The organism is Runella sp. MFBS21 (assembly GCF_029433105.1).
Taxonomy (GTDB): Bacteria; Bacteroidota; Bacteroidia; order Cytophagales; family Spirosomataceae; genus Runella.
In genome coordinates this window covers 146,087-234,597 of record NZ_JARNTW010000011.1, presented here as the reverse complement: position 1 = coordinate 234,597, position 88,511 = coordinate 146,087, and the positions used below count along the sequence as shown (strand labels likewise).

Sequence of the window (88,511 nt, the reverse complement as noted above, 5' to 3'; positions counted from 1 at the left end):
AATGTGTGGCCCAAGGGCATTGATTCAAGTTTATCGTACTCGGAATCTATTAGTTTATGTAACTCTTCTCGTGTCATAATTAAAAGAATGTAAATTACTAACTTAAACGACAATTTGCAATGCACCCATGCAAAAATGCAAAAGTTGTCTATTTTTTTTGCACCGTGTCCATGAATTTCAATTAAAAACTTTGGTTCCCATTTTGCGATTTGAGTCGAATAGTCTGTATTTAAGCTTTTGTTCGGGTCAACCCGGTAGTTACAAGCAATTACAGAAGAGGATTTTATTTGTTCTGCAAGTTGTCGTGCAACAAATCCTGTGTTTTCGTCCCCGCTTGTATGTTCTGGGCAAGGCATATTTTTCACACCACCTAATGTATGATGTGGTGCTCCGATAACGACTTCATCGTTTTCTCTCTGTTCAATTAAAAGAATAGAAGCGTTTTTTTCATGTAAGATTTGTTCAGTCATTTAGTGTTGAATGATTGGTTATAAAATGGCTGGCAACTCTCAAATATGCGAAAGTTTTTTGATTTTATATAGTATTATATATGCCGTTCTTTTATATTGTTCAGAGGACTTCTAATTTTTGATTTATGCCAAATGTCATTCAAAGCCAAGGCTATACTTAATCTCCTTAAAAAAATTATCAAGTGGTTATTTTCTATTACTGTCACTTGTATCTATGTTTTTGAATTTCGCCTTTTACTCTTAAAAGTATGAAATAGCTTAAGGTTTTATCTGAAGATAGCGATATACAGTAGCACGGCTAAGACCTAATAATTTACCAATCTCAGCAACTGTCTTTTCCTGTTTATCATATAATGTCCTGGCGGCTTCAGCTTTTGATAGAGCTTCTTTAGTCAATCCTTTTGGTTTACCCCCCAAACGCCCGCGAGCGCGAGCTGCTGCTAATCCTGACCTCGTTCGTTCACGTATTAAATCTCTTTCAAATTCGGCCAATGAAGCAAAAATATTAAAGACTAACCTACCCTGAGCAGTAGTAGTATCAATAGCATCATTCAAACTGCGGAAACCGACTCCCTTAAGATGAAAATCATTGACTAAGGTAATTAACTCTTTAAGTGAACGTCCTAAACGGTCAAGTTTCCAAACAATAACCGTATCCCCTTCCCTAAGGCTTTCAATAAGTTTAAGCAACTGTGGCCTCTCATGGGCTGAAGATGCCTTTTCCTGGAAAATGCGGTCGCAACCTGTTTTCTTCAGGTCATCCATTTGCATATTCAAATTTTGGTCTTGTGTGGAAACACGGGCATAGCCAATCAGCATAATTTTGTCTCATTAAGTCAGTCAAAGATAATAAATGATACATTGATAAATGAGATAACATTATGAGACAGTTTTTGCAACTAAATCAGGGATTTTTCCAGTATTGGTATTTGTCTCACAAAACGCCGTTTCTGAGACAAAAAATTGGGATAGTAATTGTCAGGTGAAGTTATGATGGATACACTCAATGAATGGAAGTTTTATTCTATCCCTAAAATCAGGCTTCTGTCCCAGAAATTTTGAGAGGTTACTGAGGCAAAATAGCTTTGGAGTACCATCAAAAAGCAGGACGCCGAAAATGCTGATTTAGAGTAGGCAAAATTTACTAAGAACCCTCAAAAATGAAAACTTTAAAAACCCTTGGAATGATTCTGTTCATTGGTCTTACATTAACATCCTATGCCCAAGAGAGAGGACATTCTTTTAGTCCTAATTATAAAGGCTATTATTATTTACGGACAGCTTTCACGGGCGATGCACTATCTCTTGAAAGCAATGGTTCAGCGAGTAATGTTATGAGTGGTGCATCGTTCATGTCTTCGCAAAAAGGGGCAACCGGAACCATGTGGAAATTAGTCCCGGATGCTAAAAACAAAGGGTGGTATCGCTTACAATCGAAAGATCAGGGTGAAGGTAAATGTTTGGAGGCTAACACTAAAGGAGGAGAGAAAGATGGTCGGTCTTTTATGGATAACTTTCAAGATGTAACAGGCCAGCTATGGCGATTGGATTTAGTGAGTGCCACTAACGGTGACCACCTCTATAGATTGCGTACGATGCTGCATGGCAATAACTTTTCTTTAGAAGGAAATAAGCCTGATAATAAATCCGTATATTCTGGCAACGCGTTTATGGATAAAACTCAAAATGTTTCGGGCCAAATGTGGAGATTAGTACCAGTACAATAAAGCCTTAATTATCCCCAAACTGCCTATCGGCTATTATTAAATTGAAAATTTCAACCTTTTATCAACCAATCAAATTTCCGACAAAGTCACACATTTTAGTATGAACAAATCAACCATTATTTCAGGCGTTTTATCAGTACTTGTAGTATGCGGCAGTTTATTATTTACCAGTTGTGAAGGCCCAGAAGGGGCTGTTGGTCCTGCAGGTCCTGCTGGCCCGACTGGTGCTACCGGACCAGCGGGTCCCGCCGGTGCGACTGGGCAAACTGGTAATGCCAACGTGATTCAAATCTCATACGCAGCCAAAACTTGGACGGCTGCAAAAGGCTCAGTTCAACAATTTGTTTTCCCTTCCAATGTCACGACGGCGATAATGAATAGTAGTGCTGTATTGGTCTATATGACCGATGGCACACCAAATAACGCCACCCCTTATGGTTGGTATGCTATCCCTGGTATTGTTCCATCAAATGGCGTTGAACATGAATTCTACACACAAACTACTTTTGCTGGGAACACCGCAGGAATAAATATTTATAGAAAAGTAGCTTCGACAGCCACACTTTCAGCCTCAACTCGTATAGTGATTATCCCCGCCAACGACATCCGCAATGGCCGTAAGGCATCAGTAGATTTTGCTGATTATAATGCTGTGAAGGAGTTTTATGATCTGAAAGATTAGTAAATAGACCTCTGTAAACCACTAAAATGAATACAATTTTGTGTTAAGTTTACAGAAAGATTTATTTATGCAAATAAAATCAACTTCCCGAAAGTTTTAGCCCTTTCGGGAAGTTCTTTAGCCATTATGCCGAGCCAACTCATTAAAATATTACTTTTACTAATCACGGCTCTGGCTACCTCTGGCTTCGCTCAACCGCTTAGTCTGCCTACAAAAGAGGTAGATAGGTTGAAACAAAATTTGACTGAGGTTATTGACGACACCAATCGGGTGATTAGCTTGTGGCAGTTGGCCAGGTATCATACCATGACAGACCCCCGCCAAGCGGTTGTGTATGCCACGGAGTCTATTCGCCTCGCCCGAAAACTTAATTATACTTATGGCGAATTGGTGTCTTTGCAGGCGTTGAGCTTTGTCTCAACCATCACAGGTGACTGGCAAAACGGTATGCAGACCGCCTACGAAGGCTTGCAGGTAAGTCAAGCAAAATACCCCAAGCTGGAAATTGTTTTTTATAATCTGATAGCCCTCGTTTACGAAAAACAACAAGATAGCCAACACCGATTAGAATGGTTATTAAAAGCCAAAAACCACCCCGAAATCGAATCGCTTCCCAATAACGGAAAATGGCTAATTTACCATAATCTTGGTGAGGTTTACGAAAACCTAAATGAATTTGACTCTGCCATGTATTATGGCAAACTAATCGATACGAGTTGTCGAAAATTGAACATCCCTATAGAGGTATCCTATGCCAATGCCGTGATGGGGAGAGTAGAAAAAAAGCGCAAAAATTACCCACAGGCATTGCATTATTTAAGAACTGCGATTAGTTTCTCAAACAAATTTGGCAATCCTTTTTTAGAATCTGAGCAGTCGGTTGATTTAGCGGGGGTTTTTCAGGCAATGAACCAACCTGACTCAGCTATTTTTTATGCAGAAAAAGCCTTAGAAGGTGGCCGACAATTCAAAAACTTAGTGCTAACCATAAGCGCCGCCAAACTTTTAGCTCAAATCTACGAACAAAAAAATCCAGCTAAAGCAATCAATTATCTAAAAATTGTAAATGCTTCTAATGATAGCCTCTATACTACTTCTAGAATTTTTCAAACGCAAAATATTGTAAATACGATCAAACAACGTGAGCGCGATTCAAAAGAAGCTAAAAAAGATTACGATTACTCCATCAGACAGAATACACTCATCGGATCTCTTGTTTTTTTAGGGTTGCTGTCATTGGTCTTGATACGCAATAACCGTCAAAAACAAAGAGGTAATGCTATTTTGAAAGATAAAAACAGAGAAATAAGTCTTCAGAAGGATGAGATTGAAAAAACGATTGAACAAAAACAAATTCTGCTTTCTGAATTACAACATCGAGTAAAAAACAACTTGCAGTACGTTATCAGCATCTTAGAAATTCAGAAGGAGTCTGTTAATTACAGCAACATTGATGACTTGATTAGGAGTAACCAAAATCGAATTCATTCGATTGCTTTACTTCATAAAAAATTGAATGTTTCGGAAAGTGTTAATGATGTTGATTTAAAACGATATGTAACCGATCTTTCTGAACTCGTCAAAGATTCATATGATAATAAATTGAAAAATGTGAGTTTATTTATTACTTGTGAAATCGAAATTTTATCTATCACAAAGGCTTTGCCATTAGGTTTGATCATCGTAGAATTGGTCAGCAATAGCATGAAACACGCCTTTAAAAACCAGAAAACTGGTATTATCAATATTGAAATCACACAAAATAAAAATACAAAGAAAAATTGCATGCAATATATAGATAATGGAAAAGGCTTTGATTTTAAAAATGTAGAAACTAAAGGCCTTGGCGTGGAAATCATGAAAGGATTGATAGACCAACTTAATGGCGAGACTGAAGCATCAATTAAAGAAGGTTTTGAACTGAAAATCTATTTTTAAAATGAATTCAAAAGTAATTTTGGTTGTAGAAGATGATTTTCTCAACAGAAGGTTAACAAAAAAAATTCTACAGGAAAATGGTTATCAGGTTTTAGAAGCAAAAAATGCCGACGCAGCGATGGCGATTCTCCATAAAGAATTGGTTAATCTTGCTATCCTCGACATCAATCTTGGCGATGGAGAAATGGATGGAATTAGCTTAGGGCAACTTATTCAAAATAAACAAAAAGTCCCCTTCATCTATCTTACCGCCTACGAAAACGCCAAAGTGATCAGTGAAGCGATTGCTACTTCACCTTATTCGTACCTGACAAAACCTTTTAAAAACAGTGATTTAGTTGCCTCGGTCGAATTGGCAATTATAAAATCTGCGAATGCAGATAGACCTAAGCCTTCTATTTTGGTAAAAGACGGAGAATACAAGGTCGAGTTGCCGTTGGAAGACATCAATTATATCGAATCGGAAGGTAACTATTTACTGTTTCATACCGATAAAAATATTTACAAATCTCGTTCGACCATTTCTCAGATTCTTGATTTGTTGCCTACTACAAAATTCATTCAAACTCACCGAGCCTTCGTGGTGAATAAGGATAAAATTCAGAAATACAGTTCTAAAAGTGTGATAGTAGGCGATAAAGAAATTCCACTTTCGAAGAAAGATTTATTTGAGTAAGCAACTGTATCTCTCGTTGTTAAGAGGCTGATTTTTAGAAAATATAGAAATCAGGACTTTGATCGACACCTATAAAACACTTTATTACCTGCCTTTATTACATTCTCACAAAGCCCTTGTTTCTACAGACAAAGCTTCTGATTTTATTGGTACAAAGTGTACTGTACCGAACTTGCCATCATTACTTACGATAATTGAATATTATCGTAAGTAATAAATAGTAACCTTAAAAATCACAAAACCTATCATCTTAAAGCAGAAAGGTGTGCCATGCAACCATTACATAAGGGCCGTTTGTAGTAGCAGTAGATATAAAGGTAAAATCACCCACGGGAAACAACGATTGTAGGCTTTACCGTTGACGGTTATCTTCAGGTATCGTCTCCCTTTATCCGTATCAGTAGGAGTAAACCCCCTTGAAACGGTGTGGCTGTTTTCTTTTACAATTTGATTTATGGTAAGCGTTCAGTAGGTGGTATGATGGTAGGTACTGCCAGACATTTTGTATTATTTAGAAGTGGTGGAAAGTACCTGATACGTTTTCGACAAAAAAACTAGAACTTTTCAAGTATATATTCATCTGTTTTAGCAATATTTACCATTATTTTGGCATTTATTCAATAAAATATTTTAATAATTTGTAATTATATTTCAATGAAGCCTCAATTGTTGAAAGTTTCAAAGGACTTAGCTCAGTCGTTTAGTGTTCGTCAGGACGAGGTTCCGTATTTTTATAATCGTTGGCATTATCATCCTGAATCGGAATTGGTCTATATTGTCAATGGCTCAGGTACCCAGTTTGTTGGCAATAGCATACGTCATTTCGAAAGTGGGGATGTTTTGTTAATTGGTTCAAACCTACCTCATTATTGGAGATGTGACGAGGAATATTTTCAGGGAAGCAGTAACCTTTTGGCCAAAGCGGTTGTAGTTCATTTTCAAGACAATTTTTGGGGTGATACGTTTCTTTCTCTGCCCGAAAATCAAGCCATCGCTGAGTTGCTACAGCGTGCCAAACATGGGATTCGTTTCTCAGGAATTCATAAAGAAAAAGTTGCCCAACTATTGCCAACACTTCTCAATCAAGTATCCGTAAATCGGATTATGACATTGTACCAAGCGCTTGATTTACTTTCTCAATGCGACGACCATGAATTACTTTCCAGTATGCATGAGTCAATCCAGTTTGATGAAGAGGATACTGACCGTATCAATCGTATTTATGCGTACTCATTAGCTCATTTTCAACAAAAAATTACGATAGAAAAAATAGCCGAAGTGGCCAATATTAGTCCAAGTTCATTTTGTCGTTATTTTAAAAGCCGCAGCCGAAAAACATACTCTCAATTTTTGCTTGAGCTACGAGTTGGGCAAGCATGTAAATTGTTGAGAGAGCAAAAGCTAAGCATTGCCCAAGTTTGTTTCGAAAGTGGATTTCATACGTTTTCGAACTTCAATAAGTACTTTAAAAGTATAATGGGCAGCAGTCCTCTTCAATACCAAAAAGCCTATTATTGATAAACAGTGCCGCGCTCATGCAACTGAGTAATGAGTTTCGTAATGCCCGAGAGCAGACAAACCTAAGTAAAAACCTATTCATCGCCTATTTTTGGGCACGTAGCCAAAGTCCACCTATGGTAGCTATTTTGAGCTGATTGCTATTAACGGTTTCACCCGTGATGGCATCTGTTATGCGTTTGTACTTCCTATTTTTGAAGTCAAGGGCAACGGTTTTGGCGGTAGTCAACAAAAAATAATGATCTGCTTAATCGCCCAATCCCTAAAATAGTTTTTATTTTTAAAATACCAAAACACTTGAAAAACAGCTCATTCAGGGCAATAAAAAACAAGATAGACGAAGTAATAAACCTAACTTCACCTATCTTGTTTTCTATTCGTTACCCTATGTTGTTCTTTAAAATAAGCCAAGGGCACTTGGGGTTTATTCCCTTCTTTAATACCCTGGATTCTGAGGGACTTTTGCCCCAAAGTTGGCATCTATGAATTTTTGCGGAATAGGGAATAACTCATTTTTGGCCTGAATGGTGCTTGTCGTGGTAGCAAATCCATTGTATTTTTTGGTTCGCTCCACCAGTTTCCCCATGCGGCTGAGAGTCAAGCGGCGGGGTTCTTCTACGATAAGTTCCCGTAAACGCTCATCAAGAATATAATCCAAATCCACTTGGGCTGCCGCTACGGGTTTAGCCTTGGCACGCCCCCTCACCACATTGATATCTTCGGCGGCTTTTTGTTTATCTCCTTTCATCAGATATGCTTCTGCTCTCAAAAGGTAGGTTTCGGCTAGGCGCATCATGGGCCAGTCGTTGAAAGTACGGCCATTGGTTGCCCCCGCCAGCGAAAGTCCTTCTACTTTCCTAAACGCAGGATATATATGATAAAGCGTATCAAGATTTGCGTGAAATTTAACCTCTTTCAGAAAATACTTAGAAGCGGGATTATTGTAGTACCACTTCCGACGGATATTGTATTCGGAATTGCGCATGTCATTGGGGTCATCTTTCCAAATATCGTATAAAATGTGGTTGCTGGGTCGCATCCAGCTTACTCCACGCCCTAAACTATCAGCAATCACCATACCTGAAGCATTGTCAGGGTCTTTGGCATCGAAATACCGTGCACCCCAGCAACGCAACCAATTTCGACCGTTTCCCGACGATGTCACACCGCCGGGGGTTTGAAACTCGTACTGAATGACCCACAAATTTTCTAAATTGCCCCCTGAGCGATTTTGATTCCCATCTTTCCACAAATCGGAATATACATCCCCCGGCAGGTTTTTTTGTGTTCCAAAACGTTGGGTCATCAGTTGATTACGCCCCGAGGAAATAACTGCCGTAGCTGTCTCAATCGCTTTGTCGTAATTTCCCAAACTGATATTTACTTCCGTAAGCAAATGATCAGCCGCACTTTTGACAATTCGACCGGGTTGAGGCTCGGTAAGTGGCAGCCATTGTGAGGCAAACTCCAAATCGGCTTTGGCAAACTCTAAAACCTCTTTGCGCTTATTTCGTTGATAATCCACCTTGGGTTCGGTGGCTAATTTATCTGCAATTACTACATCGCCGTACAAATTTGTGAGCATATTGTGGGCATAAGCTCTGAAAAAACGAGCTTCAGCTATTACCGCATTTTTTTGCTTTTCATCGGCCCAAACCGCCGTAGGCCGCTGAGCATAGTCAATGATTTGATTTGCTCTCGGCAATAAATTCAAATAGCCCCAATCCCAAAAATGATTGACTCCCATAAAGGTCGGGGTGAGCTGGGTCTCGTAGTTTCTGAGATAAGCATCTCTCACACCGATTGAGCCCAAATCCGTTCCGAAATAAACTGACCAATAGGCGTTTTGGTCGTCAACTCCCGCCACTTCACGTACAGCTTGGTGCAAGGCAGTGATGGCGCTTTGGAATCCAGCATTAGATACCAACGTTACATCAGGTGATAGAAATGAGAGTGGTTTTTCATCTAAAACTGACTCATCGCACGCTTGAGAAAATAAAAGAGCTGTCAGTAAAAAAAATCCTTTTATGGATTTATATGTGATTCTTTTCATGTTTTTGTCGTTTGAAATAAGATTAAAAACCTAAGTTTAAACCTACCGAAATAGTGCGAGGAGTTGGGAAAGCCCCACGACTACCTTGGCCACTTTCTGGATCCATTGCTTGCCATTCTGTGAAGGTGTAGAGGTTACGTCCACTTAAATAGGCTTTTACGCTACTCATTTTCAGTCGATTAAGCACCGAACGAGGCAAGTCGTAAGACAAGGAAACTTCCTGAATTCTGACAAAGTCACGGGATTGGTAGTAAGCATGACCAAAAGGATTGGTATAAACCAAAGAAGAACGGGTATTGGATTTATTTTCAGCAGTCCACCAGCCAACGTCTAAAAAATTGGCAGCACGGCCAGGGAAATTGCCGAGTCCACTGCCGCCAGCAGCATTATCCAATGCAAGCAGGTTGTTGGTATTGATCCATCCCTGCAAGGCATTTATTGACATCATCAGATTAAATTGCCCATAACGAATTGCATTTGTTATATTCCATCGATATTTTGGTTCCAGTGTTCCCAATACCTGACGGTCATTGACATCAATTTTACCATCACCGTTGGCGTCTTGCATTCTAAAAAAACCTGCTTTCTGACCAGTGGGAATTTGATCACCGACCTGATAAACACCATCAATTTTGTAATCATAAGCAACGGAAATTGGTTGCCCGATAAACCATTTATTCGCAAGGTCATTGTCTTCAATCCCGTCACCATTAGCGTCACTCTGATAGATGTGTACAATCTTGTTTTTGTTAGTAGAAAAGGCGATGTTACTACTCCATTCTAACTTCCCTTTTTGCACGTTGACCGTGTTTAAGGTCAATTCAAACCCTTTATTGTTGGTTGCACCTACATTGGTCAATATGGAGGAAAATCCCGTGGGGCCGGGTAGCTGACGAGTAAGTAGTAGGTCTTTTGTGTCCATGTTGTAGTATTCCATTGTCCCCCCGATTCTACCCTTTAAAACTTCAAAATCTATGGCAAAGTTGGTGGTTGTGGTCGTTTCCCAGCCCAAGTTTGGATTGGCTAAGTTGGCAGGAAAGAGCCCTATTGACGTAGCTCCTCCGTCTCCATAAACATATTGGACTTGCCCCTGACGAGTTAAGGATTGATAGGCTGAAATGGCCTGATTGCCCACTGAACCGTAAGATAATCTTAGTTTCAACAAATTAACGGCAGGAATTTGCTTCAAAAACGGCTCTTCTGAGGCAATCCACGCCACGGCTGCTGAAGGAAATACACCAAATTTATTGTTAGCTCCAAAAACCGAATTACCATCTCTGCGTGCTGTAAGCGTAAGCAAATACTTATCCATAAAGCGATAATTCAAACGGGCCATCGAAGAAATGGCATCAACTTTGGTGGCAGATGTAGAAGACGTCTGCACTTTGGCAAGCGATAAATTATTCCAATTGTTGGCATCGCTTGTTCCCGAGAAATCACTCCCCGTTCCAATTAGCGATTCAGAATAGGTTTGGTTTCTGCCGTACAACAGGGTAACATCGAAATTATGGTCTTGGCCTATTTGCCTGTTATACGTCAGGATATTTTCCAAAACCCACGCATTGGTTAAATCCGAACGACGGCTTGCACTGCCCAAATCTTTTCGACTGTTTCGGTCATAAATAGGGCTAAAATTATCTAAGTTATACCAACGATAGTTGGGAGAATAATTGATGCGGTAGGATAACCCTTTGACAAACGGGATATCCACGATACTGTAAAAATTGGCAAAAAGGTTGCGCTGAATTTCCCTATTTTTGTTGATAATAGCATTCAAGAGAATACTTCCTACCAAACCGTCTTCATTACCTAATGGTTTGGGGTCAGTCTGTGCTGCATCCGCCCAAATATCGTTGTAGGGGGAGGTCCACATAGCAACACTCATATCTGCCTCATTGCCAGACAAATCACGTTCAGCATATTGTGCATTCACTCCGACTTTGAGCCAATCAGTGATTTGATTGTCTAAGTTGATGCGCACACTGATTCGTTTGGCATTGTCATTATAAATCAAGCCTTTTTCGTTGTTATAATTGCCCGAAATAAAATAATTGGTTCTGCCCGAACGTCCCGATACGCTCAAATCAAAATTTTGAATACCCGCCGTTTGTGATGCTACCTTCCAAGGGTCAACTGTGTTTCCGGCGGCATAGTTTTTGGCTTCAGTGGCAGTCAAATAGCCATCAATCTTGGATGGGTCGGCGGCTAACCCACTTTGGCTGCGCCAATCCAGTGTTTTTTGGATATAACGTTCGGGGGTCAACAATTTGGGGGTATAACTCCAATTAGACACCCCATAATAGGTATTGAAACGAATCGTAGGTTTTTCGGTAGTACCCTTTTTTGAAGAAATCAGAATTACGCCATTGGCCGCTCTGGCTCCATAAATGGCTGTAGCCGAGGCATCTTTCAATACTTCCATTGACTCCACATCGCCGGGATTGATGTCGTTGAGGCTCCCCTCAAAAAAAATGCCGTCCAAAATGATCAATGGATTGTTGCCCGCTGATATAGAGCGTCGTCCTCGAACCAGAATACTTCCACCCTGTCCCGGACGGCCATTATCCAAAAACTGAACGCCCGCTACGCGTCCGCGCAATGCTTGAGCAACGTTGGTATTGGGCAGACCTTCCATTTGTTTCATATCTACTTTCGTAACAGAACCCGTTACATTGCGGCGACTCTGCGTACCGTAGCCCACCACTACTACTTCTTCCAATGCCTTCAGGTCGGGTTTGAGGGTAAGGTCAATGTTTGTCCTATTTCCTATCTCAATTTCCTGTGAAACATAACCCACAAAGGAAAAAACCAAAACAGCGCTACCATTATCCACCGCAAGTCGGTACTTGCCATTTGGGTCGGTGGTTGCACCACGCTGCGTTCCCTTTACCAGAATACTTACCCCTGGCAGCCCTGCCCCGCTTTCATCAGTGACAGTCCCTGTTACGATTTGGTCAGCGGGAGCTTCTCCCGCTTCGACGTTTTTTGTGGTAGGCGGCAGCGGCTCTGCGTCTTCAGTATTGAGCATAATTTGCCCCCCAATGACCCGATACGAAATATTCAAAGGTTTTAGCACCTGAGAAAGTACTTCGGAAAGTTTACGTTCAGTCACAGCCACGCTGATTCGCCGCTTAGCCCGAATGTTATTGGAGCTATACACAAACTTAACATTGGCTTGACCTTCAATTTGAGCCAATACTTTTCTGATTTCTGCATTTTCGACTTTTACCGTGATAGCACGGTCGAGTAAATCTTGCGTAAACGCATCATGGGCGTGTCCAAACGAGATGCCTACGCAAATCAGCAGGGATTGTAATAAGGTAATCCTCATGATTTGTCGGAGAAGAGGATGAATTGGTACTTGTTTTTTCATTACTTTTGGATGTTTTGTTACGTTTTTTGAAAAATTTGACAAAAACCCCTCTCGCTCACCTGTTTAGGTGAAAACTTGCCAAGTTTCAGAAGGGGTAGAACGCTAAGAGTCGAAAGTGGTTGCAACACATTCGGCTCTTTTTTCTTTGGGGAATGTTTAAATCATAGTAATCAATTGAGGGTTAAAGGTTAATTAGATGAACAGCCAGTCCCGCTTACCAAAATCTTGGTACCCCGCACTTCGTAGCTGGCATTGAGCGAAGCACACAACAAATCAAGTTTGGTAAAGAGCGGTTGTTTGGTAATATCGGCGGTGAACAAACAGTTTTTTAAGCGTTCGTTTTCCAAAATGATTTCTATGCCGTAGGCAGCTTCCAATTTGGCAACTACCTCACTGAGAGGCACATCATCAAAAACAAAAGGCACTTCCGTCATAGTCAACTGCTCGGTGGAGTTCACCAAAACGGGTTGCTCTACCAAGCTCGTTACAAAGGCCTGACTCTTCTGCTCATAAGTCACTCGTTGGTTGGGGGTCAGTATTACGCCGCTTTTTACTTTTTCAGTAACGTAGTCATTGCGGGCATCCCGCTGGAATACCGACACTTTTCCCGTAACGACCGACACTTCCACTGCCTGATCATTGTCACTGACATTGACCCAAAAACTCGTCCCCAACACCTTTGTAACGACGTCGCCAGTATAGACCAAAAATGGTTTTTGTGGATTTCGGGCTACTTTAAAAAAGGCTTTACCAGTCAAAAAAACCTCTCGTTTATTTCCTTCAAACTGAGCAGGAAATTCAATACTTCCCTTGGGCGAAAGACTTATTTCACTACCATCTTCCAACTTTATAAGCTGCAAATCAGCGGTATTATTTGTCCGTTTGAGTAAGCCATTCGACCGTTGACTTTCTAGCAAACCCGTTTCCGTCTGAAGTGTATTATTTAGCTGAAATTGATAGGCTCCCCAAACGATAGCCAATAATACAGCCGCCGCCGCCACCCAACGCCAAGGGAAAAGCACTGGTAATTTTCTGACTTTCGTCCCCGAAACGGATGCCTGTTTATGTTGAATTGCCTGCCAAATACGGTTCTCAATTTGTTGACTTTCTTCGTAGGTGTGGTGGGGTTTCTCGCCATCGAGCAGGGTAAACCACTGCTCCACAATACGTTTTTCCTGTTCGCTACACTCTCCCTTTCGGTAGCGGCTCAATAAGGTATGGAAATGTCGCTTACTCATTTTTGTTCAAAGGAGTTTAAATAGAAGACGAGAAAACAATCAATGACCGTAAATCATTTAATAAATTCACGGAAAATTTATACTAAAATAATAGTAAGAAGTCAGAATTGAATAGTGAGCATTTAAGTATTAAACAACTAATAATCAACATAAAAAGTCAACTAAAATGGTATCTCTATTTTAAACTATGGCCTTAAAAATCAAAGAAATTGTTTAAAAAATACTATCACCATTTAAAAGCAAAATCACCGAAAAAAAATCTTTCAGAAGCGTTTTAAGGGTACGGAGGGCTTTGGTAATATGGTATTCGATGGTACGTTCGGAGAGTTGAAGTTTCTCAGAAATTTGGCGAGTCGTTTGACCTTCAAACCTATTGAGCCGAAAGATTTCCTGAGTTTTAGTGGGTAATTGGGATACAGCATCACTGAGTGCTTTTTCCAATTCTTCTAAAAATAAGGGATAATCAGAAGCGACAGTATTTTCGATTGACTCTAATCCATCAAAGACTTTTTGGCGATAGAAGTCAATCACTCGATTGCGAACTGAGGCAAACAAATAGCTTTGAAAATTTGAAATTTGAAGGGTTTCTCGCTTTTCCCACAGTGTTACAAACAATTCCTGCACAATTTCCTCGGACACATTGCTATCGTGGGTTTTGACGTAGGCAAAATCAAACAGGCGTTGCCAATACATACGATAAAGCCATTCAAATACCTCTTGGTCATGGTTGTTTAACCCACGAAGTATCTCGGTATCATTTAGAAATATGGGCTTCAATAGGATATATCAACTGGTTTAGTGACAGAATAATGCACAAATGTCTAATTATTTTATCATTAATATTGATTTATCCATTTTAAAAATAGACAGCCTGCCCAATTATACTATTGAATACAATCACACCACCATGCCTACAACCGCAACAAGCGTTTCCATTACCGACCAAGTATTGTGGGTTTAAAAATTTTTCTAATTTTAATGGCTCAATTCTAAAACTGAAAAAACAATCCCCATTGTATTATGGAGCGGCTTTTGGCAAATAAGCTAGTGTGAGGCATACCTCTTTTTTAACATATTCACCATAAATACATTAATTTCCCACTGATTCGATACGGGCTGCTGCGTGTAAGGCAATACAGGCATGTATGTAGCAGGGCCAAACTCGGTGTTCATCGTCAGTTGTGTTCCGTTTTTTTGATGTATTTCCACGATTTTATCCCACCATTTTAGGTGCGTTTCAAAGGTTTCTTTCCACTCAGGAGCCCGAGGGTCGTTTACCTGTGGCCCTTCGGGGTGCCCGATGCGGGTATGGATATGGTCAGCGTGGTGCAAAGCCAACTCCACCGCTTCAGTTTGGTCGGCCAAGAGCGATTCGTGAACATTACACCAATGTGAAATATCCAGCGTGATGCGTAAGTGGGGAAGGGAAGTAAGGTAATGTTGGGTGATGTGTGCCGCAAAAAGACTTTTACCACGGTGGGTTTCGTGAAGGATTTTCACACCTGTTTCTTTTGAAATACGTTCTGCAATTTCAAACAAATATTTATTTTGCTCAAAACTAAAATAGTCCTTGCCCGTCTGGCAGTTGACCAAAATGGGTTGGGCTTCAATAAGATGACGAAGGTATTTCTCATAGTTTTTGGCATGTTCGCTGAGGTCACGCTCAAAGGATTGGTAATATTGCCCAATAAACTTGAGGTCGAAGTCATTTAATGTATCAAGAATCGCTTGTTTTTCTATTTTTTCAAGGGGCAATGCCATTTCCACCCCATCGTAACCTGCCTCTTTTACGTTTTTACAGAATGTATCAAAAGGTAATGTATTACCCCAAGAAGGAGCAAAGAATTTAATATTCATGCTATTTTTATTGTTGAGTAAAATTCCATTTTAATTGAAAAAATTAGGTAGTTCCTTGACCACCTAATTTTGGTACGTTCTATCTACTTATTTCACCAAAAACTCAGCCTCATCAGTAATACTCACTGCTTTTTCAGCCAATAAATCTCCTGCAAAAGGCTCAATCGGAGTATAACTGCTCACGTGAACATCTTTGTAGGGTTTATTACTTGCCAAATTATAGGCCGTAATGATAGACCAACGAGGTTTATCGGAGAGGTTTGCTGCCGACGCATGAAGGGTATTACAATGGAAAAAGGCTGTATCACCAGAGTTCATTTCCAAGTAATCTAAGGGCATAATTTTCAGGGCTTCATTCACCTTTTCCATGTCCGCACCTACCTGTTCTCCTGAAAAACCATGTTCTACCCGTCCCATTTTGTGTGAGCCCCGAATCATCTGCAAACAACCATTTTCTTTGGTAGCAGGTGTAAGTGCCGTTAAAACACTCAACATCTCGGGAAGTAAAAAACCGTTGTTTTTATACCAATAGCCATAGTCCTGATGCCACTCCCACGCTCCCCCTGTTTTGGGTTCTTTCTGCATCAATTTAGAGTGGTAATGAGCGGCTTTGCCTCCCAGTATCTGCTCTACCCCTTTTATAATTCGTTCTGAACGAGCAAATTTACTATACAGGCTTTCGTCCAACGAATACCACAACGCTAGTTTGGTTTTCAATCCCGAGGCATCGGTGCGATCATAGCTTTTTTTGCTCATCACATCGTCTTTAAGAGCAATTTTGTAAAGTAAAGCTACTTCTTCCTCTGTGAAAAAGTTACGAACTACCACGTAGCCATCACGGTGGTAACTTTCGAGATGTTCTTGGGTAAATTTCATGATTATATCTATTTTTAAGATTTTACAGCATCAATATTAGGGACTATCAAATGAATGATGAGTAGGGCAATCCCATACATGGAAGCAGCCACCACAAAAAGACTTTTATAACTACCCGTAGCTTCGAGCAAATGCCCTGTGGCGGAGGCCATCAACATGCCGCCCACCGCCCCCGACATACCGATAAACCCCACGACAGTTCCAACGTCTTTTTTGGGAAATAAGTCGGTAGCCAAGGTGTACATATTGGCCGACCAACCCGTGTGAGCCGCCATTCCAAGGCCAATCAGTAATACTGCCGGCCATAGTTGAGCCATGCCCGATACCCAATAAATCGGAATAACAAGCAATGCACAAATCAATAAGGTTGATTTGCGAGCGGCATTGAGGCTCCAACCCATTTGCAAAAATTTGGACGAAAGCCAGCCACCACCAATACTTCCTACATCTGCAATCAAATAGGCAACAATGAGGGGTAAACCGATTTTATCCAATTGCAGGCCGTAAGTAGTATTTAAAAATTTGGGCAGCCAATACAGAAAAAACCACCAAATAGGGTCAGTCATAAATTTGCCGATGGCAATTGCCCATACTTTAGGGGTTCGGATTATTTCCCATAATGAGGCGGATTTTTCGTCATCAAAATCTGTATCTGTTTTTATCAGATTTGCTTCCGCAGCATTGACCGACGGGTGGTTTTCGGGTTTGTGAACCATTTTTATCCAAAAAAACAGCCAAATGAACCCCAGCAACCCCGTGAGAATAAAAGCCCACTGCCAACCGAAATTGAGCGCAATGACCGGCACTAACAAAGGCGCAGCGATAGCTCCGATATTAGACCCTGAATTGAAAATACCTGTCGCCAAAGCCCGTTCTTTTCGGGGAAACCACTCGGCAATGGTCTTAATGGCGGCAGGAAAATTGCCTGATTCACCAATCCCCAATGCCAATCTGGCTATCCCGAAACCCACCGCTGTGCGAGCCAAGGCATGACTCATTGCCGCCAACGACCATACAATGATGGAGAGAATGTATCCTCGTTTAGTCCCTAGAAAATCAATCAATTTCCCAGCCAACAACAAACCGACTGCATACGAAAGTTGAAATGCCGTGACAATGTAGCCGTATTCTATTTCAGACCAGCCAATTTCTTTTTGTAATTGCGGGGCTAAAATGGCCAATACCTGACGGTCAATGTAATTGATAGTGGTGGCAAAAAAAAGTAGAGCACATACCCACCATCGCATGAAAGTAGGTTTTTGCGGAGGTAAAAGCTGAGTTTCTAATTTCATTTTTCGTTTTCTAGGCGGTTTTTATACTCTTTCCAAACCGAAATTGTATTTAGAACTAACTGTGGTTTGTCACCTTTTATGTTGTAACACTGTACTCCAATCGGCACACTCATTTTCAGGTCTTTAATGATATATTTCAACAAACCGTAGGTATCAAAACTACCGCTTCCTAAGGGCAAAATATAATCATCCCATATTGTTTTTTGTTGAGTTATCACGTCATTTGCGCCGCAAATAGTGACCATTTTGAGATAAGGTTTGAGTTCTTTCAAGTGGGGCTTGAGTGCCAAGCGTTCTGAATTTGAAGTAGTGGCCAACCAATGACACAAATTAAAAGTCAACCCCACATTTTTTCGATTGATTTGCTTAATCAACGATAGGGCATGATCGGTTCGCTCTACATAAAACCCGTGATGAGGATAGAGAGCCACCTGCAAACCGGAAGCCTTGGCCCAATCTGAGATTTGGGTTAGTAATCTTACTACCAGCGTATCTGCCTCCTGCGATGAAGGCTTGAACGAAGTGTTGGCAATAATAAACGGAGCAATGATGGTCTTACTTCCTTTGAGTTGATGAATGTATTCTTCTAAACGCTTCTCTATATACGGCTCTTTCAATTCGACCCTTACGTAAAAGTAAGAGCCTGTAAATTGATGCTTATCAAGAGCGGCTTTCATACCCTCAAAACTTTGGGTTTGATTGATTTCAATGCCATCAAAACCTGCTTTTTTGATAAATTCTACCTGTTTGTCAAAGGTATTGTAGGTACTGTCACCCCGAATAATGTTGTGCAGGGTAAAAAAATCGTTTTTGATTTTTTGGGCAAATGCCATCACTGCACACCCCATCCAAAAGAGAAATAAAAACTGTATCCTTTGTGCCATTTTGTGTTTTTTGTGCTGGAACGCCAGCGGATAGAGCAGTGTTACATCGCCCATTCTTTCCTTGCCAAGGGAGCCGCCAAAAGTGCATTGGCATAATTATTACCCTCAAACAATTCTTTTTCGGGATTCCATTTCAGCTTCTCCCCCGCTCCTACCTGAGCTGCAATGAGACCAATTTGTGAAATCGAAATGGTACGATGTCCTACCTCAATAGGTTCCAAGGTTTTGCGGTTTGTCTTTACAGCCTCGATAAAATCCGTTTTATCCCACGGCGTTTTTGACAGATCCAACTCACTACCTGTGGGTTTGGAATCCAACACTTTTGGGTTGGAAGCCATAATTTTACCAGGATACCCCTCCACATGAATCCAGCCCTCTGAGCCGATGTATTTGATGGATGGTGTGCTCGTTGGGGTTTGTTGACAGGTCATTTCCACACCGTTGGCGTAGCGGTACTTTATCTGAAAGTTAATCATCGTATTCCAGAGGCTTTTGGGAAATTCGCCTTTCCCTTCTACTTCGACCGGGCCTGAATATTCACTGTTGTTAGCCCACTGCGCAACGTCAAAATAGTGTGCTCCCCAGTTGGCAATCATTCCTTGTGCATACGTATCTACCCGCATCCAATTGGGTCGTTTTAAAATATCGAAAGGGGTATGAACCCGCATATCGGTGTAAGGCACGTAGGGCATCGGGCCCAGCCAAAGATCATAATTAAGTTCTTTCGGAACGGGCATATCTGCCTGTGCCGTAACAGGCGTGGGGTCAGAAGGAAAATGTATTTCTATCTTTTCCAGCTTCCCGATTCGCCCATTTCGTACCAATTCTACGGCCTGATTTTGTGGGCGAATAGAACGGAACTCACTATCGGTACGATTTACAACCGGTACGCCGGCACGGGTATACTTATTGAGGGCTTCTACCAACTCTTTCCCTTGATGCACGCTCATGCTGAGGGGTTTTTCGCAACTAATATGTTTTTTGGCCTTGGCTGCTAAAATGCCCATCGGTACATGCCAGTAGTCAGGTGTAGAAATCATCACGGCATCAATGTCTTTGCGGGCAATAATCTCCCGAAAATCCACGTAGGTAGCACAACCTTTGTATTTACCACTCGCTGTATTTTTGGCATAATGTTCCTCAATGGTTGCTTTGGCTTTGTTGAGACGCCAACTATCCACATCGCAGGCGGCTACGATTTGGGCATCGGCTATATCCAACAGTCCGGGGATTCTGGTACCCAAGCTTTTTTGTTCGGAGCCTTGCAAATTTTGCCCATACCCTTGTCTCCCGGCTCCAATCAAACCCACCGTCACGCGGTTAGAAGGAGCGTTTTTACCAAATACCGTAGCAGGAACAATGGTAGGGAAACCCAAACTTGCTACAGCAAGCGATGATTTCTCGATAAAGTGTCTTCGGTTCATATTGGTCGCTGAGTTTGATTCTGTCCCAACAGATGTCTTTTCTTTTTGCGCTTCGTTGTTCATGCGATTGGGTCTTAAAAATATCTTTCGATTTTAATATGTCAATATTTTGATATTCCTGAATGATACACTATGCCCGTGGTCTTGCAACAAAATGTGTCCCTTTGGAATTGTCGCAAAACCCTGATAATCTTTGAATTTACTATCTATAACGCCCCGTTTGAATACTTCAGAGTTTCGGTCAACATCCAGTACTTTTGTACCGTCAAGCCAATGTTCGATGTGATTCTTTTTCACCACAATTTTGGAAGTATGCCACACCCCTATTTTGGCATTGGGCTTTTTGGCAGCCACAACATCATAAATGGAGGCGGTTTTGAGGTCTTGTGGTAAAGGCTTGCCATTATAAATATAGTCAGCATCATCAATCAATTGGTACTCATAGCCCACCTGTGAGCCTTTTTCAGGCTTGGGCTGCCGCTCTTCAATAAAATACTTTACCCCAGAGTTTCCCCCTTTTCCCAGTTTCCAGTCAAAGACAAGTTCGAAGTCACTATACTTCTCTATAGTCACTATATCCCCTGCATCTCCCGATTCGCCCCCGTTGGTAAGCTCCCCCCTCAGTTCGCCATTAATTACTGTCCAACCCTGTTTTGGAAATTCTGAACTATATGCACCGCGCCAACCATGGGTAGTCTTTCCATCAAATAACAAAATCCATCCCGACTTTTTTTCAGAAGCAGTCAAGGTATTGGGAACTTGGGCATTGACATAAATGCCCCTAAAGACCATAAAAATGGTAAGTAACGTTTGCAGCCTGAACATAAATGGGTTGTTTTATTTTGCAAAATTCTGATAAAAATCTTCATTTTTCTAATGGATATTTTGCAATAAATACAAAAATATTTGCAGTAAGTTTTCAATAATACCAATTAAAGCAAATATAGATATATACTTGCGGCTGATTTTCTTAACTATAACAAATCCATGCGACCTAACCTCCTTACCGTTCCTCAAAATGAAAGTCAGTCGTTCGACTTGCGCCATGAGGTTGTCCCTTATTTTACAAATCCTTGGCATTTTCACCCAGAGCTAGAGCTCAACTACGTAGTACAAAGCTCAGGCACACGCTTTATCGGACAGAGTGTAGAACGCTTCGAAGGGGGTGAAATCATCCTCATTGGCAAAAATTTACCGCATTATTGGAAAAATGATGCTGCATTTTACCAGTCCCAACCTCTCTGTTCGGCAGAGGCTATCGTAGTACGGTTTTCGGAAGATTTTGCAGGCAAAGATTTCTTTCATTTGCCCGAAACAAGGGCTATTCAAGCGCTTTTTGAGCGGGCAATATTTGGTCTAAAATTAGTTGACCCGCTCCTCACCCACATAAAAAAATCCATGGTAGAGTTAGCTCAACAACAAGGTTTTAACCAACTACTGACACTTTTATCAATACTGCAAGAAATTGCTATTTCATCGGCTACAGAGATAATCTCTCCCCACTACGTTCCGAGTCAATTACAAATTAAACACAACGACCGACTCAGTAAAATCTTTGCCTACCTCATTGATCATTTTACGGAACCCATCCAACTACTGGAGGTGGCCTCTGTCGCAAACATGAACGAAGCTGCCCTTTGTCGCTATTTCAAATCACAAACCGGTCAAACTATCACGCAATACATCACAGACTTGCGGATTCGATATGCTTGCGAACTCTTGATAAAGGGGGAGGATTCCATTACCCAAGTTTGTTTTCAGGTAGGTTTTGAAAATGTTTCACACTTCATTCAAACGTTCAAGAAACTACGAAATCAAACCCCGTTCGAATTTAGAAAACGGGGAAAATCGTTTTAAATACTGTTTTATTGGTCATCGAAAACTGATTTCTACGATAAAAACGATTTCCAAAAGGCAGTTATACCAGTTTACTTTTTCGCTAAAGCTAACTATTGAAGGTTTTCAAATCAAAGTATTTTTTACCATCTTGGGCTGTAAGCCGCCATTTGAATTATTTAATCAATATTCTTCATACCATCCAAATCTATCTTGAACAATCTGAGCTTTGTATTGTTGGATATAAGTCATAAAAGCTTTTGCTACCGGAGAAAAACTCTTTCCTCTCACCCAAACTAGCTGCCATTCAGATATTAATGGAAAGTTTTGTATTGGAATAATCTGTAAATCACCATTTTGAAGTTCATTTTTAATTCCAATTAATGGCATTACTGAATAACCCAAGCCTGCTATCACAGCTTGCTTAACGGCTTCATTGGAAGTTAATTCCATCTTTTTTTTGATTTGCAGATGAGACGCTTCAAAAAATTGCTCCATTACATAGCGGGTACCAGAGCCTGCCTCTCTAAATATCAAGGGTATAGTTTCAAAAAAACCAACATCATAGGGGCGCTTGTTAAACTTCTTTTGCCCATTTGCTACCAAATAAAGCTTATTTTTCATCAAGCTAATTCCTTCCGTATGAAGGTTGGCGGGCAATACGGATACCAATGAAAAATCAACTTCATTTTTTTCTAGACTTTCTATGACCCTGCTTTTGTTTGTTACATCCAACAAAAGCTCAATACCTTCGTGCCGGCTCATAAAATTTGTCAAAAAATACGGCATAACGTACTTACCAGTAGAAACGACAGATATTTTTAAACGTCCGCTAAGTTGACCTTTGTATGCCATCGTTTTATAGTTTATGGCATATACTTCATTGAGGATGCGCTCCGCAGCAACCGCAATTTCTTTACCGAAATCTGTTACATATAGTTTTCTGCCTACTACTTCTGTGAGAGGAATATCGAATTGTTCTTGAAAGTTTTTCAACTGAATAGACACCGCTGGTTGGGTTAAAAACAGCTCTTCGGCTGCTTTCGTAATACTCTCTGTTTGAGTTACTTTCAAAAAAACCTGGAGTTGATGCAAGGTGTAATTCATAAAAACTATTAATGATTAACATTGTAAATATAAATAAAAATATATTAAAAATAACGTCGAGTTTTGTGGCGTCAAACATAAAAAAACAAAATATGACACGAATTACGGTAGCAAAGGGCGATGGCATCGGGCCTGAAATAATGGATGCCACACTTAAAATAATTTTAGCTGCTGGCGCCCAAATTGAGATTGAAGAAATTGAGGTAGGAGAAAAGGTGTATTTGGCAGGTAATACCTCCGGGATAGCTGCATCTTCTTGGGATACTATCCGACGCAATAAAGTTTTTTTGAAAGCCCCCATTACTACACCGCAGGGTGGTGGCTACAAAAGTTTGAATGTTACTACTCGTAAATTTTTGGGGCTGTATGCCAACGTACGCCCCTGTGTAAGCCTTCACCCTTTCGTAAAAACCAAACATCCTGTCATGGACATTGTCATTGTTCGTGAAAACGAGGAAGATTTATATGCCGGCATTGAGCACCAACAAACGGATGAGGTCGTTCAATGCCTGAAACTTATCAGCCGACCTGGTTGCGAAAAAATCGTCCGTTATGCTTTTGAATATGCCAAGCAGTATGGTCGAAAAAAAGTAACTTGTTTTACCAAAGACAATATCATGAAACAAACTGATGGGCTTTTCCACCAGGTTTTTGATGAAATCGCCAAAGAATATCCAACTATTGAAAATGAACACTGGATTATTGATATAGGTGCGGCCAAAATGGCCGATACTCCCGAGGCTTTTGATGTAATCGTAATGCCCAATTTGTACGGGGATGTATTGTCAGATGTAGCAGCTCAGATTGCTGGTTCTGTAGGCTTGGCTGGCTCTGCCAATATTGGAGAAGAATGTGCCATGTTTGAAGCAATTCATGGTTCGGCACCGCGCCGCGCAGGGCAAAACTTAGCCAACCCTTCGGGACTTTTGCAAGGGGCAATTATGATGCTTACTCATATTGGTCAGACCGAGATAGCCGAAAAAGTACAGAATGCGTGGCTCAAGACCATGGAAGATGGTATCCATACATATGATATTTTTAAGGAAGGAATAAGCACCCAAAAAGTAGGTACGCAAGAGTTTGCAGAGGCAGTCATTGCCAATTTAGATAAGAAACCTTCCACCTTGAAAGCCGTTTCTTACGACAAAGAGACTGCCCTTAATCTGCCAAAATATACTCGTAAACCTGCCGCAAAGAAAGAATTGGTGGGGGTAGATGTATTTGTTCATTGGCCAGGTGAAGATCCTAATTTTCTAGCCGATAAAGTCCGCAATATAGCCACAAGCGCTGCAAAGCTGACAATGATTACCAATCGAGGTATTAAGGTGTGGCCAGAAGGATTCAAAGAAACATTTTGTACGGATCATTGGCGTTGTAGATTCAAGCCTTCTGAGGGTTCTATCATCACTCCTTTGGATATAGTAGAGCTCCTCAACAATGCCATAGAATTTGACATTGATGTTATCAAAACAGAAAATCTATACGCCTTTAATGGGACAGCTGCTTTCTCGCTTGGACAAGGACAGTAAACAACAATATAAACATGAAAATAGAACTTACAAAAGGTAGATTTTTGCCTAATGAAGCACTTGAATTACTAACTCAACTGGTGCATACAAAAATCCGTTTTTTGGAAATGAAAATCTCCTCAAGTAGTAGCGAGGAGGAGATTAAAATGCGCGAAAATAGGATCAAAGAATTGCAAAGAGGCTTGTACGAAGCAAAGAAACATGCCGAGTCATGTAAGGGATTAGATTTGAATGTTGTAATCGAATACTAATGGGAGAGTGAATGGTGTCAAAACAGTTGTTCTTACTTAAGAGCAACTGTTTTTATATGAGTGCTTACGCTCAATTAATCGTCAATCTCTAGAAGGTATTTCATGCCCGCAGGATTTTGGTCAATGATTTCAAAAATCTGTTGCGCATCGGCTAGAGGAGAGATTTGGGTAATCATTTCGGCTAAAGGAAGTACACCACTTGATGCCAAAGAAATAGCCTCTTCAAAATCCTCAGGCTCGTACACTCGTGCTCCAATCAATTTGATTTCGCGCCAGAAAAATCGAAATAAATCTACCGCTTTGGGTTCGGAATGAATCGCTACCATCACAATCCGCCCACGTACTTTGGGAAGTTGAGTCATGGCAGTTACACCGGCCTGTACACCCGAAACTTCAAAAACTACATCTGCCATCGCCCCGTCGGAAAAACTTTCCACTCCTTTTACTAAATCTTCTTCTATGGGATTGACTGTTTGAAACCCTAGCGATTGGATAAACTCTATACGACTGTGGTTTACCTCCGAAATAAGCACATTAGCCCCTTTCTGACGTGCCACCAAGGCAATCAACAAACCGATAGGCCCTCCGCCAATGATGACTGCATTTTCGCCAGACTTCAATTCGCCAAGACGAACATCATGACAAGCCACCGCCAACGGCTCAATCATCGCTCCCAGAGAAAGGGATAAGTTTTGGGGTAAACGGTGAAGTGTAAACGCAGGTACATTCCAGTACTGCTGCATACCTCCGGGGGAATCAATACCGATGAATTTGAGATGTTGGCCAATGTGTCGATAACCATTGTCGGCGGGCACTTCTTGCCCAGGATTCAAAGGACGAACGGTAACCTTTTCACCTACTTCCCAGTCACTTACATCTTCGGCTATTTCATCAATGATTCCCGATACTTCGTGCCCAATCACCTGAGGTATTTTTACTCTTGCGTCCATTTTGCCATGATAAATATGAACGTCGGTACCACATACTCCCACATAAGCTACTTTTAGACGTACTTCTCCTGCTTGCAGAGGTTGTTTTTCAATGGTTTTGAGCGTAAAGGAGTGGTTTCCTTCATAAAACAATGCTTCCATGATTAATTTGATTTTGGGCGTTCAATTAATTGTAATGTATTTCCTTCGGGATCCAAAAATGTCCGTACTCGCCCCCCTCCCGTAGCAGGAGAAAGCACACTCGTCCATTTGACATTATGCTTGTCTAAATAATTGACTCCCAATTCAATATCGTCTACTTTAAACGCCAGGTGCGACCATCCCAACGTTAGATTGGTACGGTTGGGGCGAGGTTTTCCGTCGTTGGGCAATATTTCGAGTATGGAGCTGTCAGGGGCTTTTAGTAACCAAATAGGACGTGGGTCTTTGAAGAGTACTTCGTAACCCAATACCTCACAGTACCACGTAGAGAGTTGTTCTACATTTTCGGCAGCTAAAGCCGGATGATCAATACCTTTCACTTTAAAATTTTCCATTTTATTTTTGGTTTAGAAAATAGAAATCCGGTTCACCTTTTTTGGGCAAACGAATAGCTTAAAACTTGACTATGAATCAATTATAAGTCTCTCTGCAGAATTTGCAGCAAATTACCTTCTATATCTAAGAGGCTCCGCACTTTACCGCCGCCAATGGCACTGCTTAATTCTCCAGCCCACGTCACTTGAAATTTATTTAAGTGTTCAATCGCTGCTACGATATCTTCTACCCGCAAAGCCACGTGCGACCAGCCAGGCGTCCAAGTCGTTCTTGCAGGCCGTGAAGTATCGTCTTTAGGCATGATTTCGAGCAGTGTCCCATCAGGAGCTTTCAGAATCCAAACGGGTTTTGGATGCAAAAACACCTTTTCATACCCCAATACTTCACAATACCAATCTGCCAATTTCTCAACATTATTGGCCGCTACAGCTGGGTGGTCTATTCCGAGAACTTTCATCGTTTATTGGGTTCTTTTTAACACAAATTTTTCATTCTCATTTACAATATCCCACCTTCGGCCATGCCCCGAAACCATTGAAAACCAATTTTTATCCTTGATGTTCAATGTCCATTTTCGGGTATCGCTTTGAAGTGTGAAACTATTTTCTGTTGCTTGCAAATTCCAGTTTGTCAACAAATCAGGCTCGTCTAAGGCAATCGCATGTACCACCGTTCTTGTCGTCAATTTTTGTCCTTCTGTAAAACGAAATACCAACGCATTCCCTGATTTTCCTTCTCCCAATTGATTGGGTTCGGGATGATAAGCGTCATGTAAAAAACCATACACAGGATACGAAAAAGAGCCACTTCCTCCATGAAAAAGTTTCATGCCCGATTGGTTCTTTCTGACGGTGAGGCAAGCTTTATCTTTTTGCCAAGTGGTATGTCCATCGCGATTATTTACAACCCAATTCCAAATAGTAGTCACGGGGTAATCAGCACTAATTTGGTCAACTATAAACAATACGTGGCTCCCCGCCAAAATCCAAAATCTTGAAAATTCCTGAATGGGTTGCCCATAGGCTTTTCCTACTTCCGCTCCCACGACCGAAACCACCTCATTTTTGTCACAAATCAAGCGTTTATCGCCTCTTTCAATTTTTTCTCCCCCTTTGCCATTTACTATTTTTCGACGAGGAAAAACACTCTTTTGTTCTAACAACGACGCTTTTGCCAAATCTTCTTGTAATCCCAGCGACTCTTTTTCTATCAAAAAAGTACAAGTATTATGTGTTTGTGAGCTACTCTCTAGCCCATGAATGATATTTCGATAGCAGCTATGGCCTGGGTCGGCCAAGAGTCGTTCGTTGTTATGAACCAGAATAAAACTGTTTAAATCGCCATGCAAATGACCCAAGCCATTCAAAGGCTCACTTCCTCCATTGACAGCGAGGATTGTTTTACCATTCCATGCATCTCTCACAAAAGTATTTCCGTTTGAAAATGAAGTGGTTAAAGGTAGAGGGGCCTCTTCTGGAGAAATACTTCTCGCCTCGTAAGTCAATAAAGGAAGCGTCAAAAACCCCCAATCATTACGCATTCCCAATGTCGCCAAATCGTGAGGGCCTTGGTCAGGAACGGCCAAATAGTAAGTCTCAAACAACCATTTTGCCAATCCTTTTTCGGTTTCGTTTTTGCTTCGTGCAGCTATATGTAGCAACACATCGCCAGAAGGACGAAAAATAGCCGCACTGTCGTTGAAATTGGCAGCTCGGGCGCGAGGAATTTCGCCCCATCCTTCCAAAGATTTTGTATAAAACATACTGGTGGCAAACCAGTTGATTGTATTGTGTACGTCAAAAATGGGCTGTTTTAGGTAAGAATATTTCCGTAAAATAGCCTCTTTTGCAAATGTGAGTGCCAGAAGTAAGTAATTTGCATACTGCAATGATTCGCCGTAAGAACCATCTTCTTGCAGGGCATCTTGACACAATTCGAATTCGGGTAGTAGTTCACCAATGATTTGTTCCTCTTCCAAAACAACCGCCGCTACCATCGCCCCACTAAACAAAATACTGCGCCAGTTGGCTAAATGATAATTTTGGGTAAGCCATCTTCGGCAAAGTAGAAGGGCTTTATTTCTTAGTGCTGTACGGATTTCTTGTTGTTGGCTTTCGTCAAAAGCATTTTTCGCTAAATCATAAACTACCGACACACCCCACGACAAATGAGCGGTTTCGAGATGACCCGTAAAGGGGTCAGAATGGTCACGAAATTCGGGACCGACCCATTCATAAAGGTCTTTTCTTATGATATTGAGGGTCTCTTTTTGGAGCCATTGACCCAACTCTTCCGTGGGACGTAAAGCATAGCTCAAGGCGGCATCAGATAGGTATTCGGCTGCCGAATGCCACCAAATGGTAGTGGCATTGGGTCCTAACAAATTCGCCCAAGAGACACGTTCGTATACACGTTTTTGTAAAGCACCAAAAAACAACGAAATAGCGGACTGCTCATTTGTGATTTCACGCAAAATGATTGTTTTTTCGGTATCGTTCAGAAATATAGGCATCTTAAAAATAACCTCCATTTTTGACTACATCAGTAGGTTTCATCCCCGATTCGACCATTTCTCTGATTTCATCTTCTTTAAACATCAATTTTTCGGTGGCCAGCAATACATCATAGGCGATGTGTTGCGGAATAGAAATCACACCATCAATATCCCCAAATACCCAATCGCCGGGTTTGACAATAACCTCTCCCATAAGAATGGGTTTTTGGTAATGGTACATTCTAAAACGCCCCAACATACCTGTGTTTGACTTAAATTGGTGGAAAACAGGAAACCCCTGTTTAAGAATCGCTTGGGTATCTCTGATACCGTTTATCACAGCCCCTCGACAGCCCAGTTTGAGCGCCGCCATCGTCATCACTTCGCCCCATTGTGACGTAACGCTGTCGCCCGTACAATCCCATACGACCACCGCATCTTCGTGGAGCGCTTCGAGCATTTGGGCACGCATTTCAAATTCACCTTCGGTGGTAATATCGGGGCCACCTTTGACCGTAAAGGCCAAACCAGCTAGTTTCATTTCTTCCCGTAAAGGAGCAAAGCACGACGGCAAGCTGGTAGCGTGCATTTGGTAATTGAAACGTAAAATGTCGTTGACAGCTCCCGTATAAAGTCTCAAATAACGCTCGCGCATTTCGGCGACTGAAATCGGAAAAGGAGAGGGAGGACGAATCTCTTCCGCCGTGTGAGTCGTGTCCTGTGAATGATGTCCATTGGTATTCATGATATCAAAAATTTCATATTGTCAAAATTTATTTCCCTGATAAGCACATAATCAGGCTGATTCAACACAAACACAATGACACGCGCCACGTCTTCTACCTTCAAAAACTTCTCGCGTGGTACTTGACGGTCGCCCCAATAATTGCTATCGGTTGGCCCAGGATTAATGTCGGTTACTTTGATACCGAGTTTAAGTGCTTGATCAGCAAGGCCGCTGCTCAGCCCTCTTGCCCCAAATTTGGAAGCACAGTACACGGGAGCGTTGGGATTGGTGCGCTGTCCTGCCATCGAAATGACTGTCAGGATATGACCCGCCTTTTGAGGTTTCATTATTTTTAAAGCTTCTCTGTTACATAGAAAAACACCCTTAACGTTTACCTCAAACATTTGTTCAAACGTATCCAAATCGGTAGAGGAGAGGTCGGTCGTCAAAACACCAACGCCAGCATTATTGAGCAAAACATCCACTCCCCCAAACGCTTCCACACAGGCCGCAAAGCCAGCGACTACGTCGGCTTCATTTCCTACATTGCCTCTGAACGAACGTAAATTGGGGTGGCTTACTTCCTCGGCCAGTTGATGCGTTCGGCTAAAGTCAAAAACCTTTGCTCCCGCTTCCAAAAGCATCAAGGCAGTAGCTTTACCGATACCGCTCGAAGCTCCCGTAATAAAGACGATTTTATTGGCTAAATAACTCATTATGAATGTTGTTTACTTTTTTTGAAATATAAAAATGCAGCCACAACAACGCAAAGTGTACCAGAAAGAAGAGCCAACTGCCCGCTAATCGTAGCGCGGGATGGCATCCCCATGACGATAAACATCAAGCCCGTCAGACCAAACGCAATACCATACATGAGTTTGATTGCATTAGCAAAGGCATCGCTTCCTTTTGACTCTGGATTGGGAACAAAAGGAATGGTTAACTTCTTAAAAAAAGCCGCTACTTTTTGGTTGTAATTTTCATTTTTGGAAGGCACTAAGCCCGAAATAAAGAAAATAAGAATGCAAACGGCGATTTCTATGAGGGTCGCAAATTCCCAACGAATGTCTTTGTTGGCGTTGAGGGCAAAACCCACAAACGTACCCACAAACAAGGTGGCCAACGCTCCCCAAGGCTGTGGTTTGCGGTAAATAATTCCAAATATGACCGGCACAATCATCGGAACCGCAAATATGCCTCCTAGTAATTTGTTGGCTTCAAAAGCGCCCCCAAATCCTCCCACAAACAAGGCTCCAACGGTTACGACGGTTCCAACGCCAAGGGTCATCAACCTACCCACCAAAAGTGCTTCTTTGCCACTTGCATTGGGACGAAAAACACGTTGGTAAATATCGCGAGTAAGCACACTTGCCGTTACATTGTACTCGGCACTCAATACCGACATGGTGGCCGAAAACATCGCCGCCATCATCAATCCCATAATTCCCTCTGGCAGCAGTTTGAGACAAAGACTTACGTAGGCCATTTCGGGATTGTCGAGATCAGGAATAATCACCCGCGCAGCAATGGGCGGGAATAAAAAAATAACAGGAAAAATGAAGAACAACAATGCGGAGAAAAGCCCCAATTTTTGGCCATCTTCCTCACTTTTGGCACTATAAAAACGCTGAATAAAAGTCCAATTTCCGCTGTAACGAATGATAATCAGTACATAATAAGCCACCAAAAACCACGGCATTCCTTTTTCGCCGTTGGTCCAAGTCATGTTTTCAGGGATAACGGCTCTCATATTTTCCAGCCCTCCCGCCGCCTGATACGAGAGTGGCACCAAAATGAGCGTAGCAATGAAAAGTATCACAAATTGCACAACATCGGTGACAATCACGGCCCAAAAACCTCCAATCACTGTATAAAGCGTCACCACAACACCACACCCAATCACCGCAGTTTCGAAAGAAATACCGGACGCAGCAGTCACAAAAAGCCCAATAGCGTAGAGTTTTATCATGTCATCAAGCAATTTGAAAACAACTCCGCTCCACGAAAAAATCTGGCGGATAGAAGCATTGAAACGTGTCTCCAAAAATTCTACCGGACTGATGATTCCTGCTCTTTTCCAGCGTTTTGCAAAAAAAGCTACTGCCACTAGCGACGGAAAAACCGTACTCCAAAGCACCGTGATAGCTACTAATCCATCTTTGTAGGCGATTCCGGCATAGGCTACAAAAATCACCGTACTGAATTTGGTCATGAAGTTGCTGATTCCGCCCGCAATCCAGCTTACGCCATTTCCGCCTTTAAAATAATCATTAATATTTTTAACAAATCGGCCCATAAAAATCCCGATACCTGACATAATAATCATGTATAGGAAAATCGCCAAGTAATCAAGTGTATGCAGTTGTTTCATGATGAAAGGTGGGTTATGGGGCGTCGAGAGCGTAAAAGAATCATGTTTTTATTTTAGAGCAAGAGCACTTTTTTCAGCTACTAAAACAGGATAATCAGGCACAGGTATATTGCTCAACACAAGTCGATTACCTTCTTTTTTGATTTGGGATTTAGGAATATCATACACTTTTCCCGAAATCAAATCTACATACACGGGACTTTTAAAATTTCCGTCTATCGTGACAGTCGTCGATTTAGGATCGTAAGTTTCGGCGGGACGAGCTTCTCCGCTCCAAAGGGTGACTAAACTCCCTTTGTTTTGTCTGTGTTGGTACTGAAATACATATACTGTAGATTGGTTGGTGGCAGGTTTTGCTTTTACCAATTCGATTTGGTCATCAAAAAGAGAGAAAACGTGTTGGGCGGCTTTATAGCTTAGTTTGGGCCGTTCGATGGTTTTATCAGGATTGGTTTTGAGCAAACCTTTTGAGTTGATACCTACCATGTGGTCGCCTGCGGCATAATGAATATCGCTGATTGTAAACAGATTAGTAGCAATTCCTCTCCCATTATCACCGAGCATACGACGCAAATCCCACTTGGCTTGGGTAAGTTCTGACCAATCTTGGTCGGTCATAGCGCCAACGGTCGTGCCTTTTTTCTGAGAAGGAGCCCCATTTTCGCCCTGCATAAAAATCACTTCAGGCTTATAACTCCACACAATGGCGCGCAGCCTTTCGATGTGCGGATACGATACATCGGGATTAGGCGAATAACCATGATACGTCAGAATATCAATCAAATCAAGGGCGTTGTTTTGATAAAGATATTCCATAAAATCACGTACAAAATTGAGATTTGTAACGCTTGCCATTCCCAAAGCAATGAGCTGGGCATCGGGCTGAATACTCTTCACGATTTTGGCCGTACGTACATAAAACTCCCCGATTTGTTTGCCCGTATGATTGCGGTTGATGTCGGGTTCGTTCCAAATTTCCCACTGAGGTACCTGATTTTTGTACCTTGTTACCATAGCTCTTACCCAATTGTCCCAGCCTTGCAACCCTTCGGGAGAAGTCGGAATATGCCCCGCCAATTTGGCTTCGCCTCCCCCTTCATAGATTGGATTTCCGTATGACAATTCTACCCAAGGTGCTACTCCACGCGACGCCGCATCGGGAATAATGGCATCAAGCCACGCAAAATCATAGGTCCCTTTGACTTTTTCACACTTTGACCAACCTCCCTGCAAACGGATACGCTTGGCACCTAAAGGCCCTAAATAGGTTTTGTAAGACTGATAATCAGTGTAGTCACGGTCGAGGGTTTCGCCGCCAATGCTCCATGTACTCTTTTTTATTTCTTTGGCATCGCGGGTTTTGAGTTGGCCTACTTCTTTCCAATCAGGTTGGGATTGGGCCAAAAGGCATTGTTGGGTTAAGCACAGAAACGACAAAAACAAAAGATATTTTTTCATGAGTATTTAGTAAAGATTTTGGTAAGTAGTTGAGTCAATTAAAATTTCATTTTAGGGACTTCCATATTTACATAATCTAGCCAATCTTGTCGGCTTTTAAACTGCGGAGCTTTGCTCCATCCTGCACCTATGTAGTAAGTGATAGCTTCTCCTGATTTGACATTGACCAATGCAAATCGTTCTTTATCAAAAGAAGTAAAGTTTTTGATTTGCTTAGGGTTTACCACGACCGTCGTACCCAATTCGCCATTTTCGGGCAAATAGGATTCCCATACAGTAAGCGTTCCCGTTTTTTTATTTTCAATGATTTCAGGGGTTTTTGCATAAGCGATACCCACCACTACAGGCACTGGTTTTTTGTCGCTGCTTTGAAAAGTACTGACCACTTTAAAAAAGTTATCGCCCATTTTCATGCTGATGACTTTCGTTTCGGAAACTTGACGGCCATCTACCTCCCAAGGTTCAAAATTCAGCTCAAAAGCAATTTCTTCTTCCGTATTTTTCAAAATACGATGTGTGGCATAAGGGGCTGATATGTAAGGCTTACCATTGTGCCAAATGGCCGTCCCGCCATTACCACGACTGTATCCAACATGGAAAAAATCACAGCCCTCACCTCGGTCAATGTGGTAGGGTTTACCCATTTTGTTGAGACTATACCACATGTCAATCACGGGATAAGGCACCGATTTGGTCCAAATATCAATGCCACTGCTCACTCTATCTTTGACGGGCGGGCCATACACTCTGAAACCTACGCGGTCGTTTTCCCAAACGATATTGCCGTTGGCTTCGGGCATGTATCTTACATAAGTTTGGGGTTTACGAGGTTTGCCGAATTCGGTCACATAGCATCCAAAGCATTTTGCAGGGGTCACTTCTTTGATACCCATTTTGAGGGCCTGCGTAAAAGCCAATACTACCGGCCCGAAAGCATGGTGGTCATTGAGAATCCACTCTCTTTTGATATAATCTTTTTTGGTGCCTTTGCCTGGATTTAGACAACCACGACAGGTATTGCTCACCGAGCCGTCGGGTGCGATATAAGAAGTATAACCACTCAGTCCTTTCACAAACTGAGGCAAATAGGTTTTGTCAAGGATGTTTTTTTCAATCGCGATACCAATACCGTACAGAAGCAACCCACTCCCAGAAGTTTCGATATACGACAAAGGTTCGGTCATTTCCTGATTCCATAGTCCTTCTTGATTTTGGTATTTTAAGACCGCTTCAAAGAAATTTTTGGCGACCCGATTTACTTCTTGCTTTTTGGGATGCGTATCGGGCAAGTCTCTCATCAACGAAGCCAGTGCAAACGCGCCCCAGCCATTTCCTCTCGACCAATTGTCTTCTGATAAAATTCCCAAACCCGTAAAACCACGCGCTTGACGAAGCAGCCCGTTGGTATCTCGTAAAATATCAAACAAAAGCAATGTTTCTTTCACCGCAATGTCAACATATTCAGGCTTTTGCATGGCCATACCTGCATACAGCATATAAGGAGTAACGGCAAAGGCGATGTCTATAAAAATCTGGTCGAGGCTGTCTTTGGCCCAATTGGCCGTCACAATGCCCTCTGAAGAACGTTTTTGGAGTTTAAACATTTCATTGGCTCGAAGATCCACTTGTTCTTTAACCGCGTCTGATTTTTTTAAATAATATAAATAAGCTGCTCCGCTGCCACCTGCTTTGTAGCTGATAAAACTGCCACGACCGTCTATTTTGCCCGTTTTGAAGTCGGCAAACAAAGCTAAAGCCTGACGGAGTGTTTGGGGGTCTTTTTGCAGCACCGCCAATTCGCTCATGCCATGCATCAACAAACTACCGGGATAAAGTCCCAAATCCGTGTCTGCTAGTGCTTTTTTGAGTACTAACGTTGCAATCGCTTCGGTACCCTTACTTTGAGTCTGTGCAAAAGCTCGCAACTCGATTTGTAAAAACGCGCTAACCAATAAAAGGATATACTTGTAATTGAATCGTTTCATGGTGTTTATTTTAAAAGTTCAACAACCTCTTGCGTGAGTTTTTCTTTTGCTTTTAGATTCATTTTCTTTTCTCCTCGATACCATGAAGCCCATTTTTCACCCTGCGTTTTCAAAGCTTGTGCTTCTCGAATAGTCTCAAACGGAAGTAATGCCTCTTGCAAAAGTTGTTTGGCTTGGGTTAGTTGGTGATGGTCTAGGGCAAGTTTGGCTTTCATCGTATGTTCAAGCCAAGTAGTCAGTGCCAACATTATTTTTAGATGAGCCAAGAAGTCGGTTTTAAAAAAGGGAGTCTGCTCCACTTTATTGGCCAGTTTTTCGGCGTTGAGTAGGGCATTTTTTTGTAACAGCACTTCTTTAAGCAAATCTTCTCGGCTCAGATTGCCCGAAGACATATCGCCCAACGACTTAGCCCATTTACTTTCTTCAGATTCCTGTTTTCTTTGTTTCAAAAGGGCTTGGTACTTGGTCGAATCTGTCAGTTGTAGTTTTAAATCATTCAGAATTCTGGTAGCCAACAGATTGGTTTGGCCGTCCATCAGAATCGGAGTATTGGATCGTGGATTGAGTCGGAAGCTGTCAAAATAAGCTTGGTAGATTTTTTGGATGGCGTCTATCTGTTTGTTATAGTATTTTCCAAACCATTGATTAGTAAATCCTTGTAAATCAAAATCGTTGAAATTCCAAAGCATTTGGGCAGAAGCATCAATCCCTAAACCAAACTCACGAATATTGGAAACATTTAAAATACAGTATTCGGTATCACCTTTTTCAACTGCCTGCTGCAATACTCGTTCGGTTTGAGCAGGCGACACAATAGGCACCAAATGCGGTCCCGAACTCCACAATTGATGATGATAGTATACCCCATATTTGTGCGTAGGAACTCGCTTGGTTTCGAAAAAATCTTGTTGCCAACGCCAGCCGGGTGAGTTATCGGCAAAAACAACAGTTACGTTTTCCGGAATTTTGAGATGCCCCGCTTGGTTCAAAGTAGAGCCTTCTGCCCATAAGGTAGTGGTAACAAGCGGGTTAGGTCTTTTATCGACTTCTTTAATCAATTGCCGCTGAAAAGCCATCGCATCTGAAATCAGCCTACCGCGCTCGGCGTCGGTTTGGGGGGTATTGGGGTCGGCCATCCACATGGGTCGGTCAGCGATGCCTCTCAAACCTATTTGCCAAATGACATTAGGGATTTTTGCCCATTCTTGGGCGTACAATCGCCACACTTCTTTTACTTTTTCGGGGTTTGAATAGTAAGAAAACAAAGGCTTGCTTCCTTCTTTTTCTTTCCAATAATTAAAGTACGTAAAAGCACTCACTCCCATTGGCTCCACGTGGTGCATCGATACATACAGTCCTCTTTTGGTAGCTTCTTTTACCAAAGCAGCTTCAGCGGGATTACGAATGTCAATAAAGCTTGCCGGAATAATCAAATTGAACCTTTTTCGCAACGCCGTTTCGCAGACTTTCTTCATGATTTCGGGGGAAACTACTTCCTGATAATAAGGATAATCTATGTTTCTTTTTCCGCCTGATTCGTACCATTCTGTAAGCAAATCTTCGTCGTTGATAAACCATCCACGGTATTTGAAAGTAGGTTTTATCGACTGATAGTCAACTTTTTTCCAAGCCAAAGTTGTTTTTTTGACCGGTTCATTGTCATTCCAAAAATACATGGGGTCTACGCCCAAATAGTGTTCGGTAAAATGATAAATGCCAAACACCGTTCCTAAATCACTTTCGCCCGTTATGAGAAGGTTTCCGTTCTGGTTTTTGAGGCGGTAAACTTCACTGTTTTTGGGCGTTGTTTGAATCAAAATAGCATTGCCTTTCTTGGGTTTCTGGCTTGTGATTTCAATGGTTTTACCCGTGATTTTTTGAATATCACTTACCAAATCTTCCACCGCCTTCCGAACTGCTTCCGATTCGGTTTTAGGCAATACAATTACCGCTTGTGTATGTAGACCGACCAACTCAAAACCTTCTTCTTTTTGACTTCGGCAAGGCAAAAAGAAGAGTGCAAATAGTAAAAGAAACAGACCCGATTTCATGAGAGAAAACTTTAAATATGGATTTTTAATACCCTGGATTTTGCTCTAATTTACCGTCTTTGTTAGCTTCAATTTCGGAAAAAGGAATCGGAAATAAAGCATGAAAATCTTGGATATTGCTTTTGTTGAGCGGGTTGTATTTCCGAACCCTCTCCACCAATTTACCCATTCGAGAAAGCGTAACCCGACGATCTTCTTCAAATACCAACTCACGAGCTCTTTCATCCAAAATATAGTCGAGGGTTACTTCGGCGGGTGTGACGGGAGTCGCTTTGGCTCTATTTCTAACTACGTTCAAATCATCGGCTGCTTTTTGGGTATCTCCCTTTAAAAGATAGGCTTCGGCCCGCAAAAAATAAGTCTCAGGCAAGCGAATCATGTACATATCACGGTAGGTTGCGCCCGCCGTGGTTTTGAGCGTAAGTTTGGCGGCATCTTGCATCAGTCCGGCAGGGTGTTGACCGGGAGTAGTCACTTTCGAAGGATAAGGATACCATCGCCAGCCTTGTGCGAGCCAGTTGTTGGCGGGAAAGTCAATCAAGCTTTTCCCAAAGTATTTGGTAGATGCTGGATTAGTGTAAATAAAGTCCCGTACAATATTATAAGAAGAGGTTCGGATATCGGTCGATGTTACTTTTCGGTTGTCTTTTTTAGGATCCAAACCCCAAATTTCGTACGTCCAATAATCGGTAGGTTGAACAAAAGCCACTCCTCTGCCTCCGCTATTGAGGGTCGATGCCGATAGATTATCGAGCAAAGCGGGCCTTCCATCGGGGTCAACAATCGAAAATACCGCTGGTGATACCACACGTTCGAGGTTATTTAAAGCCCCTCCCGTCGAAGCAAGGCCACCTCCTATCACATCCAATTCGTACTGTATTACCCAAATCGACTCTGTATTACCTGCTTTTCGGTTTTGGTTTCCTACTCGAAACAAATCATAGAAAACATCCCCGGACTGGGTTCTTAAGCTTCCAAATCGTTCGGTCATGAGCTTTAAACCCGAATTTTGAATCACTTCGGTAGCCGCTGCGATGGCCTTGTCGTAGTCTTTGAGCGTGATGTAGGTTTCGGCAAGTAAGTGATTGGCCACAGCTTTGTTGAGTTTACCATCTTCGGCGGCAGTGAGAGCGGGTAGATTGGCCGCAGCATCGGTAGCATCTTGAATAATTTGCTTAAAAATCTCCTCTCTAGGCGCTCTGGTAAAATCACTTTTAGGTGATGATGCTTCTTCCGTAATCAAAGGGACAGCCCCATATAGATAAACGAGCTGTTTATAGGCCCAAGCTCGAAACAACTTTGCTTCTGCGGCAACTACCTTTTGACGAGCCTCACTTATACTCGATTGGGGCAATCTCGAAATAATCGTATTGGCATTGGAAATGATTTTATACCAGCTCGTCCAATGGTACCTCGGAATAGTGCCTTGTGGAGTAATCGCCGCGGCATAATTACCGATGCGAGTCGCCGCTTCTAAACGGGCATTGAAAGCAATATCGGTTCCTAATACTTCCGAATAAAAGTCAGCGCCTCCATTGACACTATGAATTGCTCGTACTTTGGCATACAAGTCTGTAAGCGCCGCACTGAAATTAGACTCAGTAATAAATGAGTTTTCGGGACTATAAAAATCCTTGGGGATTTCTTTTAGAAAGGTGTCTTCGTTGCAGCCAAAATTTACTATCATGGCACCAGCCAAAAGACACGTTTTTATGATTTTGGATGTCATGGGATTCATAGGTAAGGATTATTTAAAAAGAAAAATCAAGTCCAATACTGTAAGATTGCATCACCGGGAAAGGCTGCTGAGAAGATACGCCTTGGCCAGTTTCGGGATCCCAACCTTCCCATTTCGTAATTGTGAGCGGATTTTTGGCACTCACAAAAAGCTTTACACTTTGGGCATTTAGTTTTTTTAACCAATTACTCCCTACGGTATATGACAGTGAGACATCCTGTAGTCTGACAAAATTTCGTTGGAAGTAAGCCCTTGCTGCCGTTACGGGAGTACCTACCCACGGATTGGCATATTTGGCGTCAGGATTGCGGGGCGACCAATAATCGGCAAAATTGAACATATTGGAATTGGTCGCATTTCCTTTGGTATTGTTATAACCCGTGAGATGATTAGCGGCCAAATACCCATTTTTTCCACCCTGAATCGAATTGATGAACACTCTGAGCGTAAACTGCTTGTAGGAAAATGTATTTTGGATTCCAAACAAATAAGCAGGTTCGGTTTGTCCCAAAATCGCGCGGTCGTCGGCAGCGGTAATTTTACCGTCATTGTTTTGATCTTTTATTTTATAACTTCCCGCTTCAAATCCAGCTATTTTTTCATCATTTAAGCCATAAACACCCTGTGTTTGGTAATTGTAAATTGTGCCAATGGGCCGCCCAATAAACAGTCCACTCGCCACTAGGTCATCTTCTTTACCGTCGTTGTTAAGGTCCTCCCCCAACAATCTCACAACTTTGTTTTTATTGCGTGTGAAATTGACCGTTACATCCCAAGTTAAGTCTTTGGTTTTCACAGGCACACCATGCAGCATAAACTCAAATCCACTATTATTCAATTCACCAATGTTGGTCAATACACTCGCAAATCCTGAGGTTTGAGGTAGCACTTTTGACCACAATAAATCGTTGGTAGTGGAGTTGTAATATTCGACATTACCGTCAATTCGGCTATTGAAAACCGTAAAATCGGCTCCGATATTAATCCCTCTGGTACGCTCCCACCGCAAATCTTTGTTGGCCAATGTACTCACTGAGCGCCCAATAAAAGTGCCACTACCATCCCCAAAAACGTACTTTGAAGCATCTTCTGCTACTACCCGCGCCAAAGAACTATACCGTGCCACCTTATTACCATTTTCGCCATAACTCCCTCTTATTTTTAGGAAGTCAACAAAAGGCACTTTAAAGAAACTTTCTTCCGAAATCACCCACCCAAAACCCAAAGAAGGAAAAATACCCGTCTTGTTGTTTTCGGCAAATCCACTAAAACCATCGCGGCGTACAGTAGCTTTCAATAAATATTTGCTACCGTAGTTGTAAGCTACGCTTCCCATTTGATAGAGCAAGGCCTCATCCCAAGCTTCCGAATCAATCTTCTGGATTTCGGCCAAAGCCAAGTTGTTATAAGAAAGATTCAAATCCGAAAAGCCCGTACCTGTGGCGCTAGTGCGGTTGTATTTTGCGGTGTTATATCCATAAACCGCCGTGGCGTTGATATTATGTTTGCCAAAAGTCTTGGTATAATTGAAGATATTGTCGAGCGTTTGCTCATATTGAGTTGCATCATTTTTGAAGGCTTCGCCCGTCCGACCAGCATTGTAAGGGTTAGAAGAGTACGTTTTAAAATACTTAAGGTTATGACCAAAGTTGATGCGGTAACTAAAACCTGGCAAGCTAGGAATGCGGAAGATACTGTAAAAATTGCCAACCAAACGATTTTGAACTTCATAATTATCTGATAATGTAGCCAAAAAAGGATTGACATTCACGTCTCCCATTGGATTGATAACATACTCGCCGTTGTCGTTGGTGGGTTTTATTAGTGGGCTTGTCGTGATGATATTGTTCATGCTAGGCGAATCTCCCGAAAAATCAGTAAACGAACCCGAAGTATTGACGCCCAGCGTCAGCCATTTTGTAACCTCTGTATCCAAATTGAGACGTATGGTATAGCGTTTGTAATCATCATTTTTGATGTAACCTTTCTCTCCTGTATATCCCGCCGACAAAAAATAAGTCGTCGTATTAGAACCTCCCGATACACCAATCGAATGATTGTTGAGTAAAGATGGCTGTGTGAGAGCACCAAACCAATCAAAGTTGTTATCAGTGGTAGAGCCGGCCATATTGGGCGGTAAAAAATCAGAATTAGCAAAAGTCCAAGCTGGATTGGGGTCAGTATAACCCGAAGCAGCTGTGTAAGCATTTCGGTATTCAATGTCTCGAGCTTTCTGTAAAAACTCTTCTCTGTTTAGCAACCTTGCTTTTACAGTGGGCGAAGAAACCGCATAACTTCCTGAATATGAAATGGTTGTTTTTTGGGCAGTACGACCCGTTTTGGTGGTCACCAACACCACACCATTTGCTGCTTGGGAGCCATATACGGCTTTACTGCTTGGATCTTTGAGTACATCCACACTTGCCACATCCGCCGGATTAATATCCGAAAGACGACCACTAAAAATGATTCCATCCACAATAATCAAAGGAGCCGTACTACCATTGAGTGTAGAGGTACCCCTAATATTAATCGATGCCTCTTGTCCGGGACGATTGGTCTGACTAATGGTCAATCCTGGCAAAGCTCCTTTTAGAGATTGCAAAATACTCACATTGGGGGCTTCTCTAAAAGCTTCCAAATTGGCCGATGCAATCGCTCCTGTCAAGTCTTTTTTCTTCTGCGTACCATACCCAACCACTACCACTTCGTTGAGTAAACGATTGTCGGTTTTCATCGTAATTGAAAGCGACGTCTGACCATTTACTGGGATTTCTTGAGAGGTATATCCCACAAACGAAATCACCAATACGGGATTGGTACCCGTAGTTTTGACCGAAAACAAGCCATTTGCATCGGTAGAACTGCCATTGGTAGTACCCTTTTCGACCACGTTTACACCCGGTAATTCTTGCCCATTTTCATCGACAATTTTACCCTTAATACTCTGCCCAACTGCCGTACCAACCCACAGCATAAGGATTGCACAGAGCCATTGAGTTTTCTTAATCATAAAGGTTATTTTCATTGGTTTAGAAATTATACTTTATCATTGATATATTTTACTATCATAATGCAATATTATTTGATTATTGATTAGATGTCAATATTTTTGTCAAAATATATTTTTTAATTGTAATTTATTAAGAATACGTACTTGAAATTGTACAATATAGATATTAACTATTAATTAAAAATCACCTTTTTAACTCCAAAAAGTTACAAAACATGATTTTTCGTCTATTCCTCAAAAGAAAAACAGCAAACGATAATTACTCTAAAAAAAATTAATTTTTACTCTAACAATAATCAACTATGATTGTAAACCAACTTTTTGATTTATCTGGCAAAACGGCGCTTGTGACCGGATGTAAACGAGGTATTGGCAAAGCGATGGCGATTGCTTTGGCAGAAGCAGGTGCAGACATCATTGGCGTGTCGGCGTCGTTGGAATTAACCGATAGCGACGTAGAAAAAGAAGTGCGTGCCTTAGGAAGAAACTTCAAAGCGTATCAATGCGATTTTGCCAACCGCACCGACTTGTATCGCTTCATCGCCGAAGTCAAATCTGGTTTCCCTTGCATTGATATTCTTATCAACAACGCCGGGACAATTTTGCGTACTCCCGCCGAAAATCACTCTGATGACTATTGGGATAAAGTCATCGAAACCAATCTCAATGCGCAGTTTGTACTAAGCCGGGAATTTGGGAAAGAAATGGTAGCCCGCAGAGCGGGAAAAATCATCTTTACTGCCTCCTTACTTACGTTTCAGGGAGGAATCACGGTACCGGGCTATGCCGCTAGCAAAGGCGCAATTGGGAGTTTGGTAAAAGCCTTAGCCAATGAATGGGCTAGCAAGGGTGTGAATGTCAACGCTATTGCACCGGGCTATATCAGTACAGACAATACAGAAGCGCTACGCCAAGACTCCGAACGAAGTAGCTCTATTTTGGCTCGTATTCCTGCTGGGCGCTGGGGTAATCCCGAAGATTTTAAAGGAATTACGGTATTTCTAGCTTCCGAAGCCGCCAATTACATACACGGCAGCATCATAACCGTAGACGGCGGCTGGATGGGGCGCTGAGTCCCTTATCAGCCCAAACAGTAGTTCAAACAATAGTTTTGGCTGCAAATAGTTGTTTTTGCGGCCAAAATTTAAATGAAAAATAATACAAGGCAAGCTTCGTATATATTGTAAGGGTCAGGTCACTCTATTTCTTTGAAGCCGTTGCATAAAATTTTTGCGTATACACACCTTATTAACTCGCTGATTTACAGACAATAGCGATTTAAAAACAACTATTAACAATTGCTTTGATTCTTAATTGTGAAATTTTTATCCTAAAATTGGCCATATTTACTCTCACAATCATCAAGTATGGTACAGGTTATTATCAAAGCATTTGATATTTTAGAGATGGTTGCTCAACGCAACGGCCAAGCAGTTTCGCTACCCGAAATCGCCGAGGGACTTCAAATCAACCAAGCAACCACCGCCAATATTATCAAAACCTTGGTAGCCAAAAATTATTTGGAACACATTGGCAAAAAAAAGGGCTATCGTCTAGGACCGATGGCTTACCAATTGACAAATGAAGTGGCTTACGGGCAAGATATCGTGAATGCTGCCAAAGAACCAATGGAGCAACTCACCGCTAAAATCAATGAATCTTGTATACTGGGTACACTCCGAAATTACAAAAGATACATCTTACACATGGTCAATAGTAATCAAGACATTCAAGTCAGGATTAAGTCTGAGCGCAATGTGTATGAAACTGCCAGCGGGCGTCTGCTCCTTGCTTATCTCTCTGAAAAAGAAAGAGAGAGGTTTTTGGCTCACAATGGACTGCCCGATAAAGCCTTTTGGGAAGAAGCCTCCACCAAAGAAGGGTTGCTACAAGCCTTGTCCAAAATCAAGGAAGAAGCTCTCGCCATGACTCACTTCAAACACACGCATTTGGTGGGCTTTGCGATGCCAATCATTGTCAATGGGCAAGTGATTGCAGGTCTTAGCATTTTTTTACCAGAATATCGTTTTTCGGCTTCCAAAAAGAAAGAAATCATTCAGTCTATGCGCGACACCGTCGCTACGATCAATCGGAAGCTTATGGCCTAAGCCATCGCAGAAAATAAAGTTTTAGGGTTAATATTGACAGTATGGATACTTTTCTCTACTTTGAGTTCTGTCTTGCCTTTTAGAGCAAGTTGGGTAAACGTTTATGAAAAATCAATCTAAAAAAACATGAAAATTGGAATCGTTGGTGTTGGCAACATAGGTGGTGCCGTAGCCAAAATTTTTGCCAAAGCTGGTCACAGCGTTATTCTTTCTTGGTCTAGAAATCCCGAAAAATTACAACAACTCGCCGCCGAATTGAGTCAGTATCAATCTGCCGAAGTAGGCACACCTGCCGAAGCAGTTCAGAAAGCTGATGTGGTAGTCTTATCGGCAAAATTTGCAATCATGGATGATATGCGCAGTGAAATGGGTGACGTCACGGGCAAAATCATCATTGATACCAACAATCAATATGATATTGTATTGCCCGAAGGAAAAAGTGCCGCCCAAGAAGTACAAGAGCGATTTGAAGGCGCTACAATCGTCAAAGCATTCAATACGCTGTATTTTGAGTTTTTACTTTCCAAAGGTTTTGCCTCTCCTCGCTTCATCATTCCTATCTCTAGTGACGACGACGCAGCCAAAGCGCTTGTATCACAATTGATTGAAGAAGTGGGTTTTGATGCCTATGATTTGGGGGGACTCGAAAATGTATTTGCGCAAGAGGTGACAGGACCTCTCTACAACAAACTCTTGACAAGCGAGCAAGCTGATGCATTGCTAAATGCCTAGTCACAAACGCTACCGACGCTGAAAACGTCGGTAGCGCACTAGTCTTGTGACATTTTTTTAGATATTCTTTTCTTCTCGCTGCTCACAATCCACATCGTTTCCCAGCTAAACTTCACTCTTTCGGAATCCTCCAATAGCTTGTAAAAGCAATAATGGCTTTGATAAATAGGCTCAAGACTATCTTTGTTTGCCTCCCCCTACACAATTTGTTTTTCAGAAAAACTTCATCTATTTGCACTCATAATACCAAAATTTGAGAATAAATGCCAAAATAGTGGAAAAAGATGCCAAAGTATTAAAACTAATTCTTTAGAAAATACTATTTGTTTGCATTCTGTGAATAAAAAACAATGCACCGAGATAATCCTTCCCCTTTATCTCAAAAATTTTATTTTAAAGGTTAAAAGTAGATTTAAAGCCAATCTGATTTTCGGATTGGCTTTTTAGTAAGTAATCATACTGGTATATAAGTGAACAATCCTAGGATGTTTTCTACATAAAATTTAACTTTTCCCTACTTTTGTACATTCTTAATCTAATCATAAAACGGTGAGCATCGCACAAATAGCTGACGAAATCTTATGGCATCGCCTCAAACAAGGTGATAAAGCTGCTTTTTCGGAGCTTTTTGAACGTTATCATGCTTCTCTGACGGTTTATGGAAATTCATTAATGTCGCATCCAGAACGAGTGCAGGATTGTGTTCAAGATGTGTTTGTGGATGTGTGGCTATATCGTCACGCGCTTAGCGAAACAGTGGTCGTAAAAGCATATCTACTTTCAAGTGTACGCAAACGAATTGCGCGTCTTTATCAGCGTGATAACGTTTTTCGACAAACCACCTCTTTGGAGTCCCTTGAGTTTTTGCTTGATTTTTCGGTAGAAGAGCAGTTGATTGCGGATGAAGAAACCGCTACCCAAGTATCACAACTCAACCGCCTTATCAACAACCTCCCTGCGCGCCAAAAAGAAGCGATTTATCTTCGATTTCATCAAGGACTTAGTATTGAACAAATCGGCGAGATGTTAGATATTAATTATCAGTCGGTTACTAATTTGCTTCACCGAGCGATTCAGCATCTGCGCAAAGCATGGAAGGGCGATTTGACCCTCCTAGCCCTCTTCATTTATAGAATGCTTTAATTTTTTCAAAAAAAAATACCATAAACTGAGTATCGTCCCCAAAAGCTGTCCTCTCTGTTTCTGAAACCCTTTTTCAGATGCAAAAGCGTGACCAATACCATACCATAGAAGATTTTTTAACGGATGTATCTTTTCAAAGATGGATTCGGGAAGGAGAAAATGACGAAAATTGGGTCGAATGGAGCCTCGAAAACACACAACGGGCTAAGTTGGTAGAAGAAGCTCGTTTGTGGATTTTGGCGACTGCTGTACCTATTCCACCTAGTAATCTTACCCAAACCGCTTTACAAAATACTTGGGATAAAATACAGTTGAAGGAAAAAGAATTGGAACCCACTTTTATAGCTTCTTCTAATAGACTTTGGTGGTGGAGCGCGGCGGCTATTGTGATTGTGGGTTTAGGCATCGGATGGGTATTTTACCAACAAAATAAAACCAAAGAATCACTGTTGACTTACTCCGAGCTAATCAGTCAGACCGCCGAGGGACTTATCGAACAAACCAACAATACCAATAAGCCACAGCTGATTACTCTGTCTGACGGAAGTTCGGTGTTATTGTATCCTAAGAGTAAACTGAGCTATCCCAGAAGCTTTGCGGGGAGCGAGCGTAAAGTCTTCCTTTTGGGAGAAGGATTTTTTGAAATTAGTAAAAATCCCAAAAAACCATTTTTGGTTTTCTCAAACGAAGTAGTCACCAAAGTAGTAGGAACGAGCTTTCGCATCAGGGCATTTTCAAATCAACCAAATATTGAAGTGACTGTCAAAACAGGGCAAGTCAATGTAGAATCTAATGACTTGATAACCAAGTCAGAAAAGAAAAGTGTGACCTTGCTACCCAACGAAGGAATCCGTTTTTTGAGACAAGGGCTGTCTTTTGAAAAAATGGCTACGCTTCCTAACAAAGATATGTCTGCGCCCTCAACCTATGAGATTGAACAAGTCAATTTTGAGTTTTCGGATACGCCCGTTTCCCAAATATTTGCCATCTTAGAAGAAGCTTATTTGCTAGAAATTGATTTCCCCGCAGAGAAGTTAAAAGACTGCTATCTTACAACTTCCCTGCAAGACCAACCTCTCCCCGAAAAACTCAAAATTATTTGTGAGAGTCTTGGCAAAAATACCCGTTATGAAATGAACGGAAATCAGATTATTATTTTATCCAATGGTTGTAACTAAATCCAATCTGCCTATGTATTGATTATTAGAGCTTTATCTAAAAACAAAAAGCGCCGAAATGCTGCTACATATTCGACGCTCAAAGGTTTCCCCTGCTATGTTTCGTAGACATACCCTCTGCTAAGGGTAAGGGGCTTGCTTTTGCCAATACCACCGTAAATAGTACCAACTAAAACAATTCAAAAGTATGAAAAAAACATTGACCCACAAACGGTTATTGTATAGAATCGTGCAAACGTCCCTTTTACAAATCTTCATAGCTATTCTTTTTTCGGGTATTACCTTGGCAACTCCCGTCAAAGGGCAAGAAATGCTTGAACGCAAAGTATCGATTCATGCATCTGACTTACCCCTTGGGCAAGTTCTCAAATCGCTCGAAAAATCGGCACAGGTTAAGTTCTCCTTTAACTCTAGGACTTTGAACCTTAATCAAAATGTTTCGGTAAATGCGACCAACGAAACACTCTCCAATATTTTAACAAAAATCCTTAAACCTTTAAACATTAGTCACATACAGGTCAGCAATCGGATTGTATTAAGAAAAGAAGAAGCTGCTAAAGTGGGCTTGCTAGAAGAGCCTTTACTTCCGACTATCATCTTGCCAGTGGATCAAAGTATTTCGGGTACTGTCACCGACGAAACTGGAATGGGCCTACCCGGAGTAAGCGTTTTGGTGAAAGAAACGGGTTCTACTACTCGACAACGAGGCACTACTACCGACCCTAACGGGAAGTATAAAATTGATATTCCTGATGGCGATGTGTTTTTGGTTTTTTCTTTTGTAGGATACCTTCCACAAGAGGTTCAAGTGGGTAATCAGACTCAAATCAATATTTCGCTCAAAGCTGATACCAAAACCCTCGACGAAGTAGTAGTAACGGCTTTTGGTATCAAACGCGAACAAAAAGCGTTGGGCTATGCTTCGCAAAAAATTGGCGGAGAGCAGCTATCGTCGGTCGGGAATGCCAGTATTCAAAATTCGCTCCAAGGCAAAGCGGCGGGCGTTCAAGTACGATTGAGTAGCGGTATGCCAGGCCGTCCGGCTCAAATCAATATCCGGGGTTCTCGTTCGATTACGGGTTCCAACGAGCCTTTGTACGTCATTGATGGTTTGCCAGTAGCGGCAGGAAGTCGTTCGATTGATTTCAATCCTTCGGATGTCGAATCTATGGATATTCTGAAAGGACCGGCAGCGGCGGCGTTGTACGGGGTGAGAGCCTCCAATGGTGTCATTGTAATCACCACCAAAAGTGGCAAAAATGCCAGCAGAAAGCCAGTCATTACTTTTGAATCACAATTTGCCCAAGACAAAGTAAGTTTTTTGCCAAAACTTCAATACGAATATGCCCAAGGAAACAACGGGGTTTTTGACCAAAATGCGCTGTTTGCTTTTGGACCAAAAATCAGTTCTATCGGTACTTATACCAATTTGTTGGGCGAACAAGAGCAAGCCGCTTCGTACCGAAATATGGATGATTTTTTTGGGGTAGGAAGTACGTTTAACAACAATCTTGAAATCGCTCAAGGTGGGAGTTTTGGTAACTATGCCATTGGGATTGGCCGAACCGACCAAACAGGAGTCATTGACAAGACGGGTTTGCAACGAACCAATGTAAAGTTTAATGGTATGATGACTCCCTTTACAAAATTTAAAATTGGGTTTTCGCTCAACTACGCCGACATCAACGTTGATGATTTTCCGGACGAAGCAGGCAATGTGGCCTTTTTCCGAACAGTGTACGAAACGCCTGCTTCTTACAACTTAAAAGGCAAACCCTTTGCAACGGCTACCAATCCTTATCAACAAATTTTGTTTAGGGCGGCTCAAAACAACCCTTATTGGATTCTTGAAAACAATTTTAGAAATAGCCGCACGAGCCGCACGTATGGCAACTTATTTTTAGAATATCAGTTGGCTAAAGGCTTAAAAGCTACTTATCGGGTAGGTTTGGATAATTTTAATACCAAACTAGAGCGTTATGACGAATTGGGTACGGGTCCGACGGGGAGAACCACCCCGCCAAGCGGAGGGCAATTTGTGCTTCAAAATCAACAAGAAAGCCAGTTGAACTCCAATTTTTTCTTAAGCTACGATACCAATCTTACGTCTGATTTGGTACTTAATGCCATCGTGGGAAACGAGCTTTTTGACATAAGACGCGCCAACAGCTCTACCAACAGCTCTAATCTTGTATCGGGTGATTGGCCCAGCATCGCCAATGGAACTACTATTACATCAAACAACAGTAAAAATGCCCAAAGAGTAGTTGGGTTTTATGGCAACGTAAACCTTGGATTCAAGGAGATGCTTTACCTGAACCTCTCGGCTAGAAAAGATTATGCTTCCAATTTACCTTCTGGCAATCGTTCTTTTTTGTATCCTTCGGCTGGCTTAAGTTTTGTGCTCACGGAAGCAGTTCCTTCTTTACAAAATCTATTTACGTTTGCGAAGCTTCGGGCCAATTATGCAGAAGTGGGGCAGTTGGGACAGCTTTTTGTGAACGGAGTGGGATATTCGGCAGCCAATCCGGGCTATCAATTTCCGCTCAATGGAGTCGCTGGTTTTTTGCCTAGCAGTACCAGCATTAGTTCTACACTACGCCCCGAAAATACCCGCAGTGTAGAACTAGGAGCAGAATTGCGTTTTCTAAAAAACCGTATCAGTTTTGATTATACCTATTTTAGAAGTCTTTCAGATGGGCAAATTTTCGGCATCCCGCTTCCACCTTCTACAGGTTTTAGTAGTCAGGTCAACAACGCTGGAAAAATGCTTTCGAGAGGACACGAGGTAATGGTACGCATCACTCCTCTCAAAAATCCGAACTTCAATTGGGACTTAAATATCAATTTTTCAAAATATAAAACCACTATTGAAGAGCTACCTGGTGGATTGAGCCGAATCGAACTTTCTAATGCCAGTGGGGCCGTACGACTCGTAGCCGAAAAAGGACAAGTATATCCTTCATTCTTTGGGTCAACTTATCAGCTCGACCCTGCTTCGGGGCAGCGCGTGATGAACACTGCCAACGGTTTTCCCTTGGTAAATCCCGTTTCCCAGATTTTGGGCACGCCTAATCCTGACTTTGAATTCAATTTTATTAACAGCCTTCGTTATAAATCTTTTCAGCTAGGTTTCCAGATTGATTGGAGAAAGGGAGGATTGTTTTTCTCACAACTTCAAGCCGAATCTCGTACGCGTGGTTTGTCGGTTGAAACACTCGATAGAGACCAACAAAAAGTGATGCCTGGCAAGAAAGGGAGATTTGTAAATAGTGATTTGATCATTGAAGGCGACAACGATATTGCCATTTACAAAACCAATCCCTATTGGGCGGCGGTCAATACAATCACAGCTGCCAACCTCGACGATGCTTCTTTTGTGCGGTTAAGAGAAGTAAACTTTAGTTATGATTTACCGACAACGGTTTTCAAAAAAATTGGCTTGTCAGGAGCAAGTGTCTTTTTAACAGGACGAAACTTGTTCCTGATTACCAAGACATTTGTAGACCCAGAATTAAACATGACCAGCACATTATCGGGCGCAAGTACTGGCAACTCAGTAGGTATTGAATGGTACCAACAACCCCAAACCCGCAGCCTCGGCGGAGGTATTCGGTTGAAGTTTTAGTCCAACTCAAAAAAGATTTTCGATGAAAAAGACCCTATATTTTGCTACTATTTTGGCTTTGGTCAGCACTGCTTGTTCTGATAGCATTTTAAATAAAATCGATACCAATCCAAATGTCATCTCCGACGCTCCTTTAAATACCCTGTTGCCAGCAGCCCAAATGACTACTTTCCAGCGGGTGGTGAGTCCGGTTTCTATTCTTTCGGGCTATACTTCGGAGCATACCAATTTTACGGGCGTCAATACTGCTACCAAATTACAAGTAGGCAGTGGCGGAACTATCTGGAACAATGGCTTCTTGGCTATTCGCTATTTTAATGATGTACGCGACAAAGCTGATAAACTTCAGCGTCCGGGGTATTCGGCCATTGCCGACATCATGTCGGCTTATACCTTGTCTCTTTTGGTGGATGTTTTTGGCGATATTCCTTACAAAGAGGCGAGTAGAGAGGATATTATCCAACCTAATTTTGATAAAGCCCAAGACTTATATGGCGAAATGCAAAAACTCCTAGATAGCGGCATTCAAAAATGCGATCAAGCATCGGCTGCTACGAGTCGCCCCGCCAATGACGACCTTGTTTTTAAGGGTAATATGACCTTATGGAAAAAAACAGCTTGGGGACTGAAAGCCCGTTTGCACAATCGGTTGAGCAATGTTTCGGCGCAAGAAAGCGCCAATCAGGCCATTTTGGCTATCAACAATGCCTTTGCACCTACCGAAAATTTTACGGTATCGGCCTATCAGAGCAACCCTGAAAATGCGAACCCTATCGCCAACAATTTTATGAATGCCGCTACGATTGTGGTTGCTGATGGTATTGTGACCGCCATGAAATCATTCTTGGAACCTAACGAAGAGGTGATAGCAGATCCTAGAGCCAATATTTGGTTTACCAAAATAGGCAACAAAGTAGTTACACCTCCTACAAGCCGAGGGAATACCGACGTAACCCTCAACGGAACGCTTTATTCCAAACCTTTATATTTACAAAATCGCCCTTCTCCCCTACCCTTACTGACTTATCCAGAGCTAAAGTTTATCGAAGCCGAAGCACAATTGCGGCTAGGCGACAAAACAAAAGCCTACGATGCTTATCAAGCAGCAGTACGCTCAGCGATGAGTCAAGCAGCGATTTTCAATGCCGCTGCTACTCTTACAAGTACGCAAATCGACAGCTACCTCGCTCGACCCAAAGTACTCATGGGAGCCGATAAACTTACTTTAAAGGATATCATCAATCAGAAGTATATTTTCTTGTTTGTTTTTCAAAGTCAGGAAGCGTATAATGACGTCCGTCGTACGGGTCTTATCTCGCTCAACGACCCCGATGGTACAGCCAAACGTTTGCCCTATCCTGTGGATGAAATTTCACGCAATGCCAATGCGCCCCAAGTGTCGGATCAAAATACAGTTTATCAAGACAATGCCCGTTTGTTTTGGGCAAAATTGTAAACAATTGACCTATCCACTGGGAAAAGCTTTGATGGTTTTTCCCAGTGAAAACCCATGTTACTGATGAAAAAAATCGTCTTCCTTTTATTGTTTTCCCTATCCCTTTTTGCCCAGCCCAACCGCGCCGACATCGTCATTTATGGAGCTACTCCTGGAGGGATTTTTGCGGCAATCAACGCCGCTCGACAAGGGCACAGCGTAGCCTTGGTAGAAGAGTACAAATACGTCGGCGGGCTGATGACAGGCGGCTTGTCGTTTACGGATTTTATCTCTTTAGAAGGACTCAGCGGCACCTTCAACGAATACCGATTTAGGGCGTTGGCCTATTACGAAAACAAGTACGGCAAAAACTCAACCCAAGTAAAAGAATGCTACTTTGGAGTCAATGCAGAGCCTCATGTTACTTTGCTGATTTTCAATCAAATGCTGGCTGAACTTCCTTCTATTAAAGTCTATACCCAACATCGGATTGTGAAAGTTGCTACTACCAAAACGAAGCAATTGCAAACCAAGATACAAACGGCGACTTTTGTTAATTTGGTAGATAATAAACCCCTTTCAATTTCAGGAAAAGTTTTTATTGATGCTACTTACGAAGGGGATTTGGCCGTAGCGGCAGGCGCTCAATATCGTATCGGTCGCGAATCAAGAGAAGAATTTTGTGAGCGTTTTGCGGGGCATATTTTCTCAAAAAGCGGACAAATCCTTCCAGGAAGTACGGGTGAAAGTGACAAAAAAGTCCAAGCCTACAACTTCCGTATCATCATGACCGACTCCGCCGCCAACAGTCGCAAAGTGGAAAAACCACTTGACTACAATCGTGAGAAATACTTACCTATTGCGTCGGTTTTTAAAAGTGGAAAAGTAAAAAAAATATTTACTCAAACCCCCGACGGAATCCTCAGAGTACAGCCCATCGCCAATCGCAAAGCAGACATTAATGACATTAAAAATGCTCCTGTAAGAATGTCGTCTTTAGGCGAAAATTATGATTATCCTGACGGAAACCCCGAAACAAGAGCACGTATCATCCAAGAGCATCGAGCGCATATTTTGGGAATGATTTACTTTTTACAAAACGACGAGAGTATTCCGCTCGAAGCTCGAAAAGAAGCGCAAGCGTGGGGGTTGGCTAAAGATGAATTTATGGACAACGACAACTTCCCCAACCGACTCTATATCCGCGAAGCCCGCCGTATCATGGGCAAAATAGTGTTTACCGAAAAAGACACTTATCAAGCGCCTAGTTCGATACGGAGCGTACTTAACCCCAACACCGTCGCAATCTGCAATTATTCTCTGAATTGTCACGGCGTTTCGGCGCCAGGCCCTTTGTATGCCGATATGACCGAAGGGGATTTTAATTTTACACCCCAACCATTCCAAATTCCTTATGGTGTGATGCTACCCCATCAGTTTGAAAACCTGCTGGTACCAGTTGCAATTTCGTCGAGTCATGTAGGTTTTTGCGGTATTCGGCTTGAGCCTACTTGGTCGGCTTTAGGACAAGCGGCAGGATTGGCCGCTCATTTGAGTCTTAAAAATGGGGGTAATGTAACAGCCGTTAATATTCCTGAATTACAGTCTCTTTTGTTGAAACAAAAATCCAAACTCATCTATATCAGCGACATAGAAGATCAATCTCCTTATTTTGAGGCCGCTCAATATTTTGGAATGAAGGGCTTTTTTCATGACTTATACCCATTAGCAGACATTCAAATCAAGCCGCGTGTTATTCACAAATTGCAATATTCGGATGCAATGAGCTATCATAATATTGAACCAGAAAAAACCCTTGACGAATCCTTAGCAAAAAATTGGATCAAAAAATTACCCACCACTCACCAAGCCAAAGCCGCTGCTTTGTACCAAAACCAATCGTGGAAACGCGGCGAATTTTTAAAAGCTCTTTACCAACAAAAACCATAAACCCATGCCAAAAAGAAGAGATTTCCTCAAAGCTGGTGCGGCTTCGGCACTAGCCTCCTTGCCCTCATGGGCCAACGAATATACTCCTCTGGACGATAAAAAAACCGTCAAAGAACCCCTACGGGAGATTCCTATCGTGAGAGAAACCGATGTCATCGTATGTGGTGGCGGGCCTGCTGGTGTGGGAGCGGCTTTGAGTGCAGCGCGTAGCGGTGCCAAGACCACCCTCATCGAATTACACGGTTGTTTGGGAGGGGTTTGGACGGCCAGTTTATTGAGTAATATCATTGACCATGAAGGCAAGCCCGGCATCATGAAAGAAATCATTGAACGCCTTGATACTTCTGATGCTCAGTACACTGCCAAAAAATATGACGCAGAGCTGATGAAATGGACGCTCGAGCAAATGTGCAAAGAAGCAGGTGTTGAGGTGCGGCTACACACGCGAGTAACGGCCGCTTATCAAAACAAAAACAAGAAAATAGACTATATCACCACCGAAAGTTTTTCGGGTAGAGAAGCGTGGAAAGCCAAAGTTTTTATCGATACCACGGGCAATGGCGAACTTGCTGCACGGGCAGGTTGCGGTTTTGACGTAGGCGAACCCAATACGAGTCGCGTACAGCCTATGTCGTTGATGGTAATTTTAAGCGGACTTCACGAAAATGATTTGGTGAAAGCAGGCTATGTGAAAGGGAATGGTAAAGATGGCTCGCCTACCGAACCAGGAAAACGGAAATTACACGCCGAAATCTTAAAAACAGGTATCGATGCAAGTTATACCATGCCCTCGTTTTTTGTGATACGCCCCGATATGGTAGCACTCATGGTCAATCATCAGTACAATGTTTCGTCAACAGATGCAGACGGAATCACCAAGGCCACTATCGAAGCTCGCGATGAAGTAAACCGCATCATTGAAGGTTTGCGAAGTTTGGGTGGTATGTGGTCAAATGTTCGGATTGTGACTACTGCGGCGCAAATTGGCATTCGCGAAGGGCGGCGTATTCATGGTATTTATACCCTCACCAAAGAAGATTTAATCAAAGGGGCACAATTTGAAGACGGCGTATGTAACGTAAAATTTACGGTAGATGTGCATTCGCTCATCAAAGGTGAAGGAGGAGGATATAGCAACAGCGGCGTCAAAATGAAACCTTATCAGATTCCTTTGCGCTCACTGATAGCCAAAGATGTCAACAACTTAATGATGGCAGGACGCTGCATCAGTGGCGATTTTTTTGCCCATGCGAGTTATCGAGTCACTGGCAATGCCGTCCCTATGGGCGAAGCAGCAGGCAGAGTAGCCGCCAAAGCAGCCCTCACCAATCGATTGCCCAAAGAAGTAAGTTGGGGAGAAGTGTAGCTTTTAGGTATATGAAAAGTACAAAAGATTTTATTTGGGTAATATCCCTCCTACTAGGCATCCTAAGTGAGGGATTTGCCCAGACCAAAAGTTTTATCAATGCTTCTGACTTTGGATTTTCGCCCGAAGCAAGTGGTACCAAAAATGCCGTAGCTCTCCAAAAAGCCGTTGATAAAGGCGGAACGGTGATTGTGAGTAAACCTGGTACGTACAAATTAGCGGGCACCGTTTATGTAGGTAGCCATACTACTTTGGATTTTGGTAATAACGTGTTTATCCAAAAAGTAAACGAAAAAGGCGATTTTTCTCACGTTATTATCAATAAAGGTGCTCCCACCAAAACTTACGACCAAAATATCACGATTCGAGGGCTTCATATTTTGGTCAACAAAATGGACGTTCGGAAATTTGTGGAAGCCTATGGACTTCATGGACAACTGGCGTTTTTTTACGTCAAAGACCTCAAAATAGAACGCTTTCGGTGTCTGGATTTGGGAAAAGCACAATATGGCATTCATGTATGTACTTTTGAGGATATTATCATCGATGATGTCATTATCAAAGGAGAAAAAGACGGGGTGCATTTGGGCCGTGGAAAGCGCTTTACGATTCGAAATGGTGTTTTCCAGACTTTCGACGACGCCGTAGCGCTCAATGCCCACGATTACTCCACCGGAAATCCAGAATTGGGATGGATAGAAAATGGCCTCATTGAAAATTGTCATGACCTCAACGCCGAAAACACTACCGGTTATTTTTGTCGAATATTGGCTGGGGCTTGGACCGATTGGAAAGAGGGCATGGAAGTACAGCAGTCGGATGCGGTGATTGCCAACGGAAAAATCTATCGTGTACAAGCCAAACCCGACGGTACTAAGTATATTTCCAACACCAAACCCACCCACGAAAAAGGTAGCATGGTTTTGGATGGGATCAACTGGGGTGTGGTACAAGACGATGTCACTTATACGGCAGGAGTGCGCAATGTCATTTTTCGGAATATATTCTTAGAAAAACCTCGTATCGGACTTTCTATCCACTTTGACAACGATAAATATAGCCGTTCTTATTACCCCAATGCGCCTATTCCTTTGCAAGAAAAACTCAGTTTTGACAATGTTCGTGTATTACATGATAAGCCCATTCCTTTTCTGTCGATTGCTACTCCCGTAGATTTGGTCACGATTAGTAATTCGACCATCAAAAACAATAATATCAAGTTTCTGAGCAACAAAGCCATGACGAATTATTTCAAAACCAACCTTCTCATTTATGGTTGTGCATTTGATTATGAGGGGTCATTGGAGCTTATCAACAATTCGATTGCGGGCAAGGTGATTTCGCTCAAAACTTTTGGAAACGTCTCATTAAGGGAAGGTTTTTCGGCCCAAATTAAAAATAACCACGGCGAAATAACCGTCGACTCTGACCTGCCTGGTCTAAAATAAAAGTATCTTTTTGGGGCTTATAAATGCCTTTTTTGGCATTTGTAAGCGGTATTCCCAAAATTCTTCCAAAAGGCTTTAAGGGTTTTTAAAGAGAAGTTCGTCTTTATAAGACAACCTTTTGCCTTTTACAAAATACATTGAATTCAAAACCAATCCTAATGCAAACGACACTCAACCAAAAAACAACGCTCCAACATCTTCTCAGTATTCCTGTCATTGTAGCCGCTCTAGGTTATTTTGTTGATATATACGATTTGTTATTGTTCGGAATTGTCAGACTTCCAAGTTTAAGTTCACTCGGTCTTTCAGAATCGGAAGTATCTTCCACGGGTGCCAGCATTCTAAATTGGCAAATGACGGGGTTGTTGTTAGGCGGAATTTTATGGGGGGTTTTAGGAGATAAAAAAGGTCGCCTTTCCGTTCTTTTTGGTTCTATTCTCACTTACTCCATTGCCAACATTCTTTGTGGATTTGTTCAAACCCCCGAAACGTATAAGATGCTCCGTTTTATTGCGGGTATAGGGCTAGCGGGAGAGCTAGGCGCGGGTATTACCTTGGTTTCCGAAATCCTACCCAAAAACCTCCGCGCCATTGGTACTTCCTTGGTGGCCGGCGTGGGTTTATTAGGTGCAGTAGTGGCTTACTTTACGGTCGAGTTTTTCGATTGGCGTACGGCTTATTTTATCGGGGGCGGTATGGGAATCACACTATTATTGTTACGTATTGGCGTTTTTGAGTCGGGTGTTTTCGAAAACATCAAATCTCAAAAACACGTAGCCCGTGGCAATTTCTTTTCTTTATTTACCAATCGAGACCGTTTGTTGCGGTACTTAAAGTGCATTGGTATGGGCGTCCCTACTTGGTTTGTGATTGGGATTTTAGCCACCTTTAGCAATGAATTTGGCAAAGCACTTTCGATAAGCGAACCTATCAAACCTGGCCTTTCTATCATGTGGTGCTATATCGGTCTATCAGCGGGCGATTTGGTAAGTGGATTGCTGAGTCATTGGTTGAGTTCACGCAAGAAAGCCGTATTGCTTCTGATGCTCTTCACATTGGTATGTACCCTTATTTATTTGTTTGGGGGTATCCAATCAGCAAGTACATTTTACGGACTCACGCTTTGTCTGGGTTTCGGAATCGGCTATTGGGCCATGTTTGTTACGATTGGTGCCGAGCAGTTTGGTACTAATTTGCGCGCTACTGCCGCCACTACCATTCCCAACATGGTACGCGGGACAGTGGTATTGATGACCACTTTATTTGCCTACTTTAAAAGCTCGTTTAGTGTCATCGAATCAGGAGCTTTGGTAGGGCTGCTATGTTTTATCACTGGGATTGTTTCGACCTTGACCATTGCCGAAACTCACAACAAAGACCTTGATTTTTTGGAAGAATAAAAGCTTATTACTCATTAACCTTTTTTGCTCTGCAATAGGTTATTACAAAGTTCAATTGGTACGCAACCTTGAAAAGAAATGGCCGTGCGGCATTTCTTTTCAAGGTTTTTTTAGCCCCTAAACTTAGTCAATAACAGCCCCTTGAGAAGGGACATAAGAAGGAAGTGGCAAGCCCGCCATTTCAGAAAGCGAACACTCAACCATCAGACACATTGTATTGAGTGCGAGGTCGTTGGGTTCAGTACCAAATGGCTCGCTGATTTCTTCAACAATGGCATCTAAGGCCATAAATGTGTAAGCAATAAAGGTCACCATGACGGGGGTCATCCAGCCTATACTATCTACCAAGCCAAAGGGTAGCATAAAACAATAAATGTATACTGTACGGTGTAAAAGTACATGATAAGGAAATGGAATGGGTGTATTGCTAATTCGTTCACAACCGCCTACTATAGCCGAAAGTTTGTCAAGGTTTTGATCTATTCCCATTTTAGTAATAGAGTCGATGTACCCTTGTTGCTGTTGATAATCAAGCCACTGCGCCATTTCTTTTAAAATTAACACAGGTATAAACTGACCTTTTATCAACTCCACAGCTAGTGCATTTGGAAGCAATCGATGAATATCTTCAGAAGGGTCTGTTTTTCGCAGTTGATGTTTTAAAGCATAAGTAAAGGCAATGGCTAGCTGTACAAATTCCGCTTTTTGTTGGTAATCTGCTTTACTATAAGCCAATACTTGACGCACAACAGACCTTGTGTCAATCATCAATGCTCCCCATAGTTTTCGACCTTCCCAGTAGCGTTCATAAGCGGCGGTGTTACAAAATCCTAAGAAAATAGCCAAGGCAATACCCACAAGCGTAAAAGCAGCTGGATTTAAGGCAATTTTATAACTGAACAAAAACCCGTGATAGCGATAAATAAGCACAGAAAACAATGCCAGAAGAAACAATCTAGGGAGGATTTTGGACACTACAGAGCCTCGCCATACAAACAACATTCGAATCCAGTTTTCTCGTTTCCTTATAATCATAATCTCAATATCGGATTTTCATAATTGAATGGTAAAATAATACAAAATTAAGTTTAGAGAAATGATGTTTTCCATAATCTCATTTAGAAGTCACATCACCTTCAAACAAAATGTCTTTTTATTGCCAATATTAGGATAAATAATCTAATATAATAAATATATTAAACGTAATTTTCTTTTTTATTAAAACATATACGATAAATATTACTTCTTAGTATACCTTTGTTCGAGTCCTTTCAATACCATCTAATTTTAGGTTTAATAGACATTCAATAGCATCAATTATCTGTCATTTAGATTCCAAACAACCCACAAATGACTCAACAAGAAAGAATTCAGAAAGCCGAAACGCATGTTTTTAAGGCCGTTTTTCCGCATACCACCAATCATTATGATACGCTTTTTGGTGGGACAGCCATGCAATGGATGGATGAGATTGCTTTTATTACTGCCACTCGCTATAGTAGACAAAGATTTGTGACAGTCTCCTCCGACAAAATTGATTTCAAAAAAGCCATTCCTCACGGTACTATTGTAGAATTAATTGGTTCTGTAAAACACATCGGTCGCAGTAGTATGCAAGTGCTAGTGGAGGTCTACGTTGAAAATATGTATGAAGAATACCGCGAAAAGGCAATCAAGGGCAGTTTTACATTTGTGGCAATAGATGAACACAAAAAAACAATCCCTATCAGATAAGTAGCTTCCACTAGGTTTTGCCCTTAATCACAACAAAGGTTTGCAAATCCAATCGTTTGGAAGTCAAAATTATCCTTTCAAGTGTTATGTTTGCGACATTAAATAATTGATTTTGATTTTATGTTTTTAGATAAAATTACTACCAAAAGCTCTGGACTTTTATTGTACGGCATCACTCCTCCAAAATCCGAAACTCCTCCCGAAAAGGTGAGCATCATTGCTGAAAAAACTTTAGCTCGACTTATTGATCTTGATATTGATGCCTTGATCATCTATGATGTACAAGATGAATCGACGCGTACTACAGAAGAGCGTCCTTTTCCTTTTTTGGCCGCTTTGGATCCATTTGATTTTGCTCGTAATTACCTAACCTCGCTAGAGATTCCCAAAATTATCTACCGTCCAGCAGGAAAATTTTCAAAAGAAGAACTGCGTCAATGGATTGGTCATCTGAAACACAATTCGTTTTATCCTGTCTTTGTGGGGGTGCCATCACCTGATTTTAAACCTATTACAAGTTTACCTGAAGCCTACGAAATTTGGCGAGAGTTTAGTGAGGAATCCGTCATTGGGGCGGTGACCATTCCAGAGCGTCATGCGGTGCTTAAAGATGAAGACCAGCGAATGCTCGACAAAATGAATCAAGGAGTGAGTTTTTTTGTGTCTCAGTGCGTTTTTGATTTAGATTATGCCAAACAAATGTTGATTGATTTGGTCAAAACTTGCCAGTCAACTCAGCGGCAATTACCTACGGTGATTTTCACGATTACGGCCTGCGGTTCGAAGAAAACCCTCCAATTTATGGAATGGCTAGGTATTCACCTTCCTGTGGCTGTCAAAGAGAATTTACTAAATTCTGAGAATATTTTGGCCGAATCGGTAGCTTTGGTACTTCAAATTGCGAAAGAGTTGATTGATTTTTGCACAACCAACCAAGTTCCTTTTGGTTTCAACATAGAGAGTGTAGCTATTAGAAAAGAAGAAATTGAAGCATCTATCGATATAGTCAACCAAATCAAGGTGATGCTACAAGAAAACGGAGTCAGGGCATAAATTATATAATCTTAAATCCATAAAAAAACCTCCTTGTGACCAAGGAGGTTTTTATTTAATAGCTGTGTTCTTAACTATTTAAGAATCCACATACTTTGATTGTAATCGTCGTTTCCAGTAAACTGTGACTGAATCGCCGCGTTTACGTTTGTGGTATTATAGTCTAGCTCTTTTTGTGGATAAATCCAGCGAATTGGAAATTTATCGGAAGGTACATTTAAGTTAGACTTAGGATTGATTGGGAAAACAGGGAAACCTGTGCGACGGTTCTCAAAAAACGCATCAAACGGCGCGTGGAGCATAAATGTACTCAAATAACGCTGCGTGATGATTTGCTCCAACTGAACTGCCTCACTCGCGGTAGTTTTCAACTTCACCTTGTCAGAAGCCGCGTATGCATCAATGTACGCATCGGTCATTTTGCGTTTGTGGTGGAATAGTTCGTTGTCAGGCGTAAAACCAGCCGTAAACTTCATACTTGCTTTGATACCGTCGGTGTAATGAGTACTCGCCGAGCTCGTAGTCCAGCCACGGAGTGCCCCTTCAGCCAACATAAATTTCACCATAGCATAGCTAAGTACGTATACGGGCTCCGAATTGGCAAGTTCAAGATAACGGCTATTTACGTTTGAGTAATCTTTTCCGCCAAAAATGGTCGATAATTCTGAATATACCATTGAGGGGTCGTAGCCTACGTAGGTATCCCAGCTATCGATAGCGGCGCCTTTCGCTGTTCTAATGGGAGATGGGTCTGCGTAATAAAACAAACGATAGTCTTCCAATTCTTTGAGTTTATCCACCACGACGTTAGTCATCATGGTATAGATACGCGTCGTATTTCCCAATTTGTAGAAAGGATAACGCTGACCCGCAAGGTCAGAATACGTCAATTGGAAGTTGTCAGCATTGCTTTCAAAAATTGGTTTTGTGGTCGCAATGGTGTTGAAACGTTCTTTTACTTTCAAATCGGCATCGCCCGTTTTGCGGTACAAATGCAACAATACTTGAAGTTCAAATGAGTTCACCAATTTTCTCCACTTCGTAATATCCCCATTGTAGATTGGATCACCGTCGAATTTGATACCGCTGGCAAACAATTTGTCGGCTTCTTCCAATTCGTTCAACACCCCCACCATTACTTCTTTCTGTGTAGAATACTTAGGGTTCAATGTCCCTTTTTCTCCCAACAACGCCTCTGCATACGGAATATCTCCCAACTGCATCGACAACCAGAAAAACTTGTAAGCTTTCACAAATTTACCGAGAGCAGTATACGAGTTTTTGTAAGCACCATCAGGAGAGAGCTCAATCATCTTATCGACGTTGTTCAGCACCGCAAGGCCATCAAAGTTTGCTCTACCCAAATAGTTGTATTGGGCGTTTTCTGGAAACTCCATCCGAATGATTGATTTCCCATTCATCATCGAGGAAATGCTCCCCAATGAGTTTTTAGTAATATCAAGGATGAGCGTTGAGGCAAGCATAGGAGCCGATGCCTTGGTCGCGGCGTTGGGGTTGGTATTGATCTCATCAAAATTTGAGCAACTACCCAACGAGAGACCTGCCACCGCGATTAAAAAGTATTTTTTCAATGTAAATTTCATACCTAATTCTTTTTAATGTGATGCAAATGATTCTTAGAACGTCAACGTGATGTTACCACCCACATAACGAACTGATGGTGATGTCAACTGTGTATCATCTGCTTTGTCTGGATCAGCAAAACGGAATGCTTTCGTCCACATCCACACGTTTTGTCCGGTCAATGAAATTGAACCAGAACGCGCTCCGAGCAATTTGGCGATGTTTGAAGGTAAATTGTACCCAAGTGACACTTCTCTCAATTTCAAGAAAGTTGCATCGGTGATTCCACGAGTACCATCTCCATAAGAGCGTGAATAGTCCTGATAAGACACTTTGGCTTCGTTTGGAGCAAATACGCGTGTATCGTTGGTGATATTTCCAAAGCTATCAAACGTAACCGCCCCTGATTTTACAACCACTCCTTGTCCTACAAACGATTTGTTTTTGTTTACTACTTCGTCGTATCTCCATTGGTTGTCTGAGTCTGGGTGCGCACCTGTATCCCACATTTTGTACGAAGTATAGTTGTTTAAAACACCCCCTACGCGACCGTCAAAGTTTACCATTAAGTTAAATTGTTTGTACTTGATGGTATTGGCAAAACCCCACAAAAATTTAGGATCTGTATAACCACGTACATAGCTATAATCACTCAAAAGTGGTAATCCGTTGGCACGGTGAATCATGCTTCCTGTAGCGGGGTCGGTCATCCACACACGATCTGTATAGACATCCATACGTCCACCCGATACTGTCCAAGCATTTTTGGCTGAGTTGGCTGCGATATCTTTGTAGTAACGGTGGTTGTACGAGTAGTTGGCGACCGCATCCCATTGCCAATCATTTTTCTTAAGAATGGTAGCATCCAAGCTCACTTCCAAACCTCTACGCACGATGGTTTCATCCCAGTTGATAAGTGTGCTGTAGAAACCAGAAGCTGAAGAAACGTTGGCTTGGGTCTGGCGGTTGTAGGTGTATTTGTTAAAGTACGCTACATCCAATTTCAAGCGTTTTTTCAAGAAATATGCTGCCGTTCCGATTTCCCATGTACGGTTCGTTTCGGGAAGGATGTTTTCAGCGTTACGAATCGTTGTAGGATAAGCTGCTGAATTAAGCGTATTCCATGCTCCAATCGTCGTTCCGTACGTTTGGTTGGTGGCATAAATACCCAAATCCGATTTAGAAAGTGTCCAAGAACCACGCAATTTCCAGAAATCAAGCCATGATGGCATACTACCTAATACTTCACTGATTACGAAACTACCACCCAATGAAGGATAGAAGTACGAACGTGAGTTTTTAGGCATAGTCGAGCTCCAGTCGTTACGTCCTGTTGCATCCACGAAGAGCAGGTTTTTATAGGAAAGAGTTAACTTCGCGTAGGCACTGTTTACTTGTTTTGCACTTGCTCCCACACTTACGTTTGGACGCTCAACCGAGTTGTTCAATGAATAATACCCAGGAATCAAAATACCACTACGGGTAGCGCTGTATAGGTTATTGTTTTGCAACGTATAAATGGCCGCTCCAGCTAAGGCATCCACTCCTAAATCACCAAAGTTCTTGTTGTATGTAACCAAGGCGTCACCATTAAAGCTATACCCTGTTTGCTTGTTAATCGAATACAAACCTGGCGTATCCCAACCACGGTTTGAAAGAATGTTTGGCGGATTACGTTTTGTTTCGTCGTTATTGTACAAATCAAAACCTGGACGGATAATCAAATTAGCACCGTCAAATAATTTATAGGTCGCAGTAAGGTTGGCATTCAAACGGTTTTCATAGACACCCCATACTTTTTCATTGGCCATGAAATACGGGTTATCGTACCATGCTTTGTAATGCCAGTTTTGTTGAACATCAGGAATCAACCAATAATTATCTTTATAATCGGCCAAACGGTACTCAGGACCCATCCAAATCAAGATATTGTACATATAGCCTTGATCGCTGTAGCCTGCTCCCATGATTTGAGGTGCATTGCGTTTGTTATACCCCATTTGACTACTCAACTTGAAACGGTCGCCCACTTTCATTTCACCACTCAACGTAAAGTTGTAGTTGTTGGATTGCAAGTTGGGATATTGTCCTTTGTTGTAAATGTGCGTCAACGAAGCGCGGAAACTTCCATTTTCGCCCGTTTGAGCCACGCTAACACTATTGTTGGTAATCAAACCAGGTACCAAGAAGTCGTTGAAGTTATTTTTACCTTTCGATGTGAGTTCCTGCATTTCCATTTGCTTCGTAATGGGATTCCATTGGTTGGCTTTGATGCCAATGTCCAATTTTTGTCCCCAAACGTAGTCCGTTGGGTCATATACTCCTCCAATCCCTGCGCTGTAAGAACTTTGCACTTCGGGAAGCATCAAGAAACCCGCATTAAACATGTTGTTGGTATTGACCGTCACCGTCAAGCCTTTGTTGGCACTTCCTTTTTTAGTAGTAACGATGATGGCACCGCTACCTCCACGAGAACCGTACAAGGCCGAAGCGGTTGGTCCTTTCAGTACGTCGATACTTTCGATATCGTCTTGGGCAATGTTGTTGAGGGAGATGTTGTTGTATGGTACCCCGTCAATCACCAATAGTGGACTCTCGCCCCGTAAGCTGATGGCTGGCATCTGATTGAACTCTGTGCTATTTCGCACCCACAAACCAGCCACTCTACCCGTAAGTGATGTACCTACACTCACCCCTTTTACGGTCTGAACAGCAGGCCCTGCTACTTTTTGTACAGCATAACCAAGTGATTTTTCTTCACGTTTTACCCCCAAAGCTGTTACGATAACCTCATTCAAAATTTTGGTATCGGTCAGCATTTGGATCGAAAGTGAGTTTTGAGAGCCTACTGTTATTTCTTGGCTTGCATACCCAATAAACGAAATAGACAGAATAGAACTTGCACCTTTCACTGTTAGTTTAAATTTTCCGTTGGCGTCGGTTAAAGTACCGTTGGTGGTACCTTTCTCAACTACGTTAACTCCCGGAAGTGGAGCGCCTGTATCATCCGTAATAGTCCCCGTAACTTCCTGAGCTACAGCTTGGACTTTACCATTTGGTGAAAAAGGAGCTGCGGCATAAGCTCCCATACCAGCGTTGGTTAGCACTGCGACGCAAAGCAAAGAGCCCGTCAATAAACCTGCTCGGTTCTTGCCTTTCATCATAGTGAAAGAAAGTAGTTTTTTTCGCATGGATTTTTCATTAAGGTTTAATAAATAAAAAAATTGAGATACATCCTCTGAGGTTACAGAGGCAACGTGCACAACAAAGAAGAGATTAAACCCTCTCTGTTGCTAAACTTCAACAAAGTTGGGAATATGAGACTATAAAAGCATTCTGTTGATAAAGTGTTAGAGTAATAAAGGTTCAATACGTTGGTTTAACACACTTCTACATCACTAATACTAAATACCCATGAGGATGTACTATTTGATGTATATTTTTTTCAATGGTTTTTTTGAGGGCGCAAAATTAGTTACTTTTAAATTCTACCAAAATTGTTTTGTTAAGCCTTAAATTCGTTTAGGGAGTTAATAACGAAAAAAAAAAATTGTCAACAAAATTTTAACATTTTGTTCATATGAAAAATAAGAAAAATTTTATAAATGCTAAAAAAGCAACCTCTTTTATGTAGTCTATTTGGCAAGGCCGGACCCTCGTTTCTTAAAAAAATATTACAAATTTTGCTTAAAATTACAATTACACGTCTCTGGTATTAGTTTACATTTTGTCAACTGATTATTTACCATTAAATATATAGAATATATATATTATACATATATTAAATTTTCATAACATACTTTTTCAAGACAAATATACTGGGAATCCAGTATTGGTTTTTTCATCAAGACAGCTGAAATTTGTCAGTGAAAATAGCCTTTGTTTTCTTCCTCATCCTGAGTTCCAAGAAATCCACTAAACTTTTTTCAACTTATGAAGCTCCTCAAAACCACGCTTTTCCTATCTCTGCTTTTGATACTTTCTTGCAGCAAGCCTGAAACTGACATTTTCAATATATCAAGTTCTTATTTTTTGGGAAAATGGGAAATCAAACAGTCCCTTCAATTTTCAAACCAGCCTTCCCCTTTGTTTATCACATTTGAGAACAATGGCAAAGCCGTCTCAACACCATTGGCTCACATGGCGGATACTTGGTATTACAATCCCGAAACCAAGACTTTATCATTAGGCTCAAACCAACAGGAGTACTCGATAGAGCCTTCTCATCAGAAAGAGTTCAAAGCCGTCGGTAAGTTAAGTGGTAATACCCTTATTTTCCAGAAGCAGTGATACCAGTACATAGAGTTGGGGCTTTGAGAACATATTCTTAAAGCCCCAATTCTATTCTATCGATTTTAAGGAGATTGTACCAGGAAGATTTTGCTTTGAATAGTTCTTATGCTTCAGATAGCCACAGTTATGTGTCAATCTAGCAAAATACCTATATATAGTTGTACTTAAATATTTTTGCATTGTTATTTTCCTTAGAAAACAAAGTTAGCCCTCTTAGTTTTGTACTATAAATACATCGATTTATAGGTGTATTTTATAAAAAAAATCAAATTTTTTATTTGGTATTATCGAAATGACTTTTTAAAATTGCAGCACAAAATATACTTGTCCAACTGAAAATATAGGTTTGTGTTTTGGACACGTAAAAATAATCTACCGACTGTTTCTTTGTAAACCACCTGCAAAAAGACAGATTCAGGATATCGCTTATTTATGTTTTATTAAGTTCATAGATACCAATCCTGACTCAGACCTGTTTGGCATTAGCCAAACTTTGTAGGTGGGATAGCTTCTTTGCCAAAGATTTTATCCCTTTATTGATATTAAAAGTTTTGGCCCATAGAGACATACTTAAAATTGTATTTTAAAATATATTTTTCCTATAGATTAAATCAATATATCATACATTCAAATGACACTTCATCAACAATTCCAAATTTCATATCCAAGACAAACGTGCTTTCATACAATTTTTTGGAGATACTCCTTCTAAGCTAAATGATTAAAAATCAGACAAAACACAAAGTTATTATGAACCTCAAAACGCTACCTATTCTTATTTTTTTAGTGGCAAGTGTAAGCCTTTCGGCTTTAGCTCAATCAAAAGCCATTTCTGGAACCATCCGAGACAAAGAAACAGGAGAACCATTGCCGGGAGTTTCTGTTATCGTTAAAGGTACTAACAACGGAACCATCTCTGACCAAGAAGGCAATTTTAAGCTGAACGCACCCGAAAAAGCTCTTCTTATTTTCTCTTTTATTGGATATAGTGTTATCGAAAAAGCCGTCGAAAATCAGTCTACTTTTTCTATAGGTCTAACTTCAGACATTAAACAACTGAGTGAAGTACGAGTAGTAGGCTACGGTACCCAAACCAAAGCAGAGTTTACGGGGTCGGCGGTGAGAGTCACGGGAGAAATCGTAAAAGAGCAACCTGTACAAAGCTTTGATCAAGCTTTACAAGGAAGAGCCGCAGGAGTAAGCATCGCCCAACCCAACGGGGTTCTCAACAACCCTCCGGTGATTCGAATCCGTGGCGTCAATTCTATTTCTCTTAGTTCATATCCTTTGGTGGTGGTAGATGGTATCCCTATCAACACTGGAAACGTATCGACAAGTACTGCCGTCCCTAACAATCCATTGGGAGATATTAACCCTGCTGATATTGAATCAATAGATGTTTTGAAAGATGCCGCTTCTACTTCTATCTATGGTTCAAGAGCTGCCGCAGGAGTGCTTTTGATCACTACGAAAAGAGGAAAATCCGGAAAACCACGCATTACGTACGAAACTTGGGCGGGAGTCTCTAATGTAGTGCGATTACCTGAAGTACTAAACGCCGAACAATTTATTGCTATCAAAAATGAGGCGGTACTCAATGCCAAAATATTGGGCGGAAATGCCAACAATGACAAAGTGGCGTCAGCTTTGTTTTTCCCAAACTATGATGAAAATCAAAACCCAATTAATACCCGTTGGTACGATTACATCTACCGCACAGGTTCTTCCCAAAACCATAACTTAAGTGTTTCGGGTGGTACACCTTCTACTTCCTATTATTTCTCTGCCAATTTTACGAAGCAAAACGGCTTTTTAGTTGCTAATGAGTTCAATCGAAAGTCGGTTCGCTTCAATCTAGACCAAGAAATCACCGACTGGCTCAAACTCAAAGGAAGCGTTTCTTACAATTCGAGCTTTAATCAATCTCCCTATGCAGGTTCCCTCCCTAGTTCCAATTTCTTTTTGGTAGGAGCGGCACGCTTGGCGGTGGCTCTTCCTCCAAATGTTGCAGCTTTCAATCCAGACGGCTCTTATAATATCAATCCTGCCGCCCTCAATACGATTGGGATGGGCAACAACCAAGTGGTAAGTAACTGGGGAAACCCTGTCGCTTTACTGCGAGAAAATCGGTATACCTCTGAAAATGACCGCATCATTGGAAGTTTTTCGGCGGTAGCTAGTCTATTGAAAAACCTAAATTTCACTACTTCATATTCAATAGATCGCCTCAGAACCGACAATGTCAGTTTTGATAGTGCTATTCAAGGCAACGGATTTTCGAGTCGGGGCAACGCTACCAATACCACTGCCCTTCGCGACAACTGGAACTGGACCAATACTCTTTTATACAATACCATTTTTGGAGAAAGGCACTCTATTTCAGCTTTGTTAGGTTATGATTTACAGAAATTCAATACCACGGCTTGGGGAGCTTCACGCACCCAAACTTCCGATCCCTTCTTTAACAATTACCAAGGCAACTGGGGTGCTATCTCAGCCACTGGAAATGACATAAGCGAACGCGCCTTTCTATCTTATTTTTCACGGTTGAATTATGATTTTGACAAAAAATATTTTGTAACCCTCAATTTTAGACGTGATGGCAACTCCGCACTAGGCTCTGGTCGTAAATACGGCAATTTCGGGGGGGTATCAGCAGGCTGGTCGTTGTCGGAGGAAGAGTTTTATAAAGCCTCTCCTATCTCTTCTGTACTAAGCAATGTCAAACTCCGCGCTAGCTGGGGACGCGTTGGTAATGGCAACTTAAATGATGCTTTTAGTTCACTCGAACTTTATAGTGGCTCACTCTACGGCAATGCCGCTACGTGGGCTATCTCTCAAGCTGGCAATCCTAACTTAGGCTGGGAAACAAGTAACCAAACCAATATTGGAGCAGATTTAGGCTTTTGGAATGACCGCATTCAAGTAGAACTTACTTACTTCAACAACGATGTAGACGGCCTTATTTTGAGTGCTCCGCAAGCTATTTCAAAAGGAATACCAGGCAATTCAATCCTTGGAAATGTAGGCTCTATGTATAACCGTGGTATAGAATTGGGGATCACAGGAAATGTACTTCGAAAAGGGGATTTTTCATGGAACACTTCATTGAATTTTACCAAGATAGCTAATAAAGTAACGGCTCTTGCCGACGGAAATACTGACATCGTCGGAACCACTCACGTATCTTATGAGACCACCAACATCACACGGGTTGGACACTCAGTAGGTAGCTTATACGGCGCCAAAACAGCGGGTGTCAATCCTGAAAACGGTCAGCGAATTTTTATCAATGCCAAAGGTGAAAAAGTACAGTACAGCCAAGTGGTACTGCCAGGACAAAGCCAATGGACTTACCTTGATGGTACAAAAGCAGCGGCGATTACTGGGGCGGATTACTATCTTATCGGCAATGCCATCCCAACTTGGTATGGAGGTTTTAGCAATACTTTTAAGTACAAAGAATTTGACTTCGGAATTCATTTCTCTTACTCGGGAGGCAACCTAGTAATGAACGGAACACGTGCAACCCTCCTAGACCAACGTGCTTATAACAACTCTACCGAGATTTTGAAACGTTGGCAAAAACCCGGCGACATCACCGATATTCCTCGCTTGGTTTACAATGACCAATTGTCAAGTGGCTCCTCTTTTCCAGTTTCTACTAATGCCGAAAAAGCTGATTTTTTACGCTTACAAAACACCTCAGTAGGCTATCGAATCCCCGCCAATCCATTATTTACCAAAATCGGACTTAGTGCCGTTCGGGTGTATGCTCAAGGCTCCAACCTTTTCTTACTCACTCCCTACACCGGTACTGACCCCGAATCATCCGTCAATGGCAATTCTAATACCACACCGGGGGTAGAGAAAAACTCAGTGGGGCAAGCCCGTACTTTCACCGTCGGTCTAAATGTAAGTTTCTAAAAAACAACAAAGTTTAAAGACATTATTGATTATGAAAATAGTACATACACATCCTATTACTCGGCGTCTTAGCTTTATTTTTTCATTGGCTTTGATGCTTAGCTTTTCAAGCTGCAATGACCAAGATTTGTTAAACCCCGCACCTCAAACTTCCATCAGTGGTGCCAATGCGTTCGACACACCAGAGCGTATTCTGGGATTAGTAAACGGCATCTATAAATCTGTCAAAAGTGGAAATTTTTACGGAGGCAACTATTATATCTACACAGAAGCCAGAGGAGAAGAATTCATTAATCGTACGAGCAATACTTTTACGGCGTTTGAGGCCTGGAACCAAACCCTCAATTCGGGTTCCAACTTTGTGGCTGGATTTTGGTCAGCTGCCTATACGGCCATCAACAATTCCAATATTCTTATCAAGGGATTGACCGACAATCCTACGAAAGTCAATGCAACTTTGACCAAACAGTATATTGCCGAAGCAAAGTTTTTGAGAGCATTGAGTTATTTTAGTTTGGTGACTTTGTATGCACGTCCCTACAACGAAAACAAAGGTGCTTCTCCAGGGCTACCATTGCGGTTGCAGGCCGAAACCAACACCGCCAACAACGACCTCAAGCGTAGTACAGTAGCAGAAGTATATGCTCAAATCATCAAAGACCTTGATGAGGCTGAAGCCGACCTTCCGCTCAATTATTCGACGGCATTGCTAAACACTACCCGCGCTCATCGTAATACTGCTATTGCCCTCAAAACACGTGTGTATCTCAACAGCGGCAACTACGTCAAAGTAATCGAGGAAGCTAAAAAAATCGTCACGACGGCAGCACCGTTCAGTGCTTCCACGGGAGTAGCTCATAAGCTTCAAAATATTGTCGAGATTTTTACGACCAACTATACCAGTACTGAATCTATCTTATCTGTACCCATGACCGAGCTGGATAATGTAGGTGGTCAATCTTCTTTTCCTTACGTTTTCAATGCCAATGCAGAATACAATCTCAATCCAACGGGGATTTGGGGCGACACCGAATGGAAATCGACGGACTTACGGCGTACTTTTGCGCGTACAGCCTCAGGCGTTCAATTCATCACCAAATACAGTAAGCCTTCGCCATTTTTGGATTATCTCCCTATTATTCGCTACTCAGAAGTATTGCTCAATTATGCCGAAGCAACTGCACGCACGGGTGATACAGCCAAGGCAATAGAACTTTTAAAAGCCGTTCGAAATCGTTCAGATGCTGGATATGTATTTCCAGAAAATGCCATTGCTTCTCAGACGGCTCTAATCAGCACCATTCTCAAAGAACGGCGTATTGAGTTGCTTGGCGAAGGGTTCCGTTCCAACGACCTTCTCCGCAACTTGCTACCACTCCCCGCCAAATCAAGCAGTGCACTGAGCGCACCTGAAGTAAAACCTTCTGAGGTAAATTACGTATTCCCATTGCCTAATACAGAAATAGTAACCAACAAAAAACTTCTTGATTAACTATCTCAAAATCAAATGCTTCAACTGCATAGTTGTGCAGTTGAAGCATTTTCACAAGTCAATTTTTTGCTTTATGGTTTATCGTATTTTTTTATGTTGTTTGTTGTCAGTTAGCACATTTGCTCAGCGAGTGAGGCAAGGAGAGCCTTCATCACCTTCACATCAACACGAAGCTCACGACGGCGCTAGTCATGATAATCACGATCATCTAAATCATATCCAAGACTATCGTAAAGAGACCATTTTTGTCCATAATTTGCCTTCTCCATTATTGTTGACAGGAATTGGCTCTACCCATTTTTCAATCACAACACAATCTCCAAAAACACAAGCCTTTTTCAATCAAGGTATTCAGCTACTGCATTGTTTTTGGGACTTTGAAGCATATCGAGCCTTCAAAGAAGCCATCTTTCATGACTCCACCGCTATCATGCCATATTATGGGCTTTATAGTGCTATCGGTGCTATTGAAGGCGATGAGTTCAAAAATGATAAAAAACTAGCCATTCGAAAACTGAAAGCTCTCAAAGACAAAGCAACCGAACGCGAAAAGCTGTATGCCGAAGCAATCCTCCTACGAGATGCTGAAACTGATGGTGGCAAAGCCGCCTATCAAAAAAAATTAGAACTTATTGTTCACAAATACCCTCAGGATATTGATGCAAAATTGTTTTTGGCATTGAGTAAAATGGGCGGCTACGATGCAAAACTCAACCCCCGCGAAGGCCAAATTTATTCGGAATATTTGCTTAAAGATATCCTTCGCGAATACCCCGACAACTCTGCCGCGCATCATTATTGGATTCATCTAAAAGAAAATTGCTGTCCAGAGCAAGCTCTTGAAAGCTGTGAAAAACTACCCAAGCTTTCGCCCAATTCTGGTCACATGGTGCATATGCCAGGGCATGTTTACTACAAATTGGGTGAATACAAAAAAGCCCACTATGCTTTTGTAGCCGCCGTAAAAGTAGACTCCATCTACATGGCACAACAAAAAATCCCCGAAGTAGACACTTGGAATTATATCCACAATATCAACTACTTACTCTCCAATTGTGCCGAAGATGGTCATTACAAAACCGCATTATACTATGCCGAAAAGCTCCAAAAAATGCCTGCTTCCAAAGAACGAAAACGCAAATACGAAGGTCGATTCTTCTACCAAGGTATCATTGCTCCTGCCAAAATGGAATTGTGTTTTGGGTTTTATGACCGAGCAGCCAATCGATTAGCGGCAATCAAATTAGACCATGATAGCCTTTTTACTCCCAAAGCCATCGCTTACAAAGAGGCATTATTTCAATTTGCATCAGGTATGGATGCTGCTAAAAAAGGCCGTATCAAAGAAGCTAAAGCATTTGCAAACGCCTTAGATGCCTTACTGTGGCGCAATAGCAACCAAGAACTATCAAAAGATATTATCAGCACTCGTCGCCTCAATGACCTCAATGTGGCTTCACTCGAATTGCAAGGGGTCATCAAAAGTGCAGAAAACAACTACACAGAGGCAATTCATCCTCTCGAAAAAGCCAAAGACAAAGAAGACGAGCTTGGGTATAGCGAGCCTCCCTCCTACGCTCGTCCAGTATTGATAAGCTTGGCAGAAGCCCATCTCAAAGCAGGCAAATTTGACGAAGCCCAAAAAGCCTATGAAGAGTTATTGACACGACACCCACACACCGCCAATGGCTATTGGGGACTCTATAAAGTGTATAAACAAAGAGGTGATACTCCGAAAGCCAAGGAATATGCCAAGCTGCTCGAAGAAATCACCAAGTTTAGTAACAAAGAACTTTTTCCGTTATAATATACTAACTATCAATTCATTACAATCAAAAATACATTTTCAACTAAAACTATCTTCATTATGAAAAAGTACTTGACACATGTAGGAGCCCTATTGCTCTCCGTATTTTTGTTGGCTTTTACCTTCGATACATCCTACGAAGCCGAAATCAAATCTTGGCACCAAAAACGCATTGACGATCTCAAAAAAGAAGAGGGGTGGCTCAACCTTGCAGGACTATTTTGGTTACAAGAAGGTGAAAATACAATCGGGGGAGATGAAAAAAACAGTATTGTTTTTCCTAAAGAACACAGCGATGCATTCATCGGGAAAATCTTTTTGAAAAATGGGACGGTAACTTTTGAAGCTGCACCAAGCGCTTCTGTGGCGTTGACCGACCAACCCATCAGCAAGGCGGAGATTTTCCCCTACCAAGGTAAGCCTACTGTACTCAAACACAAGACATTGCGTTGGTTTATTATTCAGCGTGGCGACAAATACGCCATTCGCTTAAGAGATTTAGAGGGAACTTATTTGAAAAACTTCCAAGGAATAGACACTTATCCTATCAGTCAAGAATGGCGGGTGAAGGCTAAGTTTATACCCACAGTAGGCAAAAAGCTCTCCATCATCGACATCACAGGTCGTTCTTATGAGCAAGATTCTCCCGGTAAATTTGTATTTAGCATCAATGGCAAAGAGTATAGTTTAGAAGCTGTTGGCTCAAAAGAGCGTCCACATTTTGTGTTTGGAGACCTTACCAACCGACACGGTTCTTATGGCGGAGGGCGTTTTCTTGATGCTCCTGCTCCCGATGCTGAAGGATACACCTACATTGATTTCAATAAGGCTTATAATCCTCCTTGCGCTTTTACACCTTATGCCACTTGCCCTCTTCCTACGAAGGAAAACAAACTGGCAGTAGCCATCACAGCCGGTGAAAAATATCACGGAGATTACTAGGTGTCAGACAAAATAGACTTTCCAAGTGTACAGTTTTGCTGATTATCAAACTTGGAAAGTCTTAAAATGTAGTTAAGAACGTTTCTTCTTTACTCTCATTTATGAATATTCTTAATAAAAGAGGCTGTCTCAAAAGTGATTTTGAGGTGGCCTTTGATTTTAGACTGCCATAGCATAATTTTTGATGGTCTTTAACTGATAAGCGTCTAAAGTCGTTGATTTTCTATTTTTAGAGTGCTTTTTTGAGTTGCTTTTTCGGCAATTTGGGCATCTTTGTAGGCTTTTTTTCTCAGCCTTATGGGCAAAGCTAGCCAGTCCGAATTCTATTTCGACTTTTTCCAGTCCTTTTAATCGAAGTCTTTTAAAATTATGATTGGATTTTATTTGTCCAAAAGTAGCTTCGACTTCTCGTGGGCGCTGCTTTCGATGCCTGATTCCTTCTTCTGAGTCTAGCTTTTCTCTTATTTTTTCTTTGTGAAGTCTGAGATTCATAGTGACCTCAATTTTTCGATTACCTGCTTGTTTATGACAAGCCCTCTTAATGGACAGCCTACACAATTTTGTGCTTGATATTGGGTAATAGTCTGTTGAAAACTGTTGTCTGTTTTTTTAATGAAAGTACCAATTGGAGTCATTTTTTGACCCATACGATAGTACAAGCAGTTCTGTTGAGCATTGTAAAATAGGTTCTCTACCTTGTTGATTTGGGCTTTAAATTTATCGGTTTGCTCAGGGTGAAAGAGGTTAAATTTGACAAAGGCTTCTATATTTTTTTCTTCCAAAAATTCGTAATTCTCCCCACTTCCATAGCCCGCATCGGCTGTTATACTGTATTGGGCTTCAAAACCCGTCAGATGGTCTTTTAAAAGGGTTGTATCAGTATCGGATCGGTTTCTATGATTCATGCAATTAAAGGCGTATAAAAATCTTTATATTTTTCACGCTTCGGCGTTCCGATTTCGATGAACACAAGAAAATACACGATGAACAAGTTTGTTACAAACGTTATTAACGACAAGCCGCATCGGCCTTTAGATTTGTTTTGTAATATTATTCCAAGAAATTGGGATAACTTGAGTAAGCAAATTGGGTCGCATCGGCGCTCCGATGGTACATCCTATCGCTCGGCAGAGTTAGAGACTCATGCCGGACGGCCGGTGCCGGCCGATTCAGAGGCCAGCCCTCGCTGCTTGCCAAAACTCAATGGGGTCGCCTTTAGATTTGTGTGATTGAACAAAACCAAGAAACTGGTAAGTTTACTTTCCAGTTGTTGAGCAGGATATAGGCACTTTAAGGCGTCGCATGGGAAAAAACCACCACGGGATTGAAGTGCATCGGCACTCCGACCTATATCCTGTCTTTATCCAAACATCAAATAGAAATTTGGCGGGGCCGCCCTTTGGCGTATGCTCCATGCAACACACCGACTCGTTTATTCTAAAGTTAGGCAACGCCTGTATGAGTTTGAGTGTGGTTTTAATACCCGCCTCTGAGTTAGCCGACTGACTTTGCAAGACGATGTGCTTGCCATCGAAAACAGCCCAATCTAACGTAGCTTTAGAAAGTGCACAGGAACCCCCGGTCAACACCAATAAAATAGCGAATGTCCATAAGGAATAATAATTTAGGGGTTTAACAAGTTACCTTGCTTCCTGCTCAAACCCTTACTAATCGGCTATAATACCCGAATTTCCATCTAAGACTTAAGCAAGTAATACAGGACAGGGCCTAAACCCGCGCATAGAGCAATAACTCTGCGTCGCAGTGGCGCACCACCCCCATAGGTAAACCCGCCCTGGTTACTTGTTGGCAAGCTACCAAATCTTGGAAAATTACCAACACTCAAATCTAAAGGGCGGCCCCGCAAGGGGCTCAATTTACCTCAAACGACTTTACAAAAGTGTTGTTGGAGAATGAAATATTAGTCTCGATGGATTCAAAAGGAAGGGCGTTAGATAATATTTTCATTGAACGCTTTTGGAGAGCCATTAAATATGAACATATTTACTTGAAGGAATATAAAGATGGGAAAGCTCTTTTTGAAGGACTTCTTCAATATGTTCAATTCTATAACAACGAAAGAAAACATCAAGCTTTGAAATACCTCACTCCAAACCAAGTTTTCAATCAACGAGTACCAATACCTAAAAATAATGCAATTTTAAACAAAAAATAGCTCAATTATAAAACAAAACCTATTTTGTCTAAACTTTGGGGTACACCATATATATTTGCTCTTTTGACTTCATATTCACAATATGCTACTCAATAGACACCGGCCATGGATAGGGTTATTGATTTCGCTGTTAATCCTTTTATGTCCGCTCGTAGGAGCGCAATCACCGGGATTTTCACAGCCTGAACTCATTACCGATCGCCAGGGCTTACCACAGGGGTTTGTTTCAGGCATTATACAGGATCGACAGGGGTTTATCTGGATGGCTACCCATGATGGTCTCTGCCGCTATGACGGAAACCGCTTAAAAATCTTCCGGGAGCAGATTGTCGGAAAATCGTCCATGCCCTTTTCCAGTATTGCCTCCCTGCTGCTTGATCATCAGGGCCGTATCTGGATCACTTCAGAACAGGGCAAGCTGGTTATGTTTGATCCCCTCACGGAAATCTTCACCGACATCTCCGAGCAACTGGCCGGCCTGACTATTCCCCATATAGGTGCCCAACACTACTATCCCGACCGGCAGAACAGGCTGTGGATGGCCTTCGATGGAGAAGGATTGGTATGTTATGATTTGACTACCCGGCGCGCCCGGCGGTTTCGTCACCGCGCTGATCAACCGCATTCCATAGGCTCGGATCGCCTACGTTCGGTACTGCAGGATCAGCAGGGTACCATCTGGATCGGAACAGTTGATGCCGGCCTGGAACGGTTGGACGAGAAGACCGAATACTTCCGGCATTATCGTCCGAATTCTCAGACACCGCTTGCGCTGCCCGAACCGGCCATATTTGGAATGTACCAACGTCCATCGGGTGAACTGCTGCTGGGTACCCATCATTATGTCTGTCAATTCAATCCCCAAACGGGTCAGTTTTGGTCCCAACGACTGCCTGACGAAGATAAAGCGTTATGGGGAGAACATCATTTATGGGGTATCCACTTTGTGACCGACAGCCGGGGTGTTGTTTATCTGGATCAGCGAAATCGCCTATTTCGCTTCACCGACCGGGAGAAGCTCCAACTGATAGCCCGCTTCACGCCCCAAACCGGGTATTGCTCCAGTCTGCTGATTGATCGCTCGGATGTGCTCTGGGTGGGTACCGACGGTTCAGGTGTGCGCAAATACGATTTACGGGCGAACAGCTTTGAGACAACCCGTTACCGAAATGGTTTTCAGACGGATGTATTTACCCAATGTTTGCATTTGCCGGCGGCTCAAACCGGTTCTACCCGGTATGCTGATCCGTATATGTTCCGTTATACGCTTGATCATCAGGGAGATCTTTGGGTCAATTGCGGCACGTCTACCGTCTATCATATTAATCTGGCTACTCATCAGAGTCAGCGAATTGATTTTCCGGTTCCCTTTGTACAAATGATTACTCCGTTGGCGACCGACGAGCAGGGACGTATCTGGGCACTCCACTGGTATAACGAGCTTCATTACTTATGGTATTATGAACCTGATAAGCGTCAGTGGATTCGTTCAGACCATCATTTTAAGGAGGAATTCTCTATCGAATTTATACAGATGGTGGCAGATAAGGAGGCATTTTGGTTTGCTACGAACAATCAGGGTTTGTATCGGTTCGACCGGCGAACGGGACGATTGAGCAAGTATGTTCACCAGCCCAACCAGCCTACTTCGCTCAGCAGCAATACGCTTTATTGTTTAACGGCTGATCCTGACGATCCGAATGGGCTGTGGATCGGAACGTTCGGTAAAGGATTGTGTAAATTCGACAAACGGTCAGGTCAGTGTCGGCGGATCACGGAGCAGGACGGTTTGCCCAATGATGTAATTTATTCTGCCCTTCCCGATCAACACGGAAGCCTGTGGATCGGCACCAACAAAGGGCTTTGCCGAATGAATCGTAAAACATTTAAAATCCAAAATTACACGACCGAAGACGGCCTGCTGGCCAATGAATTTAACCGCTTTCACTACCTTCAACTTCCCAATGGGCAGGTCATTATGGGCGGGGTGGAAGGCATTACCTCGTTCCGACCTGCCCAGCTACGGGACGATTCGTTTCATCCCAAAGTGGAGCTAACCGAATTGTATGTCAATAACCGGCCGGCTCAGCCCGGTCCTGTGTCTTTTCTTCGAGCCCCGATTCATGCCGTTAATGAGCTCGACTTACCCTATCATCAGAATTTCCTGACACTACATTTCGCGGCTTTGCAATTCAACCGGTCGGGCAAAAATCACTATCGCTACAAGCTGGAAGGCGTGGATGATGATTGGGTGGAAACCGGTCAGCCGCAGGCCATTTACACCACGCTGGCTCCCGGTCGCTACACGTTGTTGGTCAACGCGTCCAATACGTCAGGGACGTGGAGTCCCTATGTGCGCCGATTGGTCATTACCATCAATCCTCCTTTCTGGGCTACTTGGTGGGCCTATGTACTTTATGGAATAATAGTCTTAGGAAGTATTCGATATGGAATCAGGTTACGGCTGAACCGCCTGGAACTTCAGCAGGCGGTGGCTCTACGCCAACAGGAAGCCCGACAATTGCGAGAACTGGATGAGATGAAGTCCCGTTTTTTTACCAACGTAACACATGATTTCCGCACCCCACTGACCCTGATTCTTTCACCGATGCCCGGCTTGATTCAGGAACTGGCCGGCTCTCGCTATGTGAAACGCTTGGAATCGGTTAGTAGCAATGCCCGTCACTTACTCTCCCTGATTAATCAACTCCTCGATTTTTCCAAATTGGAAGCTCGGGCTTTGGCAGTTCAGGAGACTAAGGGGAATATCGGCTTGTTTGTGGAGCAGACCGTTGGCTTATTTCAGGAAGAAGCTTCCCGCAAAGGCATCACCTTATCGGTTTTGTCTGCCATACGGGATACCTACTGGTTTGATGACGAAAAACTCGGACGGATTATTGCCAATCTGTTGGGAAATGCGTTGAAGTTTACCCCCAAGGGCGGTCAAATTACAGTTTCGCTGTATGTTTCTGCCGACTTGGAACTGGTGATTTCGGATACTGGTGTGGGCATTGCCGCCGACAAACTGCCGTTGATTTTTGACCGTTTTTTTCAGCAGTCGGCCAATGGGTCTAAGGATACGCAGGAAGATGGATTTAATCCCTCAACTGACCCTCAAATGGGTACCGGAATTGGGCTGGCATTGGTAAAAGAACTGGTGCAATTGCAGCAGGGACATATTGCGGTGGAAAGCACGCTTGGCCAGGGTACTACCTTCCGGGTGACGCTGCCTTACCGACGGGCCGACCCAGCGGGTACGGCAAAGGAGGTGGTCGAGCCGTTCATTGAGTTCACGCCGGCTGACATACCGATCCTGCACGAAAGCTATAGCGAACCACCGCATCTGCTACTGGTAGAAGATAATTCCGAACTGGCCGATTTCATTGCCGATAGTTTACCTGCCTTTTACCGCATCAGTCGGGCAATTAATGGAACCGACGGTTTTCAGCAGGCGCTGGCCGAATTGCCCGATCTGGTCATCAGCGACGTGATGATGCCGGTAATGGATGGCTACACACTCTGCCAAAAACTAAAGGAAGAGGAACAGACCAATCACATTCCGGTTATCCTGCTAACGGCTAAAGTAACCTTTGAGAATCGTCTGGAAGGCCTCACACGTGGGGCCGACGATTACCTGACCAAACCTTTCCATGTGCAGGAATTGGTATTGCGGACCCATAACCTGCTCGAACGCCAGCGTCGGTACCGCGAGCGGATGCGGCAGGAATTGGCACGGCCGATACCCGCCAAGCTCGACCCACCGAGTGAATCTTCGGCTACATTGGCAGAGCCGGTGCCGCTTAATCCGTTTCTGGAAAAACTATACGCCATCGTCGAAGAAAAACTGGATGATTCGTCATTGAGTGTGGAGCAGTTAGCCGACCAGCTCCATTTGAGCCGAAGCTCGTTGCATCGTAAAGTGAAAGCACTGACGGGGCTGGCCACCGGTGACATCATCCGCATCTACCGACTCAAACGGGCCACTCAATTCCTGCAACAGGGTTATAACAGCTCCGAAACGGCCTACTGCGTGGGCTTTGACAGCCCCCAGTATTTTGCCAAGTGTTTTCGGGAGCAGTATCAGATGACCCCCAGCGAATTTGCCCGATCTGCCTAAATGTCCCTAAAAGGCGTGTTTTTCGGCACCCTGCAACCTAAGTTACCACATTTGCAACCTGACTTACCATCCTTTTTCGGGATTGGTCGGAGCTTTGTGCCTGAATCGCAGTCGCCTGTCCCCTGTGATTTTGCAATAAACTATTCGCCAAAAAGCAGATAGATATTTCTTAATCTTTTTTACCAGTCTTTATGAAAGCTCTCTTTTATTGTCTCACCACGCTACTGTTAATACATGCCTGCACCCAACCGCAAGAGCAGCAACCGAGTCTTATTACTGGCCCTTCCATTCCCATGGGCAGCGGGAAAGCGAACGCCTGGGTGAAACTCGATAACCGGGGGAATCCTGCTTCGTTGGGGTTTACCTTGAGCAAAGGTGCCATTTACAACCTGCCCACCACGGCCGCTGCGGGCGAATATATGCTCGCTCTACCCGATCAGGCCACTCAGAAAACGCCTTTCCGGCATATCATGATCAATTGGAATCCAACCGGTCATGAACCCAAAGGCATTTACGATGTGGCGCATTTCGACCTGCATTTTTACCTGGTTCCCATGAACGAGGTCATGAGCATCCCGACCTATGACAAGGCCAAGAATCAGTTTGACAAAAACCCGGCACCAGAGTACCTGCCTGTAGGCTTTATTAAAAATCCGGGAGGCGTGCCCGCTATGGGGGCGCATTGGTCGGACGGCAGCAGTCCGGAATTCAAGGGACAGCCTTTCACTGAAACCTTCGTGTTTGGGACGTATGATGGAAAAGTGACTTTTTGGGAACAGATGGTAGCTATGAGTTTCCTGAAAACCGGCCCTTCCTTCGACAAAGCCATTGCCCAGCCGGTCCGATATGCCAAACCGGGCAACTATCCCACCCGCTACAGTATTCGTACCAACGCGGATGGCAGTTATGAGGTAGCTCTGAGTCAATTTGTATCACGTCCCTAAACCAATTTTTGATGAATTCCATAATAAATTCAAACCCCACTAATCGCGTAGCCACGATTGATTTTATTCGGGGAATAGCCCTACTGGGCATTTTGTTTATCAATGTGCAAACCTATGCACTGTTTGCATTTCTGCGTCCTCAGCAGGTATATACGCTGGGGCTAGATCGGCCGGATAGCTACGCGCCGACCCAATTTTTCATTCATCTGTTGGTAAAAGGGCAGTTTTATACGATCTACAGTTTTCTGTTTGGCCTGGGCTTTTACCTGATGAGCGAAAAGAATACACACGCGGGGCTGAATACCAACCGGCTTTTCAAACGACGTTTGTGGATACTTTTGGCTTTGGGACTGCTCCATGCCTTTATATTCTGGTTTGGGGACGTCCTGCACAAGTATGCGCTGCTGGGGTTTACATTGCTTTATTTCCGCAAAAAGTCGGTTGCCGTGTTGGGTAAATGGATCATTGGACTGGCCGTTTCGGGCATCGTGATTCAGATAGTCCAGGCCCTGGCGTTTCCATCGACCCCGGCGGCTCTGGCGGCCGGTCAGAAACAGTTCGATGCTGTCGTGATGCAGGTGGTCGCTACTTGGCAACATGGTTCGGTTTGGGAGGTGATGAGCCTGCAAAGTCTGGGAGTTGCCATGCTGCATGTCATGGCTTTCCAACACGGTTTAGCGGGTTACCTGCATTATGAGATTATGTTTTTGCTGGGTCTGATGGCTGGGAAACTGCACCTGTTTAATCGACTGACCGAAGTCAAAAACCAATTCCTGCGAATGGCATTCCTGCTGTTTCCAATGGGGCTTATTTTAAAAGGAATCGCCGGCCTGCCCGTTTTCGAAGTCCACCTCCCGAATATCAACCAATTGACCTACGAACCACTGATTATTTCACTGGCTGACTTTCTCGGAACACCTTTATTGACAGTGGTCTATCTGATTGAGATATCCTTGATTTTCACCCGGTACCCCTCCCGAATAACCGGTTGGATTGCCAATGCCGGTCGGCTCGGTCTGACCAACTATCTGATGCAAACTCTGTTGTGTATGGGTCTTTTTTACGGCTATAGCCTGGGCTTTTCGGGAAGGTTGACCTTACTCGAATCACTGGGAGTCGCCGTAGCCATCTATGTATTTCAGATAGTCTACAGCAATCTATGGCTGATGTACTACCGGCAGGGACCTCTGGAATGGCTCTGGCGAAAGCTCACCTATGGCAAAGAACGAGCGAAAGCGATTTCCTCGCCTGACCTAATTAAGTATTGAGTAATCCTCCCGCTTTTTTAATGGGAGATCAAAATCTATTAAATACTGCACCTGAAGCAATGAGGGGCAATCAGGTTAATCGGACACTAACTCAACGGTATTTTAAGCCAATCGACGCATGCGATTACGACAGGTTTTAATCGAGGGCCAGCCGGCCTCACAGGTAGCAACCAGGGCCGGCTGGGTCAACCTTAGCGAGGTAGCCCAAAAGGAGCCCTCTCTTCATTCCATTTCCGGTTCGCTGTTGAGCATACTCGCAGCTTTGCCTCAGCAGAGGCACACGCTTCAGCAGGTGGCCAACTCCTGTTCACCTACACAGGAAACCGGTACGCCGACGTTGCCTTTTCAACCGGCTTCCTATCGGGACTTTATGCTCTATGAAAGCCATGTGATTGATGCTTCGCGCGGGTTTGCCAAACACTTTTTGCCGAAGGTCTACCCCATTATCAGAACTATTGAAAGGTTGAGTCGCAGGCCATTTTTCGCCTTCAATCCTAAACCTCTCTGGTATCAGCAGCCCATCTATTACCTGGGCAATCACCTGGCTTTTATTCCCGATCGTGCAACCATTCCCTGGCCTTCCTATTGTACGGTGTTGGATTATGAGCTTGAACTGGGGTTGGTGCTGACCAAACCACTTTACAATGCAACACCTGAGGAGGCTGAAGCTGCCATTGGTGGGTTCGTCCTGTTCAATGACGTCAGCGTTCGCAATGTGCAGCGAGCAGAAATGGACAGTGGCTTTGGTCCCCAGAAAGCCAAACACTTCTGTAATGTACTGGGTCACGAACTGGTCACCGCCGATGAGATTCTGCCCCGCTGGCAAAAGCTTACGGGAGAAGTACGCATCAACGGCCAACTGGTTTCCCGTGTCAGTGCTCAATCACCCCAATTTAGTTTAGGCGAGGCTTTGGCGCACGTTTCCCACTGCGAGTACCTGTTCCCGGGTGAGTTCTTTGGAACCGGTACGCTGCCGGGCGGTTCGGGAATCGAGAATGGGCATCTGCCAAGACCCGGCGATCAATTGGAATTAGTGCTGGAAGGTATAGGTCGACTAAGTAATCCCATTGGCCTGCAAACCAACCGGTAATGCAAATAAAAGTAACCCGATACATAATCATTAAAGATCATTTCCACGATGACATCCGTACAACAAACAATCGTAATCACCGGCTGCGACAGCGGAATTGGACGGGCATTGGCCCTGGAGTTCTATGGGCGAGGGCATCGGGTCTATGCCACCGGCTTACAGCCGGCCGCTCTGACTGACTTGCAGCACCGGGGTTTAGTGACTCAGATGCTTGATGTAACCGACCAACAAAACGTTGACGCCCTCTGCGCCCGACTCCGGGCCGACGGAACCCCGGTAGACATCCTCATTAATAACGCGGGGTACGGGGCCATGGGGCCTACCATTGAAATGCCCCTGGAGGAAGTGCGCCGGCAATTCGAGGTCAATGTGCTGGGGCTTCTTCGGGTCAGCCAGGCCTTGGCTGTGGACATGATGACCCGCCGTCGGGGCATGATTATTAACATTGGCAGTACCGCCGGAGTGCTCACTTCACCTTTCGCAGGGGTCTATTGTGCCACCAAATCAGCGGTACACGCGCTGACCGACGCCCTGCGACTGGAGTTAGGCCCGCTGGGCATTCAGGTCGTGCGGGTAGAACCGAACATGATTCGCTCCGGCTTTGGCCAAACGGCCGCCGAGGGGCTTCAGGCTCGTTTTCGCCCCGAGTCGGTTTACTGGCCGGTGAGGGGAGCCGCGCTGGCTCGTGCGCTGGGTTCCCAGACCGCCGATGCCATGCCTGCCGAGGAATTAGCATACAAGTTGGCAAACAGCGTCTTGTCTCCGAATCCGCCCATCCGTATTCGAATCGGACGACAACTGCTGATCTATACCTTGCTAAAGCCGTTCCTACCGGCACGTTGGATTGACCGTTTGCTGCAAAAAAGGTTTAAGCTGCATGAACTGAACCCCTTATTACTTTGATAGCTTAGGATGTCTATCAAATTCGTCCGGATTTAAAAAACTTTTGAATAACACCATCCTATCAAATATTTACTGAGAACACTAAATAACTCGAAAGTTAAAATACCCATATCTGCCGGCTAAGGCTTACCGGTGCCGTCGTAGAAGGCCTCAAAAGTACTTTTTCTAATGATTACTGCTTACCGAGTGAAGCTGAGCCCGTATAAATCAACTATGAACCGCCTACTTTTAAACCCGTCTCTCATGTACTGTAATTACAACGTTTTGGTCCTGTTACCGCCGGAGCGCTATACTCCTCCTTTTAGGTACCTTTTTTTGTTTTTCTGTTTTGGGCTGCTTTTGTTGTTATCTCCGCCGGCGATGGCGCAGTCCGTCGGCAAAGTCTGGGACAAACGTTTCGGAGGTGAAGATTATGAGGAGTTGCAAAATCTGACGGCTACCTCGGACGGCGGCTTTGTGTTGGGGGGAAGTTCCTATTCCGGAGCCGATGGAGACAAAACCGAGACCTCCCGGGGAGGATTTGACTATTGGGTCGTCAGAATCGATAAAGACGGCAACAAAGTCTGGGACAAACGGTTCGGGGGTGCAGGTAATGATGAGCTGCACAGTCTGACGGCTACCTCCGATGGCGGCTTTGTGTTGGGGGGAAGTTCCTATTCCGGGGCCGATGGAGACAAAACCGAGACCTCCCGGAGAGAAGTTGACTTTTGGGTAGTCAAAATCGACAAAGACGGCAATAAAATCTGGGACAAGCGGTTCGGGGGTATAGGTAATGATTATTTGCAAAGTCTAACGGCTACCTCGGACGGCGACTTTGTGTTGGGGGGCTATTCCTCTTCCGATGCCGATGGAGACAAAACCGAGGCCTCTCGGGAATCCTATGACTATTGGGTAGTCAGAATCGACAAAGACGGCAACAAAATCTGGGACAAGCGTTTCGGGGGTATAGGTAATGATTATTTGCAAAGTCTAGCGGCTACCTCGAACGGCGGCTTTGTGTTGGGAGGCTATTCCGATTCCGATGCCGATGGAGACAAAACCGAGGCCTCTCGGGGATCCTATGACTATTGGGTAGTCAGAATCGACAAAGACGGCAACAAAATCTGGGACAAGCGTTTCGGGGGTATAGGTACTGATTATTTGCAAAGTCTAACGGCTACCTCAGACGGCGACTTTGTGTTGGGGGGCTATTCCTCTTCCGATGCCGATGGAGACAAAACCGAGACCTCCCGGGGAGGACTTGACTATTGGGTAGTCAGAATTGATAAAGACGGCAACAAAATCTGGGATAAACGGTTTGGGGGAGCCAATGATGAGAGTTTGCACAATCTGACGGTTACCTCCGATGGCAGCTTGGTGTTGGGGGGAAGTTCCGATTCCGAGGCCGATGGGGACAAAACCGAGGTCTCCCGGGGAAGATATGATTATTGGGTAGTCAGAATTGATAAAGACGGCAATAAAATCTGGGACAAACGGTTCGGGGGTGCAGGTAATGATGAGCTGCACAGTCTGACGGTTACCTCCGATGGCAGCTTGGTGTTGGGAGGCTATTCCTCTTCCGAGGCCGATGGGGACAAAACCGAGGTCTCCCGGGGAAGATATGACTATTGGTTGGTCAAGATTAAGGAATGTGCACTGACGGCCTCAATCACGTCCGGCTTCTCTCCAAACCTCTGTTCGGGGGCCGCATTGACACTCAGCGGCAACAGTAGCGGGACAACGACTCCCACTTACAGTTGGAGCAGTCTTCCCGCCGGCTTCAGCTCCGAGCAACAGAATCCCTCTTTTATCGTTCCTTCCGTCACTTCCCCCACCAACTATACGCTGACCCTAACCGTTACTCAAGAAGGCTGTACAGCTACGGATACTACACAACTGACAGTCAGCCCTCTTTCAGTCGGTGGTAGTGTTAGCAGCATCCAAACGATTTGTTCGGGTACTTCCCCCGATGATATAAGACTAAGCAGTCAAACGGGCAATGTGGTTAAATGGCAGAAATCAACCGATGAGGCTTTCAGCAATCCTGTTGATATTATCGGCACGTCTACCACACTTACCGGCACACAAATAGGCGCATTAACAGCTGACACTTGGTTCAGAGCCGTCGTTCAAAGTGGCAACTGCACAACGGCCAATTCTACGCCAATCAAAATTACGGTTAATACACCGCCTTCGGGCGGATCAGTGAATAGTCCACAAACGATCTGTTCCGGCACTGCACCATCGGATGTGAATCTGAGTGGTCAATCGGGAAGCGTTTTAAAGTGGCAAATATCGTCAGATGCGGCTTTTAGCAATCCGTCGGATATTGCTAGTACTTCTACCACGCTGACCAGTGCCTTGATAGGCAACCTAACGGCCGATACGTGGTTTAGAGCCGTTGTACAAAGCGGCGTTTGTGCCACTGCCAATTCAGAATCGGTCAAAATCACCGTCAATCCGACCTCTCAGGGAGGAACTGTTGGAAATGCGCAAACCATCTGTGCGAATTCTTCCCCAGCTGATGTAAGTTTATCCAGCCAAGTCGGAAGTGTTGTTAAATGGCAAAAATCCAGCGATGCTGCCTTCAGCAATCCGTCGGATATTGCTAGTACTTTTACCACGCTGACTAGTGCCTTGATAGGCAACCTAACGGCCGATACGTGGTTTAGAGCCGTTGTACAAAGCGGCGTTTGTGCCACTACCAATTCAGAATCGGTCAAAATCACCGTCAATCCGACCTCTCAGGGAGGAACTGT

General features: G+C 42.8%; 65 protein-coding genes. 34 read left to right on the top strand and 31 right to left on the bottom strand.

Annotation, left to right across the window (positions count from 1 at the left end; translation table 11 throughout):
* Window positions 1-470: hypothetical protein (locus P1X15_RS20540; RefSeq protein ID WP_277340011.1), on the bottom strand; the 470-nt coding region annotated here is incomplete at its 3' end.
* A gap of 258 nt (window positions 471-728) precedes the next feature.
* Window positions 729-1,289 carry a recombinase family protein gene (locus P1X15_RS20535; protein ID WP_277340010.1) on the bottom strand — a complete coding sequence of 187 codons (561 nt, stop codon included), beginning with the start codon at window positions 1,287-1,289 and terminating at the stop codon, window positions 729-731.
* Window positions 1,290-1,630: 341 nt separating this feature from the next.
* Between P1X15_RS20535 and P1X15_RS20530 the strand changes: the two genes are divergently transcribed.
* The 5 genes from P1X15_RS20530 to P1X15_RS20510 all read left to right on the top strand — a co-directional run bounded on the left by P1X15_RS20530 (window position 1,631) and on the right by P1X15_RS20510 (window position 7,011).
* Window positions 1,631-2,197 (top strand): RICIN domain-containing protein, encoded by a 567-nt coding sequence (locus P1X15_RS20530; protein ID WP_277340009.1) that lies wholly within the window; start codon window positions 1,631-1,633, stop codon window positions 2,195-2,197.
* Between the two features lie 100 nt (window positions 2,198-2,297).
* Window positions 2,298-2,879 carry a collagen-like protein gene (locus P1X15_RS20525; RefSeq protein ID WP_277340008.1) on the top strand — a complete coding sequence of 194 codons (582 nt, stop codon included), beginning with the start codon at window positions 2,298-2,300 and terminating at the stop codon, window positions 2,877-2,879.
* Between the two features lie 390 nt (window positions 2,880-3,269).
* Entirely contained in the window at window positions 3,270-4,817 is a 1,548-nt protein-coding gene (locus tag P1X15_RS20520) for a histidine kinase dimerization/phosphoacceptor domain -containing protein (protein WP_277340007.1), read from the top strand.
* Window position 4,818: 1 nt separating this feature from the next.
* The gene (locus P1X15_RS20515; RefSeq protein ID WP_277340006.1) at window positions 4,819-5,493 is read left to right on the top strand and encodes a LytTR family DNA-binding domain-containing protein; all 675 of its coding nucleotides are present in this window, start codon (window positions 4,819-4,821) and stop codon (window positions 5,491-5,493) included.
* 654 nt (window positions 5,494-6,147) lie between these two features.
* Entirely contained in the window at window positions 6,148-7,011 is an 864-nt protein-coding gene (locus P1X15_RS20510; RefSeq protein WP_277340005.1) for an AraC family transcriptional regulator, read from the top strand.
* Between the two features lie 85 nt (window positions 7,012-7,096).
* On the opposite strand, the gene P1X15_RS20505 is transcribed toward P1X15_RS20510, so the two are convergent.
* The 11 genes from P1X15_RS20505 to P1X15_RS20455 all read right to left on the bottom strand — a co-directional run bounded on the left by P1X15_RS20505 (window position 7,097) and on the right by P1X15_RS20455 (window position 20,833).
* Entirely contained in the window at window positions 7,097-7,243 is a 147-nt protein-coding gene (locus P1X15_RS20505; protein WP_277340004.1) for a hypothetical protein, read from the bottom strand.
* A gap of 204 nt (window positions 7,244-7,447) precedes the next feature.
* Window positions 7,448-9,064: a RagB/SusD family nutrient uptake outer membrane protein gene (locus P1X15_RS20500; RefSeq protein ID WP_277340003.1), complete on the bottom strand. Its 1,617-nt coding sequence runs from the start codon at window positions 9,062-9,064 to the stop codon at window positions 7,448-7,450.
* Window positions 9,065-9,086: 22 nt separating this feature from the next.
* A complete protein-coding gene (locus P1X15_RS20495) occupies window positions 9,087-12,437 on the bottom strand; it encodes a TonB-dependent receptor (RefSeq protein WP_277340002.1) in 3,351 nt (1,116 codons plus the stop codon).
* A 188-nt stretch (window positions 12,438-12,625) separates the two neighbouring features.
* Window positions 12,626-13,675 (bottom strand): FecR family protein, encoded by a 1,050-nt coding sequence (locus P1X15_RS20490; protein WP_277340001.1) that lies wholly within the window; start codon window positions 13,673-13,675, stop codon window positions 12,626-12,628.
* A gap of 213 nt (window positions 13,676-13,888) precedes the next feature.
* Entirely contained in the window at window positions 13,889-14,452 is a 564-nt protein-coding gene (locus P1X15_RS20485; protein WP_277340000.1) for an RNA polymerase sigma-70 factor, read from the bottom strand.
* 267 nt (window positions 14,453-14,719) lie between these two features.
* Window positions 14,720-15,532 carry a sugar phosphate isomerase/epimerase gene (locus P1X15_RS20480; protein WP_277339999.1) on the bottom strand — a complete coding sequence of 271 codons (813 nt, stop codon included), beginning with the start codon at window positions 15,530-15,532 and terminating at the stop codon, window positions 14,720-14,722.
* 87 nt (window positions 15,533-15,619) lie between these two features.
* Complete coding sequence (locus P1X15_RS20475) at window positions 15,620-16,408, bottom strand: phytanoyl-CoA dioxygenase family protein (protein ID WP_277339998.1); 789 nt, start codon at window positions 16,406-16,408, stop codon at window positions 15,620-15,622.
* A gap of 14 nt (window positions 16,409-16,422) precedes the next feature.
* The gene (locus P1X15_RS20470) at window positions 16,423-17,700 is read right to left on the bottom strand and encodes an MFS transporter (RefSeq protein WP_277339997.1); all 1,278 of its coding nucleotides are present in this window, start codon (window positions 17,698-17,700) and stop codon (window positions 16,423-16,425) included.
* Window positions 17,697-18,584 (bottom strand): sugar phosphate isomerase/epimerase, encoded by an 888-nt coding sequence (locus tag P1X15_RS20465; protein ID WP_277339996.1) that lies wholly within the window; start codon window positions 18,582-18,584, stop codon window positions 17,697-17,699. Before P1X15_RS20465 ends, P1X15_RS20470 begins: the two co-directional genes overlap by 4 nt.
* Window positions 18,585-18,625: 41 nt before the next feature.
* Entirely contained in the window at window positions 18,626-20,008 is a 1,383-nt protein-coding gene (locus P1X15_RS20460; protein ID WP_277339995.1) for a Gfo/Idh/MocA family protein, read from the bottom strand.
* A gap of 93 nt (window positions 20,009-20,101) precedes the next feature.
* Window positions 20,102-20,833, bottom strand: coding sequence for a DUF1080 domain-containing protein (locus P1X15_RS20455; RefSeq protein WP_277339994.1), 732 nt, complete (start codon window positions 20,831-20,833; stop codon window positions 20,102-20,104).
* A 162-nt stretch (window positions 20,834-20,995) separates the two neighbouring features.
* On the opposite strand from P1X15_RS20455, the gene P1X15_RS20450 reads away from it, so the two are divergent.
* On the top strand, window positions 20,996-21,865 hold the full coding sequence (locus P1X15_RS20450) for an AraC family transcriptional regulator (RefSeq protein WP_277339993.1): 870 nt from the start codon (window positions 20,996-20,998) through the stop codon (window positions 21,863-21,865).
* A gap of 162 nt (window positions 21,866-22,027) precedes the next feature.
* Here P1X15_RS20450 and P1X15_RS20445 read toward each other — a convergent pair whose 3' ends face one another.
* Window positions 22,028-22,951, bottom strand: coding sequence for a LysR family transcriptional regulator (locus tag P1X15_RS20445; RefSeq protein WP_277339992.1), 924 nt, complete (start codon window positions 22,949-22,951; stop codon window positions 22,028-22,030).
* Window positions 22,952-23,043: 92 nt separating this feature from the next.
* Here P1X15_RS20445 and P1X15_RS20440 point away from each other — a divergent pair, with 92 nt between their 5' ends.
* Together P1X15_RS20440 and P1X15_RS20435 are read left to right on the top strand one after the other, a co-directional pair.
* Window positions 23,044-24,480: an NADP-dependent isocitrate dehydrogenase gene (locus P1X15_RS20440; protein ID WP_277339991.1), complete on the top strand. Its 1,437-nt coding sequence runs from the start codon at window positions 23,044-23,046 to the stop codon at window positions 24,478-24,480.
* Between the two features lie 14 nt (window positions 24,481-24,494).
* Complete coding sequence (locus tag P1X15_RS20435) at window positions 24,495-24,731, top strand: hypothetical protein (RefSeq protein ID WP_277339990.1); 237 nt, start codon at window positions 24,495-24,497, stop codon at window positions 24,729-24,731.
* Between the two features lie 74 nt (window positions 24,732-24,805).
* On the opposite strand, the gene P1X15_RS20430 is transcribed toward P1X15_RS20435, so the two are convergent.
* The 12 genes from P1X15_RS20430 to P1X15_RS20375 form a co-directional block, all read right to left on the bottom strand.
* Window positions 24,806-25,822: a zinc-binding dehydrogenase gene (locus tag P1X15_RS20430; RefSeq protein ID WP_277339989.1), complete on the bottom strand. Its 1,017-nt coding sequence runs from the start codon at window positions 25,820-25,822 to the stop codon at window positions 24,806-24,808.
* A 2-nt stretch (window positions 25,823-25,824) separates the two neighbouring features.
* A complete protein-coding gene (locus P1X15_RS20425; protein ID WP_277339988.1) occupies window positions 25,825-26,217 on the bottom strand; it encodes a VOC family protein in 393 nt (130 codons plus the stop codon).
* An 80-nt stretch (window positions 26,218-26,297) separates the two neighbouring features.
* A complete protein-coding gene (locus P1X15_RS20420) occupies window positions 26,298-26,675 on the bottom strand; it encodes a VOC family protein (protein ID WP_277339987.1) in 378 nt (125 codons plus the stop codon).
* Window positions 26,676-26,678: 3 nt separating this feature from the next.
* Entirely contained in the window at window positions 26,679-28,748 is a 2,070-nt protein-coding gene (locus tag P1X15_RS20415; protein ID WP_277339986.1) for a heparinase II/III family protein, read from the bottom strand.
* Window positions 28,732-29,457 (bottom strand): RraA family protein, encoded by a 726-nt coding sequence (locus P1X15_RS20410; RefSeq protein WP_277339985.1) that lies wholly within the window; start codon window positions 29,455-29,457, stop codon window positions 28,732-28,734. The genes P1X15_RS20415 and P1X15_RS20410 overlap by 17 nt, the downstream gene beginning before the upstream one ends.
* Window positions 29,454-30,155, bottom strand: coding sequence for an SDR family oxidoreductase (locus tag P1X15_RS20405; RefSeq protein ID WP_277339984.1), 702 nt, complete (start codon window positions 30,153-30,155; stop codon window positions 29,454-29,456). The genes P1X15_RS20410 and P1X15_RS20405 overlap by 4 nt, the downstream gene beginning before the upstream one ends.
* A complete protein-coding gene (locus tag P1X15_RS20400; protein ID WP_028665064.1) occupies window positions 30,155-31,810 on the bottom strand; it encodes a sodium:solute symporter family protein in 1,656 nt (551 codons plus the stop codon). The genes P1X15_RS20405 and P1X15_RS20400 overlap by 1 nt, the downstream gene beginning before the upstream one ends.
* A 48-nt stretch (window positions 31,811-31,858) precedes the next feature.
* A complete protein-coding gene (locus P1X15_RS20395) occupies window positions 31,859-33,268 on the bottom strand; it encodes a GH39 family glycosyl hydrolase (protein WP_277339983.1) in 1,410 nt (469 codons plus the stop codon).
* A 38-nt stretch (window positions 33,269-33,306) separates the two neighbouring features.
* Entirely contained in the window at window positions 33,307-35,253 is a 1,947-nt protein-coding gene (locus P1X15_RS20390) for a DUF4861 family protein (RefSeq protein WP_277339982.1), read from the bottom strand.
* A gap of 5 nt (window positions 35,254-35,258) precedes the next feature.
* Window positions 35,259-37,304, bottom strand: a complete 2,046-nt coding sequence (locus P1X15_RS20385; RefSeq protein ID WP_277339981.1) for a glycosyl hydrolase 115 family protein — start codon at window positions 37,302-37,304, stop codon at window positions 35,259-35,261.
* A 25-nt stretch (window positions 37,305-37,329) separates the two neighbouring features.
* Complete coding sequence (locus tag P1X15_RS20380) at window positions 37,330-39,033, bottom strand: RagB/SusD family nutrient uptake outer membrane protein (RefSeq protein WP_277339980.1); 1,704 nt, start codon at window positions 39,031-39,033, stop codon at window positions 37,330-37,332.
* Window positions 39,034-39,055: 22 nt separating this feature from the next.
* The gene (locus P1X15_RS20375) at window positions 39,056-42,070 is read right to left on the bottom strand and encodes a TonB-dependent receptor (protein WP_277339979.1); all 3,015 of its coding nucleotides are present in this window, start codon (window positions 42,068-42,070) and stop codon (window positions 39,056-39,058) included.
* 287 nt (window positions 42,071-42,357) lie between these two features.
* On the opposite strand from P1X15_RS20375, the gene P1X15_RS20370 reads away from it, so the two are divergent.
* From P1X15_RS20370 to P1X15_RS20320, 11 genes are all read left to right on the top strand, one after another.
* A complete protein-coding gene (locus P1X15_RS20370) occupies window positions 42,358-43,128 on the top strand; it encodes an SDR family oxidoreductase (protein WP_277339978.1) in 771 nt (256 codons plus the stop codon).
* A gap of 294 nt (window positions 43,129-43,422) precedes the next feature.
* The gene (locus P1X15_RS20365) at window positions 43,423-44,163 is read left to right on the top strand and encodes an IclR family transcriptional regulator (RefSeq protein WP_277339977.1); all 741 of its coding nucleotides are present in this window, start codon (window positions 43,423-43,425) and stop codon (window positions 44,161-44,163) included.
* Window positions 44,164-44,289: 126 nt separating this feature from the next.
* Window positions 44,290-44,895 carry an NADPH-dependent F420 reductase gene (locus P1X15_RS20360; RefSeq protein WP_277339976.1) on the top strand — a complete coding sequence of 202 codons (606 nt, stop codon included), beginning with the start codon at window positions 44,290-44,292 and terminating at the stop codon, window positions 44,893-44,895.
* A gap of 549 nt (window positions 44,896-45,444) precedes the next feature.
* Entirely contained in the window at window positions 45,445-46,038 is a 594-nt protein-coding gene (locus tag P1X15_RS20355) for an RNA polymerase sigma factor (RefSeq protein ID WP_028665083.1), read from the top strand.
* 77 nt (window positions 46,039-46,115) lie between these two features.
* Window positions 46,116-47,216 (top strand): FecR family protein, encoded by a 1,101-nt coding sequence (locus P1X15_RS20350; RefSeq protein ID WP_277339975.1) that lies wholly within the window; start codon window positions 46,116-46,118, stop codon window positions 47,214-47,216.
* Window positions 47,217-47,403: 187 nt separating this feature from the next.
* Entirely contained in the window at window positions 47,404-50,844 is a 3,441-nt protein-coding gene (locus tag P1X15_RS20345; RefSeq protein ID WP_277339974.1) for a SusC/RagA family TonB-linked outer membrane protein, read from the top strand.
* 22 nt (window positions 50,845-50,866) lie between these two features.
* Entirely contained in the window at window positions 50,867-52,300 is a 1,434-nt protein-coding gene (locus P1X15_RS20340; RefSeq protein WP_277339973.1) for a SusD/RagB family nutrient-binding outer membrane lipoprotein, read from the top strand.
* Between the two features lie 63 nt (window positions 52,301-52,363).
* Window positions 52,364-54,229 (top strand): FAD-dependent oxidoreductase, encoded by a 1,866-nt coding sequence (locus tag P1X15_RS20335; protein ID WP_277339972.1) that lies wholly within the window; start codon window positions 52,364-52,366, stop codon window positions 54,227-54,229.
* 4 nt (window positions 54,230-54,233) lie between these two features.
* On the top strand, window positions 54,234-55,595 hold the full coding sequence (locus P1X15_RS20330; protein WP_277339971.1) for an FAD-dependent oxidoreductase: 1,362 nt from the start codon (window positions 54,234-54,236) through the stop codon (window positions 55,593-55,595).
* Window positions 55,596-55,606: 11 nt separating this feature from the next.
* Window positions 55,607-57,043, top strand: a complete 1,437-nt coding sequence (locus P1X15_RS20325; protein ID WP_277339970.1) for a hypothetical protein — start codon at window positions 55,607-55,609, stop codon at window positions 57,041-57,043.
* 158 nt (window positions 57,044-57,201) lie between these two features.
* Window positions 57,202-58,443, top strand: a complete 1,242-nt coding sequence (locus tag P1X15_RS20320) for an MFS transporter (protein WP_277339969.1) — start codon at window positions 57,202-57,204, stop codon at window positions 58,441-58,443.
* A 123-nt stretch (window positions 58,444-58,566) separates the two neighbouring features.
* On the opposite strand, the gene P1X15_RS20315 is transcribed toward P1X15_RS20320, so the two are convergent.
* Window positions 58,567-59,478: a bestrophin family protein gene (locus tag P1X15_RS20315; RefSeq protein ID WP_277339968.1), complete on the bottom strand. Its 912-nt coding sequence runs from the start codon at window positions 59,476-59,478 to the stop codon at window positions 58,567-58,569.
* A gap of 315 nt (window positions 59,479-59,793) precedes the next feature.
* Between P1X15_RS20315 and P1X15_RS20310 the strand changes: the two genes are divergently transcribed.
* Together P1X15_RS20310 and P1X15_RS20305 are read left to right on the top strand one after the other, a co-directional pair.
* Window positions 59,794-60,177: an acyl-CoA thioesterase gene (locus P1X15_RS20310; RefSeq protein WP_277339967.1), complete on the top strand. Its 384-nt coding sequence runs from the start codon at window positions 59,794-59,796 to the stop codon at window positions 60,175-60,177.
* Window positions 60,178-60,297: 120 nt separating this feature from the next.
* Complete coding sequence (locus P1X15_RS20305; protein ID WP_277339966.1) at window positions 60,298-61,230, top strand: methylenetetrahydrofolate reductase; 933 nt, start codon at window positions 60,298-60,300, stop codon at window positions 61,228-61,230.
* Between the two features lie 74 nt (window positions 61,231-61,304).
* Here P1X15_RS20305 and P1X15_RS20300 read toward each other — a convergent pair whose 3' ends face one another.
* Together P1X15_RS20300 and P1X15_RS20295 are read right to left on the bottom strand one after the other, a co-directional pair.
* A complete protein-coding gene (locus P1X15_RS20300) occupies window positions 61,305-62,834 on the bottom strand; it encodes a SusD/RagB family nutrient-binding outer membrane lipoprotein (protein WP_277339965.1) in 1,530 nt (509 codons plus the stop codon).
* 33 nt (window positions 62,835-62,867) lie between these two features.
* Window positions 62,868-66,005 carry a SusC/RagA family TonB-linked outer membrane protein gene (locus P1X15_RS20295; protein WP_277339964.1) on the bottom strand — a complete coding sequence of 1,046 codons (3,138 nt, stop codon included), beginning with the start codon at window positions 66,003-66,005 and terminating at the stop codon, window positions 62,868-62,870.
* Between the two features lie 742 nt (window positions 66,006-66,747).
* Between P1X15_RS20295 and P1X15_RS20290 the strand changes: the two genes are divergently transcribed.
* From P1X15_RS20290 to P1X15_RS20270, 5 genes are all read left to right on the top strand, one after another.
* A complete protein-coding gene (locus P1X15_RS20290; RefSeq protein ID WP_277339963.1) occupies window positions 66,748-67,104 on the top strand; it encodes a hypothetical protein in 357 nt (118 codons plus the stop codon).
* A gap of 753 nt (window positions 67,105-67,857) precedes the next feature.
* Window positions 67,858-71,034: a TonB-dependent receptor gene (locus P1X15_RS20285; protein ID WP_277339962.1), complete on the top strand. Its 3,177-nt coding sequence runs from the start codon at window positions 67,858-67,860 to the stop codon at window positions 71,032-71,034.
* A 31-nt stretch (window positions 71,035-71,065) separates the two neighbouring features.
* On the top strand, window positions 71,066-72,526 hold the full coding sequence (locus P1X15_RS20280) for a RagB/SusD family nutrient uptake outer membrane protein (RefSeq protein WP_277339961.1): 1,461 nt from the start codon (window positions 71,066-71,068) through the stop codon (window positions 72,524-72,526).
* Window positions 72,527-72,599: 73 nt separating this feature from the next.
* Window positions 72,600-74,333, top strand: coding sequence for a tetratricopeptide repeat protein (locus P1X15_RS20275; RefSeq protein ID WP_277339960.1), 1,734 nt, complete (start codon window positions 72,600-72,602; stop codon window positions 74,331-74,333).
* A 60-nt stretch (window positions 74,334-74,393) separates the two neighbouring features.
* A complete protein-coding gene (locus P1X15_RS20270) occupies window positions 74,394-75,275 on the top strand; it encodes a DUF1684 domain-containing protein (protein WP_277339959.1) in 882 nt (293 codons plus the stop codon).
* 159 nt (window positions 75,276-75,434) lie between these two features.
* On the opposite strand, the gene P1X15_RS20265 is transcribed toward P1X15_RS20270, so the two are convergent.
* Together P1X15_RS20265 and P1X15_RS20260 are read right to left on the bottom strand one after the other, a co-directional pair.
* Window positions 75,435-75,833 carry a transposase gene (locus P1X15_RS20265; protein WP_277339958.1) on the bottom strand — a complete coding sequence of 133 codons (399 nt, stop codon included), beginning with the start codon at window positions 75,831-75,833 and terminating at the stop codon, window positions 75,435-75,437.
* On the bottom strand, window positions 75,764-76,180 hold the full coding sequence (locus tag P1X15_RS20260; RefSeq protein WP_277340014.1) for a hypothetical protein: 417 nt from the start codon (window positions 76,178-76,180) through the stop codon (window positions 75,764-75,766). Before P1X15_RS20260 ends, P1X15_RS20265 begins: the two co-directional genes overlap by 70 nt.
* A 397-nt stretch (window positions 76,181-76,577) precedes the next feature.
* On the opposite strand from P1X15_RS20260, the gene P1X15_RS20255 reads away from it, so the two are divergent.
* From P1X15_RS20255 to P1X15_RS20220, 8 genes are all read left to right on the top strand, one after another.
* Window positions 76,578-76,781, top strand: a complete 204-nt coding sequence (locus P1X15_RS20255) for a hypothetical protein (protein ID WP_277339957.1) — start codon at window positions 76,578-76,580, stop codon at window positions 76,779-76,781.
* Window positions 76,782-77,205: 424 nt separating this feature from the next.
* On the top strand, window positions 77,206-77,451 hold the full coding sequence (locus tag P1X15_RS20250) for an integrase core domain-containing protein (protein WP_277339956.1): 246 nt from the start codon (window positions 77,206-77,208) through the stop codon (window positions 77,449-77,451).
* Between the two features lie 82 nt (window positions 77,452-77,533).
* Window positions 77,534-81,568 (top strand): hybrid sensor histidine kinase/response regulator transcription factor, encoded by a 4,035-nt coding sequence (locus tag P1X15_RS20245; protein WP_277339955.1) that lies wholly within the window; start codon window positions 77,534-77,536, stop codon window positions 81,566-81,568.
* 191 nt (window positions 81,569-81,759) lie between these two features.
* A complete protein-coding gene (locus P1X15_RS20240; protein WP_277339954.1) occupies window positions 81,760-82,512 on the top strand; it encodes a DUF5602 domain-containing protein in 753 nt (250 codons plus the stop codon).
* Between the two features lie 11 nt (window positions 82,513-82,523).
* The gene (locus P1X15_RS20235) at window positions 82,524-83,780 is read left to right on the top strand and encodes a DUF418 domain-containing protein (RefSeq protein ID WP_277339953.1); all 1,257 of its coding nucleotides are present in this window, start codon (window positions 82,524-82,526) and stop codon (window positions 83,778-83,780) included.
* A gap of 118 nt (window positions 83,781-83,898) precedes the next feature.
* Window positions 83,899-84,870 (top strand): fumarylacetoacetate hydrolase family protein, encoded by a 972-nt coding sequence (locus P1X15_RS20230; RefSeq protein WP_277339952.1) that lies wholly within the window; start codon window positions 83,899-83,901, stop codon window positions 84,868-84,870.
* Between the two features lie 48 nt (window positions 84,871-84,918).
* Window positions 84,919-85,773, top strand: coding sequence for an SDR family NAD(P)-dependent oxidoreductase (locus P1X15_RS20225; protein WP_277339951.1), 855 nt, complete (start codon window positions 84,919-84,921; stop codon window positions 85,771-85,773).
* Window positions 85,774-85,986: 213 nt separating this feature from the next.
* Window positions 85,987-88,511: hypothetical protein (locus tag P1X15_RS20220; protein WP_277339950.1), on the top strand; the 2,525-nt coding region annotated here is incomplete at its 3' end.

Coding starts and splice junctions, on each gene's coding strand:
- P1X15_RS20315 (WP_277339968.1), bottom strand. CDS start 59,478: ATGATTATAAGGAAACGAGAAAACTGGATTCGAATGTTGTTTGTATGG.
- P1X15_RS20390 (WP_277339982.1), bottom strand. CDS start 35,253: ATGAAACGATTCAATTACAAGTATATCCTTTTATTGGTTAGCGCGTTT.
- P1X15_RS20290 (WP_277339963.1), top strand. CDS start 66,748: ATGAAGCTCCTCAAAACCACGCTTTTCCTATCTCTGCTTTTGATACTT.
- P1X15_RS20320 (WP_277339969.1), top strand. CDS start 57,202: ATGCAAACGACACTCAACCAAAAAACAACGCTCCAACATCTTCTCAGT.
- P1X15_RS20280 (WP_277339961.1), top strand. CDS start 71,066: ATGAAAATAGTACATACACATCCTATTACTCGGCGTCTTAGCTTTATT.
- P1X15_RS20510 (WP_277340005.1), top strand. CDS start 6,148: ATGAAGCCTCAATTGTTGAAAGTTTCAAAGGACTTAGCTCAGTCGTTT.
- P1X15_RS20335 (WP_277339972.1), top strand. CDS start 52,364: ATGAAAAAAATCGTCTTCCTTTTATTGTTTTCCCTATCCCTTTTTGCC.
- P1X15_RS20425 (WP_277339988.1), bottom strand. CDS start 26,217: ATGGAAAATTTTAAAGTGAAAGGTATTGATCATCCGGCTTTAGCTGCC.
- P1X15_RS20230 (WP_277339952.1), top strand. CDS start 83,899: ATGCGATTACGACAGGTTTTAATCGAGGGCCAGCCGGCCTCACAGGTA.
- P1X15_RS20405 (WP_277339984.1), bottom strand. CDS start 30,155: ATGAGTTATTTAGCCAATAAAATCGTCTTTATTACGGGAGCTTCGAGC.
- P1X15_RS20345 (WP_277339974.1), top strand. CDS start 47,404: ATGAAAAAAACATTGACCCACAAACGGTTATTGTATAGAATCGTGCAA.
- P1X15_RS20255 (WP_277339957.1), top strand. CDS start 76,578: ATGGGAAAAAACCACCACGGGATTGAAGTGCATCGGCACTCCGACCTA.
- P1X15_RS20380 (WP_277339980.1), bottom strand. CDS start 39,033: ATGACATCCAAAATCATAAAAACGTGTCTTTTGGCTGGTGCCATGATA.
- P1X15_RS20275 (WP_277339960.1), top strand. CDS start 72,600: ATGGTTTATCGTATTTTTTTATGTTGTTTGTTGTCAGTTAGCACATTT.
- P1X15_RS20515 (WP_277340006.1), top strand. CDS start 4,819: ATGAATTCAAAAGTAATTTTGGTTGTAGAAGATGATTTTCTCAACAGA.
- P1X15_RS20325 (WP_277339970.1), top strand. CDS start 55,607: ATGAAAAGTACAAAAGATTTTATTTGGGTAATATCCCTCCTACTAGGC.
- P1X15_RS20460 (WP_277339995.1), bottom strand. CDS start 20,008: ATGAACCGAAGACACTTTATCGAGAAATCATCGCTTGCTGTAGCAAGT.
- P1X15_RS20360 (WP_277339976.1), top strand. CDS start 44,290: ATGAAAATTGGAATCGTTGGTGTTGGCAACATAGGTGGTGCCGTAGCC.
- P1X15_RS20400 (WP_028665064.1), bottom strand. CDS start 31,810: ATGAAACAACTGCATACACTTGATTACTTGGCGATTTTCCTATACATG.
- P1X15_RS20340 (WP_277339973.1), top strand. CDS start 50,867: ATGAAAAAGACCCTATATTTTGCTACTATTTTGGCTTTGGTCAGCACT.
- P1X15_RS20365 (WP_277339977.1), top strand. CDS start 43,423: ATGGTACAGGTTATTATCAAAGCATTTGATATTTTAGAGATGGTTGCT.
- P1X15_RS20475 (WP_277339998.1), bottom strand. CDS start 16,408: ATGAAATTTACCCAAGAACATCTCGAAAGTTACCACCGTGATGGCTAC.
- P1X15_RS20415 (WP_277339986.1), bottom strand. CDS start 28,748: ATGGAGGTTATTTTTAAGATGCCTATATTTCTGAACGATACCGAAAAA.
- P1X15_RS20450 (WP_277339993.1), top strand. CDS start 20,996: ATGCGACCTAACCTCCTTACCGTTCCTCAAAATGAAAGTCAGTCGTTC.
- P1X15_RS20245 (WP_277339955.1), top strand. CDS start 77,534: ATGCTACTCAATAGACACCGGCCATGGATAGGGTTATTGATTTCGCTG.
- P1X15_RS20370 (WP_277339978.1), top strand. CDS start 42,358: ATGATTGTAAACCAACTTTTTGATTTATCTGGCAAAACGGCGCTTGTG.
- P1X15_RS20300 (WP_277339965.1), bottom strand. CDS start 62,834: ATGAAATTTACATTGAAAAAATACTTTTTAATCGCGGTGGCAGGTCTC.
- P1X15_RS20375 (WP_277339979.1), bottom strand. CDS start 42,070: ATGAAAATAACCTTTATGATTAAGAAAACTCAATGGCTCTGTGCAATC.
- P1X15_RS20420 (WP_277339987.1), bottom strand. CDS start 26,675: ATGAAAGTTCTCGGAATAGACCACCCAGCTGTAGCGGCCAATAATGTT.
- P1X15_RS20525 (WP_277340008.1), top strand. CDS start 2,298: ATGAACAAATCAACCATTATTTCAGGCGTTTTATCAGTACTTGTAGTA.
- P1X15_RS20455 (WP_277339994.1), bottom strand. CDS start 20,833: ATGTTCAGGCTGCAAACGTTACTTACCATTTTTATGGTCTTTAGGGGC.
- P1X15_RS20295 (WP_277339964.1), bottom strand. CDS start 66,005: ATGCGAAAAAAACTACTTTCTTTCACTATGATGAAAGGCAAGAACCGA.
- P1X15_RS20480 (WP_277339999.1), bottom strand. CDS start 15,532: ATGAATATTAAATTCTTTGCTCCTTCTTGGGGTAATACATTACCTTTT.
- P1X15_RS20310 (WP_277339967.1), top strand. CDS start 59,794: ATGACTCAACAAGAAAGAATTCAGAAAGCCGAAACGCATGTTTTTAAG.
- P1X15_RS20260 (WP_277340014.1), bottom strand. CDS start 76,180: ATGAATCATAGAAACCGATCCGATACTGATACAACCCTTTTAAAAGAC.
- P1X15_RS20435 (WP_277339990.1), top strand. CDS start 24,495: ATGAAAATAGAACTTACAAAAGGTAGATTTTTGCCTAATGAAGCACTT.
- P1X15_RS20535 (WP_277340010.1), bottom strand. CDS start 1,289: ATGCTGATTGGCTATGCCCGTGTTTCCACACAAGACCAAAATTTGAAT.
- P1X15_RS20270 (WP_277339959.1), top strand. CDS start 74,394: ATGAAAAAGTACTTGACACATGTAGGAGCCCTATTGCTCTCCGTATTT.
- P1X15_RS20440 (WP_277339991.1), top strand. CDS start 23,044: ATGACACGAATTACGGTAGCAAAGGGCGATGGCATCGGGCCTGAAATA.
- P1X15_RS20250 (WP_277339956.1), top strand. CDS start 77,206: ATGGATTCAAAAGGAAGGGCGTTAGATAATATTTTCATTGAACGCTTT.
- P1X15_RS20465 (WP_277339996.1), bottom strand. CDS start 18,584: ATGGCACAAAGGATACAGTTTTTATTTCTCTTTTGGATGGGGTGTGCA.
- P1X15_RS20490 (WP_277340001.1), bottom strand. CDS start 13,675: ATGAGTAAGCGACATTTCCATACCTTATTGAGCCGCTACCGAAAGGGA.
- P1X15_RS20430 (WP_277339989.1), bottom strand. CDS start 25,822: ATGGAAGCATTGTTTTATGAAGGAAACCACTCCTTTACGCTCAAAACC.
- P1X15_RS20225 (WP_277339951.1), top strand. CDS start 84,919: ATGACATCCGTACAACAAACAATCGTAATCACCGGCTGCGACAGCGGA.
- P1X15_RS20500 (WP_277340003.1), bottom strand. CDS start 9,064: ATGAAAAGAATCACATATAAATCCATAAAAGGATTTTTTTTACTGACA.
- P1X15_RS20240 (WP_277339954.1), top strand. CDS start 81,760: ATGAAAGCTCTCTTTTATTGTCTCACCACGCTACTGTTAATACATGCC.
- P1X15_RS20330 (WP_277339971.1), top strand. CDS start 54,234: ATGCCAAAAAGAAGAGATTTCCTCAAAGCTGGTGCGGCTTCGGCACTA.
- P1X15_RS20530 (WP_277340009.1), top strand. CDS start 1,631: ATGAAAACTTTAAAAACCCTTGGAATGATTCTGTTCATTGGTCTTACA.
- P1X15_RS20445 (WP_277339992.1), bottom strand. CDS start 22,951: ATGAATTACACCTTGCATCAACTCCAGGTTTTTTTGAAAGTAACTCAA.
- P1X15_RS20285 (WP_277339962.1), top strand. CDS start 67,858: ATGAACCTCAAAACGCTACCTATTCTTATTTTTTTAGTGGCAAGTGTA.
- P1X15_RS20235 (WP_277339953.1), top strand. CDS start 82,524: ATGAATTCCATAATAAATTCAAACCCCACTAATCGCGTAGCCACGATT.
- P1X15_RS20305 (WP_277339966.1), top strand. CDS start 60,298: ATGTTTTTAGATAAAATTACTACCAAAAGCTCTGGACTTTTATTGTAC.
- P1X15_RS20410 (WP_277339985.1), bottom strand. CDS start 29,457: ATGAATACCAATGGACATCATTCACAGGACACGACTCACACGGCGGAA.
- P1X15_RS20395 (WP_277339983.1), bottom strand. CDS start 33,268: ATGAAAAAATATCTTTTGTTTTTGTCGTTTCTGTGCTTAACCCAACAA.
- P1X15_RS20470 (WP_277339997.1), bottom strand. CDS start 17,700: ATGAAATTAGAAACTCAGCTTTTACCTCCGCAAAAACCTACTTTCATG.
- P1X15_RS20495 (WP_277340002.1), bottom strand. CDS start 12,437: ATGAAAAAACAAGTACCAATTCATCCTCTTCTCCGACAAATCATGAGG.
- P1X15_RS20385 (WP_277339981.1), bottom strand. CDS start 37,304: ATGAAATCGGGTCTGTTTCTTTTACTATTTGCACTCTTCTTTTTGCCT.
- P1X15_RS20350 (WP_277339975.1), top strand. CDS start 46,116: ATGCAAAAGCGTGACCAATACCATACCATAGAAGATTTTTTAACGGAT.